112 protein-coding genes and 1 riboswitch (2 of these 113 only partly in view) are annotated in these 115,343 nt (G+C 38.8%); of the genes, 58 read left to right on the forward strand and 54 right to left on the reverse strand.

The features are described 5' to 3' along the window. On the reverse strand, nt 1-33 hold the start of the coding sequence (locus tag AC27E9_RS01600) for an SDR family NAD(P)-dependent oxidoreductase (RefSeq protein WP_487126625.1). Its footprint begins 735 nt before the window's first position; the window shows 33 of its 768 coding nt (coding positions 1-33); its start codon is at nt 31-33; the stop codon falls past the left edge of the window. Between the two features lie 115 nt (nt 34-148). Between AC27E9_RS01600 and AC27E9_RS01605 the strand changes: the two genes are divergently transcribed. The 3 genes from AC27E9_RS01605 to AC27E9_RS01615 all read left to right on the forward strand — a co-directional run bounded on the left by AC27E9_RS01605 (nt 149) and on the right by AC27E9_RS01615 (nt 1,503). Next, nucleotides 149-487 (forward strand): winged helix-turn-helix transcriptional regulator, encoded by a 339-nt coding sequence (locus tag AC27E9_RS01605; RefSeq protein ID WP_487126627.1) that lies wholly within the window; start codon nt 149-151, stop codon nt 485-487. A gap of 80 nt (nt 488-567) precedes the next feature. Beyond that, nucleotides 568-846, forward strand: a complete 279-nt coding sequence (locus AC27E9_RS01610; RefSeq protein WP_487126629.1) for a putative quinol monooxygenase — start codon at nt 568-570, stop codon at nt 844-846. 222 nt (nt 847-1,068) lie between these two features. Then, the gene (locus AC27E9_RS01615; RefSeq protein WP_487126631.1) at nt 1,069-1,503 is read left to right on the forward strand and encodes a DUF3291 domain-containing protein; all 435 of its coding nucleotides are present in this window, start codon (nt 1,069-1,071) and stop codon (nt 1,501-1,503) included. A 112-nt stretch (nt 1,504-1,615) separates the two neighbouring features. Here AC27E9_RS01615 and AC27E9_RS01620 read toward each other — a convergent pair whose 3' ends face one another. Beyond that, complete coding sequence (locus AC27E9_RS01620; RefSeq protein WP_487126633.1) at nt 1,616-2,155, reverse strand: NADPH-dependent FMN reductase; 540 nt, start codon at nt 2,153-2,155, stop codon at nt 1,616-1,618. A gap of 2 nt (nt 2,156-2,157) precedes the next feature. Continuing rightward, the gene (locus tag AC27E9_RS01625) at nt 2,158-2,850 is read right to left on the reverse strand and encodes a pirin family protein (protein WP_487126635.1); all 693 of its coding nucleotides are present in this window, start codon (nt 2,848-2,850) and stop codon (nt 2,158-2,160) included. A 243-nt stretch (nt 2,851-3,093) separates the two neighbouring features. Between AC27E9_RS01625 and rluF the strand changes: the two genes are divergently transcribed. Continuing rightward, nucleotides 3,094-4,023 (forward strand): 23S rRNA pseudouridine(2604) synthase RluF, encoded by a 930-nt coding sequence (gene rluF / locus AC27E9_RS01630; RefSeq protein ID WP_487126637.1) that lies wholly within the window; start codon nt 3,094-3,096, stop codon nt 4,021-4,023. Nucleotides 4,024-4,058: 35 nt separating this feature from the next. On the opposite strand, the gene AC27E9_RS01635 is transcribed toward rluF, so the two are convergent. The 3 genes from AC27E9_RS01635 to uvrA form a co-directional block, all read right to left on the reverse strand. Next, nucleotides 4,059-4,979: a spermidine synthase gene (locus AC27E9_RS01635; RefSeq protein WP_487126639.1), complete on the reverse strand. Its 921-nt coding sequence runs from the start codon at nt 4,977-4,979 to the stop codon at nt 4,059-4,061. Next, nucleotides 4,972-5,649, reverse strand: coding sequence for a fused MFS/spermidine synthase (locus tag AC27E9_RS01640; RefSeq protein WP_487126641.1), 678 nt, complete (start codon nt 5,647-5,649; stop codon nt 4,972-4,974). Before AC27E9_RS01640 ends, AC27E9_RS01635 begins: the two co-directional genes overlap by 8 nt. Before the next feature lie 159 nt (nt 5,650-5,808). Beyond that, nucleotides 5,809-8,637 carry an excinuclease ABC subunit UvrA gene (gene uvrA / locus AC27E9_RS01645; protein ID WP_487126642.1) on the reverse strand — a complete coding sequence of 943 codons (2,829 nt, stop codon included), beginning with the start codon at nt 8,635-8,637 and terminating at the stop codon, nt 5,809-5,811. Nucleotides 8,638-8,960: 323 nt separating this feature from the next. Here uvrA and AC27E9_RS01650 point away from each other — a divergent pair, with 323 nt between their 5' ends. After that, on the forward strand, nt 8,961-10,325 hold the full coding sequence (locus tag AC27E9_RS01650; RefSeq protein WP_487126643.1) for an MFS transporter: 1,365 nt from the start codon (nt 8,961-8,963) through the stop codon (nt 10,323-10,325). A gap of 31 nt (nt 10,326-10,356) precedes the next feature. Here AC27E9_RS01650 and AC27E9_RS01655 read toward each other — a convergent pair whose 3' ends face one another. Beyond that, a complete protein-coding gene (locus AC27E9_RS01655; RefSeq protein WP_487126645.1) occupies nt 10,357-10,785 on the reverse strand; it encodes a hypothetical protein in 429 nt (142 codons plus the stop codon). A 309-nt stretch (nt 10,786-11,094) separates the two neighbouring features. Between AC27E9_RS01655 and AC27E9_RS01660 the strand changes: the two genes are divergently transcribed. The 3 genes from AC27E9_RS01660 (at nt 11,095) to pssA (ending at nt 16,669) form a co-directional block, all read left to right on the forward strand. Continuing rightward, nucleotides 11,095-13,125, forward strand: a complete 2,031-nt coding sequence (locus AC27E9_RS01660; protein ID WP_487126647.1) for an oxidoreductase — start codon at nt 11,095-11,097, stop codon at nt 13,123-13,125. A gap of 220 nt (nt 13,126-13,345) precedes the next feature. Then, the gene (locus tag AC27E9_RS01665) at nt 13,346-15,286 is read left to right on the forward strand and encodes a methyl-accepting chemotaxis protein (protein ID WP_487126649.1); all 1,941 of its coding nucleotides are present in this window, start codon (nt 13,346-13,348) and stop codon (nt 15,284-15,286) included. A 72-nt stretch (nt 15,287-15,358) separates the two neighbouring features. Next, on the forward strand, nt 15,359-16,669 hold the full coding sequence (pssA, locus tag AC27E9_RS01670) for a CDP-diacylglycerol--serine O-phosphatidyltransferase (protein ID WP_487126651.1): 1,311 nt from the start codon (nt 15,359-15,361) through the stop codon (nt 16,667-16,669). A 71-nt stretch (nt 16,670-16,740) separates the two neighbouring features. Here the strand turns inward: pssA and AC27E9_RS01675 are convergent, their stop codons facing one another. Further along, a complete protein-coding gene (locus tag AC27E9_RS01675) occupies nt 16,741-17,442 on the reverse strand; it encodes a 2OG-Fe(II) oxygenase (protein WP_487126653.1) in 702 nt (233 codons plus the stop codon). A 118-nt stretch (nt 17,443-17,560) separates the two neighbouring features. Here AC27E9_RS01675 and AC27E9_RS01680 point away from each other — a divergent pair, with 118 nt between their 5' ends. The 5 genes from AC27E9_RS01680 (at nt 17,561) to AC27E9_RS01700 (ending at nt 20,446) form a co-directional block, all read left to right on the forward strand. Next, a complete protein-coding gene (locus tag AC27E9_RS01680; RefSeq protein ID WP_487126655.1) occupies nt 17,561-17,959 on the forward strand; it encodes an acyl-CoA thioesterase in 399 nt (132 codons plus the stop codon). 180 nt (nt 17,960-18,139) lie between these two features. Further along, nucleotides 18,140-18,811 (forward strand): single-stranded DNA-binding protein, encoded by a 672-nt coding sequence (gene ssb / locus AC27E9_RS01685; RefSeq protein WP_487126657.1) that lies wholly within the window; start codon nt 18,140-18,142, stop codon nt 18,809-18,811. A 325-nt stretch (nt 18,812-19,136) separates the two neighbouring features. Continuing rightward, nucleotides 19,137-19,754, forward strand: coding sequence for a cytochrome c oxidase subunit 3 family protein (locus tag AC27E9_RS01690; protein ID WP_487126659.1), 618 nt, complete (start codon nt 19,137-19,139; stop codon nt 19,752-19,754). Between the two features lie 8 nt (nt 19,755-19,762). Further along, complete coding sequence (locus tag AC27E9_RS01695) at nt 19,763-20,017, forward strand: cytochrome C oxidase subunit IV family protein (RefSeq protein WP_487126661.1); 255 nt, start codon at nt 19,763-19,765, stop codon at nt 20,015-20,017. A 60-nt stretch (nt 20,018-20,077) separates the two neighbouring features. Beyond that, the gene (locus tag AC27E9_RS01700; RefSeq protein ID WP_487126663.1) at nt 20,078-20,446 is read left to right on the forward strand and encodes a hypothetical protein; all 369 of its coding nucleotides are present in this window, start codon (nt 20,078-20,080) and stop codon (nt 20,444-20,446) included. 86 nt (nt 20,447-20,532) lie between these two features. On the opposite strand, the gene gltS is transcribed toward AC27E9_RS01700, so the two are convergent. The 6 genes from gltS to AC27E9_RS01730 all read right to left on the reverse strand — a co-directional run bounded on the left by gltS (nt 20,533) and on the right by AC27E9_RS01730 (nt 25,830). Beyond that, nucleotides 20,533-21,732, reverse strand: a complete 1,200-nt coding sequence (gltS, locus tag AC27E9_RS01705) for a sodium/glutamate symporter (RefSeq protein ID WP_487126664.1) — start codon at nt 21,730-21,732, stop codon at nt 20,533-20,535. Continuing rightward, a complete protein-coding gene (locus AC27E9_RS01710; RefSeq protein WP_487126666.1) occupies nt 21,725-22,069 on the reverse strand; it encodes an ion channel in 345 nt (114 codons plus the stop codon). Before AC27E9_RS01710 ends, gltS begins: the two co-directional genes overlap by 8 nt. 244 nt (nt 22,070-22,313) lie before the next feature. Then, nucleotides 22,314-22,709 carry a hypothetical protein gene (locus AC27E9_RS01715; protein ID WP_487126668.1) on the reverse strand — a complete coding sequence of 132 codons (396 nt, stop codon included), beginning with the start codon at nt 22,707-22,709 and terminating at the stop codon, nt 22,314-22,316. Nucleotides 22,710-22,999: 290 nt separating this feature from the next. After that, nucleotides 23,000-23,191 (reverse strand): hypothetical protein, encoded by a 192-nt coding sequence (locus AC27E9_RS01720; protein WP_487078556.1) that lies wholly within the window; start codon nt 23,189-23,191, stop codon nt 23,000-23,002. Between the two features lie 169 nt (nt 23,192-23,360). Next, entirely contained in the window at nt 23,361-24,500 is a 1,140-nt protein-coding gene (locus AC27E9_RS01725) for an anhydro-N-acetylmuramic acid kinase (RefSeq protein WP_487126670.1), read from the reverse strand. A 1-nt stretch (nt 24,501) separates the two neighbouring features. Then, on the reverse strand, nt 24,502-25,830 hold the full coding sequence (locus AC27E9_RS01730; protein WP_487126672.1) for a peptidoglycan DD-metalloendopeptidase family protein: 1,329 nt from the start codon (nt 25,828-25,830) through the stop codon (nt 24,502-24,504). Nucleotides 25,831-26,075: 245 nt separating this feature from the next. Between AC27E9_RS01730 and tyrS the strand changes: the two genes are divergently transcribed. From tyrS to AC27E9_RS01785, 11 genes are all read left to right on the forward strand, one after another. Continuing rightward, nucleotides 26,076-27,275 (forward strand): tyrosine--tRNA ligase, encoded by a 1,200-nt coding sequence (gene tyrS / locus AC27E9_RS01735; RefSeq protein ID WP_487126673.1) that lies wholly within the window; start codon nt 26,076-26,078, stop codon nt 27,273-27,275. 400 nt (nt 27,276-27,675) lie between these two features. Then, nucleotides 27,676-29,805 (forward strand): transcriptional regulator NosR, encoded by a 2,130-nt coding sequence (nosR, locus tag AC27E9_RS01740; protein ID WP_487126675.1) that lies wholly within the window; start codon nt 27,676-27,678, stop codon nt 29,803-29,805. A gap of 45 nt (nt 29,806-29,850) precedes the next feature. Beyond that, nucleotides 29,851-31,740 carry a TAT-dependent nitrous-oxide reductase gene (gene nosZ / locus AC27E9_RS01745; RefSeq protein ID WP_487126677.1) on the forward strand — a complete coding sequence of 630 codons (1,890 nt, stop codon included), beginning with the start codon at nt 29,851-29,853 and terminating at the stop codon, nt 31,738-31,740. Between the two features lie 152 nt (nt 31,741-31,892). Beyond that, nucleotides 31,893-33,272, forward strand: a complete 1,380-nt coding sequence (locus tag AC27E9_RS01750) for a nitrous oxide reductase family maturation protein NosD (RefSeq protein ID WP_487126679.1) — start codon at nt 31,893-31,895, stop codon at nt 33,270-33,272. 2 nt (nt 33,273-33,274) lie between these two features. After that, complete coding sequence (locus AC27E9_RS01755) at nt 33,275-34,216, forward strand: ABC transporter ATP-binding protein (protein ID WP_487126681.1); 942 nt, start codon at nt 33,275-33,277, stop codon at nt 34,214-34,216. Beyond that, entirely contained in the window at nt 34,216-35,034 is an 819-nt protein-coding gene (locus tag AC27E9_RS01760) for an ABC transporter permease (protein ID WP_487126683.1), read from the forward strand. The genes AC27E9_RS01755 and AC27E9_RS01760 overlap by 1 nt, the downstream gene beginning before the upstream one ends. An 11-nt stretch (nt 35,035-35,045) precedes the next feature. Beyond that, nucleotides 35,046-35,546, forward strand: a complete 501-nt coding sequence (locus tag AC27E9_RS01765) for a nitrous oxide reductase accessory protein NosL (RefSeq protein WP_487126684.1) — start codon at nt 35,046-35,048, stop codon at nt 35,544-35,546. Nucleotides 35,547-35,713: 167 nt separating this feature from the next. Next, entirely contained in the window at nt 35,714-36,292 is a 579-nt protein-coding gene (locus AC27E9_RS01770; protein ID WP_487126686.1) for a DUF4136 domain-containing protein, read from the forward strand. Beyond that, complete coding sequence (locus AC27E9_RS01775; protein WP_487126688.1) at nt 36,292-36,789, forward strand: hypothetical protein; 498 nt, start codon at nt 36,292-36,294, stop codon at nt 36,787-36,789. Before AC27E9_RS01770 ends, AC27E9_RS01775 begins: the two co-directional genes overlap by 1 nt. A 74-nt stretch (nt 36,790-36,863) precedes the next feature. Beyond that, nucleotides 36,864-37,187 carry a ribonuclease E inhibitor RraB gene (locus AC27E9_RS01780; RefSeq protein ID WP_487126690.1) on the forward strand — a complete coding sequence of 108 codons (324 nt, stop codon included), beginning with the start codon at nt 36,864-36,866 and terminating at the stop codon, nt 37,185-37,187. 185 nt (nt 37,188-37,372) lie between these two features. Further along, the gene (locus AC27E9_RS01785) at nt 37,373-37,966 is read left to right on the forward strand and encodes an outer membrane beta-barrel protein (protein WP_487126692.1); all 594 of its coding nucleotides are present in this window, start codon (nt 37,373-37,375) and stop codon (nt 37,964-37,966) included. Between the two features lie 76 nt (nt 37,967-38,042). Here the strand turns inward: AC27E9_RS01785 and AC27E9_RS01790 are convergent, their stop codons facing one another. The 6 genes from AC27E9_RS01790 to AC27E9_RS01815 form a co-directional block, all read right to left on the reverse strand. Continuing rightward, nucleotides 38,043-38,681, reverse strand: coding sequence for a trimeric intracellular cation channel family protein (locus tag AC27E9_RS01790; protein WP_487126694.1), 639 nt, complete (start codon nt 38,679-38,681; stop codon nt 38,043-38,045). A gap of 13 nt (nt 38,682-38,694) precedes the next feature. Then, on the reverse strand, nt 38,695-39,084 hold the full coding sequence (locus AC27E9_RS01795; RefSeq protein ID WP_487126696.1) for a rhodanese-like domain-containing protein: 390 nt from the start codon (nt 39,082-39,084) through the stop codon (nt 38,695-38,697). Between the two features lie 106 nt (nt 39,085-39,190). Beyond that, nucleotides 39,191-40,165, reverse strand: coding sequence for a cobalamin biosynthesis protein CobD/CbiB (locus AC27E9_RS01800; RefSeq protein WP_487126697.1), 975 nt, complete (start codon nt 40,163-40,165; stop codon nt 39,191-39,193). Continuing rightward, the gene (mtnN, locus tag AC27E9_RS01805) at nt 40,165-40,875 is read right to left on the reverse strand and encodes a 5'-methylthioadenosine/S-adenosylhomocysteine nucleosidase (RefSeq protein ID WP_487126699.1); all 711 of its coding nucleotides are present in this window, start codon (nt 40,873-40,875) and stop codon (nt 40,165-40,167) included. The genes AC27E9_RS01800 and mtnN overlap by 1 nt, the downstream gene beginning before the upstream one ends. A gap of 173 nt (nt 40,876-41,048) precedes the next feature. Next, entirely contained in the window at nt 41,049-41,708 is a 660-nt protein-coding gene (locus AC27E9_RS01810) for a DUF2726 domain-containing protein (protein WP_487126701.1), read from the reverse strand. Between the two features lie 113 nt (nt 41,709-41,821). Then, on the reverse strand, nt 41,822-42,454 hold the full coding sequence (locus AC27E9_RS01815) for a dUTP diphosphatase (RefSeq protein ID WP_487126702.1): 633 nt from the start codon (nt 42,452-42,454) through the stop codon (nt 41,822-41,824). A 151-nt stretch (nt 42,455-42,605) separates the two neighbouring features. On the opposite strand from AC27E9_RS01815, the gene AC27E9_RS01820 reads away from it, so the two are divergent. After that, a complete protein-coding gene (locus tag AC27E9_RS01820) occupies nt 42,606-42,944 on the forward strand; it encodes a DUF2956 domain-containing protein (protein WP_487126704.1) in 339 nt (112 codons plus the stop codon). Nucleotides 42,945-42,971: 27 nt separating this feature from the next. Here the strand turns inward: AC27E9_RS01820 and ctlX are convergent, their stop codons facing one another. After that, a complete protein-coding gene (gene ctlX / locus AC27E9_RS01825) occupies nt 42,972-43,859 on the reverse strand; it encodes a citrulline utilization hydrolase CtlX (protein WP_487126706.1) in 888 nt (295 codons plus the stop codon). A gap of 164 nt (nt 43,860-44,023) precedes the next feature. Here ctlX and AC27E9_RS01830 point away from each other — a divergent pair, with 164 nt between their 5' ends. Then, a complete protein-coding gene (locus tag AC27E9_RS01830) occupies nt 44,024-44,470 on the forward strand; it encodes an Lrp/AsnC family transcriptional regulator (RefSeq protein WP_487126708.1) in 447 nt (148 codons plus the stop codon). 148 nt (nt 44,471-44,618) lie between these two features. Here the strand turns inward: AC27E9_RS01830 and AC27E9_RS01835 are convergent, their stop codons facing one another. The 4 genes from AC27E9_RS01835 to AC27E9_RS01850 form a co-directional block, all read right to left on the reverse strand. After that, nucleotides 44,619-45,599, reverse strand: coding sequence for a helix-turn-helix domain-containing protein (locus AC27E9_RS01835; protein WP_487126710.1), 981 nt, complete (start codon nt 45,597-45,599; stop codon nt 44,619-44,621). A gap of 271 nt (nt 45,600-45,870) precedes the next feature. After that, the gene (locus tag AC27E9_RS01840; protein WP_487126712.1) at nt 45,871-47,259 is read right to left on the reverse strand and encodes a hypothetical protein; all 1,389 of its coding nucleotides are present in this window, start codon (nt 47,257-47,259) and stop codon (nt 45,871-45,873) included. 9 nt (nt 47,260-47,268) lie between these two features. Continuing rightward, nucleotides 47,269-48,099 (reverse strand): outer membrane lipoprotein-sorting protein, encoded by an 831-nt coding sequence (locus tag AC27E9_RS01845; protein WP_487126714.1) that lies wholly within the window; start codon nt 48,097-48,099, stop codon nt 47,269-47,271. 30 nt (nt 48,100-48,129) lie between these two features. Beyond that, nucleotides 48,130-50,718, reverse strand: coding sequence for an efflux RND transporter permease subunit (locus AC27E9_RS01850; protein ID WP_487126716.1), 2,589 nt, complete (start codon nt 50,716-50,718; stop codon nt 48,130-48,132). Nucleotides 50,719-50,893: 175 nt separating this feature from the next. On the opposite strand from AC27E9_RS01850, the gene AC27E9_RS01855 reads away from it, so the two are divergent. Next, entirely contained in the window at nt 50,894-51,205 is a 312-nt protein-coding gene (locus AC27E9_RS01855; protein ID WP_487126718.1) for an ArsR/SmtB family transcription factor, read from the forward strand. 43 nt (nt 51,206-51,248) lie between these two features. On the opposite strand, the gene AC27E9_RS01860 is transcribed toward AC27E9_RS01855, so the two are convergent. After that, the gene (locus AC27E9_RS01860; RefSeq protein WP_487126720.1) at nt 51,249-52,268 is read right to left on the reverse strand and encodes a GlxA family transcriptional regulator; all 1,020 of its coding nucleotides are present in this window, start codon (nt 52,266-52,268) and stop codon (nt 51,249-51,251) included. Between the two features lie 117 nt (nt 52,269-52,385). Here AC27E9_RS01860 and AC27E9_RS01865 point away from each other — a divergent pair, with 117 nt between their 5' ends. Both AC27E9_RS01865 and AC27E9_RS01870 read left to right on the forward strand, forming a co-directional pair. Then, on the forward strand, nt 52,386-54,281 hold the full coding sequence (locus AC27E9_RS01865; protein ID WP_487126722.1) for a beta-ketoacyl synthase: 1,896 nt from the start codon (nt 52,386-52,388) through the stop codon (nt 54,279-54,281). Nucleotides 54,282-54,559: 278 nt separating this feature from the next. After that, the gene (locus AC27E9_RS01870; protein WP_487126724.1) at nt 54,560-56,758 is read left to right on the forward strand and encodes a sensor domain-containing diguanylate cyclase; all 2,199 of its coding nucleotides are present in this window, start codon (nt 54,560-54,562) and stop codon (nt 56,756-56,758) included. Here the strand turns inward: AC27E9_RS01870 and AC27E9_RS01875 are convergent. The 4 genes from AC27E9_RS01875 to folE2 form a co-directional block, all read right to left on the reverse strand. Beyond that, nucleotides 56,755-57,516: a substrate-binding periplasmic protein gene (locus AC27E9_RS01875; protein WP_487126726.1), complete on the reverse strand. Its 762-nt coding sequence runs from the start codon at nt 57,514-57,516 to the stop codon at nt 56,755-56,757. The two genes, AC27E9_RS01870 and AC27E9_RS01875, sit on opposite strands and share 4 nt — an antisense overlap. 204 nt (nt 57,517-57,720) lie before the next feature. Then, nucleotides 57,721-59,169 carry an FAD-dependent oxidoreductase gene (locus AC27E9_RS01880; protein ID WP_487126728.1) on the reverse strand — a complete coding sequence of 483 codons (1,449 nt, stop codon included), beginning with the start codon at nt 59,167-59,169 and terminating at the stop codon, nt 57,721-57,723. Nucleotides 59,170-59,196: 27 nt separating this feature from the next. Next, the gene (gene gltB / locus AC27E9_RS01885; protein WP_487126730.1) at nt 59,197-63,657 is read right to left on the reverse strand and encodes a glutamate synthase large subunit; all 4,461 of its coding nucleotides are present in this window, start codon (nt 63,655-63,657) and stop codon (nt 59,197-59,199) included. Between the two features lie 594 nt (nt 63,658-64,251). Continuing rightward, nucleotides 64,252-65,178 (reverse strand): GTP cyclohydrolase FolE2, encoded by a 927-nt coding sequence (folE2, locus tag AC27E9_RS01890; RefSeq protein ID WP_487126732.1) that lies wholly within the window; start codon nt 65,176-65,178, stop codon nt 64,252-64,254. Between the two features lie 321 nt (nt 65,179-65,499). Here folE2 and AC27E9_RS01895 point away from each other — a divergent pair, with 321 nt between their 5' ends. Then, entirely contained in the window at nt 65,500-65,880 is a 381-nt protein-coding gene (locus AC27E9_RS01895; RefSeq protein ID WP_487126734.1) for an Hpt domain-containing protein, read from the forward strand. A 72-nt stretch (nt 65,881-65,952) separates the two neighbouring features. On the opposite strand, the gene arcA is transcribed toward AC27E9_RS01895, so the two are convergent. The 3 genes from arcA to AC27E9_RS01910 all read right to left on the reverse strand — a co-directional run bounded on the left by arcA (nt 65,953) and on the right by AC27E9_RS01910 (nt 69,607). Beyond that, a complete protein-coding gene (gene arcA, locus AC27E9_RS01900) occupies nt 65,953-66,657 on the reverse strand; it encodes a two-component system response regulator ArcA (RefSeq protein ID WP_487126736.1) in 705 nt (234 codons plus the stop codon). Between the two features lie 203 nt (nt 66,658-66,860). Continuing rightward, nucleotides 66,861-68,474 (reverse strand): sensor histidine kinase, encoded by a 1,614-nt coding sequence (locus AC27E9_RS01905; protein WP_487126738.1) that lies wholly within the window; start codon nt 68,472-68,474, stop codon nt 66,861-66,863. Nucleotides 68,475-68,557: 83 nt separating this feature from the next. Next, a complete protein-coding gene (locus tag AC27E9_RS01910) occupies nt 68,558-69,607 on the reverse strand; it encodes a methyltransferase (RefSeq protein ID WP_487126740.1) in 1,050 nt (349 codons plus the stop codon). Between the two features lie 183 nt (nt 69,608-69,790). On the opposite strand from AC27E9_RS01910, the gene AC27E9_RS01915 reads away from it, so the two are divergent. The 5 genes from AC27E9_RS01915 to AC27E9_RS01935 all read left to right on the forward strand — a co-directional run bounded on the left by AC27E9_RS01915 (nt 69,791) and on the right by AC27E9_RS01935 (nt 75,668). After that, nucleotides 69,791-71,065, forward strand: a complete 1,275-nt coding sequence (locus tag AC27E9_RS01915; protein ID WP_487126742.1) for a DsbA family protein — start codon at nt 69,791-69,793, stop codon at nt 71,063-71,065. 118 nt (nt 71,066-71,183) lie between these two features. Continuing rightward, nucleotides 71,184-71,380, forward strand: a riboswitch (Lysine riboswitch). Between the two features lie 79 nt (nt 71,381-71,459). Next, nucleotides 71,460-72,425 carry a 4-hydroxy-tetrahydrodipicolinate synthase gene (dapA, locus tag AC27E9_RS01920; protein WP_487128259.1) on the forward strand — a complete coding sequence of 322 codons (966 nt, stop codon included), beginning with the start codon at nt 71,460-71,462 and terminating at the stop codon, nt 72,423-72,425. After that, a complete protein-coding gene (locus AC27E9_RS01925) occupies nt 72,422-73,171 on the forward strand; it encodes a 2,3,4,5-tetrahydropyridine-2,6-dicarboxylate N-succinyltransferase (RefSeq protein WP_487126744.1) in 750 nt (249 codons plus the stop codon). The genes dapA and AC27E9_RS01925 overlap by 4 nt, the downstream gene beginning before the upstream one ends. Before the next feature lie 9 nt (nt 73,172-73,180). Next, complete coding sequence (locus AC27E9_RS01930; protein ID WP_487126746.1) at nt 73,181-74,491, forward strand: PLP-dependent decarboxylase; 1,311 nt, start codon at nt 73,181-73,183, stop codon at nt 74,489-74,491. Between the two features lie 31 nt (nt 74,492-74,522). Further along, nucleotides 74,523-75,668 carry a succinylglutamate desuccinylase/aspartoacylase family protein gene (locus tag AC27E9_RS01935; protein ID WP_487126748.1) on the forward strand — a complete coding sequence of 382 codons (1,146 nt, stop codon included), beginning with the start codon at nt 74,523-74,525 and terminating at the stop codon, nt 75,666-75,668. Between the two features lie 81 nt (nt 75,669-75,749). On the opposite strand, the gene yjgA is transcribed toward AC27E9_RS01935, so the two are convergent. Beyond that, nucleotides 75,750-76,268 carry a ribosome biogenesis factor YjgA gene (yjgA, locus tag AC27E9_RS01940; RefSeq protein ID WP_487126750.1) on the reverse strand — a complete coding sequence of 173 codons (519 nt, stop codon included), beginning with the start codon at nt 76,266-76,268 and terminating at the stop codon, nt 75,750-75,752. 116 nt (nt 76,269-76,384) lie between these two features. Here yjgA and pmbA point away from each other — a divergent pair, with 116 nt between their 5' ends. After that, nucleotides 76,385-77,740, forward strand: a complete 1,356-nt coding sequence (pmbA, locus tag AC27E9_RS01945) for a metalloprotease PmbA (RefSeq protein ID WP_487126751.1) — start codon at nt 76,385-76,387, stop codon at nt 77,738-77,740. Nucleotides 77,741-77,897: 157 nt separating this feature from the next. Here the strand turns inward: pmbA and mgtE are convergent, their stop codons facing one another. The 12 genes from mgtE to AC27E9_RS02005 form a co-directional block, all read right to left on the reverse strand. Next, entirely contained in the window at nt 77,898-79,259 is a 1,362-nt protein-coding gene (mgtE, locus tag AC27E9_RS01950; RefSeq protein ID WP_487126752.1) for a magnesium transporter, read from the reverse strand. 170 nt (nt 79,260-79,429) lie between these two features. Then, nucleotides 79,430-79,702 carry an HPr family phosphocarrier protein gene (locus tag AC27E9_RS01955; RefSeq protein ID WP_487126754.1) on the reverse strand — a complete coding sequence of 91 codons (273 nt, stop codon included), beginning with the start codon at nt 79,700-79,702 and terminating at the stop codon, nt 79,430-79,432. A gap of 11 nt (nt 79,703-79,713) precedes the next feature. Beyond that, nucleotides 79,714-80,568 (reverse strand): RNase adapter RapZ, encoded by an 855-nt coding sequence (gene rapZ / locus AC27E9_RS01960; RefSeq protein ID WP_487126755.1) that lies wholly within the window; start codon nt 80,566-80,568, stop codon nt 79,714-79,716. Nucleotides 80,569-80,574: 6 nt separating this feature from the next. After that, nucleotides 80,575-81,027, reverse strand: coding sequence for a PTS IIA-like nitrogen regulatory protein PtsN (gene ptsN, locus AC27E9_RS01965; protein ID WP_487126757.1), 453 nt, complete (start codon nt 81,025-81,027; stop codon nt 80,575-80,577). A 33-nt stretch (nt 81,028-81,060) separates the two neighbouring features. Beyond that, nucleotides 81,061-81,348, reverse strand: coding sequence for a ribosome hibernation promoting factor (hpf, locus tag AC27E9_RS01970; RefSeq protein WP_487078635.1), 288 nt, complete (start codon nt 81,346-81,348; stop codon nt 81,061-81,063). Between the two features lie 37 nt (nt 81,349-81,385). Further along, on the reverse strand, nt 81,386-82,894 hold the full coding sequence (locus tag AC27E9_RS01975; RefSeq protein WP_487126759.1) for an RNA polymerase factor sigma-54: 1,509 nt from the start codon (nt 82,892-82,894) through the stop codon (nt 81,386-81,388). A gap of 63 nt (nt 82,895-82,957) precedes the next feature. Beyond that, a complete protein-coding gene (gene lptB / locus AC27E9_RS01980) occupies nt 82,958-83,689 on the reverse strand; it encodes an LPS export ABC transporter ATP-binding protein (protein ID WP_487126761.1) in 732 nt (243 codons plus the stop codon). Then, nucleotides 83,690-84,235 (reverse strand): lipopolysaccharide transport periplasmic protein LptA, encoded by a 546-nt coding sequence (lptA, locus tag AC27E9_RS01985; RefSeq protein ID WP_487126763.1) that lies wholly within the window; start codon nt 84,233-84,235, stop codon nt 83,690-83,692. It lies immediately after the preceding gene. Next, nucleotides 84,201-84,767, reverse strand: a complete 567-nt coding sequence (lptC, locus tag AC27E9_RS01990; RefSeq protein WP_487126765.1) for an LPS export ABC transporter periplasmic protein LptC — start codon at nt 84,765-84,767, stop codon at nt 84,201-84,203. Before lptC ends, lptA begins: the two co-directional genes overlap by 35 nt. Then, nucleotides 84,764-85,315 (reverse strand): 3-deoxy-manno-octulosonate-8-phosphatase KdsC, encoded by a 552-nt coding sequence (gene kdsC / locus AC27E9_RS01995; protein WP_487128261.1) that lies wholly within the window; start codon nt 85,313-85,315, stop codon nt 84,764-84,766. The genes lptC and kdsC overlap by 4 nt, the downstream gene beginning before the upstream one ends. Beyond that, complete coding sequence (locus tag AC27E9_RS02000) at nt 85,312-86,277, reverse strand: KpsF/GutQ family sugar-phosphate isomerase (protein ID WP_487126767.1); 966 nt, start codon at nt 86,275-86,277, stop codon at nt 85,312-85,314. Before AC27E9_RS02000 ends, kdsC begins: the two co-directional genes overlap by 4 nt. A 15-nt stretch (nt 86,278-86,292) precedes the next feature. After that, on the reverse strand, nt 86,293-87,273 hold the full coding sequence (locus AC27E9_RS02005; protein ID WP_487126769.1) for a calcium/sodium antiporter: 981 nt from the start codon (nt 87,271-87,273) through the stop codon (nt 86,293-86,295). Nucleotides 87,274-87,643: 370 nt separating this feature from the next. Here AC27E9_RS02005 and mlaF point away from each other — a divergent pair, with 370 nt between their 5' ends. From mlaF to murA, 7 genes are all read left to right on the forward strand, one after another. After that, nucleotides 87,644-88,450, forward strand: a complete 807-nt coding sequence (mlaF, locus tag AC27E9_RS02010; protein WP_487126771.1) for a phospholipid ABC transporter ATP-binding protein MlaF — start codon at nt 87,644-87,646, stop codon at nt 88,448-88,450. Continuing rightward, nucleotides 88,450-89,226, forward strand: a complete 777-nt coding sequence (gene mlaE / locus AC27E9_RS02015) for a lipid asymmetry maintenance ABC transporter permease subunit MlaE (RefSeq protein ID WP_487126773.1) — start codon at nt 88,450-88,452, stop codon at nt 89,224-89,226. Before mlaF ends, mlaE begins: the two co-directional genes overlap by 1 nt. Before the next feature lie 46 nt (nt 89,227-89,272). Continuing rightward, nucleotides 89,273-89,743, forward strand: coding sequence for an outer membrane lipid asymmetry maintenance protein MlaD (gene mlaD / locus AC27E9_RS02020; protein WP_487126775.1), 471 nt, complete (start codon nt 89,273-89,275; stop codon nt 89,741-89,743). 2 nt (nt 89,744-89,745) lie between these two features. Next, entirely contained in the window at nt 89,746-90,381 is a 636-nt protein-coding gene (locus tag AC27E9_RS02025; protein WP_487126776.1) for an ABC transporter substrate-binding protein, read from the forward strand. Nucleotides 90,382-90,449: 68 nt separating this feature from the next. Then, the gene (locus AC27E9_RS02030) at nt 90,450-90,740 is read left to right on the forward strand and encodes an STAS domain-containing protein (protein WP_487126778.1); all 291 of its coding nucleotides are present in this window, start codon (nt 90,450-90,452) and stop codon (nt 90,738-90,740) included. A gap of 42 nt (nt 90,741-90,782) precedes the next feature. Further along, nucleotides 90,783-91,040 carry a BolA family protein gene (locus AC27E9_RS02035; protein ID WP_487112603.1) on the forward strand — a complete coding sequence of 86 codons (258 nt, stop codon included), beginning with the start codon at nt 90,783-90,785 and terminating at the stop codon, nt 91,038-91,040. 39 nt (nt 91,041-91,079) lie between these two features. Further along, nucleotides 91,080-92,342 carry a UDP-N-acetylglucosamine 1-carboxyvinyltransferase gene (gene murA / locus AC27E9_RS02040; RefSeq protein WP_487126780.1) on the forward strand — a complete coding sequence of 421 codons (1,263 nt, stop codon included), beginning with the start codon at nt 91,080-91,082 and terminating at the stop codon, nt 92,340-92,342. Between the two features lie 94 nt (nt 92,343-92,436). Here murA and AC27E9_RS02045 read toward each other — a convergent pair whose 3' ends face one another. The 3 genes from AC27E9_RS02045 to AC27E9_RS02055 all read right to left on the reverse strand — a co-directional run bounded on the left by AC27E9_RS02045 (nt 92,437) and on the right by AC27E9_RS02055 (nt 95,583). After that, nucleotides 92,437-93,495, reverse strand: a complete 1,059-nt coding sequence (locus AC27E9_RS02045; RefSeq protein ID WP_487126782.1) for a trypsin-like peptidase domain-containing protein — start codon at nt 93,493-93,495, stop codon at nt 92,437-92,439. Between the two features lie 201 nt (nt 93,496-93,696). Further along, entirely contained in the window at nt 93,697-95,052 is a 1,356-nt protein-coding gene (locus AC27E9_RS02050) for a Do family serine endopeptidase (RefSeq protein ID WP_487126784.1), read from the reverse strand. Between the two features lie 66 nt (nt 95,053-95,118). Further along, a complete protein-coding gene (locus tag AC27E9_RS02055; RefSeq protein WP_487126785.1) occupies nt 95,119-95,583 on the reverse strand; it encodes a Z-ring associated ZapG family protein in 465 nt (154 codons plus the stop codon). A gap of 200 nt (nt 95,584-95,783) precedes the next feature. On the opposite strand from AC27E9_RS02055, the gene zapE reads away from it, so the two are divergent. The 9 genes from zapE (at nt 95,784) to AC27E9_RS02100 (ending at nt 103,190) form a co-directional block, all read left to right on the forward strand. Beyond that, a complete protein-coding gene (gene zapE, locus AC27E9_RS02060; RefSeq protein WP_487126787.1) occupies nt 95,784-96,899 on the forward strand; it encodes a cell division protein ZapE in 1,116 nt (371 codons plus the stop codon). 39 nt (nt 96,900-96,938) lie between these two features. Then, entirely contained in the window at nt 96,939-97,907 is a 969-nt protein-coding gene (locus AC27E9_RS02065; RefSeq protein ID WP_487126789.1) for a hypothetical protein, read from the forward strand. Between the two features lie 246 nt (nt 97,908-98,153). Beyond that, nucleotides 98,154-98,582, forward strand: a complete 429-nt coding sequence (gene rplM / locus AC27E9_RS02070; protein WP_487078667.1) for a 50S ribosomal protein L13 — start codon at nt 98,154-98,156, stop codon at nt 98,580-98,582. A gap of 3 nt (nt 98,583-98,585) precedes the next feature. After that, nucleotides 98,586-98,978: a 30S ribosomal protein S9 gene (gene rpsI / locus AC27E9_RS02075; RefSeq protein ID WP_487126791.1), complete on the forward strand. Its 393-nt coding sequence runs from the start codon at nt 98,586-98,588 to the stop codon at nt 98,976-98,978. A gap of 446 nt (nt 98,979-99,424) precedes the next feature. Beyond that, nucleotides 99,425-100,015 (forward strand): ubiquinol-cytochrome c reductase iron-sulfur subunit, encoded by a 591-nt coding sequence (gene petA, locus AC27E9_RS02080; protein ID WP_487126793.1) that lies wholly within the window; start codon nt 99,425-99,427, stop codon nt 100,013-100,015. Next, nucleotides 100,015-101,280, forward strand: coding sequence for a cytochrome b (locus AC27E9_RS02085; protein WP_487126795.1), 1,266 nt, complete (start codon nt 100,015-100,017; stop codon nt 101,278-101,280). The genes petA and AC27E9_RS02085 overlap by 1 nt, the downstream gene beginning before the upstream one ends. Then, the gene (locus AC27E9_RS02090) at nt 101,280-101,978 is read left to right on the forward strand and encodes a cytochrome c1 (RefSeq protein ID WP_487126797.1); all 699 of its coding nucleotides are present in this window, start codon (nt 101,280-101,282) and stop codon (nt 101,976-101,978) included. Before AC27E9_RS02085 ends, AC27E9_RS02090 begins: the two co-directional genes overlap by 1 nt. A gap of 97 nt (nt 101,979-102,075) precedes the next feature. Then, a complete protein-coding gene (sspA, locus tag AC27E9_RS02095) occupies nt 102,076-102,717 on the forward strand; it encodes a stringent starvation protein SspA (RefSeq protein WP_487126799.1) in 642 nt (213 codons plus the stop codon). A gap of 11 nt (nt 102,718-102,728) precedes the next feature. Beyond that, the gene (locus AC27E9_RS02100) at nt 102,729-103,190 is read left to right on the forward strand and encodes a ClpXP protease specificity-enhancing factor (RefSeq protein WP_487126801.1); all 462 of its coding nucleotides are present in this window, start codon (nt 102,729-102,731) and stop codon (nt 103,188-103,190) included. 126 nt (nt 103,191-103,316) lie between these two features. Here AC27E9_RS02100 and hemL read toward each other — a convergent pair whose 3' ends face one another. Further along, the gene (hemL, locus tag AC27E9_RS02105; protein ID WP_487126803.1) at nt 103,317-104,600 is read right to left on the reverse strand and encodes a glutamate-1-semialdehyde 2,1-aminomutase; all 1,284 of its coding nucleotides are present in this window, start codon (nt 104,598-104,600) and stop codon (nt 103,317-103,319) included. Between the two features lie 46 nt (nt 104,601-104,646). Continuing rightward, a complete protein-coding gene (locus AC27E9_RS02110) occupies nt 104,647-105,657 on the reverse strand; it encodes an aspartate carbamoyltransferase (protein ID WP_487126805.1) in 1,011 nt (336 codons plus the stop codon). 250 nt (nt 105,658-105,907) lie between these two features. Here AC27E9_RS02110 and AC27E9_RS02115 point away from each other — a divergent pair, with 250 nt between their 5' ends. Then, nucleotides 105,908-106,777, forward strand: a complete 870-nt coding sequence (locus AC27E9_RS02115; protein WP_487126806.1) for a hypothetical protein — start codon at nt 105,908-105,910, stop codon at nt 106,775-106,777. A gap of 1 nt (nt 106,778) precedes the next feature. Here AC27E9_RS02115 and hemJ read toward each other — a convergent pair whose 3' ends face one another. After that, nucleotides 106,779-107,210 (reverse strand): protoporphyrinogen oxidase HemJ, encoded by a 432-nt coding sequence (gene hemJ, locus AC27E9_RS02120; RefSeq protein ID WP_487126808.1) that lies wholly within the window; start codon nt 107,208-107,210, stop codon nt 106,779-106,781. Continuing rightward, complete coding sequence (locus AC27E9_RS02125; RefSeq protein ID WP_487126810.1) at nt 107,210-108,901, reverse strand: chloride channel protein; 1,692 nt, start codon at nt 108,899-108,901, stop codon at nt 107,210-107,212. The genes hemJ and AC27E9_RS02125 overlap by 1 nt, the downstream gene beginning before the upstream one ends. Before the next feature lie 61 nt (nt 108,902-108,962). Here AC27E9_RS02125 and AC27E9_RS02130 point away from each other — a divergent pair, with 61 nt between their 5' ends. From AC27E9_RS02130 to AC27E9_RS02140, 3 genes are all read left to right on the forward strand, one after another. Continuing rightward, nucleotides 108,963-109,706 carry a DUF6776 family protein gene (locus AC27E9_RS02130; RefSeq protein WP_487126812.1) on the forward strand — a complete coding sequence of 248 codons (744 nt, stop codon included), beginning with the start codon at nt 108,963-108,965 and terminating at the stop codon, nt 109,704-109,706. A gap of 64 nt (nt 109,707-109,770) precedes the next feature. Then, the gene (erpA, locus tag AC27E9_RS02135) at nt 109,771-110,112 is read left to right on the forward strand and encodes an iron-sulfur cluster insertion protein ErpA (RefSeq protein ID WP_487112568.1); all 342 of its coding nucleotides are present in this window, start codon (nt 109,771-109,773) and stop codon (nt 110,110-110,112) included. 169 nt (nt 110,113-110,281) lie between these two features. Then, the gene (locus AC27E9_RS02140) at nt 110,282-112,195 is read left to right on the forward strand and encodes a hypothetical protein (protein WP_487126814.1); all 1,914 of its coding nucleotides are present in this window, start codon (nt 110,282-110,284) and stop codon (nt 112,193-112,195) included. A 70-nt stretch (nt 112,196-112,265) separates the two neighbouring features. On the opposite strand, the gene AC27E9_RS02145 is transcribed toward AC27E9_RS02140, so the two are convergent. Next, on the reverse strand, nt 112,266-112,883 hold the full coding sequence (locus AC27E9_RS02145; RefSeq protein WP_487126816.1) for a TetR/AcrR family transcriptional regulator: 618 nt from the start codon (nt 112,881-112,883) through the stop codon (nt 112,266-112,268). A 146-nt stretch (nt 112,884-113,029) separates the two neighbouring features. On the opposite strand from AC27E9_RS02145, the gene AC27E9_RS02150 reads away from it, so the two are divergent. Together AC27E9_RS02150 and AC27E9_RS02155 are read left to right on the forward strand one after the other, a co-directional pair. Then, nucleotides 113,030-114,094 carry an MBL fold metallo-hydrolase gene (locus AC27E9_RS02150; protein WP_487126818.1) on the forward strand — a complete coding sequence of 355 codons (1,065 nt, stop codon included), beginning with the start codon at nt 113,030-113,032 and terminating at the stop codon, nt 114,092-114,094. Nucleotides 114,095-114,226: 132 nt separating this feature from the next. Then, nucleotides 114,227-115,343: the 5' portion of an efflux RND transporter periplasmic adaptor subunit gene (locus tag AC27E9_RS02155; RefSeq protein ID WP_487126820.1), read on the forward strand. Its footprint extends 5 nt past the window's final position; 1,117 of the gene's 1,122 nt are visible here — the first part of the coding sequence; its start codon is at nt 114,227-114,229; its stop codon lies off the right edge, out of view.

The raw sequence follows: 115,343 nt of genomic DNA on the forward strand, positions 1-115,343 counted from the left end.
AATTAATGCTAATTTCTTGTTTGAATTACTCATATTTTTCTCCAAATGATTGTCTACACTTGCTAAAGTAATGACAGCATAGCGAGCAACTTAGCTTGTTGAAAAGTAGGTACAATTTAGTAGGGTAGGTACTTTTTGGTACATCTTTATGAATAACAATGAAAAAATAGTTCCTAGAAAAACACCACCTATGGATAGCGCTCGTATGGTGGAAACAATTTATGGTTGTAAGTGGTCTTTAACCGTTTATCAATTGTTAGCTGCTGGTGTTAACCGACCTGGAGAAATGGTGCGAAATGTTGACGGCTTAACAACCAAAGTATTGAATGTTTGCTTGAAGAAAAACATTGAATTTGGCATTTTGGAACGGATAAGCTTTAACGAATTACCCCCTCGCGTTGAGTATCATGTTACCGAGTTTGGTGAGAAATTTTTGGCTATCACCGAGGCGTTAGAACAACTACAACAAGAAATAGATAAAGGCTAAGCATTAATAATGATGCTGAACCAAAGCTTTTGATTAGCAGCATTTGAAAATATCATTAATAGATTAAGTGAGAGAGTATTATGACGATTGTACGAGTAAACGAGTTTACCGCAGCAGAAGGGAAGTCAAACGAGCTTTTTTCATTTTTAGAAGCTCTAATTCCATATATTTCTGGAGCAGAAGGTTGCTTGTCTTGTGAGCTATTAAAGCATCATGAACAGAGCAACCAATTTATGATTATTGAACGCTGGGATAATATTGAAAGCCATCAGCAAGCGATCACAAACTATCCACAAGAAGACATGCAAGCGGCGATGAGCTTGTTTGGTGCACCACCGAAAGGTAATTACTACAAATAAGTTAGAGGCGTGAACTACTCTTATTAAGGGAAATTTGCTTTGCACTTTATTGACTTATCTATAGGTATAAGGCTTTAAGCGATAATAACTATGACTAATCCTTCTTAATATCATTCATTTTGGTATGTAAATAGCTTCATCTCTAGATAGTGTTAATTGACAAGTCATGTTAATGTAAATTAGCTTAAAGAATAAGCTCTGCCGTATTTACAAGGATGAAGAATGCAACTTGCCCAATTAAATATTGCCCAAGCTAAATACTCACTTGATGCTCCGGAAATAAAAGAATTTGTCGATAATCTTGCGCGTGTAAATGCTATTGCGGAAGCGAGTGATGGATTTATATGGCGCTTAACTGGCGACGGTGACGACGCGACCGATATTCAAGCTTTTAGCAATCCAAATATCATTGTTAATATGTCAGTGTGGTCATCCATTGATGCTTTAAAAGCTTTTATGTTTAAAACCGATCATCGAAACTTTATACGTAAGAAACAACAGTGGTTTGAGCGGATGGAAAATGCCAACTATGTCTTATGGTGGGTTGAAGACGGAGAACAGCCAAGCGTTGATGATGGTATAGTTCGCTTAGAACATTTGCGTTGTTTTGGTGAATCACCCTATGCTTTTTCGTTAAAAATACCTTTTTCGATTTAAGCGAGTTGTTTATTTACTCTTAACGTTAATCACTTAAACTAGTTATTATTTGCTCAAAAGCATAGAGCTTACCAATAAGCTCTATGCTCTAAAGTGAAACCACTACAAGTTATTAATTTGCTAATTTGGCAACTGCGGCTACTAGTTGTTGCTTTAATTCAGTATTTGATAATGCACCTGATTGCATATCAAAATTATCATAAAAGCTTGGAATTGATAAACTGGCCTTTACATCGCCGGCAAAATAAGGCGCTGAACCTGTTGCTGCAGCTAGTACGCTACCAGCACCACCAGGTCCTGGAGAAGCCGAAAGCAACAACATAGGCTTTTCTTGAAAGACCTTTTGATCAATACGAGATGCCCAGTCAAAAATATTTTTATATGCTGCCGTATAACTTCCGTTGTGTTCAGCGAAAGAAATAATAATCGCGTCACTCTCGCCCAATTTTTGATAAAAAGCTTTAGCAGCGTCAGGCTGACCAAGTTGCTCTTCCTTATCTTGGCTAAATAGTGGCAGGTCAAAATCATTTAAATCAAGCACTTCTATTTCAGTATTTGCTTGTTGCTCTGCTAAAAGGCTTGCGGCATGCGCAGCAAGTTGTTTATTGATTGAATTGCGACTGGTACTTGCACCAAATGCTACGATTTTCATAATTATGCCTCACCTTGTGTGTTGGTTTGATAAATAAATATTGCTTGTCCGTCTGTCAATGCTTTGAAATTAATACCTTCAGAGCAGTGCACTAAACTACGGGCTTCGATCTCTTCGCCATTGACTTCTGCTCGACCTTTACTTAAATACAATAAAGCTTCACGGTCGAGTGTGACGCTTTGCTCTGTCAGCATATTGCTAACCGATATTGATATTTTGCTATTAAATCTTGCTTGCTCTGATTTGTTACCGCCATATACTTGAATTAACTCACCTGGCGCAGCTTGGTATACTTGATAATCGGCCGCGCTGCCGGCTTCGTCAGGTAAAACCCAGAGTTGAATCATATGGTTTTCACTATCATGTGGGTTAATTTCATTATGACGAAAACCTTCGCCGCCTGCTCGCTGCACTTGTACATCACCAGAACTTAAACGTTGGCCATCGCCAAGGCTACCTTGGTGATCAAGTTCACCATCAACCACAACGGAAATAACGTCAACTTCCTTATGATCATGCATGTGAGTTTCACCATAAGGTAAAAAGTTGGCGTCGGCTAAATAGACAAAATTTCCTAAACCTGAGAAGGCTTTGGTATTTGAACGGCCAAAAACGTGTTGATTAATTACAAAGCGCTTTTCAATTAAGCCAGCAAAACCACCTTGTGGTAGTTGCTCAAATGCAAGTGTTTTCATTTTTTCTGCCATGGTATTTGCTGCCTGATAAAAAACTAAAGTAATCTTAAGCTTTTATTCTCAAGTAATAAATATAGAAAAATGAAATTAACTGTTACGTTTTTTGCAACAATAATGCTGAGCTCTGCTTTTTTATTGATATTTTGTTTTTAGCATTAACTCTACTCTACAATACTGGAAAATTTAGCTAAAATAGCGTCATTAATTGATGCAACACTAGGTTGCTACTGTTTAGGATAACTTGTGTCGAACAACGAAAAACGTCTCAATAAATATATCAGTGATTCAGGTTTCTGCTCACGCCGATTTGCTGATAAGTTAATTGAAAATAATCGCGTTACTATTAATGGCAAAGTGCCCGAATTAGGAACAAAAGTTATCCCGGGTGACAAGGTTTGCGTTGACGGCAAAGAAATAAAAGCAAGTGAAAGTAACCATACCGACCGTGTTTATATTGCCTATAACAAACCTATCGGTATTACCTGTACTACAGAACGGCATGTAAAAGGTAATATTATTGATGCCATTGATCACACTAAGCGTATCTTCCCCATTGGACGTCTAGATAAACCATCGGAAGGACTTATTTTTCTTACCAGTGACGGTGATATCGTTAACAAAATATTGCGGGCGGAAAATGCTCATGACAAAGAGTATATTGTTACGGTCGACAAGCCAATTAGTGAGCGTTTTGTTGAAAGAATGTCGAAAGGAGTGCCTATTCTTGGCACGATTACCAAACCGTGTATTGTCACGCCCGACAGTAAGTTTGTTTTTCGTATTATTCTTACTCAAGGGTTAAATAGGCAAATTCGTCGCATGTGTGAATACTTAGGTTATGAAGTAACTAAGCTGAAGCGTTCTCGCATTATGAACGTTGAGTTGGCAAATTTACGCCCAGGACAATGGCGTGATTTGACCGAACAAGAAATGGCAGAAATTAATAGTGCTGTTGCAGGCTCTCGAAAAACTGCAGCGAACGATAGCTATGTTGAAACAATGGTTGAAGAGTCGCCGGTGAAAGTCGCTATTACAGATATTAAACACGCAAATAAAACCATTGAATCTAATGCGGATAAATCAACGAAACGTAAACTTACACGTATTGATGTTAAGAAAACAACAGCCAGTACAGGTGGCAAGAAAAAGCTCAGTTTGAAAAAGAAAAGTTAAGCCGTTAGTAACTAACGGCTTATGGCTGTTATTGGTTAGTTGCTGAGGTTTAATAAATTAGCAGGTGAATATTGATCCGTTAATAGTCGAGTGTTTTCCGGCCAGTCTTGCACGGTTGCAGTAGAAGTCATCTGGCTAGTTAAGTCGGCAATATTAACGTCGAATACCGCTAAAGTATCAGCCAGAGCTTTTGCTCGTTCAGCAATCAACTTGCCATCAGGTAATGGTTTGATGCTTGTTAGAATAATACGATTACTATTACGGTTGTTTCTAACGTTAAAAAAATCACCAAAAACGGCTTTATATGTTGCTGATTCAAAATTATATAAATCACTAACAGAAAAAGTGTTTGCTGATAGCACGCCATTACTACTTAATAACTGTTTAGTTTCTTGTAGAAATTCTTTCGTTAATAAATGCTCAGGTATGTAATCACCGTTAAAGGCATCAAGAATTATCCAATCGTATTTTTGCTTTTTTAATGCGGCGCGTTTAACGAAAATACGTCCGTCTTGCACTACTGAAGTAATATGTTCATTTTCAAAGAAGCCAAAATATTCTCTAGCCACTTTGATCACCGCTGGGTCTATTTCAACATTGGTTATGGTGGCGTTAGGAAAAATTTGATGCAAGGTATTCGACATTGTGCCGCCACCTAAACCAACAATTAAAATACGTTCGGGTTTTGGGTTCACTAATAAACTTGAAAATAGCATTTTAGTGTAGTTAAAAACGAGTCGTTGCGGGTCGTCAACTAACATACAGCTTTGTTGCGTTTTTGAACTTCTGACGTTGAACTTTAAGCAACGTAAGCCACGTTTTTCTTCAACTAAAATATTTCGATATAACGAACGTTCACTATGTATGGTTTTTGCTTGTACCGGCGCGCTAAAAATACTGCTCAGCATGACACTACTGATAATGCCTAGCATAACAGTGAATATACTGTTATTCATGTGCTGCTCCTTGCTGATTAATCTCATTGCTAACGTTAACTTTGTTTTTTTGGTTCAAACGATTAAATAGCATAGCGCTAATGCCCAATGCCACTAAAATGCTGCTAAACACAGTAATAATATCGTTAACTTCAAAAAGTAATACCAGATAAAACGATGTAATTATTGTGCCCAAGGCGCTACCTAGTGTTGACACAAAATAGAGGAAACCGGCAACTTGGCCACTTTTATTTTTATCGGTTACCAGTAAGCGTACAGAATATGGCGAGATCATGCCGAGAATAACGGTGGGAATAAAAAATAAGGCCATTGAGGCCACTAATGAACCGTAACGGCTGTCTTCAATGGCCAAGAATATTGGCTCCATAACCCATTGCGAAGAAAATGCCACCGGCAATACGGTAATGCCGGCGCAGATAAAAATCATGCCATAGCGATTTAATGATGCCGATTTGGTTGAAAGTTTACCGCCTGCTAAGTAGCCAAATGACAAACTCAGCATAAATACGGTAATAATACTGCCCCAAATATGAACGCTACTACCAAAAAATGGCGCTAATATTCGGCCGCCGAGTAATTCAATACCCATGATACAAAAGCCGCTGCTAAAGGCTAGTAAATAAATTAAAGGGTTTTGCCATTGCTGAATTTTGTTATTTTTATTAGTCATTTAGCATACTACTGTTAGTTAAGAGAAATTATTTCTTGGTGAATGTAAATTTATCTTAAACGGAACTTCACTTTGATGCTAGCGTATAAAAAAGGCTTGTTACAAAATAACAAGCCTTTTGAGTTTTACCAGGTTAATTCCTGAAGGTCTTTCTGAATATTAATTTGTTAACAAAGGTTTTAAAAATCTCGCTGTATGAGAGCCTTTATGTTCAGCAACTTGCTCTGGTGTGCCAGTAACCAATATCTCTCCGCCGCCAGAGCCGCCTTCAGGGCCCAAATCAACAATCCAGTCGGCTGTTTTTACTACATCTAAGTTGTGTTCAATAACAACGATAGTATTACCGTGATCACGCAGGCGATGAATAACCTGCAGTAATTGTTTAATATCGTGAAAATGCAAACCTGTCGTTGGTTCGTCTAGAATATAAAGTGTTTTACCGGTATCACGCTTAGAAAGCTCTTTTGATAACTTAACACGTTGTGCTTCACCACCAGAAAGTGTGGTTGCTGACTGTCCTAGCTTAATATAACTTAAACCAACATCCATTAAGGTTTGTAATTTACGTTTAACGGCTGGGATTGGCGCAAAAAATTCAAAGGCATCTTCAATGGTCATGTCTAGTACTTCATGAATGCTTTTGCCCTTATACTTTACCTCTAAGGTTTCACGGTTGTAGCGTTTGCTTTTACATACATCACAAGGCACATAAACATCAGGCAAAAAGTGCATTTCAACTTTGATTAAACCGTCACCTTGACACGCTTCACAACGACCGCCTTTAACGTTAAAACTAAAGCGACCCGGTTTGTAACCACGAGAACGAGCTTCTTGGGTCGCCGCAAAAATTTCTCGTACCGCAGTAAAAATTCCTGTGTATGTTGCAGGGTTTGAACGCGGTGTTCGGCCGATAGGGCTTTGGTCAATATCGATAACTTTATCAAGCAGCTCTAAACCAATAATTTCTTTGTAAGGTGCTGGTTCTTGCGTTGTGGCACCATTTAATTCGGTATGTGCCAACTTGTACAAGGTATCATTAATCAAGGTCGATTTTCCTGAGCCTGAAACACCGGTAATACAGGTCATTAAACCATTTGGAATGGTTAAATTTACATTTTTTAAATTATTACCTGTAGCCCCTTTAAGTTCTACCACATTGCTTTTATCAAACGGTGTTCTAACTTTAGGTATTTCAATTGACTCTCTTCCTGAGAGATACTTGCCAGTAAGTGAGTGTTCACATTTAAGGATGTCATTAACATCACCTTCAGCAATAATATTACCGCCATGAACGCCGGCACCTGGGCCAATATCGATAACATGATCGGCGGCGCGAATAGCGTCTTCATCGTGCTCAACCACAATAACGGTATTGCCTAAATCACGTAAATGGATAAGGGTATCTAATAGCCGTTCGTTGTCACGTTGATGTAATCCTATTGATGGCTCATCAAGTACATACATAACACCAACTAAACCGGCACCGATTTGGCTAGCTAAGCGAATACGTTGCGCTTCACCACCTGAAAGGGTATCAGCACTGCGAGATAAGTTTAAATAATTTAGACCAACATTAACTAAGAAGCCTAAGCGGTCGTTAATTTCTTTGAGAATTTTTTCTGCTATTTGACCTTTTTGTCCGGTTAAGTTTAACCCTTGGAAAAATGCTAAAGCATCGGCAATGGCATATTCAGCTACAGTTGGTAGTGGTGTATCTCCAATAAAAACATTACGTGCTTCGAGGCGTAAGCGGCTGCCGTTACAGTCTGGACAATGTTGACTGTTGAGGTATTTAGCTAATTCTTCGCGCACCGCATTTGATTCAGTTTCACGGTAGCGGCGATCCATATTATTTAAAATACCTTCAAACGGGTGTTTACGAATAACAATATCACCACGATCGTTCATGTACTTAAATTCAATTTCTTGCTTACCACTACCTCGAAGAATTAATTGTTGGGTTTTCTCATCTAATTCATTAAATGGTAAATCCAAGGCGAATTGGTAATGGTCGGCTAATGCTTGCAGCATTTGGAAATAATAAAAATTTCTTTTGTCCCAGCCGCGTATTGCGCCACCGGCTAAGCTCAACTCTGGATTAGAAATCACCCTACTTGGGTCAAAATATTGCTGATTACCTAAGCCATCACAAGTTTGACAAGCTCCTGCAGGGTTATTAAATGAAAATAATCGTGGCTCTAACTCTTGCATGCTATAGCCACATTTAGGACAGGCAAAGTTGGCAGAAAATATTAACTCTTCTTTTTCCGGCGCATCCATAAATGCCACTTTTACCGTACCAGATGTCAACGAAAGTGCGGTTTCAAACGATTCGGATAAGCGCAGCTGAATATCATCACGCACCTTTAGGCGGTCAACAACAACTTCAATGGTGTGTTTCTTGTGTAATTCTAGAGTTGGGGGATCAGAAAGGTCGCACACTTCGCCATCAATACGAGCACGAATATAACCTTGAGCTGCTAGGTTATCTAAAAGTTTTACATGTTCACCTTTGCGGTCTTGCAGCACAGGCGCCAACACCATAACTTTAGTGCCTTCGTCTAGCGCTAATACGCGGTCAACCATTTGCGAAATGGTTTGCGCTGCTAAAGGTAAATGATGATCAGGGCAGCGTGGTTCACCAACACGGGCATAGAGTAATCGCAAATAATCGTATATCTCGGTGATCGTGCCAACCGTTGAACGCGGGTTATGTGATGTTGATTTTTGCTCAATAGAAATAGCAGGAGATAAACCTTCAATATGATCAACGTCAGGTTTTTCCATTAAGGATAAAAATTGGCGTGCATATGCAGATAATGATTCAACATAGCGTCTTTGTCCTTCTGCATATAAGGTATCAAAAGCTAATGAAGATTTACCCGAACCCGAGAGGCCCGTAATAACAATTAACTTGTCGCGGGGAATATCTAAATTAATATTTTTTAAGTTATGAGTGCGCGCACCCCTGACTTCAATTTTCTTCATAATGACAAAGTGACCAGTTTAACGCCCGGCATTCACTATGCGAGAATTTCGCAAATAATGGCCCGACTGATTGCAAATTACCTTACGCTATATCAACACCTGAATTAACAATAAGCGCTAAAATACCTCTTAATGAGGTGGTAATAACGGCGAATGACGCTTAAGGTTATTTTCATCTGAACATAAAGTTAGAACCGAGCATTATCGCACAGTTTTTAATCCGAATTCATCTTAAATCTCTGTTTTTGTTCATTCGGAGGCCGTGTTAAGATGTGCGGGTTTTTTTAGCTATATTTCAAACAATTTAAGAGTTAACAAGTTTCATGAGCGCATCCGGTTTAAATAGTATTGAGAAAAAGGCAGCCTTTTCGTTAGCCTCAGTTTTTGGCTTAAGGATGTTAGGCCTGTTTATGATTCTTCCTGTGTTTGCCATTTATGGTGAGCAGTTGATTGGATATAGCCCTATTTGGATTGGTTTAGCCATAGGCGCTTATGGTTTAACGCAAGCACTTTTACAAATACCTATGGGTATTTTGTCTGACAAATTTGGTCGCAAACCAGTGATATTAGCTGGTTTAGTAGTATTTCTATTGGGTAGTGTTGTTGCCGCTATGTCGGACACTATTTATGGTGTAGTGATTGGCCGTGCTTTACAGGGAATGGGAGCTATTGCAAGTGCCATTTTAGCATTGGCGGCAGACCTAAGCCGCGAAGAGCAACGTCCGAAAGTAATGGCAACTATCGGTATGTTTATTGGTATTTCATTTACCATTGCTATGATTATAGGCCCCATTGTTGCACAAGCATTTGGTTTAAGTGGCTTGTTTTGGTTTATCGCCGTATTAACTATTTTTGCCATGCTAACAATTCAATTTGTGGTACCTAATTCAATTAATACCGCGCCTAAAGGTGATAATGTTGCACTACCAGCAAAACTAGGTGGTCTTATTTTTGATAGTCAATTATCTCGTCTTAATTGGGGAGTTTTTATTCTTCATATGGCGTTAACGGCCTGTTTTGTTACGCTACCAAAGCAGTTTGTTGCTGGTGGCTTAGCCCTTGAACAGCATTGGCAATTGTACTTGCCAACATTAATTGGTTCGTTCTTTTTGATGGTGCCATTTATGATCATCGGTATTAAAAAGCAAAAAGAAAAGCAAATGTTTAGCGCCGCGGTAGCATTACTGGCCTTAGCCTTAGTACTACTTTGGTATTTGCCTAGTACGATTACAACACTTGTCGTATTGGTCATGATGTTCTTTACGGCATTTAACTATTTAGAAGCAACTATGCCGTCTATTCTTTCACGTATTGCGCCCGCAGGTGTGAAGGGTAGCGTAATGGGTATTTATGCAAGCAGCCAATTTTTAGGGGCGTTTGCAGGTGGTGTACTTGGTGGTTTTATTGCAAGCGAGTTTGGTGAGCAAAGTATATTTTTAGTCATGGCGGTATTTGCTGTGGTTTGGTTGTTGCTAACTTTAGGTATGAAGCCATTGAAAAAATCTAAAGCCTACAGTTTTGCAACAAGCATTGATAGTGATGAGAAAGCCATACAAGTTGCAGAAAAACTAAGTGAAATGCCAGGTGTTATTGAAGCGACTATTATGCATGATGAAGCGGTAGCTTATTTAAAAGTTGATGATAAAACAGCTGATTTAACCAGTATTAAAGCGATTTTAAATAACTAATTTAGTAGCCGTTTTTTGACTAAAAAAGCGGCTAAATTATCTTGCTAATAAAATCACAAATCTGATTATTACCTACAGTAACAACGACCTCATCATCAACGGCTTTATTTAATAGTGCCGCTCCCATTGGGGATTGCGGCGTTATAACCGTAATATTCATAATGTCTTGATGGTAAGAAAGTTGGCAGCGTTTACCACCAGCAACCGGTGCGATAAAAAACCACTGTTGTTTCGCTATATCTTGTTCTACCTGCACCAGCGAACCAATCACAACCTTTGCACTTTTAAAGCTAGTATCAAACTGCAATTGTTCCAAGATATTGATGGCGTTACGTATTTCATCGACACGCCTTGATTGTCCCTCCGCTAAATAACTCTGCTCTATAGCTAAGGTGTCATATTGTGTTTCTGCTACAGACTGGTCATCAGTCGCGGCTTGGTGGGCATTATCGGCAGCCACAAGCGTTGATGCTAGCTCAGCCTGAAGCTGGCTAGTAATAGCTTTAATAATATCTTGTTTGTTAATAGCTTAGTACCTTAATGATAAGTGCCACCTAACGGAAAGTAACAATTTTCAACCGTCAACGAAGTGAAAGATTGTAACAAGTAGGCAATTTATTGGCAAAATTACGCTGTCAATCTGACAGGTGTCAAAATAAAGCTTGAGTTTTCTCTTACTAGCAGATATTTTATACATTAACTGGTTCGACCATAAAAGATGAACTAGCTTTAAATACAACTTACTATGCCAATATAAAAGTGACTTAATATGAATGACAATGCTGCCTTCCCACATTTACTCGCACCATTAGATCTAGGCTTTACATCTTTAGCCAATAGAACATTAATGGGCTCTATGCATACCGGCTTAGAAGAGGAAAAAGGCGGCTTTGATAAGCTAGCTGCATTTTATCAAGCAAGGGCAAAAGGTGGTGTCGGACTAATTGTTACCGGCGGTATAAGTCCTAATACACGCGGCCGTTTAGCACCATTTGGTTGTGAGTTAAGTAAATTTTGGCAAGTGGGTAAACATAAAAAAGTTACGGAAGCAGTACATAAATATCCAACAAAAATCTGTTTGCAGTTGCTTCATGCAGGCCGTTATTCTTACCACCCGTTTAGTGTTTCAGCTAGTAAAGTTAAATCACCTATTAACCCATTTACGCCAAAAGCTATGTCGGTTCGTCAAATAAAAGGCACGATTAAAGACTTCGCTCACTCAGCAAAATTGGCGAAAAGAGCGGGTTATGACGGCGTGGAAATTATGGGCTCTGAAGGGTATTTAATTAACCAATTTAGTTGTGTGAAAGTCAATAAGCGTACTGATGAATGGGGCGGTGGCATTGAAAATAGAATGCGTTTAGCAACTGAAATTATTCGCGCGGTTCGTGCTAGTGCTGGTGATGATTTTATCATTATCTTTCGATTATCAATGTTAGACCTTGTTGAAGGTGGCAATAGCTGGCAAGACGTCGTAACAATGGCAAAAGGTGTAGAGGCCGCTGGCGCGACATTGATTAATACTGGTATTGGCTGGCATGAAGCTCGCGTACCAACTATATCGACTTCAGTACCACGTGCAGCGTTCACTTGGATCACTGAGCGTATGAAAAAAGAAGTGTCGTTGCCATTAATAACCACCAACCGCATTAATACGCCAGAAGTTGCTGAAGATATATTGTCGGCAGGCCAAGCGGATATGGTTTCAATGGCACGACCATTTTTAGCTGACGAAAACTTTGTTGAAAAGGCGGCGGCTAATAAAAGTGATGAAATTAATACTTGTATCGGTTGTAACCAAGCTTGCCTAGATCATGTTTTTAAGCAACAGCGAGCGTCTTGTTTAGTTAATCCTACGGCATGTTACGAAACTGAGTTAACATTCGAAAAATCACCAGTCAGTAAAAAAGTCGCTGTTATTGGTGCTGGTCCTGCAGGGTTAGCGTTTAGTGTTTATGCGGCTCAGCGTGGTCATCAGGTTGAAATATTTGATAAAGGCAGTGAAATAGGTGGCCAATTTAATTACGCCAAACAAATTCCAGGTAAAGAAGAGTTTTATGAAACACTGCGTTATTTTAACAAGCAAATATCCCTGAACAATATTGCATTACATTTAAACCAAGAACAGACGGCAGAACAATTAATATCGGCGGGCTTTAATGAAATTGTACTGGCAACCGGCATAGTGCCTCGACAACTCGGTATTAAAGGTATTGAACACGAAAAAGTAAAGTCTTACTTGCAGGTATTGCGTGATAAAGAGCCGATAGGTAAACGTGTTGCTATTATTGGTGCCGGCGGTATTGGCTTTGATGTTGCTGAGTTTCTGGTAGAAGAAGAGTCACTAACCACAAACCCTGAAAAATGGTTGCAAACTTGGGGAGTTGATAAAGACTATACCGAAAACGGTGGCTTAGCGAAAAATACTCAGCACGAGGCGCCGATACGAGAAATTCATTTATTACAGCGAAAGACAACAAAAGTTGGTGCAGGCCTAGGAAAAACTACCGGCTGGATACACAGAGCAACATTGCAGAAAAATGGTGTGAATATGCTTGCTGGTGTCAGCTATAAAGAAATTAATGATGAAGGTTTAGTGATCTCAATTGATGGAGAACAGCAAACCTTAGCTGTAGATCACGTTATCATTTGTGCGGGGCAAAAATCGGAACGTACATTATATCAGCAACTTGAAGATAAGGGTGTACAGGCGCATCTTATTGGTGGTGCTAATGTCGCTGCTGAATTAGATGCTAAGAGAGCCATTAGGCAAGCTGCAGAACTGGCAGCAAAAATCTAACAGCATTGCCTAGCTACAGTATTCATAAAATACTAACAGCAACAAAAGGTTATTTTTATTACTTTTTGTTGCTGTAATCTTGTCAAAAGCAGGTTTAACCTTATGCTCGCTTTCTAGCCATAAGATGCTGGAATATAGTTTGAAATAATCATTAACTTATCTTGGTCTGATGATATGCTTAGTAAGCATACCGTTGATAATAAAAAAGATAAGAGTAACTATGACGCTAATATTCAAACCGGCAATTGCCATTTCTAATTCATTGAGATTTAAAGCTAAATTTTCTTTATTAGCGGTAATGTTTTATGTGCCGCTTATCGTTAGCTTTATCTGGATTGTTAAGCAGCAAGTTGCTGATTTGGAGCAATATCAACAAGAGCTTATCGGTAATGAACAAATAGTTGCGGTGAAAAAATTAGAGCAGCTATCTGGGCAAAGCCGCTTAAATAATGCCAATGATACGGCAGTAGCCGAACAAATTAACTCACTTGAATTGAGCTCACATGCTCAACAGGTATTGGTTGAAGGGTGGCAAAAGGTTCAATCTGGTGAACGACAGTTTACTGACTTTGCCATGTTTTACGATAAAACTTTAGCAGTGAGAGAGAACTTGTCGGCCGTTAGCGGTTTATCGCGAGAGCCAGACCCTCAGGCTTTTTATTTAGCCGAAGCCGCTGTTATTCGTATACCTGCTCTTGTTGAGTACATTAGCCGCATTAAAGATCTAACTTTTACAATTATCAACAATGAGGGCTTTAGCGCCGAGACTTATACCTTACTTGTTGCTCTTGATAACCGGGTGGATGAATTACAAGTGCAATATGCTAAAACTAATGAGCAATTAAAGCGTGTTGCCCCGAATATGTTTGAGGATTATTTAGCACACTACCAGCAAGTGAATTCATCATTAGATAGCTTTCAAACAGCGTTACGCAATGAGGTTATCAACCCTGACAGTATCGCTTGGAGTGCTAACCAAGCACAAAGTATAGCTAACGAGCAGCACCAAAATTTACTAACTTTGATGTCGATGTCTGAGCAATTATTGATTGAGCGTATTCAAAAGCTGAAAAGTAGCAGTACCCAAACCCTATGGCTATTGTCATTTATGTTGGTTGTTATCATGGTTGCCATTAGTTATTTACTCGTCGGTATTTACCACTCATTAAGTGTCAATGTTAAAAATATAAACTTAGCGGCAGAGCGTTTAGGAAATGGTGACTTCTCCCAGCAAATAGAAATAGAATCGAAAGATGAATTGGGTGATATTGCCTCTCGCTTTAGTCATATGCAGGGTAAAATTCATGATTTACTCGTGAATGTTGATAATGATGTTGCGATTTTGAAATCGGCGGCAGTAAATATTAATAGTTTAACGGAAGCTATGGAAAAAAATATTGCACAGCAGCAGCAAGATACTCATCAAGTGGCCAGTTCAATTAATCAAGTTAATGACTCTGTGCAAGTTATTTCGTCAAATACAACTGGTGCGCAGGAATTAACCGAGCAAGCAAGTGTTAATGTCCAACATGGTGAACAGGTAATTACAGACACCGCAAATGTCATTACTGCAATTTCAACGCAGGTAAATAACTCAGCACAAGTGATTGATGAATTAGCTGCTCATAGTTCAGAAATAGGCACCTTTGTAAATGTAATTCGTGAAATAGCGGATCAAACAAACTTACTAGCATTGAATGCTGCAATTGAAGCAGCACGTGCTGGTGAGCAAGGGCGTGGTTTTGCCGTAGTTGCTGATGAAGTGAGAACATTAGCCAGTAGAACCCAAGATTCAACCAGTGAAATTCAACGTATTATTGAGCAGTTACAGCAAGGCACAAGTCGCTCTGTTGAAGCAATGAAAAATGGTGTTGAGCAAGCAGAGCAAGGTGTGGAAAAAACAGCGCAAGTCTCGGAAACATTTCAACAGGTAAGCCAACATGTTAATGAAATTGTTGCAGCAACATCTGAGATTTCAACTGCTGTTGCACAGCAAAGTAATATGGTTATTGGTATTACCGGAAATACCCACGACATTGCAGAAAGTACCGATAATTTATTACAATCTGCGGAAGACGCTGCCAGCGCTGGTGCGAATATTTCTCAACTCGCGGAAGAACTTGCGGTACAATTAGCACAATTTACTTTGAAAAATAATTAAACGCGTAAATGAATAACAATAAATTCCACAATTTAGCCGGATATTTAAGGGCTAGTTGTTAATATGGTGACTTTGAAAAACTCCACCGGGCTTTTGGCTCAAGACATCGAAATAGCAAGCTCTGCAGCTGATTTTAAGCAACTATTGTTGGCAGAAATATCGCAGGCAAAATTTCGAATTTATGTTTCTGCTTTGTATATTCAAGACGATGAAGCTGGGCGAGAAGTTTTAGCGGCACTTTACCAAGCCAAAGCTCAACAACCACAATTAGATGTTCGTTTATTTGTTGATTTTCATCGAGCGCAACGTGGCTTAATTGGTGAAAAAGAGCATGGCGGTAATCGTGATTATTATTTGGCACTTGAACAACAACATCAGGTGTCTATTGAAATTTATGGTGTACCAGTTAAGCGCAAAGAGTTACTAGGCGTGCTTCACCTAAAAGGCATGGTAATGGATGATGTCATGTTGTATTCCGGTGCAAGTATTAATGATGTTTATTTGCAGCAAAGTGATCGTTATCGTCTTGATCGTTATTATCGCATCCAAAGCCAAGCGTTAAGTGATAATTTCTGTGAGTATTTTCAGCGCTGTTTTGTTGATTCAAAACTCGCACCTCGATTAAACCAGGCAAACTTACCGGATAAAAAGCAACTTAAACAAAACATTATTCGTTTAACAAAGTTACTAAAAAAATCTAAATATCAAGATTTCTCTACAACTGAAGTTAGTGATATTCAGACGGCTATGTATGTAGGTTGTGGCCGTCGAGGTAATCAGCTAAATCGTGTCATTAGAGACTTGATACGCAGTAGCCGTAATGATTTAGTTATTTTTACACCATACTTTAATTTACCTAAGCCTTTATTAAGAGATCTAGATGCGGCGTTAAAGCGCGGCGTTAAGGTAACGCTTACTGTTGGCGATAAAAAAGCCAATGATTTTTATAATGCTAATGAAGAAACCTTTTCAACGGTAGAAATTGTGCCTTATATTTATGAACGTTTACTGGTAGCTTTTTTATCACGACGTCAAAAATACTTAGCCACTGGCCAGTTAACCTTGAGGTTGTGGCAAGATGGCTCAAATAGCTTTCACCTTAAAGGCTTAGTTGTTGATGACAGGTACCATTTGCTAACGGGCAGTAATTTGAACCCAAGGGCATGGGCTTTAGATATTGAAAACGGTATTTTATTAGATGATGCGAAAGGCCTACTTAGCGATAAGTTCTCTGCAGAATTTCAGCGTATAACTGCGCACACCACCATTATTGATAGCCCTGCACAAATAGAAAATATCAATAGCTACCCTGAAAAGCCGAGAAAGTTGCTGAAAAAAATTAAGATGACGCAAATTGATCGCTTATTGAAGCGTTTTCTTTAATTGCGAAGTAAAAAAAACACAGCACTCGCTGTGTTTTTTTTGTTTTAAGTAGTTACGCAATTTATGAAAAATTATTGCGCTGGTGTATAAATTTGTTGTGCAGGATTAAAACTCACCCATGAAGTTAATACGTACTTATTTGAAGAAATAGGAATATTTCCTCGATGAGTATGGGTGAATCCGCATGGTGCAATAATCATAGTGCCAGCTTTAGGTTTAATGCTTTTATCTTGATAGTAAAAGTCTGTTTCGCCACCTTCTTCAACATCATTTAAATAGATTAAAAATAACAACATCCTATGCAGTGCTTTATTCTCACCGAGTTGTGGGTATATTTCTGAGTGCCAGTAGCCGTAGTTACCTTTACCTTGCTCATAACGTTGTGCATTAATTGGTGCTAGATTAAATAAATAGCGCACTAAATTAAATAAATTAGGCTTACCAACTTCTTCAAAATTATCTGCAGTGAGTACCACCGGTGCTTTTGTTTCTGGGTGTTGAACGGTTAGGGAAATACCACTGATCAGGCTAAAAAAATACTTGCCAATATAATCAGTAATTTTGTCACCGCAGGTTTGTAATATGGTTTGTAGCGCAGGTTGAAAATCCGCATGTTGATTTAAATAAATGTCATGGCTTAGCTTTTTAGTGGTATCAACACCATTACCCGTTCTGCCAGGCACTTTATGTGGGCTGTTGTCAAAATCCAAAATAAACTTTTCACAAAATTCTTTGCTCAAAGCGCTTGGGTATACTTCGATAAAATCAGTCATAGTTCTATTCTTATTATTAATCTGGCTCAAGCATACAACAAAGTGCTGTGAATTTAATTACCTTATCAATAATTCTCTGTAGAATACTGAACAAAATTGCCACTTATGAAGAGTTTTTATGTTTAGTGAAGTAGTGACTACTCGGTTTAGCGACACAGATGCCTTAGGGCACATTAATAATACTATGGTGCCTGTGTGGTTTGAAGGTGCTAGAGATCCTGTTTTTAAATGGTTTATGCCAGAATTAAACTTACAGCAATGGCGCCTTATTTTGGCAAAAATTGATGTCAATTTTCATGCGCAAATTTACTATGGTAAAGAGATTACACTTCGTACATATATTGGCAGAATCGGTAGTTCATCATTTGATGTTTACCAAGAATTATGGCAAAACGAAATCAAATGTGCCTCGGGTACCGCCGTTATGGTGCATTTTTGTTATGAAAATCAGAGTTCTTTAAAAATTCCTGCTGAAGTCTTACAAAAAATGCAAGAGCACCTTTATTCTGAAGAATAATTTTAGCAAGTTTTTGTTGAAAATATTTTCGAAAATCTCGGTAAATCTAGCGTAATTTTTTACGTCTAATGGTAGAATCATTCTATCGTAATTAGAAAGTTAATATTCTGAGCGAGTTGTCGCTTAGAGAAATGTTAAACCGGTAAAGCAGCGCTTTACCGCAAATATAGGATTTTGTTCATGGCTGGTGTCAATAAAGTAATAATTTTAGGTAACTTAGGGAAAGATCCCGAAGTACGTTTTATGCCTAACGGTGGTGGTGTTGCTAACCTCACTATTGCAACTTCAGAAAGTTGGAAAGATAAGCAAACGGGTGAACAAAAAGAAAAAACAGAATGGCACCGTGTTGTTATGTTCGGTAAGTTAGCAGAAATTGCTGGTGAGTACTTAAAGAAAGGTTCTAAAGTTTACATTGAAGGTGCTTTGCAGACGCGTAAATGGCAAAACCAGCAAGGCCAAGATCAATATACTACTGAAATAGTGGTACAAGGTTTCAATGGCACTATGCAAATGTTAGATTCTCGTGGTGGTAGTGGTGCACAAGCTGGGGGCTTCAATCAACAAGCTCCACAACAATCAGGTGGCTTCCAACAGCAAGCAGCACCTGCTCAAAGTGGAGGTTTCCAGCAACAAGCAGCACCTCAGCAAGCTTATAATAAACCAGCACAACAAAGTGGAGGTTTCCAGCAACAATCTGCTCCACAACAGCAATCAGGTGGCTTCCAACAGCAATCTGCACCACAACAGCAATCAGGTGGTTTCCAGCAACAACAAGGTGGTTTTCAGCAAAATGCACCTAAAGTAAATCCGCAAGAGCCAACTATTGATTTTGACGACGATATTCCGTTCTAAATAAAATTTAATATAAGTTTTTTTAGAAGGTGAGCTTGTGCTCACCTTTTTTGTTTTTGTGATTATCGTTATCACACGGTAGTTAACGAATATTTGATTTATGTCACTTAAAACTTTTGCACATTCTGTATGCTATTGACGCTATATTGCGCTGATGGCTTATTTAATGAATGCGCAATAAGTTTTAGCAATTTACCCGATGAAAGATGAACTCAGCCTGTATTTGCTAAATTGTTAACTGTGAAGTCAGCACAATGTTTTATAAATAGTAGCTAATAAAGTCTCTATTACCGCTGAGTTTACTGTTTGATTAAGTAAGGTTGATATGAACAACGAAATCCCTAGTAAATCTCTTGGTATCTTCCCGCATTCTTGGAGCGAAGAGCAAGCAGGAAGAATTCCAGGTAATATTCCTATTTGGGTTGGCATTTTATCTGAGCTAACCGAGTTTGCGATATTTTTTGTCGCTTACTTCATTGCCAAATATAACTATCCTGAAGTGTTTGCCACAGGGCCACAAGGCTTGAGCACCAGCTTAGGCGTGGCAAATACCATCATATTATTATCGAGTAGTTACTTTATGGCGAAAGCCATGATGAACATTAGACTTGATAATCGCATTAAGTGTGAACGCTATTTATGGTTAGCCGTTAGCTGCGGTGCTTTCTACCTTATTATCAAAACATGGGAATTCTATTGGAATAACCTGCAAGGACTGAGCACTAGTACCAATGAGTTTTATACTGTTTATTACTATATGACCTTTAACCATTTCTTACATGTAGGGTGGGCGTCTTGCGCTATTTTATGGGTTATATTTCGCCTACGTGCCGGAGAGTATTCTGCGGCCGAGCACAGTGGCCTAGAAGCTTTGGCGGTTTATTGGCACATGATTGATTTAATGTGGATTTTAATATTCCCATTACTTTACGTGTTACGTTAGAGGTTGATATGAAAAAATTTAAAAAATTAGAATGGTTCTGGGCAGTACTGATATTTATAACCCTATTTAACACTTTCTTAGGTGAGCAATTTGAGTCAACAGCCTTAGTTAGCATTATTGTCGCTTTAACGGTAATGTATAAAGGCATCACCGTTATTGATCATTTTATGGAGTTGAAGCACGCCAATAGAAATTTACGCTGGTTAATGCGGATGTATTTAATTTTATTTCCGTCGTTAATAATTGCAACGGTGTTTTTCTAAGACATTCATACAGTAGAAATTTTAGGTTTATAAGCGAGTCATCAACAGAGATAGTCAATTATGAATTTACAGACGAAAATTCAAAGTAAAGAGCAAATAAAACAAGCCTCTAATATTGCCCTGTGGTCAATATTAAACTTAACTTTTCTGCCAGGGTTGGCATTTATTATATTGTTGATGAAGCTAAATAAATGTCAGAAAAATAGCTTGTCTGATTATCACCTTTCGTTCGCAATTAAACTCAATTTAATTGCGGCAGCGGCATTAATATTAGTTAGTATTTTAATGATACTTCTGGGTGGCTTTAATTCAGGTTGGACATGGGTATTTGTTATTACGTATTTTGTACTGGTACATACTATATTCATTGTACTTGCTGTTTGGGCATTAATTCGATCTTGGGCAGGTAATCGAGTCTTTAAGCAATAATTGTGATCAGTATTGAAAAATTTGTTAGCTAAATGTTTAGCAGGAAAGCTATTTCAACATATGAATGCTTGCTGATGCAGTATAGCTTAATAATGTAATAAAAAGCTGATAACAAAGGCGTTCGTTACGTCAACGAAAAATGCTGCAACTAACGGCAGAATAATAAAAGCCATTGGTGCTGGACCATGAGCTTTTGTAACCGCTGTCATATTGGCTATCGCAGTTGGTGTTGCACCTAATGCGAAACCACCAAAACCTGCACTTAATACAGCGGCTTGATAATTTCTGCCCATTAATGGAAAGAGTATTAGCAAAATAAATAGTATTGCTGTCAATGTTTGCAGAGTGAGAATGATTAATAAAGGGCCGGCAAGGCTTGCAATGGTCCAAAGTTGCATACTCATTAAGGACATAGTTAAAAATAAACTCAATGAAAAATCAGACACTATTGCTAACGAGCGAGTGCGTGCTGGCCAAGCCAACTTGGGGACAAAAACAGGTATAATATTGGAAAGCAAAATACCTGTGAGCAAACAAGTGACAAATAGAGGTAATTTAAAACCTAGGTCGGTAAGGAGGTTATTGAATAAGTAGCCGATAATAATGCAAATATGTAGTATTAAAATTACCGACATAAAGTTAAGGTGATTAAAGGTTTCAGTATTAACTTTGTCGTACGCAATGCCTATGGATGGGTCTGACTTTTTACTACTTGAAAGTTTATTTTTTGCTAATAAAAACTTGGCAATTGGGCCACCAATTAAACTGGCAATAACTAGTCCTAATGTCGCACTGGCAACGCCTATTTCTAGGGCATTTTCAATACCAAGATTCTTAATTTCTGGCGCCCAAGCGATAGCTGTGCCATGGCCTCCAATTAAAGAAGCTGAGCCGGCTAAAACACCGATTGTTAATGGCAACCCGAGTAATTGTGCGCTGCCCATACCAACTAAGTTTTGCACAATAATAAAAGTTAAGGTGAGAAATAATAATATCAATAGCGGTTTCCCACCTTTAATGAGGTCTGAGAAGCGGGCATTAAGGCCAATAGCTGTAAAAAAGTACACCAGTAATCGGTCTCTGGTAGATAAATCAAAACTGATTTCAACACCACTTAAAAGATAAATACCGTAAATTATCATAGCGGCGAGTAAGCCACCGATGACCGGCTCTGGAATATTGTAATCTTGAAATGTTTTAAAGCGCTTGGTTAGCATTACACCAATAAAAAAAACAATAATGCCAATGGTGTAGGATAAAAAACTATCAACTGCAATATTATTCATGTGCTATTCCGTGTTGTGCTGCGCGAATTCGGGCAATAGCTTCAACGAGTACAGCAGTATTTAATCCAACAATGATCAATCCATTTACAGCGGTTAAGCTGCCTAGTATTCGCCATTGAGGATCTAAAACAATATCGCCATAGCCTAAGGTTGAAAATGTGACAATGGAAAAATATAAAGCAGGCTCCATGTTATCGAAAATGCCTATTAACATATAAACCCAGGCCCATAAGCCTGCGCTGACGCTTAACCCCGCAACTAACCAAAGTACCATAGCGCTTAGCACGAAAATGGTTTTTATTTGTATCGGCGGCTTCGCAAGCCAATGTCCCATCATATGCAAACTATGTGTGAGTGTGCTGATAAAAGCCACTTGAATAAATACCGTACCAATAATAAGTCATGAGCCATATATTATTTGTGTAAAAATCACGAGTTGAGTCCGATAATTTATTGCTTAGTTAGACAGTAAATCATCTAATTTATTAGTGTTTAAATCAATGATTTTAAAGTTTATTTGTGTAACTCAACTAAGGTAAGTTAGGAGGTTTCGTCCCGTTATTGCGCGTGACGAGCGAGTATTAAGCTAATTTAGTTTTCAACCACTGCTTAGCGGCTTTTGTCGAGTCAAAATGTTGATTTTCTAAGCCAGCTTTATCATAAACCTTTTTAAAGATGCTTTGCGTTATTTGTGCGGCATTGCTTTCAGCAGAATTAATAGCAAGTGCTTTTGTTGGTCCTTGCTTTACAAGGTTAAGGTGGTAATCCAAACCTTCTTGTGTTGCGAATGTATCGCCATTTAACTCCAATAAAATGGCAAAATTATGGAAGTCGACTTCGTGTAAAATAATTTCTGATAATTCTCGATGCATTTGTTTAAAAAACTCTAAATTCCATGGGCCCGTTGCATTGATGGTTACTATGTTATCTTCAATGGTGTAGCTACAGTGCCCGTGGGCGATAAACTCTGCTTTCAAATGGCAACCTAGTGTTATTATTGTTTGCTCTTTAGTTAATTATTAGTTGTTCTATCGCTATCTGTAAAGCAACAAGTGAAATATTGACGGTAATTTTTAAACTTGATGCTGTTAAGCCGTTAAACAATGACACATTTGGCTAGTATTTATTAAAAGTATTTTTATCAACAGCATAGTTTAACTGTTGATGAGCTTAGGCTAGTAAAGGTGAATGAACATATTACTTATTGTTAGCAACAAAAAAGCTCCCTAAGGAGCTTAATCATACTAAGTTATTAACTTGTGAATACTTAGTAGTAGGTATCTTCTTTATTATGCGCTTGTGGATCTTCAATGATCTCTTCAAAGCCAACTTCAAAGCTATTATTGTTATCAGTATTTGCCATATAAATTGTGCGGGTTGAACCATCAATCCAAGTTACTGTACCGCTACCTTTCTTACTACCGCATTTCATACCAATATGAATATCGTTAAACTCCATTGCTTCCTCCTCGTTTGTCGTCGAACATCGAATGATCAATCCGATAAAGCAAACCGCAATTACTTAGAAAATTATTTATTAGAATAGTTCAAATATTCCACAAGTAATGTGTTTTTTTTCAACAGGGACGGTTTATTATAAAGAGAAAATTATTCAAATCTAGTGATTTTTAAGGATTAACACTAACCCCTAAAACGGTTTGCTTGCAAGCCCCTGTTACAGCTGGAATGTTGCCGAAAATATTTTTATCGAAAGCGAAAGCTAACCACGCAAATGCCATGGCCTCCATTGCATCACTATTTATATTTTTTGTATGAGTATTCATTATCTGGTGATCGTTAAGTTTTTGATTTAATAGTGAAACTAAGTGCGAATTTTCAACGCCACCACCACAAATATATACGTCAGATTTCGTAGATAATTTACAAATTTCATTGCTGATTGTTATTGCGGTAAGTTCGGTTAATGTTGTTTGAATATCGACAGCAGAAAGGTCACTATTTAGTATAAATTGACTTAACCATTGTGGATTAAAATACTCTCGACCAGTACTCTTAGGCGCTGGTTGTGAAAAGTAATTATCGCTTAACATTTGTTGTAATAAAGATTGAGAAGTTTTCCCTGATTTTGCCCAGTTACCGTTTTCATCATATCGAGTTAAGTGATGTTGCGCGTACCAATAATCCATTAGTGCATTACCTGGCCCAGTGTCAAAACCGATAGCTTGCTTAGTAGAGTTCTTCGGTAAGAAAGTAATATTGGCAATACCGCCAATGTTAACAACAAAAACATCTTTTTTAGTATTACTAAAAATAGCTTGATGAAATGCTGGTACTAAAGGTGCGCCTTGGCCGCCTAATGCTATATCTTTACTACGAAAATCTCCAACAACACGAATACCAGTTAAAACCGCAAGTGTTTGTAAACAGCCGATTTGTAACGTGAAAGGTTTGTTTATTTGTGTGCTTGATATTGGCCTGTGGCGAATAGTTTGTCCGTGGCAACCAATGGCAGTAATATCGCTAGCCGATAATTGTTGCTGTGTTAAAAATTGCTTAATTGCTGCTGCAAATTGATGTGCTAACTCTATGCTCAAGCTACCGACGCGATCAATCTCATTATTGCTTGGGTTATATAGGCTAGTAATTTTGTGATGAGTGATATCGTCATATGCTTGATAATAACTGGCAATTAGATTGGCGTTATTTGCTTGTTCAGCTTCTATAGTGTCAAACTCAACTAGGGCAAGGTCAATACCGTCGGCGCTGGTACCAGACATTAAGCCTATATATCGTACCTTGTTGCTCATTTTATTCGGCACTACTTGATTTTGTCGTTGAAAAGTTCAACGCCTGACGAGAGCTAGATAGTTCTGCTATACGCTGAGAAGCTAAAGCTTCAAATTCACTGCGATATTTATTACTTATAGGCTTCGCATCGGGCAGTTTTACCGTACGTGGGTTGCGGTGAACGCCGTTAAGTAAAAACTCATAATGTAGATGTGGTGCTTGTGACATACCTGTTGAACCAACGTAGCCAATGATTTGTCCTTGTTTAACTCGTTGACCCTTTTTGACCGCGCGCTTTGAAAAATGTAAATACTTAGTGACTATGCCATTACCATGTTGGATAAAAACATAATTACCGTTGTATTTGTTGTAAGTTGCATGAGTAACTTTACCATTCCCTGCAGCGACAACTGGTGTGCCTTTTTTAGCTCTATAGTCAGTTCCGTTGTGTGCTTTCCAACGCTTTTGTATCGGATGAAAACGTTTGCGTTTAAAGTTTGAGCTGATGTACCTGAAGTTTACTGGTGCGCGTAAAAATGCTTTACGCATGCTTTTTCCATCAGGTGAATAGTATTCGTCATCGGTAAAGCGAATAGCTTGGAATGTATCACCTTGATTGATAAATTCTGCAGCAAGTATCTTACCTGTACCAATAAAGTCACCTTCAATATATTGTTTCTCATAAATAACATTAAAGCTGTCACCCTCACGTATATCTAAGGCGAAATCTATGTCCCAGCCAAAAACGTTCGCTAAGTTAATAATTTGGCCATCATTTAAGCCGGCGGCAGCGGCAGCATTCCAGAAGTTAGACTTAATGGTACCCTGGGCAAAGGCTTCTTGAATATCAACTGCTTTACTTTCTTTATGAGAATGATATTGCTGGTTTTGTAAATTAACAAATAAGGTATCGGTTTTTGATAACGGATATTCTAATGAAATTAATGTGCCATCATCGTCTTTACCAATACGTAAGGTGTCGCCAACATTGAGTTTTTTTAATAATTTACTTTCTTTTCCTTTGGCAATCATGACATTGTGGGTCGTGGTGGCATTTAAGCCATTGCGTTTAAATATTTTTGCCAGAGAATCACCACTTCTTACTTTCACCGTTTGCCAATTTAACTGGTTGGCATTTTCTTCGATATTGTTATCACTGATGTTTGGTATCGCAGTTTCTTTATTTTGGCTGATTGTCAAAGGCGGTAATTGTTTTTTTGCTATTTGAATCTCAGGTGTCGGATTATTTTTCGTCCCCTGTTCTGGCATTGCTACTTGATACCTTTGGCCAGCGATAAACTCGCCGCTAGCAGGTGAATTTAGTTGATTATTGCCTTTAAGCGGTACCATTAACAAGAAAAGTACTATTACAGCACAGGAGATAATTATTACTTGGTGCTGTTTCGGGAGGGCAAAATATAAATTTTTTATATTTTTCAAAAAGCTAAGACCTATAGATGAGAAAATAATACGACAACTGTCGTTTACTATAACAAAATAATATCAACTGAAACAATGATAGGGTTTTCACCACAGTTAAAATTGCAGTAGAATTCGGCAATTAAATATTACTACCCCTGTTTGGAGCCTAATAAATGTCAGATGTAAGCCAAGCGTTTGCAGAGTTAAAACGTGGTGCAGAAGAGATTCTGCTCGAAGATGAGTTATTGGAAAAGCTTAAACAAGGGAAGCCATTAAAAATTAAAGCTGGCTTTGATCCAACAGCTCCAGATCTACATCTTGGTCATACGGTACTTATTAATAAGTTGCGTCAATTTCAACAACAAGGGCATGAAGTTATTTTCCTTATCGGTGATTTCACTGGCATGATTGGCGACCCAACAGGCAAGAATGTTACGCGTAAGCCATTAACGAAAGAAGATGTACTGTCGAATGCGGAAACTTATAAAGAGCAAGTATTTAAAATATTAGATCCAGCGAAAACTACCGTTGCTTTTAATTCTACTTGGATGGAAAAGCTGGGCTCAGCTGGCATGTTAAAACTTGCCTCACGCCAAACTGTTGCTCGTATGATGGAAAGAGACGACTTTAAAAAGCGTTATGCTGGTGGTCAGGCAATTGCGATTCATGAATTTATGTACCCACTTGTACAAGGCTGGGACTCTGTGGCGCTAGAAGCTGATGTTGAACTTGGTGGTACCGACCAGAAATTTAATTTACTAATGGGCCGTGAGTTACAAAAATCTGAAGGACAACGCCCTCAAACCGTATTGATGATGCCGTTATTAGAAGGTTTAGATGGCGTGCAAAAAATGTCTAAATCACTGAACAATTATATTGGTATCACTGATGCGCCGAACGACATGTTTGGCAAAGTCATGTCGATTTCAGATGATCTAATGTGGCGCTACTATGAATTATTAAGCTTTAAACCTATTGATGTTATACAAGGTTATAAAGATAAAATAGCTGCTGGTGCTAACCCACGCGATGTAAAAATTGATTTAGCGAAAGAGTTGATTGAACGCTTTCATGACACTGCTGCAGCTGAAGCTGCTCATCAAGAATTTATCAACCGTTTTCAAAAAGGTGCAATGCCAGACGATATGTCTGAAAAGGATGTTGTAACTGAAGGTGGCGAGATTGCCATTGCAAATTTACTAAAAGAAGTCGGTTTAGTGGCAAGTACCTCTGAAGCAATGCGTATGATAAAACAAGGTGCTGCTAAAATTGATGGTGAAAAAATTACTGACAATAAGTTGGTGGTGAATGCAGGTACAAGCGCTGTTTACCAAGTCGGTAAGCGCAAATTTGCTAAAGTAACCATTAAATAGCGCAATGTAGCTTTGTAAAATCGTAAGCTAGCATCAAAAAACTAACATAGTTGTTATAAAAGCCAGTATTAATACTGGCTTTTTTATGGCGTAAAGAAAGTATCCCTGTTTCAACGAATTGACCTTGCCTTGACAAAAAACACTTCCTAGCCTTCTTTAGAGAATCGTAGCAATCCCTGTCTATATCATGTTGTTTTTTATTCAAAATATTCGAATTAAGCAAGATTGACTATATGTTCTAGAATTAACATAACTTTATTGATCTAAGTCAGTATCGTTAATTTCAATCGGCGTAATATGTGCGACATATTGTCGCAGTTATGTAAATTCGAGATTACTGTTTTTCTTAATTTTCGACAGCTTAACTTATATATTCAGGTTCTAAAGGTATAACGGAATAATGCTACTTTTCTTGTCGCGCTGTAAAAAGCCGTTAACGTTATTAACAGTTTTACTACTCTGGTTTAGCCAGTTTTCTGCCTACGCTTTATTTGTTAGTGAAGCACGTGATCCTATTCCTTTAATTCATGAAATTTTCCCGGAAGCGACCAAAGTTTCAGATAAAGTCGGTGATCCGCTTATTTGGACTATCTACAAGCAGGAAGACGTTATTGGGTACGCGTTTGAAACCAATGACATTGCAAGAATACCTGCCTATTCAGGCGAGCCTGTGAACATGTTAGTGGCAATCGATCCTAACGGTGTTTATCTTGGCGCAAAAGTGTTAGAACATCACGAACCTATTATCCTTGCTGGTATTCCCGAAAGTAAGTTATGGGCTTTTTCAGACCAATACCCGGGATTAAATGTTAGCGACCGCTTAAAAGTTGGTGGAAATGCTAAAGGTGACATGATCCACTTAGATGGTTTGTCAGGTGCTACTGTTACTGTGATGGTGATGAATGTTGCGATTACTAAAGCCGCCACCAAGGTTGCCCGCTCACTTGGAATTATAGAAGCAGCTGACGAAATTAAACAACCAATGGCAACCGTGTTCCCTGATGTTTATCAAAAAACTGATTGGCAAACATTGGTCGGTGATGGTTCAATTCGTAAGCTTTATTTGGATCGTAAAACCGTTGATGAAGCTTTTGTCGGTACCGAAGCTGAAAATATTGAACAAGCGTCGCTCGAACAAAAAGCAGATATGTTTGCTGAAGTTTACTTTGCACAAGCTGATATTCCGACGATTGGTCGTAATATTTTAGGTGATAGTGAATATGAATGGCTAATGAAAACTTTGCAACCTGGCGAGCATGCCATGGTGGTGCTAGGTAACGGTTATTCATTTAAGGGCTCTGGCTATGTACGCGGTGCTATTTTTGACCGTATCCAAATTTTACAAAACGATGCTGCTTTCGCTTTCCGTGATTTAGACCATAACCGAGTAACAGACATTTTTATTGATGGAGCGCCACGCTTCAAAGAAATGTCTTTGTTTATTGTTCGTGAACATCAAGAGTTTAACCCCGGCGTTGATTGGCAGTTTGAGTTATTAGTACGTCGTCAAATCGGAGCAATTGATAGTGTTTTTACTAGCTTTAAAGGCAGCTATCACGGTTTAGAGAAATACCTAGATCGTCCACCAATTATATTACCTGAGCCAGAATTAACGCTGACTCAACAAGTGTGGCAAGAAAAAAATACTGAAGTTGTGATACTAAGCATTTTGATGGTTTTGTTACTTGCCTCATTATTTTTCCAAGATATTTTAGTTAGACATCCTACCTTTATGCATAACTTCCGCCATGGTTTCTTGGTGATAACCGTCGTCTTTATTGGCTGGGTTTGGGGCGGACAATTATCTGTGGTGAATGTATTTACTTTCTTGCAAGCCTTTATGTCAGATTTTTCTTGGGACTTATTTTTACTAGACCCTGTGATCTTTATGCTCTGGGGTGCAGCGGCTGTCACTATGTTGTTATGGGGACGTGCGGTTTATTGTGGTTGGCTATGTCCGTTTGGAGCTTTACAAGAACTGATCAACGTATTTGCTCGTTATATTAAAATTCCACAGTTTGAATTACCGTGGGCAGTGCACGAACGTTTATGGGCGATTAAATATTTAGTGCTGTTAGGGTTATTTGCCTTATCACTTGATTCACTTGCGTTAGCTGAGCAATTTGCTGAAATTGAACCTTTTAAAACAACTTTCTTATTGAAGTTTGACCGTGAATGGCCGTTCATTCTTTATGCCGTAATACTATTAACAATTAACATTTTCAATCGTAAATTTTTCTGTCGCTACTTATGTCCATTAGGTGCAGCCCTTTCAACTAGCAACAGTGTGCGCTTATTTAGCTGGTTAAGACGTCGCCCAGAATGTGGCCAACCATGTAAAACCTGTGCGAAAGAATGTGAAATACAAGCGATTAATCCTGATGGCGAAATAAACATGCGTGAATGTCATTACTGTTTAGATTGTCAGGTTACCTATTTTAATGATGACAAATGTCCACCATTGAAAAAGCAAAAATATAAAAAAAATAAGTACAAAGAACAAGAAATAGCGGCAGTAAATGTCGGATAAAAATTTTCTATTAACACCAAACGAAGAAATCAACGGAGAACGTTAATGAGTAACAACGAAGAAAATGCAAAACACAATGAGTTGGAGAATGCCGACAGACGTAAGTTTTTCGGTAAAACAGCCTTAGTTGGTGCAGGCGCTGTTGCTGCTCCTATGACTGCTGCTATGTTTGCATCTATGGCGAAAGCTAATGCAGCGGAAGCGGCTAATAGCCCATTCGTACACCCAGGCGATTTAGATGAATACTATGGCTTCTGGAGTGGTGGTCACTCAGGTGAAGTACGTATTATGGGTATTCCATCTATGCGTGAATTAATGCGTATTCCAGTATTTAACATCGACAGTGCTACGGGTTGGGGTTTAACTGACGAAAGTAAGCGTATCAAAGGTGACAGTGCTCACTTACTTGCTGGCGACTCACATCACCCACACATGAGTATGACTGACGGTAGCTATAACGGTAAGTATGTATTCATTAACGATAAGGCAAACTCTCGTGTTGCTCGTATTCGTTGTGACGTAATGAAGTGTGACAAAATGCTAACCGTGCCAAACATCCAAGCGGTTCACGGTTTACGGGTACAAAAAGCACCGTACACTAAATACGTAGTTTGTAATGGTGAATTCGAAATTCCAATGAACAATGACGGCAAAGACGGTATGGAAGACGTAAGCACTTACCGTTCTTTGTATAACGTAATTAATGCTGAAACGATGGAAATGGCTTTCCAAGTAATGGTTGACGGTAACTTAGATAATACTGATGCTGATTACGACGGTAAATACTTCGCTTCAACTTGTTATAACTCAGAAATGGGCATGAACTTAGGTGAAATGATCACGGCTGAGCGTGACCATGTTGTAATCTTTAGCCTTGCTGCTTGTGAAGCTGCATTGAAAGCGGGTAAGTACAAAACTTACAATGGCAACAATGTACCAGTGTTAGATGGTCGTAAAGGCTCTGAATTAACACGTTACATTCCAGTTCCAAAATCACCTCACGGTTTAAACACTTCACCAAACGGTGAATACTTTGTTGCTAACGGTAAGTTATCACCAACCGTATCAATCATCTCTATCAAAAAATTAGATGATTTATTCGCTAATAAGATCCAACCTCGTGATGCGGTAGTTGCAGAGCCAGAATTAGGCTTAGGCCCTCTACATACGGCTTTCGATAATAAAGGTAACGCGTTTACCACTTTATTCTTAGATAGCCAAATTGCTAAATGGAATGTACAAGACGCAATTGATGCCCATAACGGCAAAAAAGTTAACTACATTCGTCAAAAACTAGATGTTCATTACCAACCGGGTCATAACCATACTTCACAGGGTGAAACTCGTGATGCCGATGGTAAATGGTTAATCTCTCTTTGTAAGTTCTCGAAAGACCGTTTCTTACCAGTAGGTCCTTTACGCCCTGAAAATGATCAATTAATTGATATTTCAGGTGATGAAATGAAACTTGTACATGATGGTCCAACATTCGCTGAACCTCATGACTGTATGATTGTTCATCGTAGTAAAATGAAGCCACTTAAATTATGGCCACGTACTGACCCTATCTTCGCTGAAACTATTGCTCAAGCGAAACGTGATGGTGTTGATGTTTACATGGACAATAAAGTGATTCGTGATGGCAAGAAAGTACGTGTTTACATGACGTCAATTGCGCCTAACTACGGTATGAACGAGTTTAAAGTTAAGTTAGGTGACGAAGTTACTGTTATCGTAACTAACCTTGACCAAGTTGAAGATGTAACACACGGTTTCTGTATGACGAACCACGGTGTACAAATGGAAATTGGTCCACAAGCTACGGCATCAATTACCTTTACGGCAAACCAACCAGGTGTACAATGGTACTACTGTAATTGGTTCTGTCACGCATTACATATGGAAATGCGCGGCCGTATGTTGGTTGAAGCTTAATATTTTATAATTAAGGCTAATATAGCTAAAGTAATAAAATTGTGACTTATGTCACGATTTTATTACACTTAGTTAACCCAGATCAAAGCATAACATTTAATCGATGTTATGCTTTTCCTTCTTATATAAGGCTAAAAAAGATTTTCTTTGATATGCATAAAAAATTCTTTGCTTTTTTATTGTTGTTCACAGCTATTTCGTTATCTGCGTATGGCAAAACGGTCATAGTTTCACCAAACGATAATTTACAACAAGTGCTCAACACCAGTTCTGATGGCGATATTGTAAAATTAATCGCAGGTCACTATCTAGGTAACTTTGTAATTACCAAGCAAATTACCTTACGCGGTAGTAGTGAAGGCGGCAAGCAAGGGAGCATTATCGATGCACAAGGTCGTGGGCATGCATTGGTACTAAAAAACTCACATATTACTATCGATAATCTAAATATTGTCAATTGGGGCGATGATCTTACTGAACAAAACTCAGGTATTTACTCCCACGAAAAAGTGGGCCATAACAAAGCTGACGGTCTAATTATTTCGAATAATACCCTTTCAGGTAGTGGTTTTGGTATTTGGTTAAACCATGTCACTAATACTCAAGTTTTCAATAATAAAGTTCAAGGAAATTTAGCATTACGCTCAGCAGATAGGGGTAATGGTATTCAAGTTGCAAATGTTACTCATAGTCATGTGTTTGATAACGAAACATCTCAATCACGTGATGGAATTTATGTGATTTCAAGTCAGAATAATTTAATAGAAAACAATATTATGCATGACTTACGTTATGGTATTCATTATATGTATTCGTACGATAATACGGTGATGAATAATACGGCTTATAATACTCGTGCAGGTTATGCGTTGATGAGTTCACGCCGTTTAACCATTAAAGATAATAAAACCACTGATTCAGAAGATTATGGTTTTTTACTTAATTTCATCACTGAATCGACATTTGAAGGTAACTATATTAAAGACGTTTGGACTAAGCCTGAAAATAAAGTGCTAGGTCGAGACGGTAAAGGTCTGTTTGTTTATAACTCAGCCTACAATACGATAACGAATAATTATATTGATACTGCCGAGATAGGTATCCATTTAACTGCCGGCTCTGAAAATACCAAGGTTTATGGCAATAGTTTTATAAACAACCCGGTGCAAGTGAAATATGTTTCTAACAAGAAGCAAGAATGGAGTTTTGAAGGTAAAGGTAATTACTGGAGCAACTATTTAGGCTGGGATATGAATGGCGATAATATTGGTGATGTTATTTTTGAGCCTAATGATGGAATTGATCAATTAATTTGGCAATATCCAGAAATGAAAATGATTATGGATAGTCCTGTGGTGCTTATATTGCGCTGGATTCAAAAAGAATTCCCGGTATTAAAACCACCAGGTGTTAAAGACAGCTTTCCGTTAATGCAATCATCAATGCCAATGAAAAAGGCAATTCATCGTGCTTCATCACCGATTAAAAGTGATGATAAATTAGCTGTAACAGCGAATAAGGCAAGTAATTAAAAATGAAAACACCCGTCGTTTCTTTAGAAAATGTCAGTAAGCATTACAAAAGTTTGCAGGCACTTTCATCTATAAACCTACAATTAGCACAAGGTGAAGTATTAGGTTTGTTCGGTCACAATGGTGCCGGCAAAACTACCATGATGAAGCTAATTTTAGGTGTTATTTCTGCCGATGCTGGTGATGTAACTGTGATGGGGATGAAACCCGATAACAAAGCTGCATGGCATATGCGTGCGAAAATGGGCTACTTACCCGAAAACGTGATGTTTTATGAGCAGTTAACGGGTTTAGAAGTATTGACCTATTTTGCCCGTTTAAAAGGCAAATCTAAAACTCATGCGAAAGCGTTATTGGAGCAAGTTGGTATTGCTCATGCCATGGGACGACAAGTAAAAACCTATTCAAAAGGTATGCGCCAACGTTTAGGCTTAGCACAAGCCTTTATTGGTGAGCCTAAATTATTACTGCTTGATGAACCAACAGTCGGCTTAGATCCAAGTGCGACAGCAGAGTTTTATCAAAGTGTTGACCAGCTAAAAACCCAAGGTACCAGCGTGGTCTTATGTTCACACGTATTACCTGGCGTTGAACAACATATTGACCGGGCGATGATTATTTCTGGTGGTAATACTTTAGCGCTAGGTACTATTGCAGAATTAAGAGCACAAGCTAATTTACCGACCCAAATCACTCCTCAGGGGCTTAATGGTGCATTGGCCGATGACAGCTTACTGCAACCTTATTTAGGGGCAACAGGGCAATTAGTGGTGCCTGAGCAGGAAAAGTTAATGGTGCTACGTCATTTATTAGCGGATGATTCATTGCAAGATATAGCAGTTGAATCAGCCAACCTTGAACAAGTTTATCAATATTATTTGGCAAAAACTGAGCGAAGCAAAGCGGATAAAATGACAACAAACAACAGTCAGGCAGGTGCGTAATGAGAGAAATAATTACTGTTGCCAATAAAGAGTTTCAAGACGGCTTACGCAATCGTTGGTTGTTATCTATTACACTAATTTTTGCCGTGCTTTCTGTCGGTTTAACTTATTTCGGTGCTGCTGCTTCGGGCACGGTTGGCCTAACATCTCTATCAACCACCATAGCGAGCTTGGCAAGCTTAGCGGTATTTTTAATTCCATTAATCGCCCTGTTGTTAAGCTACGACAGTTTTGTTGGCGAGCAAGAAGGTGGTACTTTACTGCTATTGTTAACGTATCCGTTAAGCAAAAATCAATTATTGCTGGGTAAATTTCTAGGGCAAGGCGGTATTATTGCTTTAGCAACTACATTAGGTTTTGGCGCTTCTGCTTTATTGCTGTTTATTCAGCATAACGATATCGCAATTATACAAACCTTTGGCTACTTTATTGTTAGTGCAACACTACTAGGGTTAAGCTTTACGGCAATTGCTTACATGATTAGCCTAGTGGCAAGTGAAAAGTCTAAAGCGGCAGGTGTTGCATTGATCACTTGGTTCTTTTTTGCTTTAGTTTTTGACTTGGCATTGCTAGCACTCTTAGTCGGTGCTGAAACAGGATTAAGCCAGTTAGCATTAACGCAAATAATGATGTTAAATCCCGCAGATATTTTCCGTTTAGTTAATTTAGCTGGTTTAGATAGCGCCGATGTTAATGGTGCTTTGGCCATTGCTATAAAAGCAAATCTTACTCAAGGCCAACTCTTATTTATATTAATGGCTTGGGTTGCGGCTCCATTAGCAATTGCTTCGCTTATATTTAAAAATAAAAAACTGTAAAGGTAACAACTATGTTTCGTAAATTATTCTTTTCTCTTATTTTAGTCACTCTAGTTGGTTGTTCTGAGCAGTCACAGCAGCAAGAAGTTATTCATCAGGCGGTGGCCATTGAAAGCAGCGATGAATGTCATCTATGCGGCATGCTAATCAGCAATTTTGCCGGGCCAAAAGCGGAATTATTTCGAAAAGGTGTTACCCAAGCTGACGGCAATGCCGTGAAAAAATTCTGTTCAACCCGTGATATGTTTAGTTTTTATCTTGATCCAGAAAACAAGCGCAATGTGACTAGTATTCTCGTGCACGACATGAGCAAAGCGCCGTGGGATGCACCAAAAGATGAGTTTTTTATCGACGCGCGAACAGCTTGGTATGTTATTGGTTCAAGTCAACGTGGGGCGATGGGAAAAACTTTGGCTAGTTTTTCTAAAAAAATTGATGCCGATGCTTTTGTTGTAGAGTTTGGCGGTAAAGTTATTGACTTCGATGCGGTTAACTATGATTCACTACAGTAGTAAATTTTAACCTCCATTTAAGTGCGTGCTTTCTCGCTCGTAAAGCCGTACGCACTTCTCAGTTTTATTTTAAGCGCTTTTTTGCTAGCTAGTTATATCGTCGTCGCCAGTTGTAATTTATATCTAGGTAGGTAATCTAGTCATATCATTTTTACTTTAAAATCGACATGAACAATATTAGATTACTGAGTTGCTTAGCGTTAATTTCCAGTCTATTTTCTTGCTCATCATCAAATGTGGCGACAACTTCCTTTCGCGGTAATTTTGATTTTTCCAACGTTGAAAGTTACAGCACTTATGATCGAAACTCATCATTTGGCGAGTTACAAAATCTGAGTGATAGTACGCGTAATACTATTGAGCTTGCGATAGAGCAAGGCTTTGACGGCAATGGTTTTAGTTATAAAACCCTAAAAAAAGCTGATATCGTTATTGCCTACCATGTTATTAATCATAATTTTAATGAGCTTAAAAATTATAATAGAGAAGTAAAATATTGTGGTTATTGTTTAAAGGCTGGACAAGCATCTCGCATAGAATTACAGGCTAAGTTTCGTCCTGGTAGTTTGATCCTTGATATTATTGACCCTAAAGCACAGCGCTCAGTTTGGCGCAGCGTTTATCCACTGGGCTTTAAAGAAAAAGATAACAGTCGAGAAATGCAGGAAAAAATTAATGATGCTGTCGATTCTATGTTGCAAGACTACCCTAAAAGTAGTTTATTTTTAGAAGCATCTAAAAACTAATGCTTAAGTGGCTGGTTATTACACTTATTGCTGTTGTAGGTTTTATGGCAATTTTGCTTGGGCTGGGTTATTTACTTAATGAAAATGAAAAGGCCACAACCGTATTAAAAGCACAGCTAGAACAACAAGCCTTGGCTGAGAAGCGGCGACAACAGCGCGTGCGTGAGCGCACCTCTATGGCCGATTATAGTCAAAGAGGTGAGCAATCTAATAAGCAAGTTTCAAAAATTGTGCAGCCTAATATTGAGGTGATGGCACAATTTGAAAAAACAGTTATCGATAACCTAACGTGTGTTTCATCATCTCAATGCCAAGCTATTACCGTTTCGTTTAAAAATAGCAACTGTACTCTAGCGATTAACGCTATAGGTGCTTCACTTATGCGTAAAATCAATACTCAATCGAGTCGCATTAACGCTTGCCCCGCTGCGATTGAAAATGCTGATGCTAGTTGCCAGCAAAATGTTTGTACGCTAGTGAGCAGCGGAGCTAATTAAGTTTTACCTGAACCGCGCACATTCGCAAAGTTTAAGGTTATAATGGCGGCAATATTTTTTAGGTAGCAATTTTTATGACATTTCCCAATGATGAAACAGGGCAAGTACTTGCTGAAATGCAAGCTGCAGGTATTGATTTAACAATCATGCACAAGGTGGTTTTTTTTCAATTATTTGAACAAGAACAACAAGCTAAGGCAATGCTAAGTCATTTAGCCGAGCACGCACCTGAAATGGTTGTAGAGCTAGTACCTGATGAAATGCCAAATGTATGGGATGTTAATTGTACGGTAAATATGACGCCTAGTTATGAAGGCATTGTTGCGCAAGAAGCTGAATTTGAACAATTAGCGGCTAAATTTAAAGGCTATAACGACGGCTGGGGCATTGAAGCTTAAGGTTATAGCGACATTTTACCTATATTCCCCAATTAACATTTTATATTCTTTGGGGAATAGCACCACCTCTCTGCAATTTTCTAGTACTTTCTTACATAAACCTACATCTTCAAAACACTTGTAAAACAGATTGAATGGAACTTCTATTTCACAATAGCTTCATCTAAATTACAAGGAATTAGCAGATGAAACTTTTTACTATTGTGACACCATTACTACTCGCCGCTGCGGTGAGCTACTCAGTTCAGGCGAGTGTCGAAAGTCCTCATAGCGTTGGCTTAGCTCTTTCAGGTGGCGGAATCGACTACAAAGGCAAGGATACTGATGGTACAGGCGTAGGCCAATCATATCTCTTCTATAACTACCAATTTCTACCTCATTATTATCTAGAAGTTGGCTTAGCAAGTGCTGAAGATGTAGATGATTGGAAATGTACAGAGCAAGAGCAAAGTGGCTGGGATTGTCGAACTGATAATGATCATTTTTCACTCGACGTTGATAACTATAGTCAAGACAGCTTAATTCTTGCGATTAAAACTGACCTTAATTTATCTAAACGCAATAGCCTTTATGCAAAAGCTGGCGTTGAATTTTATGAATATGAATTAAGCTTAGCACACAACAAGCTAGCAGATGAGTCTGGGGCTGGTCTTTATGTTGAAGCTGGCTGGCAGTATCGTTGGGATAATGGCATGGGCATTAATGCAGGTGTTCAACATCATAATCTAGGTGACTTAGAAAGAACAAGCGCAACAGTTGGTGTTAGTTATTCATTCTAAAAAACGGTTTGAAGGTTAAAACTCTGCGCTTTAAACAGTTCAGGGAGGCAAAGGCCGGTTTATGTCATATTGATATTTATCGGCCTTTTTTTCTTTCGTCTGCCTCTAAAATTTGGAAGGCAGGTAGCGTTACCCGCCAATAAATAGCCGCTAATCTTAACAACAATGCCCCTAAAATAGCGCCTACAATCGCGATAGGCTCAGGTAGAGAAAAGTGCCTGAATAAAGTATATAAACTGCCTCCTAAAATAGCGGCAGTGGCATAAATTTCTTGTCGTAAGATCATAGGAATAACATTACAAAGCACGTCTCTGATCATGCCGCCAGCAACACCTGTCATCATGCCCATAACAATAGCGACAGGAATTGCTGCATCTAAACTTAGTGCTTTTTCTGTACCTAATACAGCGAACAGGGCGAGACCAAATGCGTCTGAAATTAATAAAAAGCGTTTAGGAATTCGACGTGGGCAGCGAATAAAAATGATTGTTAGAACTGCTGTTGCAAGAATTACATAAAGGTAAATTGGGTTTTCAACCCAAAAAACAGGTGTTTGTAAAATAACATCGCGAATGGTGCCGCCACCAATGGCAGTAACGGCGGAAAGTACGACAACGCCAAATGGATCAAGCTTATAACGACCAGCCATTAATGCCCCAGACAAGGCAAAAACAACCACTCCAAATAAATCTAACCAATAAAGTAACTCTGACATTGTCTATTAACTATTATTTTTCCAGTGGAAGGCCAGCAGCCATCCAACCATTCATGTCGCCAACTAGATGGCGAAGGTCGCTAAAACCAGCTTCGCGTAGGGCATCTTCAGCACTTACCGCACGTCGACCAGAGCGGCAATGCACGACGACGGTTTGATCTTTAAAGGCAATAATTTTACTCAGGTTTTTTTCTATTTGGTCGTGGCTGATATTAATTGCCCCTTTAATATGCCCCTGAGCAAATTCTTCAGGTGTACGCACATCTAAGACAATAGTTTTGGTTTCAGGTATCGATAGCGAGGTAATCAGCTCTTGTTGGGTAATGGTTGGTGTTTGCTCGGCGAAACTGGCAAAAGCACACAGGCTTAGCACTAAAAGTAGAGTTGATTTAATAAATTTCATCTGAGTTCCCTGTTGCAAAAAAGCTGCAAAATTATCTGCGGTTAAATGTTGAAAAGACAATATGCACTCTTTTTGTACTAATATCAAAAAACTGTTTTATTTTGTGTTAACGTCCTGATGTTGTAAATGAAATTATCATTAACATCATCACCAATAATATACAGATATAAAGAGCATAATTGATACGCTTATTAGCATGAATAATATCGGTAGCTTGCGGTTGGCGGGCATGGTCATTAAAGCTCACTTTTCTCAGCTTTGTACCCTGATACATGGCAACACCACTAAGTTTAACTTCTAGCCCTAATGCTAATATGTGTAGCAATAAGCCATTGCCCATTGTTAGGAATTTTCCGCTTGTTAAGCGCCAATTTAATAACGTGTTTTGGCCAATAGTTCCGAGTAGTAAAATGATCGCAAATAGTCGCGACGGCAACCATTGTAGTAGCTGAACAATATGGTTTATGGCGGCGCCAAAATGTCGGTAACGACCTAGTTTAACGTTCCATACATAGTGCATTTCGATTAATAAGCGAAACGACAAGGCAGCAAGGGGACCAAAAATAAGATAATAAAAGCCAACGCAAACCAGCAGTTGAGAACTACGTAAAACTTGCATTTCAATACAAGCTTTACTTAAACCTAAAGTCGATAACTGCTCTGTTTGTCGTAATAGCAGAGATGAAAGAGCTTGTTTCGCTAAATAACTATTGTTGGCGACGAGCTCACGAGCAACTGTTTTATTTATTCGCCCTAAACCGATATTACCTAGTGCAAGGTAAAGCAGTAAGCCATGCCAAAGCCAAGGCACTTCGATAAAGGTTTCAAATAGCCATAAAATAGCAACCAGTGGAGTTAAGGTTACTAGAATAGCGATTAATCCTGAAATATTTTGCTGACGAGCGCTATTGCTTGCCTTGTTGACTTTGTCTGCAAGGCGTTGGCAATAGAAATTAAAAAAAGATAACGGCTGATGAGTAATAAATGCGCCAATAATAGCTTTTATTGTAATAACGAGTAACAGCATAGCTGCACTCGAATATAAGTAAGGACTGGCTAAGATATTACTCAAATTTGCCATTAGCTTAATGATTTTCCTTCTAGCGCTGCAAGCATGCTAGTAACTAATTGAGAAGAGTTTACCGATGCAGTTTCTAAGTATGCTTCAAAAGAGCTTGGTGACTCTTTACCCGCAATATCAGACATTGAACGAATGACCACAAATGGCGTTCCAAACTGATGACAAGTATGGGCAATAGCAGCACCTTCCATTTCAACAGCAGCCATATTTGGGAAATTTTTGCGTGCTTTAGCAATGTCGTCATCTTTAGTCATAAAGGTATCACCTGTGGTGATCAATCCAACTAAGGTTTGAACATTTTCGAGTGAGTTAATACCTTCTTTTGCAGCATCAACAAGTGCTGAGTGTGGTATATACGCTGGAGGATTTGCTGGTAGCTGACCAATTTCATAGCCAAATGCGGTTACATCAACATCGTGATAACGTACTTCTGAGCTAATCACAATATCGCCTACTTTTAATGATTGGTCGAAACCGCCGGCTGAGCCTGTATTTACTACGTAGTCTGGTTGAAATTTATCAATAAGAATAGCTGTGGCTAATGCAGCAGCAACTTTACCAATACCTGATTGTACAATAACCACATCTGAGCCATTTAATTGCCCTTGATAGAATGTGTAGCCGGCGTGTGTTGATGTCTCACAATTTGCTAATTTTGCCTTCAAAATTGCAACTTCTGGCTCCATTGCGCCAATAATACCTGCTTTCATTAACTTTAATCCTAATCATATTTGCGAAAACTTTCGCGGTTGTTTATCGACGCATTATATCGTGACTTACGACTAAAAGCTTTTATTCGAATCAACAAAAAAGCAGACAATAATGCCTGCTTTCATATTCAATGCTGATTTATTTAAGCGCTTATTTAAAAGTTTTTCAATAACTAATGCGGTAAGGCTGCAACTTGTGGTGATGCTAATTGTCCTTGCATTGCTGGGTTGTCATGTTGCAATTGTGCTTTTGCTGCACTTGGCGACAACGCGCCAACACTTCTTGGCCTTGCTTTAACAAGTGGTGCTGGAATTACTCGTCCTTTCACCTTTGGAGAAGGGGCATTGTTGCCTAAAATTCGGCTATTAATACAGGCTCGAATTTCATCAATGGTGTAATTAGGCTTAACTTTAATACGTATATGAGGCACAGCTGCGGCTTCTAATGCGCCGCTGACAAACCAGTCTTTTTTCACTTTGTAGCCTTTGCCTTGGGTATCAACTAAATCAATTGCGCCGAGCAGCTTCATTGAATCACGATCACAAATTACAAAGTCTAAATATTTATTATTGGCATTATTAACCGCTGTTTGGCTAGCACGATTAGAAACACCATTGCGAATGGTGACTATGTCAGCAAGTTTAACGCGATTTAAGATGCGGTATCTTCCACCCATAGCTTGCTCAACAAGAATTTGAAAATTCTTCTCCGCAGGGGTAAAAATGGCAGTTTTACGATCAAAAGGGAAAGGGAAGCTGTTATCGTTTAAGCGGCTTGCAAGCATAGCAACAATAACAATTAGGCTGATCATAGCAAATAGAATGAGTTCCATAGACATCTCCGGCAGTTCAAATTCTTGACGTTTATCTTCTAAAACCAAATAAAGCAGAAATTGTGCCAGAGATGTGAATATGAAAATTATATTAACAAGTTAGCTCATTGATATTATTTTGGGTATTTAGCTTCGAGAGCTGCGTATAGTTGCTGTTGAAAGTCAGCTGCACTGGCGTCTAAGCTGTTAACTAAGTTTGCTAAAACTTCGTTATCTTCTTCACCATGCCAGATTTTAATATAACTACCTTCTTTATAACCGTGATCTTGACGGAAGAAGTTAAGGGTATTTTTGCCAACATATTGGCGGAACAGTTCATCTAAGCCCATCGACATTAAACGCATACAGTCAGCTAATGCTATGGCGTTAAATGCTTTGTTACTTACAGCTGCAGATGCAAGGTTCTCTAAGGCAATTTTAAAATCTTGTTCGCCACTATTTTGTGTTAATTCTGCTGATAACGTGTCGGTAATTTCTTCAATGCTGTCACCAGCCATTAAGCGTAAGCTTAAGCCAAAGTGAAAAATATCTACCAATTCAAGCTGTACTTGTGCAACGTCAATTTCTTGATGTTTCCACCATTTCCACCCGTGATGATCTAACATCTCGGCACATTCCACCCAAATGGCACGATACCACTCGTAGTTGTTATCTCGCCAAGTTTCACTAACGCGTGAATTCATGGCATCTTGCATTGATAACATTTGGATGATTTGATTTTTTGCGGTGCTAAGTGAGTCGCTCATTGTTTTCTCTATATTATTGGAAATTAATATCAATTAAATCAGATGCTGATAGTTTGCCGCAGCCAGTATAAACTAACAAGCACTGTACTTAAATTATTGTCTGAATAATGGCAATATAATGGCATTTGAAGTAGACGAATAAGGACTAACTTTGACAAATAAAGTTTCGACCGAGGTGCAACAAGAAGCAATGCGAATTGCTAAAGGCACCCAGAAAAAAGGCCAAACTAAAGAGCAAACGAAATTGGTCGCTCAAGGCATTGAAAAGGGGATTAGTGAATATAAAAAACAGCAAAAAATAAAATCCCGTGAGCGTGATAAACAGCGTAAAAAAAGTTTGTCGGCTAAAGTTAGCGCAGTTGAAACAGCCGAGCTAACTACACAATCGTCTGAGAGTAAAGAAACAGCTAAAAACAGAATATTAGCGATTTTGTTCCCTTGGATGTTACTTGCTTTGAGCTGGGGATACTTTCTCTTTACCTCAAGCTAGCCTTGATTTACTTACTCATTGTCATTGCTAACGTTTTGATAAGTGAATACCGGCTAACATGCAACGAATAGAGCCGCCGGCAAGTTCAAAGGTACTAACGTCAATTGACACAAGTTGTACGCTTTCACTGATTTGTTGAATTTGCCTTTGGCTTAGCGCATTAAAGGCACTTTGTGATAAGGCGAGAATCCTCTGGTCGCTTCCTTGTAACTCTATGGCATTACCGCAAAAGGCATTTATTTGTTGCTCGGTTAACGTGATTACCTGCCGACCAGAGAGTTTAAAGCGTTGCAAAATTTCTTCTCGTCGCGCGATATTCGGTATCATCTCGGGTGCCAATAAAACAAATTCTGTGGCAATACACATTAGTACATTGGTGTGATAAACACTTTGCCCTGCGTGATTTACGGCGTCAAATAACATAGGTTCATAGTTAAAGTGTGTACAAAAGCGCTCAAGTGCTAAAGAGTTTGCTCGTTTTGATTGCACAGCGTACGCGACCCGGTCTAAATGATCTAATACCATTGCCCCTGTACCTTCTAAATAAATTTCATCTTGCTCCAAACCTGAGTAGTCAACTATGTCCTGTACTCGATATTGCTGTTTAAGCAATTCGATAACATCGCTGCGTCGTTCTAGGCGGCGGTTATTGGCATACATAGGGTAAACGGCAATATGACCGCCACTGTGGGTTGAAAACCAATTATTGGGAAATACTGAATCAGGTGTTTTTAAGCTTTCGTCTTCAAACATATGCACTGTTATACCGTATTTTTCCAAGCTTTCTTTTGCTTGGCTAATTTCCTTATACGCAGCCTCGGCAATTACTTTTGGTGTCGCAGCGAGCTGTTTTGACTGAAAACTATTGTCTGCTTGCGTTTCTGGGTTCGGTAAAAAATGATGTGGTCTGATCATAATAACACTCTGGGGTGCTTGTGGATTGATAATGCTCAAAGTGATATTTCTCAAATGAAGTTAAACAGTAAGGTAAGTGTAAATTTTATTATTGTTAGTTAAAATGTCATTATTATTGATATATTTCGCTATTTTTTATCACTTTGTAAGGTTGAGTTAGCAATATGACAAAATTATCATCTAGGCCTTATCTTCATGATCAGCTTGATCAACAGCTTATTGCCTTATTAAGGGAAGATGGTCGAGCGTCAATTTCACTATTAGCGCAACGATTACATGTTTCACGAGGTACAGTACAAAATAGAATTGATCGTTTAGTTTCATCCGGTGCTATTTTAGGTTTTACGGTTAGGGCGCACGAAGCAATTGAAGAGGGAGCGATTAAAGCGATTATGATGATAGCAGTGGTTGGACGCTCCACCGCGCAGGTAATTAAAACCTTAAAAGGTATGCCACAACTAATCAAACTTCATACCACTAATGGCTCATGGGATTTAGTTGCAGAACTGCAAACCAGTAGTTTAATTGAGTTTGACCATGTTTTGGCACAAGTGCGAATGATTGATGGTGTTTTAAACAGTGAAACTAGCATTTTACTGACCTCAGCTTAAGTTTTGATTACTTAACTTTGCTGATTAAATTTACTAGCGTATACATCACCCAGATTTTTACTACTTGGCAAATTTATAAGGTAAAAAATGTTGGCATGACCACCAGTCACTGAATAGCAGGTGATCATTATTTTTGGTTCGGCTTTTATTACGGCTCTTCTTTAACTCGTAATTCCATTAATCCAACTAAGGCGGCAAAAAGAACCGCACCTACCGGCCAAACAATCCAGGTAATACCCCATGCCATGGTCCATAAACTCCAGCCAAGATAAATAGCAACGAGTAATGGCCAGTAAAATGCGGCAAGTTTTTCAGCTCGTTTTGTGCGTTGACTTTTTTCTGTTTCTACGCCGTGTTCTTTAAGAATATTATTGTAGGCATCGAACTTTGCGGATACTGGCACAATTATATATATGCCAGCAGCTATCATTAGCATTAGCACTATTAGCATCATTAAGGTGATACCTGAGCCTGAAAATAGTAGGCTACCGAGCATTAAAGGCACAAAGCTGACGATGAATATAAAGATAGCGATTGATAAGCGTTGGTTATAGCTAGGTCTAAATTTTTGTAATTTTTCCTGAAAAATACCGTGCACGCCATAGGCAAGTTCGAATGTTTCATCTTCAATTAATGTCAGTTCATCCTCAAATTGATTGGTTCTAATAAAAAAGTTTACCGCTAAGGAAACCACCACCAATATTGCTACGATACCTATTGCGGTGGCAATATCACTGGTTAGGTTTAAGCGCTGCGTTTCCGCCATCGCTAAAAAGAAAAATAGTGGGATAACTGAACATAAGCAAAGTATTACGCCCTTAGTGACTAACATAGAGCTCTCAATTTTATGCTCAACGTACTTGAGTGCTTGTTCAAGACTAACTTGAACTATGCCAGGTTCTTGGCCTTCACTTTGCGGTTCAATCGCTTCAATATCATCTTTTAATAAATAGTCGGTTGAAACGTCAAATAACTGGGCTAACATAATAACTCTATTTAAATCAGGTATGCTGCTAGCACTTTCCCATTTAGACACTGATTGTCTTGAAACATTGACCTTTTCCGCTAGCTCTTCTTGCGACCAAGCACACTTTTTTCTTAATCTTATAATTTTATCGGCTAATATCATGAAGCTTATTCCCTTGTCGTTTGTTGAGCGGCAAGCATAGGAATATCGGTGGTTGCAGACCAGCAAGTCAGGTTGTTAATTTGTCAACCAGCGGTTGCAAGTTGATATATTTAACTAAATTTAACGATTTCCTAGGCTGCTAGCAAGAGAGTTTTATCTTTAGCGAAGCTAAACATAACCAAGTGCTAAATTCTAATGCGTTATGTATTTAGTGAAGAATTTTATTATTGATGCACCTTATTTTGACAACACGTTTTAGGTCAATTTTTACTTATTTGTACTGGTAACGAACTCTTAGCCAAGCATTAGTATTATCTTGATGTTGGCCGAAAAATGAATAGTTATTCTTACCAAAAAAGATATTTGCGCCGGTACTGAACTGCCATTGATCGTTGTATTGAAAATCAATACTTGGCTTGAGGTAAGCATCTTTATCACTTGGGGAATAAAAGCCAAATAATGAGTAGCTTAAGGTTTGTTGCTTAGCGCGATAGGTTAATCGTAAGGTGATTAATTGCCGATTTTCATCAACGAGTCTTTCAGGCTGTGGACTGTTTGCTTTCAACGTTTGGTAATTTTTGGTTCGTTCCAAGTAATATTGCATGCTGGCGGTAAAGTTTTTTGCTAGTTCATGTTCATAGCCCACTAAAAATCGATGTTGTCCATTGGCAATGTTTTGGTTACTGCCATTTGAGTTCTCAATACTGTTGTAGTTAGCGTATTCAATATTAAATAGCCCGCCTAAATAAGGCGTTAGTGCGCTAACACCCCAGGAATTCAATTTTGGAAAGTATCCATAATTCTGGTTTTGAGCTTGGCTCTGTCCTTGTGATAGATTTGCCAATTGCTCGTCATTACTGACCATATTACCGGTTGGTGTCGGCCAAAATCCTCGGTATCCATAAACAGATAACTCGATATCTTGTAGACGAGTATTAAGGCGTGCAGCCCATTGCGCTTTATCGGTTTTTACTACTGGAAAGGCTTCATTAGGGGCGACTATGCGCTGCAATTGTGGCGAGTAGAATGAAAAGCGCTCGCCAGTAATATAATTATCTGGGGTAAAATTTGGTGTCCATACCAACGTTAGGTTTATATTATCAAAATACCAATTGGTTCTTATACTGTCAGATGGCGCTTTTAAGTATTCATCAGCTCGACCAGAGAAGAACGATTGCCAGTCTTTTGCAAATAAGTCGTTAAGAAAGAGGTAATCACCGGTACCCCAAGAGAGAACTTGGCGACCAATTTTCATATCCATAAAGCTTAGCGGACTAGCACTTACGTTAAGCTCTCGCGTATACCATATCGCTTTATTTAACACTTGGTCGTAGTAGTAATCAACCTTGGCCTTAGCACTAAAAAGTTGCTGGTTGTAATCGATGTTTACTCTTGTTCTCAGTTCATTAAGTGCTGCTGAGTTTACAGTAACGTTACTTTGTAAAAATTGACCATAAGCTGCTTCAACGAAGCCGGTGAATTGCCATGGTGACTCTGCTGGCTCTTCTGCCCAGTCATCATCCCAAACTTCTTCATATTCTGAGGGAATTTTCTGCTCGTTCGCAGTAGCAGAAAAAGAAGCGTTCAAAGCGATAGTATTTATTAGAAAAATACTTAGAGCTATTAATGACAATGTTATTTGTGAAGTTGGCAAGATCATTGTTGTACTTTACTTCAACCAAGCACGTGGCGGAGTGCGCATGCTGCGTTCACTGAATAGGTTGTTTGGTAAGCCAACATTATATTTTACATTACGAAACTGCATGTCAGTGTAACTATTATTGCTCAAATCTGTAATGCGAGATTTCATCACGGTTGCGTTGCCAGCAATATCTTTTACTTTTGAAACAGTCATTGTTCGTAGCGCTTGGTTTTTGCTATCAAAATAAGTACTTTTTATCGGTAAGAAATTACTTTTACTAATATTAATAACGTAATAGCTAAATTCGACATTTTTTGGCTGTTTAGGTACCGCTTTAAGGGTATAGCTTGTCTCGTCTTCTGCTAATAAAGTAAAGGTGTCTTCATTCGGATTTCTGCCAGAAACATCTTCATAAAAGAAATGCGAACCAACAAACGATGTACGTTTGTCCCCAGCTGAAATGCGTTTTACTAAATCAAGTGCAGGTAGGTATAACCAGCGATTATCATCTTGTTCAATATGCTTCTCAACTCTAAAAACAGTATTTTTAACGTTACTTGGGCGAGAAAAAAATACCAAGATGTTTTGGTTACCTAAGTCTTTTTCATCTTGACGTAAAATGGTGAATTGGCGCATTTGCTTATTACCATTTTCATCAACGATGATCATACGGGCTTGGGCACTACCGTCGTCGCCAGCATAATATGCCGCTAAATTAGCTTTATCAATAATCTGATTAGCACTTAACTGTTGAGCTTGAGAGCTGCTAGCGAAGGTAATGATAACCAAAAATGCCAGCAACAGCTGATATTTTAATTTGCTGATATAGCTTGCCGTATTTTGAGTCATAATGTTCATAATATATTTACTCCTGCGCTCAAGGGCATATTACGCGCTTTTGCTGCTTGTATTTAGCAGTGTTAATAACGCTGGTAGCAACACTAAGGTAACTAATGCTGACATTATCATAATGCTGGCTAAGAAAAATCCAACTGTTATATAAGGCATCAATGGTGAAAGTAATAACGGGGTAAAGCCAATAGCGATAACAATAGCATTTCTGCTGATGGCTCTACTTGGTTCTTGAAACATGGCAATAAGTGCTTTGCTTAAGCTGCGATATTCGCGCTCAAGTTCACGCACTCGTTGGATAAAGTGGATGGCAAAATCAATAGAAAGCCCTAAGGTTAGCGCCGAAAGTACGGCAATTGGCATGTCGTATGCCTTGCCAAACCAGCCAATAAGGCCGTAAATCATGGTAATGGTAAAGGTTAAAGGCAGCATGGCGAGCACACCATATTTTATCGACCTAAAAAGCAACATCATCATAAGAAATACCACAATAAAAGATGATAGTAAGCTGTCGATCATGCCGCTAACCATAGCATCTTGCCAAACAACATTGAGGTAAGATTTCCCCGCCCATTGATGCTGAACATTAATTGGAGGTGGATTATTGCTGATATAGTTTTCAAGCCAATCAACCACCTTTGTCATATGTTGATTATCACCGCTGGTCATTTGTAACCATAGTAAGGTTTTTTGATAATCTGGGCTGACAAAATGCCATAAATCTTGTGGTCGGTGTGACGATTGAAATTGCAATAATGTTTGCGCAACACCGTTACTTGAGTTGGGGATGGTGAAGTCTTTATCGTTACCGGAATTAAGCTCACGATTTACCGTACGAATAATATCGGTCAAACTATTAACTTTACCTACGTCGCCATTTTCAACCAGTGCAGCTTGCAAAGCGGCCAACCAATTAAGCATTTTCGGATTGGTGAATACCTGTTTGGCAGTTAGTACTTGTTCGCTAATATTAACCAGTTCATCTAGCCAAGCTTGTTCGGCATCGCTGGCATCAAAACGCATATCATCAAGTGCTATTAATAACTCTTGAGTAAAAAACGCATTTATTGCGTTATCCGTTGTTTGTGGTGTCTTAGTATGCAGATTATTGTTTATTAAAGTCGATACCGCTGATTTTGTTGGGCCATCTAGCGCCTTTTCCAGTACTTGTTGAAAGTGATTTCTCGCCTGAGTTTCATTATGGTTATTATTGGTAAACACTAACCAAGCGTCATAGGTGCCAGCAAAGTGTTGATTTAGTGCTTTGTCAGCAATACGTATTTCATGATCGGCTTTAAACCAATTTACTGGGTTGTCATTAATTTCTATACGCGTAATACCTTCAATACTTACGACAAATAAGGTAATAAATGCCAGTAAAATAACCTTAGTGCGTTTGACAGAAAACACACCTAGTTGTTGTAGACTTTTCGCTAACCGCCCTTTTTGCTCTAAGCGTTGTAAGGCTTGTTGCAAGTTTGCTAAGGTTTCTGGTTTCATTCTAGCGATGTAGGCGGGAATATAAGTAATAGTTAATGCAAAAGCGAGCAATATACCAGTACCAATAAAAGCACCAAAAACTTTCACTGGTGGAATAGGTGTCAGCATTAATGAATAAAAACCAACAGCTGAAGTAATAGAGGTAAATAACATTGGTGTATACAAGTGTTTCATTACCTGCTTTACCGTCTCTGAGGCTTTATCACCTGCTTTGTATCGGTCGGCAAATTCAGAAAGAATATGCACTGAGTCGACAACGGCAATCGGCATCAGAAATATAGCGATCATTGACGACATAATATGCACGGTAAAGCCTAAGCCAATCAGGCTGCCCATTATGATCAATACAGTTGCCATTGCCACTACCATAGGAGCAATGATCAGTGGAATATTGCGAAAGAAATACCAAAGTAAAACAAATATTGCTAAGCCTGCAAGTGGTGCAGCAACGCCCATTTGCACGAACATTTCAAAACCGAATTGATCTTCAGCAACGGGTAAACCAGTAATGTGTAGAGTTAACTCTTTATTTTTGTTGTCTAAATAAGTTTTACCTAAGGTGCGAATTTCTTCGGCAATAATATAGCTTTGATCTTTGCTCACTATTGGTACGTAAATCGCAATGGCTTGATCATCGCCAGAAACTAAAGTGTTATTAAGCATAGGCAAGCGCTTAACCGCTTGTTGAATGGCTTGGCTACCCGCCGTGCTAGTTGGCGCGTTTTTCATCAGATATTCAAAAACAATCCCTTGATTCTGCCCACTTTCATCGTTTAGTTGGCGGATGTTATCAACGACATTGAGCGATAGTAAATCTTGTTTGATAACGCCATCAAGCTGAAGAATATCATTAGTTAACTGTTCGATAGTACTCAAGGTTTGCGGCGTGAAAATATTCTGCTCGCTAACTAAGCCAACGACTATCATATCGCGCATTAAAAAGTCTGTTTTGACTTGGTTATGGAAAACTCGGGCTGGTGCATCTTGGCTAAGCATATTTTCGGGATCAGTGTCGATCTCAATCATTGGCAGCATCGCCAAGCTCAATAAGGTGATCAGCAATACTAATGAGTAAACGGCTTTTGGTTTAGCAATGGCAAAATTTAAAATGCGTTGGTAATTCAAAATAAATCCTTGTCGAGTGGGTAGCTGTAAAAATCAATAATAAATAGCTTATGTATATTAGATAATCTTAATATACTTTTATATTAGCAGTATCTAATGTAATATCCAACTAGATTTATTTTCTAGGCATTATTGTGTGCCTTGACGTATTCATATCTGCGAATGAGAGAAACCAATGGCAACATTAGCGCCAAATGATATTAAAGAAATGCGCGGCAATGCATCACAAGCTGCGGAATTGTTAAAAGCGATGAGTAATGAAAATCGTTTATTGATTCTGTGCCATTTGGGTGAAAAGGAAATGTCGGTAAACGAGCTAAATAATTTTATCGATTTAAGCCAGTCGAGTTTATCTCAGCATTTAGCGAGATTGCGTCAAGACGAGTTAGTGAAAACTCGTCGTGAGTCACAAACCATTTACTATTCAATTGCAAATCCGTCAGTAGTTAAATTGATTAGTTTTTTACACAGTGAGTTTTGTGCATAGTTACTTTTACGTTTAGATACTTTTTCGCTTAGTTATTTTAGTATTATTCACTACTAAAGAGTTTTTTTCTGACCATAGCACGATAAGCCTTGGGGGTTAAATTTAGCATCTGCTTAAATAAACGCGTGAAATTTGTTTGCTCTTGGTATCCCACCTGAAAAGCCACTTCTTGAATGGATAAATTACTGGCGGCTAACAGTTCTTTTGCCGTTTCTATTTTCAATTTTTGCCAATACTGATTAGCATTTACCCCAGTTGCTAATTTAAACCTGCGAGTAAATGAGCGCTGACTAATACCAAATTGCTGTGCTATTTCATTTAACGTCAACGGCGAGTTTAAATTGGTTTGTAACCAAAACTGCACTTGGCTGATCAATTCATCAGGATGGCGATCGCCAGCACCTTCTAAATAGCGTTGCTCTTCATAAGGCTTTCTTATTTCGTGGGAGAAGTTTCTTTCTACTTGTTGTGCGGCATTTTGGCCATAAACTTGATAAATAATATGGACCACAATATCGGCTAACGCGTTTAAACTAGCCGCGCAGTATGTTCGCTCTGATTGCGTAATAAAAAAGTCTGGCTTTAATGCCACCTTTGGATAATCGCGCTTAAATTGTTCCACATAGTGCCAATGGGTGGTCGCAGGGTGGTTATCTAAAATTCCAGTTTCCGCCATTAAACAAACACCAGTACCGCCACCTATTAAAGTACTGCCTTGTTGCCAGATGCTCTTTAGCCAATTAAGCATTTTGGGCTGGCGTGCAATGGTTGGCCTAGGATTACGCCAAAGGCTGGGAATAAAGGCAAAGTCAGGCTGTTGAGCGCTTTCAACATCGGTATCAGGAAGCAGTTTTATTAATGCCCGCGTTGAAATTGGCTTAATAGATTCAGCAACCATTTGTATTGATAGCCTTGGCGCTAGCTTATTTTCTTGTAAAGCAACAGCTTCACCAGCCCGCAGCATTTCGACCGGTAAGCTGACACTGGTTGCCAACATATGATCATAAAGCAGTAAGGCGATATTAACGGTATTTTCTTTATTTCGTTTTAATTTTGCTTTCATTGTTCTATTTTGGGCTGTTTTGATGTGTTTTATGGCCATTATTGATTATTAATTATTTTTACTAACTTTTAAACTATTAAAACTAAATATTAGGTTTGAATTTAAAAGAGATTTTTCATGACTGCATTACCGATTATCGTTGGCATGGGTGGCGTAAATGCCGCAGGTAGAACTTCCTTTCATCAAGGCTTTCGTCGTATTGTTATCGACAAATTAAATGCAGAAGCGCGCCAAGAAACCTTTGTTGGCTTGGCAACATTGATGAATTTATTAACCAGCCAAGACGGAAAGCTTGTTGATTCAGACGGCAATGTTGTTGAAAAAAGTGCTGTTGAACAACGCTTCGGTAAGGAAATTTTAGCTGGTACGCTTATTCGTAAAATTGAAAATGAGCACTTCGATCCTGACGCAACACCTTGGCAACAAAAGTTAACCATGGACGTTGGTGAACAAGGCATTAGCTTTGAAACACGAGCGCGTGACTTACCAAATCCATTACCTCGTAGTTGGCAAGTTACAGAGCTAGCTGATAAACGTGTACGAGTAGATATTGCTGGTGAAGTTGAAGTTAAGCATGATTCAACACGTGATAATCCAATAAAAGCAGCAGGGCAATTTCCAACGGGTTTTAAGCCCGCCAGCTTGTACAATAGTCGCTATCAACCTCGTGGTTTACAGGCAACCATTTTTGGCGCTGCTGATGCTATTCATTCAACAGGTTACAGCTGGAATGAAATTGCAGACAAAGTTAGTCCAGATGAAATAGGTACTTATTCAGCATCAGTATTTGGCCAAACCCAAGCAGAAGGTGTTGGTGGTATGATGCAAAATCGCCTAAAGGGCGAGCGTGTATCAACTAAAAACTTAGCCTTAGGGCTGAACACTATGCCAACCGACTTTGTTAATGCCTATGTTACTGGTAACGTTGGTACAACTTTTACTTCAACCGGCGCTTGTGCGACATTTTTATATAACTTAAAAGCAGCTGTTCAGGATATTCAAGCAGGACGTGTGCGACTTGCTATCGTTGGTAGTAACGATTGTGCTATTACGCCAGAAGTGGTTGAAGGTTTTGGCAACATGAGCGCGCTGGCAAATGAAGAAGGCTTGAAAAAGCTTGATGGCAATGGTGTTGCGGATCACCGTAAAACTAGTCGTCCATTTGGTGATAACTGTGGTTTTACTATTGGTGAAGCCGCGCAATTTATTATTTTAATGGATGACGCTTTAGCGCTTGAACTTGGCGCGAATGTACTAGGCTCAGTTGCGGATGTTTATACAAATGCCGATGGTATTAAAAAATCAATTACTGCTCCTGGCCCTGGTAATTACATTACGATGGCGAAATCTGTTGCATTAGCGACAGCTATTGTTGGTGAAGAATCAGTACAGCAACGTAGTTTTATACTCGCTCATGGCTCAAGTACCCCGCAAAATCGCGTTACTGAATCCTTGATTTATGATCGTGTTGCCGAAAGCTTTGATATTAATAATTGGCCGGTAGCTGCACCAAAAGCTTTTGTTGGCCATACCATAGGTCCAGCAAGTGGTGACCAAGTAGCCATGGCATTGGGAATTTTTGCTCATAATATTATGCCGGGTATTACCACAATCGATAAAGTTGCAGATGATGTTTATAGTGAGCGCTTGAATATTGCTACAGAACATTGGGATTGTCATAGTATGGATGTAGCATTTATAAACTCGAAAGGTTTCGGTGGTAATAATGCGACCGCAACCTTGTTCTCGCCAGATGTTACATTAGCTATGATAGAAAAGCGCCACGGTAGTGACAATATGATGACTTATCGAGATAAAACGGCAAAAGTCGAACAAGCAAGAGCGGCATATCAAGAACAAGCAAACAATGGTGACTTCCAACTTATTTATCGTTTTGGTGATGGTACATTGACAGATGACGATGTCACTTTATCAAATCAGGATATCAGTGTTACAGGCTTTGCTAATAAGATCTCTTTACCTAAAGTAAACCCGTTTGCTGACATGACCTAATTAAGACTATTGAGCGTAATAAACAAGCCCTGCAATTTTATTGACAGGGCTTTTGTGTTTATAGCACTATAGTTAAATCTAAATGCCGTTTAATCGAAAATAGTTTTTAATTTGCATTTTTGAAATTGTGAGCTGTACAAGCTGTTCTATTAATATGTGATTAATAATAATATGAATAGTTTGAGAAAAGGATTTTATGCTGTAGGTAACAAAAATACCTCAAAGCAAAGTGGTTTAAATTTTAGCAATTAAGTGACAAATGAAGTGGTGCCGATTGAATGACTACCTCTCCGATAAAGATATCGTTAAAACTTGAAGAAGAAATCAGCGAAGTAAACAATAATGAGCTGAAAAGTGAACAGGGCCGATCGGTAATATTAGCCATTGTTTTGGGAATATTTGGTGCTTTACTTAATAGTATTCCAATTGATTTGGCATATAATATTTCCTTAGTACTTGGTAATTTAGCCTTTATTATTGCTGCAGCCTACTTACGTCCGGCACTTACCTTATTAACTGCATTATTATGTGTTGCACCTTTATTGATTGTTTGGGGGCACCCATTTGGTTTTGTTACCTTTGGTTTAGAGGCTTTATTTGTTTCGTATTTTCGAACACGTGGTTGGTATTTACCCTCCGCAGATTTTCTTTATTGGCTTGTTATAGGCATGCCGTTAACGGCATTCTTTATATGGTTGAATAATGCTGATGCACAAGAATACTTACTTTTCTCATTATTTAAGCAAAGTATTAATGCTGTTTTTTATACTACGATTGCGGTTATTTTTATTTTTATATTTGGTGAAAAGCTAACAGCTTGGGTTAGCTCTCAGCAACCAAAATTAGAGAAAAACTTAAAGCAGTATCTACATTATATTTTATGGGTCATGTCGGCATTTTTTGTTGTTGGAATTTGTTTGTTTTTAAGTCGTGGCTTAAATGATATCCATCATCAACAGTTTGAAGATAAGCTTGATATTAGTAGCCAATATCTTACTCGTATTGTTGAAAATTATATTGATGAACATACTAGAGCTATCGCACAGGCAGCCAATAAACTATCGGCTATTGATAGTAATGAGTATGCCAGTGCTCTGACAAAAGTTCATCAGCTTTACCCTGGCTACTTAACTATGCTTGTTGCGAATAACCAGGCTAATATTGTTGCCTCATCACCTAGTTCGCTAATGGATAACTTGCCTGAAAAAAACTATAGCGTTGCTGACCGAGCTTATTTTTCTCAAGCATTTCATAATGAAAGTTTATATATTTCACCTGTTTTTCTTGGCCGTGGTTTTGGTGTTGACCCTATTGTCGCTATTAGCGCACCTATTTATCACAATAATAGTAAAACTCCGGCAGGCATTGTTGAAGGTTCACTAAACTTGAACATGTTTGAACAAGCGAAACAAGTTACTGAACATAGCAGCAAGGTTGCGATAATTTTAACTGATGAAAATGGAAGTATCATATACTCGGATAAAAGTTTAGCGTTAACCACCTTATCTAAATTCAACTTTGTAATAGATAAAGCAAAGCTAAAACATGAGTTGATGGTTATCGGTGATGCTGACGCCAAAAAATATTTATATCGCCAAACTCAACTAAATAACGGTTGGAAAATATTTGTTGTAGTTGAACATCTTGAATTACTAAATTTAATTGAACGACAATATATGGTTATTTTTATGTCGTTATTTATCATTTTTATTTTTGTGGTGCTATTAGCTAGTCAGTTTGCCTATATTTTAAATAAACCACTGGCGTTTGTCTTAACTGAACTCGCTCGCAGCAACAATAAAGAAGGGTATAAGCCCATCCCATTTGAAGCTCCTACAGAGTTTTTCACCCTTTATAGCGAGCTGCAAAAATCACAAGAGCGTTTATTAAAACACCAATATATTTTGGAAGAGAAAGTTGAAAAGCGCACTCGAGATCTTAATCAAGCGAACGAATCTCTTAAAGAATTAGCGAATAAAGACAGTTTAACAGGCTTATATAACCGTCGTTATTTAGAACAAAAATTTAGCGAATTACAAGCAATATTGTCACGCAATAAGGGGGCAATGGTTGTTGCTATGCTTGATTTAGACCACTTTAAGCGGCTAAATGATGAATATGGCCATCTAATTGGTGATAATTGCCTTGAATATGTTGGGCAGCTAATGCAAAGTAAGTTTGATCGCCGCAGTGATATTGTTGCCCGCTTTGGTGGCGAAGAGTTTATTGTTGTAGCACAACATGACGAAAATCATGGTGTAATTCAAAAGCTGGAAGAGCTGAGAGAGGAAATTTCTAGACATTGCTTTCCGTATGATGGTGAGCATTACCTCGGTATAACCATTTCAATTGGGGTGGTAACAGCACAAGCCAATTATGCTGAAAAAATTGAACAATGGATAGGTCTTGCTGATGAGCAACTTTACTGGGTGAAAGAAAATGGCCGTAACAAAATGTCGGTCACGCATTTAGATTAAGGAGAATGGTGTGCCTTATCGCTTAACCATTTTTTTCGAAGATTATCGATAACACCTTTTTCTTCAAGTTGCTGGTATTGTGAAGTTAAGCGTTGAATCCAAATAGGGTCACTACCTAAGCTTAGGGCAATACATAAATTGTTATTTAGACCATTGGCATTGTGTACTTTCGTAAGTGCTTGGTAGTTATAACCGAGTTTTTTTGCACGGTGCTTAACGGTGAGTTCCGTAGCAACAATTAAATCTACTCTCGCGCTAAACAGCATTTGCATATTTTGATCTTCTTGTACTAAGCGTGTGATATTTTCAAATTGATTATCGATAGTATATTGTTCAGCATTAGAATGACGTGAAACAGCTATCTTATGCTGTTTTAACTGCGTAATACTATATTCTTTATTATCGTAATTTTTTTTAAGCCCCCAAAATGAAAACTGTTCGTCGGTAATGCATCCCACCCAATGAAACATTAAATTTCTGTGTGGTGTGTGTGCGATAGAAAATATTAGAACATTTGCTTCCTTTTTGGCTATTTCATAAGCTCGTGCCCATGGCATAATTTGAATATCAGGCGTTATAGTTAATGCCTGAAACATTTTCTCAATTACTTCTACCGATAAGCCGCTAAGATCGCCAGAAGGTTGTTGAATTTGAAATGGTACTAAGTTTTCAGTGACAATTTTTAGTTTAGGTAAGTTGTGGGCTTGCACACTCAGAGGTGTTAAAAAAGTCATTAACAATAAAATAACTGACGGCACAATACATGCCCTAATTGACAATGTTATTGTGTAAACAATTATCACATGGTGAGTAGCCATCTTTAAGTCAATTATGTGGCCAATATCATAGTTTTATCCTAGACGATAGAGAGGTTTTTGTCGAAAATACATGGTAATAAACCAATAAAAAAAGCGGTATTAACCGCTTTTAGTCTATAAATGAAGGCATTGTCTTAGCTAAATTTATGCCTGCTTTTGCTGTGTTGTAGTCACAAAATCCAATATACCAATTGCAGCTTTGCGGCCTTGATCGATAGCAGTAACAACAAGGTCTGAGCCTAGCACCATATCACCACCAGCAAAAATATTAGCATTGCTTGTTTGCAGCGCAAAGTCACTATTGTCAACGGCAACAACTCGTCCACGGCTATCGACTTCAACACCAGCATCTTTCATCCATTGCGGCGGGCTCGGTAAAAAGCCAAAGGCGATTACCACGGCATCGGCTGGCATAATAAATTCTGAGTTCTCAATCGGTTCAGGGCTTCGGCGACCGTTAGCATCAGGGGCTCCAAGTTGAGTTTTAACAAACTTAACACCACAGGTGTTACCGTTTTTGTCTACGGCAATGTCTAGCGGCTGAATATTAAATTGAAAATCAACACCTTCTTCCTTAGCGTTTTGTACCTCACGTGGCGAGCCTGGCATATTGGCTTCATCGCGGCGGTATGCACAAGTCACTGATGTTGCCTCTTGTCGAATTGAGCTTCTAACACAATCCATGGCGGTATCTCCACCGCCTAAAACCACAACTTTTTTACCTGAAAAGTTAACGTACGGCTTAGCATTATTGTTGCCGTCTTCTTGGGAAAGGTTCATTAATTTTTGGGTGTTGCCAATTAAAAAATCAAGGGCATTATATACACCGGGTGCTGATTCATGCTCGAAGCCACCAGTCATATCAGTGTAAGTACCAAGTGCTAAAAATACAGCGTCAAATTCATCGCTGATATCACTAAAGCTAATATCAACGCCGACATTAGTGTTTAAGCGAAATTCAATACCCATCTCTTCTAGTATTTCTCGACGAGTTTGAATAACGTCTTTCTCTAATTTAAATGACGGAATACCAAAGGTTAACAGGCCGCCTATTTGTGCATGTTTATCAAATACCACAGCTTGAACACCATTACGGGTTAGAACATCTGCACAGGCAATACCTGCTGGACCTGCACCAATGATAGCTACACGTTTACCCGTGGCAATTACTTCGGACAGATCGGGCTTCCAACCTTGTGATATTGCAGTGTCAGTAATGTACTTTTCAATATTACCAATGGTTACTGCACCAAAATCTTCATTAAGGGTACAGGCTGATTCACAAAGCCTATCTTGTGGGCAAACACGGCCACACATTTCGGGTAAACTGTTGGTTTGATGACACAGATCTGCTGCTTCGAATATCTTACCTTCGGTAACAAGCTCTAACCATTGTGGAATGTAATTATGTACTGGACACTTCCATTCACAATACGGGTTGCCACAATCTAGACACCGGTCGGCCTGACCTGCACTTTGCTCGCTACTTAATGGTTGATAGATTTCTACAAAATTAATTTTACGCTGTTCGATTGCCTTTTTTGGCGGGTCAATGCGTTTAACATCAACAAACTGATAAATATTTTTACTCATGAATGAAGTTCTCCAATTCGTGTTCTATTACTGTGCTTGAACACGAAGTTCAGCTGATGATCGACTGTGATGACCTAACAATGTTTTCACATCAGTTGCTTTTGGCTTCACTAATTTAAATAATGGCGCGTAAGATGAGAAATTAGCTAAAATTTCTTGTGCTCTTAAACTGCTGGTTTCTTCAAAGTGTTGGCTAATAATGCCGCGTAAATGTTCTTGATGAATGGTGAGTTCGCCAATAGGTAACATTTCAATTGAATCATTATTTAAACGAATATCAAGATCATTATTTTCATCTAATACATATGCGAAACCGCCTGTCATACCGGCACCAAAGTTAACGCCAACTTGTCCTAAGATAGTGACTATGCCACCAGTCATATATTCACAAGCATGATCGCCAGTACCTTCAATAACCGCGTGACAACCTGAGTTACGAACCGCAAAACGCTCGCCTGCTTTACCACAGCCATATAGCTTACCGCCAGTGGCACCATACAAGCAGGTATTACCCATAATCATAGCTTCATGACTTAAGTATTCCACACCTTTTGGTGGCTTGATAGTTAGCTTACCGCCAGCCATGCCTTTACCTACATAGTCATTGGCATCACCGGTCAAGCTCATTTCTAAGCCGCCCGCATTCCAAACACCAAAACTTTGTCCAGCGGTACCGCTAAAATAAACTTTAATTGGGTTTGCTGCCATACCTTGATCGCCATGCTGACGAGCAATTTCTCCCGACAATGCCGCGCCAACAGAGCGGTCGGTATTTTGTATGGTTAATCGATACTCGCCACCTTGGCTATGGGCAATTGCTTCTGATGCCATTGTGACAAGTTTTTGGTTTAACTCACCTTTGTCAAAAGGTTGGTTATCCTGAGTTTGATGAAGCGCGGTATCTTCTCCCGCGACAACGGGCGCGATAATAGGAGACAGATCTAATTTTTGCTGCTTAGCACTAATACCCGATAATGGCTCAAGTAAATCGGTACGACCGATAATAGCGGTTAAGTTTTCGACGCCTAGCTTTGCTAAAATTTCACGAACATCTTGGGCAATAAACTTAAAGTAGTTCATTACTTGATCAGGTAAACCTTTAAAGAATTGCTCACGTAACACGTCATCTTGGGTTGCAACACCTGTTGCACAATTATTTAAATGACAAATACGTAGGAATTTACAGCCAAGCGTTACCATAGGTGCAGTACCAAAACCAAAACTTTCAGCGCCTAATATCGCTGCTTTTACAATATCGATACCGGTTTTTAAACCGCCATCAACTTGTAAACGCACTTTATGACGTAAGCCATTTGTTACCAGCGATTGGTGTGCTTCAGCTAAACCAAGTTCCCATGGGCAGCCAGCGTATTTAACCGATGTTAATGGGCTTGCTCCAGTACCACCGTCGTAGCCAGAAATGGTAATAAAATCGGCATAAGCTTTGGCTACACCTGAAGCAATAGTACCAACGCCAGGGCCGGAGACTAATTTAACCGAAACAATGGCTTTTGGATTTACTTGTTTTAAATCGAAAATAAGCTGAGCCAAATCTTCAATTGAATAAATATCGTGGTGTGGCGGTGGTGATATTAAAGTGACCCCAGGTACAGAAAAGCGCAACTTAGCAATTAATGGTGTGACTTTATCGCCCGGTAGTTGTCCACCTTCACCTGGTTTTGCACCCTGTGCTACTTTTATTTGTAAGACATCAGCATTGACTAAATAGTGAGGTGTTACACCAAAACGACCTGAAGCAATTTGCTTAATGCGTGAATTTTTCACTGTGCCAAAGCGACGTTCGTCTTCCCCGCCTTCTCCTGAATTTGAAAAGCCACCTAGGCGGTTCATAGCGATCGCCAAAGCCTCATGAGCTTCAGGACTTAAAGCTCCAATTGACATTGCAGCGCTGTCAAAGCGTTTAAATAACGCACTTTCAGATTCTACACTCGCAATATCAATTGCTTGTTGGTCGTATTTTAATGCCAGTAAATCACGCAATGCCGCAGCTGGACGATTATTAACTTGCTCAGCAAATATTTGGTAATCTTGGTAGTTGCCGCTGCGTACGGCGGTTTGTAATGTGCTGACAACGTCTGGGTTGTACGCGTGATATTCGCCACCATGAACATATTTTAATAAGCCGCCATGGCTAATTTTTTGATGTGGTAAAAAGGCTTTACGCGCAAGGTTAATATTGTCTTGTTCGATATCAGAAAAATCAGCACCTTGAATACGGCTTGGTAAATCAGGGAAGCAAAGTTGCATAATATTACTGTTTAAACCGATCACTTCGAAAAGCCCGGCACAGCGGTAACTTGCTATGGTAGAAATCCCCATTTTAGACAGTATTTTTAACAGCCCTTTATTGATGCCTTCACGGTAATTCACCACCGCTTGGCGCGGAGTTAAATCAATTTGGTTTTGTTCAACAAGTTGCTCAATAGTTTCATAAGCTAAAAATGGGTAAATGGCTGTCGCACCAAGCCCTAGTAAAACGGCAAACTGATGAGAGTCTCGAACCGAAGCGGTTTCAACAATAATATTTGAGTCACAGCGTAACTGTTGTTCAACTAAGCGTTTTTGTACCGCACCAACGGCCATTGCTGCGGGAATAGGCAGCATACCTGGATGTATTTGACGATCTGACAAAACTAAGATAACGGTATTTTTTTCACGTACTAACTCTTCTGCTTCATCACATAAGCGTAATATAGCTGCTTCTAAGCCTTCTTCTTGGTCATAGTTCAACGTTAAGGTATCGGAGCGATAATGTTCAGGGTCAAGCTCTCGTAACTGCTTTAACCCGGTGTACATTAATACCGGCGTGGCAAATAATATGCGGTCGGCATGGCCAGTAGTTTCATTGAATACATTATGCTCTCGGCCAATACAAGTTCCTAAAGACATCACATAGCGTTCACGTAATGGATCGATTGGCGGATTAGTGACTTGGGCAAATTGTTGACGAAAGTAATCGAATAAGGAACGTGGCTGACTTGATAGTACAGCCATTGGCGTGTCATCACCCATAGAGCCTGTGGCCTCTTGGCCATTTTCTGCTAATGTTTTTACCACTTGATGAATTTCTTCATAACTGTAGTTAAACATTTTATGGTATTGCGCTAATTCTTGATCATTAAAAACCCGCTGACCAATTAGCTCGCCATCGAGTTGATCAAATGGGATCAGACGACGAATGTTGTTATCTAACCACTGACGATATGGGTGACGAATTTTCAACTCGTTATCGATAGCACTTGAGTCAAATATTTTCCCGGTATAAGTATCAATGGCGAACATTTCACCTGGACCTAAACGACCTTTTTCTACCACTTCATCTTCGCCGTAGTCCCAAATACCCACCTCTGATGCTAGGGTAATAAAGCCGTCACGTGTGATAACATAACGAGCAGGACGCAAGCCATTGCGATCTAAATTACAGGCAACATGACGGCCGTTGGTTACCACAACACCTGCTGGGCCATCCCACGGTTCCATGTGCATAGAATTGAATTCATAGAAGGCTTTTAAGTCGTCATCCATTAGTGGACTATTTTGCCATGCAGGTGGCATTAATAAACGCATCCCCCGGTATAAGTCCATACCGCCAGCTAGGAATAATTCCAGCATGTTATCTAAAGATGATGAATCTGAGCCACTCTCGTTAACAAAAGGAGCAGCGTCTTTTAAATCAGGTAATAGTGGGGATTGAAAGCGATGAGTACGTGCTCTACTCCACTGTCTGTTACCTTTTATGGTATTAATTTCACCATTATGAGCTAAGTAACGAAATGGCTGTGCTAAATGCCATTGTGGAGAGGTATTGGTAGAAAAACGTTGATGGAATACACAAATAGCTGTTTGCATGCGGATATCCGCAAGATCCAAGTAGAAATTTGGCAAATCTACTGGCATCATTAGGCCTTTGTAGATGGTAACTAGACAAGATAAACTGGCGACATAAAAACGTTCATCACTGATACGTTTTTCTGCACGGCGGCGAGCCATATATAAACGTCGCTCTAAATCACGATTACGCCATCCTGGAGGTGCATCGACAAATACTTGCTCTATACTTGGTAAGTTACTTTTTGCGATTTCGCCCAGGGTTGAAATGTCAGTAGGAACTTCTCGCCAGCCCACTAGTGTTAAAGTTTCTCGAGCAAGTTCCTCTTCAAGGATTTTCTTACTTAAGCTCGCTTGAACGGGGTCGGGATTAAGAAAAATCATGCCAACGGCGTATTTTCTACCTAGTTGCCAATTGTTTTCTTCTGCAATAGCACGAAAAAAGCTATCTGGCTTTTGCATTAGTAAACCACAACCGTCTCCGGTTTTGCCATCAGCAGCAATTCCACCACGGTGTTGCATTCTGTCGAGAGCATGAATTGCAGTTTTTACCAGCTTATGACTTCTTTCGCCGTGTTGATGGGCAATTAAACCAAAGCCACAATTGTCTTTCTGATAAGTATGATCGTAAAGCTGCATTCTCTTCTCCTAAATAATCGCTCCAATAGCCAGTTTAAATTTAACGTGGTGGATAGAATTATGCTAAAAATGCATAAATAGTCTGAATTTTGTATTGGATTATTACTTACATTAAACATTTACAAATGAAACGTCAATGTAAATAGAGTATTTGCTCGTAGTTTATTTACAGTTAGTTGGCTGGTTTTATATTCAGATCTCACTGTTATTGTGCTGACTAGCGTGTTTTATACTGTGTTATTTGAAATTTATGTAATTTAATTACATTTTATCTTGTTATTTATAAAGTGTAATTTTAAATTATTCATTAGCTTTATATTCAATATTTATTCATCGTTATAATTGCGCTTACAAAAGGCTAACATGCAATTTTTTTGCTAATTTTGGTTTGCAAAGGAAAGTGTCGGAGAGATCATTGCGACTTCACGTGAATGAAAATACTTTAGTAAGTTGGAAGTTTTTTCTGTTTAGCTATATTTGGTAAAATGTTTCGTACAAAAAATAAACCCCAATAATTTGGCATTATTGGGGTTGATATATATTAGCTAGCTTAAGCGATTACTTATTGTGGTAGATTCGCCATAATAGGTGGCTTTACGGTTGATATCCGTCAGCTAAGCCTTTGGTAGTAACACTGACAGCATCATGTGCATGTAATGATTCTAAATGGTTTATACGTAACCAAAAATCGTCAAATTGTGCTGTGTTATTCATGGTGTGTTGTAAACGACGTGCGGCGTCTTCACAGAACATTAAGTTTTGACCATTTAATCGAGCGAACTCTTGTTCATCTTCCCTTTTTACTGCTGCTTGAACCGGGGTTTGTAGTGAGTTTTCAATTAAGTCAACTAAATCCGTAATTGGAAATTCAGTGGTGGTGCTGTTTAACTTCACTTTTAATTCGGCAACTGAGCGTTGACTATGTGGTGTTGCGACAACGCCTTCCGTCGTGCCTAACCATTCATGTACGGTTTCCAAATCAACAGTACTGTTGTCAGAAAACTTGTCTTTAAATGCTTTTTGGATTAACTGGCGTGCTAATGCCGCAGAACATGGGCAAGTTGATGAATAACGGACATCAACACAAAGTTCAATATCAAGTTTGCCTTTGTTTAAGCGACCAGTAATGTTTACAGGGTAGGCTTTCCAGCCTTGCTTGCCGCTGATCAGTGATTTTCGACGTAAGTGGTAATCAAAGCTAAATTTCACTTTAGCATTGTCACTTAGCTCTTGATGACTACTAATAAAGCCGTCAAGTAAAGTGACTAAACTTTGATGATTAAGTACATTTGAGTTTGATAATTCATCAAGTAATAAGTATAAGCGAGACATGTGAATGCCTTTTGCTTTTGGCTCTTTAAGGTTTACAAACGCGTCAACGTAGGCTGAAACCATGCGTTCTGATTGTCCTTTTGAGGCAACCATGATGGGCATTTCGATATTGCTCATGCCGACCCAATCCAAAGTCCCCTCAGTTTGTGCTGTGGTATGATTTGCTATATCAGGCATTATTGTTGGCATTTTGACTCCGCTATTCGCTTGTGCACTATGTAAAGGGCTATCTACGGTAACTTCAGTACATAGTAAAATTTTATAATTCGCATTATTAGCTAATGTTCGATAACGCCTACTGATTTGAGTTAAGCGGCATATAATGCAGTGACCTTAAAAAGGGCGGCTATTTTGAACCATCCACCCACTAAAAGCAATGTTTGTCATTGCGATAATGATATTGATCAAGAATATGATATTTTCTTTTACACTGGCGCGTAGCTTAGAACATTTGGTAAATGTTCAGATTGTATTATGATGATAATAGAGGGAAAATAGCATTATTATCAAATGGAACAACATCAAAATCGCAAAGGGGATTTTATGGGGACAATTCAGCACTTAGATATAGCGTTACTTGACGGCTATTTAGAAGCTTTAGATATTGATGTATTGGCACAAATGTTGGATTTATATCAGCAGCAGTCTCAAGTATATTTAAGCGATATTGATAACGCTATAGTAAAAACAGACCAAAAAGATTGGCAAGAGCAATGTCATAAAATGAAAGGTTCAGCTGCGAGTGCAGGCTTATCTCAAGTTCGCGAAAAACTTATCGCTATTGAAAAATCAACTCAAGATTGGCCTATTAAAGCGGCACATCTAAAAACATTAACATTGTTAAATCAACAAGCTATTGACGCATTTAAACAATGGTTGTCGAGTCAGTAAACTTTATAACAAAAAAGCAAGTTAATAACTTAACTTGCTTTTTTTGTTTGGTCTTTTGCTTACCAAGATTTATTACGAGTCAACACTACCAATAAAGCGGTAACCTTCACCATGAATGGTGTTAATTAATTCTGGCGCGTCCTCAACCGATTCAAAGTGTTTACGTAGACGACGAATAGTTACATCAACAGTTCTATCGTTAGAACGTAAATCACGACCTGTCATTTCTTTAATTAGTTGCTGGCGGGAAACGATTTGTCCTGCATTGGCAATTAATAACCGCAATGCACGATATTCACCACGAGGTATAGAAATCTCTTTGTTGTCAGGTGAAGTCATTTTTCTCGAGTTACCGTCGAGAGTCCATTGGTTAAAGCTAATAATGGCATCATTTGATTCAGCTTTAGAATTAGACATGCGATTTAAAATATTACGCGCACGAATAGTTAACTCTCGCGGGTTAAATGGTTTAGTCAGATAGTCATCTGCACCAATTTCCAAACCTAAAATTTTATCAATATCGCTGTCGCGGCCAGTAAGGAAGATTAACGCTAAATCATTATTATTGGTTAATTCTCGTGCTAAAAGTAAGCCGTTTTTACCTGGTAAATTTATATCCATAATTACCAAATTAATGGCATTGTTTTGTAATTCGCGGTCCATGCTGTCACCATCTATTGCTTCTGACACATGATAGCCTTCAGCTTCAAATAGATTTCGTAGATTAAAGCGCGTTACGTCTTCATCTTCTACGATAAGAATGTGTGGTTTTTGCATGTTAAGTGTCCAGTAGTATGTCGTTTATTTGTCAATTAATAGTTGGCAGCTAATAATTAGGCTCTTGTAATTATAGATGATTACAAGAATTATAAATATTACTTAATGGTATAGAAGCTGGTAAAAAAACACAATCTTCACTCGCCATTGTTAAGTTATTGTAAAGTAATTAGCGCAATAATTGTTCCGCTCAGATCAAAGATTTAGTTAATGGGAAAATTTATTTCTATGCTTACCCCTTCACCTAAAACACTGTTTAATATTATGGTACCACCTAATGCTTGAGTGACTAAGTTATAGACTAAATGCAGACCAAGGCCACTACCGCCTTCCCCACGCTTGGTAGTGGTAAAAGGTTCAAATACTTTATTTTTTATTGTTTCATCAACACCAATTCCATTGTCTTGAAAAAGAATATTGAGTTGGTTACTGAGTGGCATTACTGTGATAGAAATCTTGCCATCGTCTTTGCCCTCAAAGCCGTGAATAACTGAATTCATAATTAAATTAATTAAAATTTGGTTAATGGGTCCAGGTTTACTGGCTATAGACAATTCCGTAGGACAGTCAATATCAATTTTATATGGAAGATTTTGCAGTTGTGGCCTTAAGGTGAGCAACACTTCAGAAAACAACTCTTTAACATTAAATTGGCGAACTTCCTCACTGGATTGGTCAACGGCAACTTTTTTAAAACTTGAAATTAAATTTGCCGCCCGATTTAGGTTACGATAAATAATGGCGATATTCTCACCACCTTCATGCAAAAACTTTTTCAATTGACTTGATTTTAAAGTTTTGTCTTCAAAAGCCGCGGTGATCTCGTCAATTCTATCAGCTAATAATGTTGATGCCGTTACGCCTAAACCTATCGGGGTATTAACTTCATGGGCAACGCCGGCAACCATATCGCCTAGTGATGCCATTTTTTCACTTTCCACTAGCTGGTCCTGAAACTGGTGCAGCTTTTCTAGCGTAGACAGTAATTCTTGATTAGACTCTTTTAGCGCTGCGGTACGTTTGTTGATTTTGTCTTCGAGCTCATGTGAGTGCTCAATACTTTGCTGCTCAGCTGCATCTAATTGTGCAATATGTTTTTCCATGCGAGAGAACAAAATATTGATATTACGTGCCAAAATATCTGCTTCTCGATAAGGCATTGCCAGGCACTTTTGTTGAAAATTCTTTTGTCGAGCGGCAACTTGTACTGTGTTAACTAAAGTCGCAAAGGGAGCTGAAATATAACGCTCTAACTGCAATACGATAAAAATTGCGATGAGTAAAACAATAAAAATAATCAGTACGCTAGTGGTTAATAATTTATCAGTAATTAGCGTGATGTGTTCTTTACTATTTTGAATGTAAACAAAGCCAATTACCTGTTCATCTATAGTGATGGGGTGCATATATTCAAGGTAGTTTTCTTTAAATCTCGGTTCTAGCAGGTTATTAATTTCATTTGATTTTTCAGAAATAGCAGCACGACGTTCACTACGTTTATAGCTGTAAAATAACTCTAATTGGTTGTTCTGGGTATTACGCTGGTATATATGCAAGTAGTTTAAGTTTGGTATTTGGTGGGCAATTGTTAAGCTGTCTTTTAATGCTTGTCTATCTGTGTCGAGTAGAAAATTTTTGCTTTCATCAGCTACTTCATTTGCCCAATATTTAATGTGTGTAGCGGCTAAGTTATTATAACTTGAGCTATATTGCTGAGAAATAATAGCGAGGTTGATAATACTAATGAGAATAACAAAGCCAATAATTGATAGCAGAAATATTCTGCGAATTGACCAAATGCGCTTTGTTGTCGGCATAAAAATTCAGCTCAAGTTATGTTATCGATAATATGATTGTAGAAAACCTTAGCACATTCAACAATGGCTTTATGCCACTCGTGCTAATTTTTAGCTTTGATAAGGCACTGATATATAGCAAAACCTTTTTTTACCACTAAAGTTTTGGTTGCGCCTATAGTTTTTTCCATAATTGGCGGGTACTTTAAAAAACTATTGGCGACGATAGTGATAGCGCCGTTAGCCGTTAGGTGCTGTTTAATATTACTTAAGAATTGCTCTGTTGCGGCATAATGGGTTTTTACTCCTTGATGAAAAGGCGGATTAGAAATAACAACGTCATATTTTTCAGTAACATTTGATAAGCTATTTGACGCGAGAAACGTACCGTTAAGTTGATTGATGGTTAATGTTGTTTCAGCTGACTGTAATGCTAAGGCGCTAACGTCAACTAAGCTAAGATTAGTGTCCGGATGCAAAGTGCCGATATAAGCGGCAATAACACCAGCACCGCAACCAAAATCTAATACTTTTCCTGAAATTTTTTCCGGTAAGTTTTCTAGTAATACCTCGGTACCGACATCAAGTTTATTTTGGCTGAATACGCCGGGTAATGCGGCAATTTTAAGAGCTTGTTGGCCTATAGATATATGGTAATAGTGGTAAAAGTCTTCGAGTTTAAATGCAGGAATATCTGTTTTGAAACGGCCAATATACAACAAGCAATGTCTCGCTGCGTCAACTTTATTACAAAAAAGTAAATATTTTTTCGCCAATTTATCGGCTGATTTTACACCTCCCTTGTTTTCGCCGACGATAATTATTGTGGCATCATCGCTAACAACACCTGCCAACATAGCTAAAGTAAAGCCATATTCAGCCTTGCTTTTTGGAAATTTCATGATCACTAAATCGTGTCTTAAATCTGTTTGGTATTGGGCACAAAAGTGGCTTTTAACACGTTCATCTGTGATGGCATTGCTTAGCTGATAGTCAGCAAAGTTAGTATGATAACAAGTAACTTTTGCTTTGCTATGCTGTTGCAGGTACTGGCCAATAAAGCTGTCATCAGTTAGGTTTACAAATAACGGTGAGGTTGCGGAAAGTTCGTTAAGGTTACGCTCTAATAATTGACTTATATTGCTTGTTGCCATGAAGTTACCTGTAATACTGCTAAATTTATATCTCGTTGCGTTTTATTTGTACTGAATATGTAACAAAAGTGCGCAGAAATTATGCTGACTATGTCATAATGTTGGCTATTCTACGCGAATTTAAATATCTCGCCATTAATAGTCCCAAAGGAGTTGGCTATTTTTAACAAAATGATATTCCGCTTGAAGATAAAGTGGCTACACAGTCAAATTCGGCAGAAGTTAATCGCTTTTCGTTACTTTTCATTTGTGCGCTTTTTTCGACAACAGCCTAAGGCTGAAGTTTATTTAGCTTTAAATGATCCACACAGCTTTATGTTGGTGCAAATGTTAGTGCGTTTGCAGGCTCGTTATGATATTAAATTTACCGTTTTCTTTATTTGGGGAGCTTTGCCAGGCGTGACAATCTCGCCAGCTCTTCATCGTCGTTGGGCAATTGCTGACGCCAATTTAATTGCCCAGCAGTACCAACTGATAAACATTACTAAGTCGCCATCTTTACTACAACTTTCCACTGGTCAACAAGAATGGCAACTATATGGTAATAGTATCGAGAATGCAGAGCGGGTTTTTTTAAAAACTTGGTGCAATGAATTTAAAACCTATTTTCAAACCTCGACACCAACGATTACTCACCAGGTTAAGAATCAGGCTCGACTCGAGGATAAAGGCCACTACAGTGCCGCAACAATTTACTTTGCTGGTGACTGGTTTGCTGGTGTTGATCGTCTGTATCATTTTGAGCAGGCTTTAAGTGAATTTGGCCTACTATCTGATATAAGCAACGAAATCACTGCCGATAATCTTATTTACCAGTCACAAATTAGTGTCAAAACCAACAATATCAAAGCGGTATCTACAGTTAATATTGCTTCAAGTAAATTAGAAATTTTTCTTTCGCTACGTAGCCCTTATTCGTATCTTGGCTTTGTACAAGCTCTTGCATTAGCTCAACGCTATCAACTTGAATTGGTTATTAAACCTGTTTTACCTTTGCTAATGCGAGGAGCGTCAATTCCTATTGCTAAGCAAAAATATATCTATTTAGATGCGTTGCGAGAAGCTAAGAAACTAGGTATTGAATTCAATGGCTTTGTTGATCCTTTAGGTGCAGGTGTTATTAACTGTTACCGTATGTTTGCTTGGGCTGAAGAACAGGGTAAGGGCGCTGAATATATGTTGGCGTGCTTTCGTGCTGTGTATGTAGAAAATATTGATTTGTCAGTTGCTGATAACATTGAGCGCATACTTAATGATTTAACTTTAGACTTTCAGCAAGCTCAAGCTTACCAAGCTGAGCATGACTGGCAGCAATGGGCAGATAGCAATCAACGGGAGTTAACCGCGCTAGAGTTTTGGGGGGTACCTTGCTTCAAAATGAATAACAGTAGTTACTGGGGACAAGACCGACTGAAATATTTAGAAAAAGAAATAAAATTAAATTTATCAATAAATTAAGTGTTAATTTTACTATATCCATATAGACGTCTATTGACGCAGCTTATATTTAAATGGTTTAATAATTTAGTCCCTTATTCCAGTTGCTTTAGTTAATGATTGACTAGAGCAACGATGAAGGGCCAGAAGAGGAGCGTTTACCAGGTAGTTATTGTGAAGAGATCAAACTCTAGAGAGCAATAATGAGGGGGGAAAATGCCGAGGTAATTGTATTTTTGATAATGCAATTATCGGTTGTAGTCACTAAGCATAATATGCGAGTGCTAGGTTGAATCCTTGCAACTGTCACCTATTGGGTGGAGAGCTTCTGGCCTTTGCAAAAGCCAGATTCAGCTCTTGAATTTGGCTTTTGCAATCGCCTATGAGTTCTCCGAACGAAACGAGTTCGAGAGAAATGAATCAAATAATACAAACTAATCAACCTCCTAACTACCAACAACCTGTTGTGTGGACTGCTTTGGTTACGCCATTGCTAAGTTGTGGTGCCATTGACTTTGTCAGCCTAACGCGTCTTGCTAACCGACAAAGTGATGCGCAAAATGGCATTTTACTGCTTGGTAGTACAGGTGAAGGTATCGCCCTCACTAGCGAAGAGCAGCTTGCTATTGTTAAACATGTAACGGCTTTAACACTAAATGTACCAATTATGGTTGCGGTTGGCGGTTGTAACTTAGCCGCACAACTTTCCTGGATAGAGCAATGTAACTCATTGGCGGTTGACGCCTATCTCTTAGGTAGTCCTGTTTATGCTAAGCCAGGCCCTGTAGGGCAAACTGCTTGGTTCCAAGCTTTGCTCGATGCAGCCAATTTGCCTTGTATGTTATACAACGTGCCGTCAAGAAGTGGTGTTGAAATTGCCATGTCTGCTTTGCAAACACTGCAATATCATCAAAACTGTTGGGCACTTAAAGAAGCCAGTGGCGATTTACAAACCCTATTAAGCTATCGCCAACACTGTCCAGAGCTTGAATTGTATAGCGGCGAAGATGCCATGATGCCATATCTTGCTAATGCTGGTGTGAAAGGGTTAGTGTCCGTTTGTGCTAATGTCTGGCCAGAAGCAACGCAACGCTATACGGCTTCAGCACTAGCGCAAACATGCACTGATGTTTTTCCTTTGTGGCACAATGCTATTGCCGCGTTATTTCAAGTGACAAGCCCAATTCCTGTAAAAGCTTTAATGGCCGAAGTCGGCATGATTGATTCAGCGACATTGCGTTTACCGTTATGTGCTGATGAACTGCCAGCTAATCATGGTTTGCAAAGCTTTCACCAGCAAATTCAACAATGGCTATTAACAGCAGATTGTTCATCAACCTCACTACCATCAACAACTATTTTAAGAGAAGTAAACCAATGACCTGGCAACAAACTTTAACAGCATTAGAATCCGGAAATGTACGCGCAGCAGAGCAAAATAATTGTGGTCATTGGCAGGCAAATACTGAAGTAAAACAAGCAATACTATCGGCATTTAAAGCCGGTGATAATACTGAGTTTGACGGTATTTATCGTGGTTTTGTTGATAAGCATAATTTACCAGCGCGTGAGTTTTCTGTAAGCGACAATGTACGTATGGTACCTGGAGGATCTTCTGTTCGCCGTGGTGCCTATGTTGCGCCTGGTGTGATAATTATGCCACCTGCCTATATCAATGTGGGCGCCTTTGTTGACAGCGGTACTATGATTGATAGCCATGCGTTAATCGGCTCTTGTGCGCAAATTGGCAAAAATGTTCATGTCTCAGCGGCCGTGCAAATTGGTGGTGTGCTCGAGCCTATTGGTGCTAGCCCGGTGATTATTGAAGATAATGCCTTTCTCAGTGCTGGCGTAATTATCGTTGAGGGTATTGTGGTGAAAAAAGGTGCTGTGCTAGCGCCAGGCGTTTCGCTATCAGCGTCAGTACCAGTATACGATTGTGTGAATAATGAGATGTTAGAAAAAGGTGCTGATATTCCAGAAAATGCCGTTGTTGTTCCAGGTACTCGCCCTATTTCAGGTGGTTGGGCAGAAAAGCAGGGGCTTAATATGGCTTGTGCCTTGATTGTGAAATACCGTGATGAAAAAAGTGATGCGGCTTTAGAACTTGAATCAGTATTACGTTAAAGGTTTCTCATGACAGCACTCTCTAATACCAAGGCTAATATCAGCTCAAAAAACACGTCTGATGTCACAATTAACATTAACGATCGACCTAGTTGGTTGAGTGATAATGTAGTTAGTACTTTGCAAAAGCAGCATGAAACTATACTGGCCAGTAATGAAGAAATTGATGACGAAGCTGGATTTTTTCTCTATGACTTAGATGCGCTTACCGATCATTTATCGACGCTAATGCAGCAAGATGTGATTAAGTTATGGTTTGCTGTAAAAGCGAACCCTTTGTCACGAGTTATTACAACACTCGCAGAACAAGGGTTTAATTTTGATGTTGCTAGCCAAGGTGAGTTAAGCCAAGTTCGAAAGCAAAATATTGCTGCAGAGCGAATTTTAAATACTGGCCCAGCAAAATCTAAAGCGCAGATGGCAGCATTCCTGCAACAAGGTGTTAGAACTTTTGTCGTTGAAAGCCTATTACAATTGCAGTGGCTTAATGAGTCGGCAGAATTCTTAGATTGCCAACCGCAAGTTTTGCTTCGCGTGCAACTGCAATGGCCTGAAGGGGAGAAAAATCCTTTAGGTGGTAATGAAGTAACACCTTTTGGCTTGTCATGTGAACAGTGGCAAACCATTACCGTAGATGATTATCCTGCCCTGAATATCAATGGTTTACATATTTTTCAGTGGGGTAATATGCTCAGTAATGAAAAAATGTTTCAGTTATGGTCACAAATGGTTGATCCGCTTGTACAGTTGGCCCAAAAACTTGGCATGTCTTTAGAGGTGTTAGATTTAGGTGGTGGTTTAGGAGTTGATTACTTACAAACAGGCAACAGTTTAAGTTGGCAACAAATTGTTCAAGACTTAGCTGTGATTAAATCAAAAGCCGGTGTTAAGGAACTGTGGTTAGAGTTAGGACGCTATGCCGTGGCTGAGGCAGGTTATTATGTAACTTCGGTTGTTGATAAAAAACAAAATTTTACTCAGCAACAATTAGTACTTGCTGGTGGCATTAACCATTTATTACGACCAGCGATTACAGAGCAAGCATTTCCAGCAAATTTACTTCGAAACTCTAGTGCATCGTTAATTGAATTTGATCTACATGGTCCACTCTGTACTAGCTTAGATAAATTAGGCCGATTACCGCTACCGGGAGATGTTAATGTTGGCGATCAAATCATTTTTGGTTTGTCTGGGGCATACGGTTTTACGGAAAGTATGCCATTTTTTCTTTGTCATCAAATTGCTGCCGAATATGTTTTGCAACATGGCGTTATTGAACAAGTACGTGTGGCTGAGCCAGCGTCGTGGTATTTACGCTAATGCGTAAAGCTTAGTTAGGGTAAAGTTACTTATGAATATTATTAGTAAAGAAGTGATGCATGTGGGTGAAATGGCCAGCGGCGCAGCGCTTACCGTACCGGTTTATCGTGTCCAGGGTTCAGAGAGTGGGCCAAGTGCTTATATTCAAGCGAATATGCATGGCGCTGAGGTGCAAGGTAATGCCGTTATTTTTCAATTGTTAGAGCAACTTAAACACATTGAACTAAATGGCTCTATTACGTTAGTGCCTTATGCGAACCCTGTTGGCTGTAATCATAAAAATGGTGAATATACTTTAGGCCGATTCGATCCTATAACTGGGGTCAATTGGAATCGCATGTATCATTTCGATGAAAGTATTATTGCACCATTTGCTCAAGAGTATTTAGCAGCGAGTAGCGTAGATATTGAAGTGGCATTTAAAGCGTTAATGCTTGAGCAAATTGAACAAAAGTTAAATCATAATATTTATGGCTTAACAACAGGACAGCGTATTGCTTATCAACTGCAGCGTTTAGCGCATCAAGCTGATATTGTTTTAGATCTACATACAGGCCCTATTTCGAGTAAACATTTATATTGCCCTGAATATGCCAAAGACAGCGCGCGCTTTTTTGATATTCCCCATACTATTTTAATTCCTAATAGTTTCGATGGTGCTTTAGATGAAGCAACATTTTGTCCTTGGTGGCAATTGCAAGCAGCATTCGCAATGCTCGGGCGTGATTTTCCCATTCGTGCTGGAGATGATGGTGCGAAAAGCAGTATTGTTAAAGAGAGTTTTACCGTCGAATTAGGATCGCAAGAGCAAATAGATTTAGACGTTGCCCATCAAGATGCGTTAGGTATTTTAAGTTATCTGCAATATCAAAATGTCATTCAATCAGATATCTTTTACCCGAAAACAATGACACGTTATGCTTGCATGCTTACTGATTATAAAGCGCTATATTCACCTATGGGTGGCATGGTTGATTATTTAGCTGAGTTTGGTGAGCCTTTAGTAGCTGGTGAGCCATTAGCCCGTATTCTTAGAATGGATAATTATGGCGATGGTGATCCATTGCATTATATTAGTTTAGATCACCCTGTGATCCCCATCTTGCACTTTGCTTCAGCAAGTGTGAATCAAGGTACTGAACTATATAAGGTTTTTAGTAAGTATAGTGTGCTATAAATAGGTAGGAATTTCAGGTTTTACTAGCAACGCTTTGTTATCAGGAGGCTGTTAACAAAGCGTTTTTGGTGATTTATTACTTTAAAAAATTACATGTTCTTTTAAGTAAGCAAATAAATCTCGGTAATGTTTACCTGTTTTTTCTGCGCTATGTTCTTTTTTCGCTTGGCGCACAAGCTGTCTGAGCTTTTGACGCTCCATAGTGGTGAACTTTGCTAATAACGCCTCGATAGATTCGCTACCCTGTTCAATAAGTTCATCACGCATTTGCTCAAGCTTTTCAAATTTTGACGACTCTTGTTGATGCTTGTTAGCCATGACATCCATCGCTTGTTTAATCGGCTCAAGATCAGTCTCTGACAATATTTTCGCGATATGGCGAATATGACGGCGTAATGCCTCGTGCTTATTGGTAATTTTGTCGGCAAGCACCATAGCATCTTTTAATTCATCTGTTAGAGGCAATCGACTACGTTGGTGCTTAGACATTTTCACTAAAACAAGACCAAAATCTTGTAGTCGATGCATTTCACGTTTTATTTCTGATTTACTCAGTAATTCTTCTTCTAATTCGTCGATATCGTTGGCAGACTGGGGCATAATGTTGGGTAATCAAGTAATAATTCCCTATAGTATACAACAAAGCCGTTACAGCAAAAACATTCCTGTTGCTGGTATCGAAAAAAATAGCATTAAATGTGAGAAGTAATTTACCCATGAGCGATTCTGATAGTATCCAAACGCAAATAGAGCATGTTAAACAACGTGTGAATGACGCAATGACGATGGCCAAAACATTAGGTGCTGATGGCGCTGAAGTCGCGATGAGCCGTCAGCAAGGCTTAAGTGTGAGTACACGTTTGGGCGAAGTTGAAAATGTTGAGTTTACGAGTGATGGTGCTCTTGGTATTACTGTTTATAAAGAAGGGCGTAAAGGCAGCGCTTCAACGGCAGATTTGTCTGAGCAAGCATTAAAGCAAGCAATAGAAGCTGCGGTAAACATAGCCAAATATACCTCTGTTGATGATTGTTCTGGCTTAGCTGATAAAGAATTATTAGCGATGGAGCCAGAGGATTTAGATTTATATCACCCAAAAGCGCTTTCAACCGAGCAAGCAATTACTTTAGCAAAAGAATGTGAAGATACTGCCTTAGCTTATGATCCGCGTATTAATAATTCTGATGGTGCAACGTTAGCAAGCTTTGAAGGTTTTAAGGTATACGGGAATAGCCATGGTCAGCTGGTTGGCTATCCAAGTACTCGCCATAGCTTAAGCTGTGTAATGATCGCCAATGAAGGTGAAGACATGCAGCGCGACTACGCTTATACAGTAAATCGTCAGTTTGATGCTATGGAGAGTGCAACAAGTATCGGGCAAAAGTCTGCTACAGAAGCATTGTCACGTTTAGGCGCTCATAAACTTGCCACAACTAAAGTGCCAGTGATGTTTCGTGCAGATATTGCTAATACACTTTTTGGTCATTATATAGCAGCTATTAGTGGCGGGAACTTATACCGTAAATCGTCATTTTTAATGGACTCAATGGGAAAGCAGGTTTTTCCAGAGTTTCTAACTGTTAACGAACGTCCGCATTTGAAAAAAGCGCTAGCAAGCAGTGCTTTTGACGCTGAGGGTATTGCAACTGTTGATCGTGAAATTATTTCAGATGGCCGACTAGCAACTTATTTGCTTACCAGTTATTCAGCCCGCAAGTTAGGTATGCAATCAACTGGCCATGCAGGTGGTATTCACAACTGGCAGCTCGCGATAAAAGAGCAAGGGCAGGGTGGAGAGTTTGATGCCATGCTTAAAACCTTGGGAACTGGTTTATTAGTCACTGAATTAATGGGACAAGGTGTTAATGTGGTTACTGGTGATTATTCTCGCGGCGCCGCTGGCTTTTGGGTCGAAAACGGTGAGATTGCCTACCCAGTCGATGAAATTACTATAGCCGGAAAACTACAAGATATGTTTGCTGGTATTGTTGCTATAGGTAATGATATTGATATGCGTGGCAGCATCCGCACCGGCTCTATCATTATCAATGAAATGCAAATTGCTGGCAATTAGTTGTCGTGGTTCTGTTATCTGATGAGTTAACGACTCATCAGATGGCTGGATTCTATGCTCCTAGCTTTAAGTGAATATCGAAAGACAATAGGTTAGATCGATAGTATTTCGGGTATCTAAATGAACCGTAAATATTATTGCGACGATTTGTAAAGTACTAGTTGCCTAGCAACAAAGTTGCTGTACCTAAAAAGGCAAAAATTCCTACCACATCAGTAACTGTTGTTAAGATAACGCTACCCGCGAGTGCTGGGTCAATATTCATTTTTTTTAACATTAATGGAATAGTGACACCGGCAATACCTGCGGCGGTCATATTCATTAACATGGCAAAAGCGATAATTGCGCCAAGCATTAAGTTTTGCTGCCAAATGGCAACAACAGTCGCGATTAAAACTGCCCAGATGATACCGTTAAAAAAGCCAACCGCGAGTTCTTTGTAGAGTAGTGTACGTGAGTTACTTTCGCCAACATGCCCTAAAGCAATACCACGAATCACCAAAGTTAGGGTTTGATTGCCAGCAACACCGCCCATACTCGGCACTAAAGAATTTAACACAGCTAGAATGGCTAATTGGCTTAAGATACCTTCAAATAAGCTCGATACCGCAACAGCCATTAATGCAGTAACTAAGTTAACACCTAGCCAAATAGAGCGCTGCTGTGTACTTTTAACAACGGGTGCAAAGGTATCAGCTTCGTCATCTAAACCTGCCATACTCATCATCGAGTGTTCAGCTTCTTCACGAATAATATCAACTACGTCATCAACGGTAATACGACCGAGTAAGCGGTCTTCGTCGTCGACAACTGGCGCTGAAAACCAATCATGACGCTCGAATAATTGTGCAACATCTTTTTCATTTAGGTCGGCGGGAATCGCTTCAATTTCATCATCAATTAAGCTTGAAACTATGGTTTCTGGCTTTGCTGTTACTATAGCGGTTAAGGAAACGGCACCAATAAAATGATCTTCACGGTCAACCACATAAAATGAATCTGTTGCCTCTGGCAATTCTCCCCGCAGCCGCAAGTAGCGTAATACCACATCAACTGTTACATCAGGTCTAATGGAAATGGTATCAGTATTCATGATACCGCCGGCGGTATCTTCTTCGTATGATAACGCGGCTTCTACTCGACTACGGTCTTGCGAGTCCATCGAGCTTAACACTTCTCGATAAACGCTGTCAGGTAAAGTACGGAAAACTTCTGCTAAATCATCAACGTCCATGCCCTCTGCAACAGCAGCAAGCTTTTCAGGACGAATGTTTTTTAGAATACCTTTACGAACTTCTTCATTAAGTTCTTCAAGTACTTCGCCGTGATGGTCGGTATCAATTAACTGCCAAAGTACGGCACGACTTTTTGTTGGTGAGGACTCTAGTAATAGCGCCAGATCGAATGCGGGCATGTCTTGCAAAAGCTTTCGGACATAGACATACATACCACTGCCTAGGGCATCATTAACTTGCTGTAAGCGTTGGTGGCTGTACTCTTGTTCAGAAACTTCCGGCATATTGCTATCCTGTGCCGTTGTAAAAACGAAAACTGAAAATTATTATTATGAAGGATATTTATTAAGCTATTATTGCAACAAAAACCAATAGATATCGACAAGCAGTTTATCTTAATTCGAGACTTTTCGCAGCTTTTTTATTGACTTAAAAACTGGTTGAGCAGCTAGGGCTATTCTTCTTCGTCGAATTTATCGCTAAATAATTGGCAAACTTCATCTAGCGCTAATTCAGCATCTTTTCCGGATGCAATGACATTAACGACTTTCCCTTGTGCGCCGGCAAGTAGCATTAAGCCCATTATGCTGCCAGCATCTGCGCTATTATTATCAAGTTCTACTGTAATTTCTGCACTAAATCGCTGGCTTAATTGTGCTAGCTTTGTTGCTGCTCGGGCATGCAGCCCAAGCTTATTGATAATTTTTACTTGGCGGTTTATCGGCATAGACAAGGGAGTTAAGAGCTAGCTAGGGCTAAATCGCGGTGACGAGATTGCACGTCATCACGCTCTTTACGCATATTATTGGCAAGTAATTCCGCGATATAAACAGATCTGTGCTTACCACCCGTACAACCTATGGCGATAGTGACGTAACTACGATTATTACGCTCAAGGTGCGGTAACCAAGTCATCATAAAGCTGTTTATTTGCCAGATAAACTTGGTCACTATTGGTTGGCTTGCTAAGAAATCTTGCACTGGTTTATCTAAACCTGTGTAGCCTTTCAATTCTTTATCCCAATAAGGGTTAGGTAGGAAGCGAGCATCGAAAACATAATCGGCATCTTGAGGAACGCCGTGCTTGAAACCAAAAGATTCGAAAACAATAACCATTGAGCCAGATTTTTTGCCTAAAATTCTTTCTCGTACCAAATCAGCCAATTGGTGTGGTGAAAGTTGGCTGGTATTAATATATAAATGCGCGCGAGTCGCAATTGGTGCAAGTAATTGCTTTTCCAGTGCAATCGCTTGATCAAGGGCGATATTTTGTTTAATTAAAGGGTGTAAACGTCGAGTTTCACTAAACCGGCGAATGAGATCGCTATCATCAGCATCTAAATAGAGTAAGTTTAATTCAACCGCGCTGGGCAGGTAATCGATAATCTCTGGAACATCATTCGGGTCGGCGGGTAAATTACGAACATCAAGGCTAACGGCAACATTCTCGTAATCATTGATCACAGTATGGGTTAATGCGGGCAACAAATTAACCGGAATGTTATCAACACAATAATAGCCTAAATCTTCTAAGACTCTAAGTGCCACACTTTTACCTGAGCCGGAACGGCCACTGACAATGATTAATTTCACTGGTAATTAACTCGCTTGTTGGATTAATTCAAAAAGTGCTTGGTTACTTTCACATTTACGAACTTGTTTACAAAACTGTTTGTCGCGAAATATCTCGGCGATGCTTTGTAATGTACATAAATGATTTTGACACTCAGCTTCGGCAACAAATAGCGCAATAAAAATATCGACAGGTCTATGATCTATGGCATCAAAGTTTATCGCTTGTTCTGTAGTAATAACTACCGCAATTGGCTTATCAGCAGTATCTAAACGTCCGTGAGGAATTGCAATTCCGTTACCAATTCCAGTAGAGCCCATTTTTTCACGCTTAACCAAGCTCTCTAACAATTGAAAAGTATCGTGATTAGGCAATTTTTCAGAGGCCAAGCTACTTAAATATTCTAATATGCGTTTTTTACTGGAGCCCGGAGCTGCACATATAGTGCAGTCCGGTGTCAAGATGTCTTGCAACTTCATAATTACTTCAAAAACCTAATGCGAAGGGGGATATTAGTGTTTACTAATTTTGCCTTTATATTTTAATATTTGGCGGTCAAGTTTATCAATCAGTGAATCGATTGAAGCGTACATATCACTATTTTCGGCTTTGGCATGTACTTCACTACCACTTAAATGCACCGTTGATTCGGCAATTTGATTAAGCTTTTCCACCGTTAACACGACATGAACATTATTGATATGATCAAAATGTCGCTCTAGTTTTTCAAATTTTCCATTAACATAATCACGTAATGAATCGGTAACATCGACATGGTGTCCGGTAAGATTAATTTGCATATGCTTCAATCCTCTTTTTCGGGTAAATAAACCAAGCCTACAATAGGCTTTTACGTTGATTCGATGGTGGTATCGAAAGTGACTCGCGATATTTAGCTATGGTACGTCTCGCCACTTTAATACCTTGTTCTGCAAGAATATCTGCCATTTTACTATCGCTCAGTGGCTTGGCCGGTACTTCTGCAGAAACTAACTTTTTAATTAACTCACGAATGGCAGTTGATGAACACTCGCCACCATTCTCAGTACTGACATGGCTAGAAAAGAAATATTTTAATTCGAAAATGCCTCGTGGCGTGTGCATATATTTTTGTGTGGTAACACGCGAAATGGTTGATTCATGCATATCAACAGCTTCAGCAATATCGTTCAATACCATAGGACGCATGGCTTCAGGGCCATGTTCAAAAAATCCTTGTTGGCGTTGAACGATACAATTTGACACTTTTAATAGGGTATCATTACGGCTTTCGAGACTTTTTATAAACCACTTAGCTTCCTGCAGGTTTGAACGAATAAATTGCGAGTCAGTAGATGATTTCATTGAACGTGACATCGCGGCATATTGCTGGTTTACCGAAAGCTTAGGTGCAGTATCAGGATTTAGTTCAACGGTCCAACGACCATTTTTCTTTTCAACTGACACATCAGGTATAACGTATTGCTCTTCACTCTTAATAACGCTATCACCAGGGCGTGGATCAAGTGTCTGAATTAAGCGAATAACTTCACGTAATTGATCTTCTTTTAGGCGTAATTTACGCATTAATTGGCGATAGTCGCGATTACCAAGTAAATCGATATATTTACCTACCGCTAATTTACTTTCCTCTAACCAAGGTGTATCGCTTGAGAACTGGTTTAATTGAATTAGTAAACACTCCGGAATAGAGCGGGCCGCGACACCTACAGGATCAAAAACATTAATACGTTTTAAAACCACTTCAATTTCGTCAAGTTCTACGTCTTCAATGCCAACACTTTCTAAAATTTCTTCAGCTGATACTGTAAGGTAACCAGCTTCATCGACAGCTTCAATAATCGCTGTTGCAATAGCCTGGTCGGTTTCGGTAAACGGTGTAAGCTCCATTTGCCAAAGTAAGTGATCTTGAATTGAGTCTTTAGTTTCGCCTTGGTAAGTATAATCTTCTGAGGCTGGGCCTACTGCGCCGCTGCTAGCACCGGCACTAAAATTATCGTCCCAAGTGGTGTCGTTATTTAATTCTTCTGGGATATCAGTTTTTGCCATACCTTCAGCAGAACTGATTTCATCGATAGTAGGAGTAGAGTCTTCACTGCCATCTGGCGTCGCTACTTCAGTGCTTTCGCCGACACTTGCGGAAAATGCTTCTTCTAAATTATCAGGGGTATTTTCGGTAGTATTAGTTTGGTTTTCATCCATTTCAAGCAGTGGATTACTTTCAAGCGCTTCCTGAATCTCTTGCTGTAGGTCTAATGTCGACAATTGCAACAATTTAATTGCTTGTTGCAATTGCGGGGTCATGGTTAGCTGTTGCCCGATACGGAGCTGCAGAGTAGGACGCATTTAGATTTTCTTTTCCCTGTTACTATTTAACACAATGTTATTTTATTGCTAAAGCTGATTTCACTATAGCGTGAATTGTTCACCTAGGTATACATCTCTTACGTGTTGATTTGCAAGAATTTGATCCGCATCACCTTCTGCAATAAGTTCACCATGGCTAACAATATACGCATGTTCACAAACGTCTAATGTTTCGCGCACGTTATGATCAGTAATTAGAATACCAATACCACGTTCCTTTAAGTGTAGGATAATTTTTTTTATATCACCTACTGAAATTGGATCAACACCTGCAAAAGGTTCATCCAACAAGATAAATTTTGGATCAGCAGCTAATGCTCGCGCAATTTCTACTCGACGACGTTCACCACCTGACAGGCTCATACCTAAATTGTCTTTAATATGACCGATATTGAACTCTTCTAATAAGTGTTCAAGTTTTTCTTCTTTTTCAACATCAGTTAATGATTTTCGCGTTTGTAAAATGGCCATTATGTTGTCGTAGACAGATAATTTCCGAAATATTGATGCTTCTTGTGGTAAGTAGCCAATACCCTTACGAGCACGTTCATGCATTGGCAGCAAAGTTAAATCTTCTTCGTTAAGTACAATAGCTCCGCTATCATTATTGACTAAACCAACAATCATATAGAACGAGGTGGTTTTTCCTGCACCATTAGGACCAAGTAAACCAACAATTTGCCCAGCAGAAACTTTTAAACTGACATTTTTAACAACTTTTCGGCCTTTGTAAGATTTTGCTAAACCGGTTGCTGATAAGGTAGATATTGGCATTTAATTTTGCTGTTCCTTTGATTTTTTCGGTAGTTCAGGCTTACTTTTAGGCTGCAAAACTGTTTCAACAACCGTATTTTCTAAGCTTTCTGCATTAACGTATTCAGTTTCAAAGTTATAGGTGATTTTATTGCCACTTACTTCACTGCCTTCTTGTGTTAGTAAAGCGTTGCCAGAAATAATGACGATACTCTTTGCAGGTTCGTATCTAATCTCATTGGCTTGTAAATTAATTGGGCTGCCATCTTCAAGGGTTTGTTCAAAGGTAGCAGGTGAACCTTTGGCAATATAAATTTTATCTTCGCTGTCAGCTTGAGCAATAACTTGCACTAACTCGGCGTTAATAGTGAGTGTGCCTTGCGAAATAATAACATTGTCGATATAACTGAAAATTTTATTTTTTAGATCGGCAGCTTGCCGTGATGAAGAAATTTTGATTTCTTGGTCAACATCAAATTTTTCAGCATTTACTGCCGGTATTAATAATATTGCTGCAGTAATACAGGCTAAGCTAGCTTTTAGTTTTTTTGTAAATGGTTTGTACATGTTCTGTCAATGTCATCTGTGTTGAGTTTAAGTCTACAATTAATCCTGAGCCATACATAGTAAATCCTTTACCTAATATCAGAATAGTTTGTTCTGAGCTGATAATATTGCTTTTTAAATCCATTTCTAAGTTTTTTCCGTGCACTTCTTGGATCAAACTTTCCTTATCGGTGGCTATTAAGCGCACACGATTCTCTAACCGAACTCGGTTATTGTTGTATAATGTGCCCTCGTTAGCCGTAACTTGCCAAGTTGGCTTGTTATTTTTTGGATACAAAGTATAACGAGGGTATTCAAAGTGTGTGACCTCTAATTGCGCATAATGTTCCATACGTTGTGCTTCAACAACGTATGATAAGTCACCTGCTTCTTGATAAATATCGCTATTAAGGTTCTCAGCAATAAACTCTGGTTCATTACTGTTTTCAAGAATATCAGTGTCAACTTCTTTCGCGGCATACCATTCCATTAGGCCATATGTTCCTATAGCAAAAATAAAAAATGCTATGGTTGCACTGTATATTCTATTCATATGCTGGCGCCTGTGGCATTTGCTAAGGTGTTTTGACTTTGCATAATCAAATCACAAACTTCGCGTACAGCGCCAAAACCACCACGCGTGTAGGTAATATAATCACAGGTATTGATAATTGCTGGGTGGGCGTCACTAACGGCAATACTTAAGCCGACATAATTTAAACACTCAAAATCTGGCATATCATCGCCAATATAGGCGATTTCTTCAGCTGTAAGGTTTAATGATTCTGCCATTGCTTTTAATGCAGGTAGCTTATCTTCTTGCCCTTGCACTATATGTTTTACGTTTAAGGCGCTCATCCGGGTTTGAACAATATTCGATTGTCGACCGGTAATAACGCCAACGTCAACACCGCTGGCTCCTAACGCTTTAATGCCATAACCATCTTTAGTATGAAAGGCTTTTAACTCTTCACCTGCATTGCCTAAGTAAATACGTCCGTCAGAAAAAACACCATCAATATCGCAGATAAAGAGCTTAATGTTTTTTGTTTTTTGCCAAATGTTATCGGCTACCGCCCCGTATAAACTATTCAAGGTTATATCACTCCTGATTTGAGTAAGTCGTGCATATTCATGGCACCAATTGGCTGATTGTTATGATCGACTATGATTAAGCCATTAATCTTTTTATCTTCCATTATTTTTAATGCTTCAGCCGCTAACATTGTTTGTTCGGCTACATAGGGTTGTTCGGTCATTACGCTAGTTATTGCGTCTTGATGAATATCAATTTTAGCGTCTAAAATTCTGCGTAAATCGCCGTCAGTAAATAAACCTATTAAAGTACTGCTCTTATCAACAACAGCTGTCATACCTAGCCCTTTTAGCGACATTTCAACTAAAGCATCTTTAATTTTTGCATCAGCGTTAACAACAGGTATGCGGTCATCTTTATGCATAATATCAGTTAAACGTAATAGTAGGCGCTTACCTAAACTACCACCTGGATGAGATAACGCAAAGTCGTCAGCAGTAAAGCCTCGAGCATTCAAAAGTGCAACAGCAACAGCATCGCCCATCACTAAAGTAGCAGTAGTACTCGAAGTTGGTGCTAAACCTAATGGACAAGCTTCTTGTGATACTTTGACACAAATATGGTGATCAGCAAGTTTTGCTAAGGTTGAATTGGCATTACTTGTCATAGCGATTAGTTTTGCACCAATACGTTTGATAACAGGAATAATAGCTAGCACCTCTCCGGTTTCACCAGAGTTTGAAATTGTCATCACTACATCGTCGAGGGTGATCATACCCAAATCACCGTGGCTTGCCTCACCTGGATGCACAAAAAAGGATGGTGTGCCGGTACTCGCCAAGGTTGCAGCTATTTTACCGCCAATATGCCCAGATTTACCCATGCCGATAACAATAACTCGGCCTGTACAATGAAACATGAGTTCACAAGCTTTTGCGAAATCATCATCAATAAATGTTGATAATTCTGCGATAGCATTTTGTTCTATTTCAATAACGTTTTTTGCTAGTTGCTTAAAGTTTTTCATCTTATATACCGCAAGTTAGGCTTTTAGCTGACTAAATAGTAAAACTTGATATCCAATAAATACTGCTAATAATAGTAAACCTTTTGCTCGCGTGATGCGAAACTTGCCACCACGACTAAAACATAAAATAAATAATAAAAAGGTTGTTGCCAGCATGTATGGTGCGTCACGTGATGCAGCTGCTTGGTCTATATTACCGGGGGCAATTAAGCCAGCCAGTGACAGTACCGCTAAAATATTAAAAATATTTGAGCCAATAATGTTACCTAAAGCCAGGTCATCTTCTTTTTTAATTATACTCATCACGCTGGCAGCAAGCTCTGGCAAACTAGTTCCAACCGCAATAACCGTTAAACCAATCACTAAGTCACTAATACCAAAGGCTTTAGCAATAAAAATTGATGAGTCTACTAAAAAGTTTGCACTTAGTGGTAGAAGTATCATGCCAAAAATTAACCAGAAAAATGAGCGAGGTTTACTAACAGCTTCAGGCACTTCTTGCTCAGCCTCTAAGACCATTTTATCGTCAATCGGATTTTGTTTTGCGCGCTTTAGTGTAACCAATAATAAAATAGCGAGATATGAGACAAAGCCAATAATTAGTAGTAAGCCTTCAATAAAGCTGAAGTTACTGTCTGCTAGCATGTATGTTGCAATTGCTGTGATCAGTAATATCAAGGGAATTTCACGTTTGATAGTCGAAGATGAAACAGATAATGGATGAAATAAAGCGGTTAAACCTAGCACTAAAGCAATGTTAGTAATATTTGAGCCAATAGCATTTCCAACGGCGGTGTCGGGGTTACCATGTAACGAAGCGGTACCAGCTATCATCATTTCTGGGGCCGAGGAGCCCATTGCAACGATAGTTAAGCCGATAATCATCGGAGAAATTCCATAATTACGTGCTAATGATGACGCACCAAATACAAATTTGTCTGCACTCCACACTAATGTAATTAGTGAAAGTAATAAGATCAAAATTTGGATGAACATTCAAAGCTCCTGTGGCTAAGGTAAATTTACTATCTTGTGCGAATAATGAAATAAAGAGGAATTATAAACCAATGATGGAATTTGATGACACCCTACTCGTACTCATAACTGCTGATTTTGCCAACAAGCTTGTCGGGCATTGGTCATTATAAACATTTTCTAATATTTTTGGCAGATGCATTCGTGAAATTATCAATAAAAGCACTACAGCACGAAATTAACCATTAGCAAAGTCGATCTTACACTTTATTACATTTACATACTCTTTTAGTACCAATTATTTATCAATTTGTAATGACTGTATTGTTGCTCTGGGGTAGAATTCTTCGCTATAAGACAATAATAAACAATGATGTTAGCCCCCAAATATATGTCCGAAATTTTAGTTGATATAAAAGATATGACCTTTAAGCGTGATGAACGTGTCATTTATGACGGCATCAGTTTATCTATCCCTAAAGGTAAAGTAACTGCCATTATGGGTCCAAGTGGTATTGGTAAAACAACATTATTACGTCTTATTGGTGGTCAAATAAAACCAGAAGCTGGGCAAATATTATTTGACGGTCATAACATTCCTAAATTATCTCGTAATGCATTATACGATGTGCGCAAACGCATGAGTATGCTGTTTCAAAGTGGTGCGCTTTTCACTGATATGAGTGTTTATGACAATATCGCTTTTCCGATGCGAGAGCATACCGAATTATCAGAAGACTTGATTGAAAAAATGGTGCTAATGAAATTAGAAGCCGTTGGTTTGCGTGGCGCAAGAAACTTACGTCCAAGTGAACTATCAGGTGGAATGGCACGTAGAGCCGCATTGGCTCGGGCAATCGCGTTAGATCCAGAATTAATCTTATATGATGAGCCATTTGCCGGACAAGATCCTATTTCGATGGGCGTTATTGTTCGTTTGATTCGTGAGCTTGGCCAAGCATTAGGCTTAACTTCAGTTGTTGTTTCGCACGATGTACCAGAAGTGATGAGCATAGCTGATTATATTTATATCATTGCTGAACAAAAAATTATTGGTCAAGGAACGCCTGAAGAAATTCATGAACAAACATCACCATTAGTTCAGCAGTTTGTTAAAGGTGAAGCTGATGGTCCTGTGCCATTTCACTTCCCAGCAGCATCGTATCGTGATGAACTTATTGGCCGGGGTGATAAGTAATGAAACAAATTCAAGCTTTAGGCGGTACGATCATTAACCTTATTTCTGGCTTAGGTCGTGCGTTATTGATGTTAGCATCAGCACTATTTCACATGCCAAACCCACGGAAAGGTTTTCCGCTGTTGATGAACCAATTGTACTCAGTTGGTGTGTTGTCATTGGTCATTATATTAGTTTCAGGCTTATTCATTGGCATGGTATTAGCGCTGCAAGGCTATACCATATTAGTCGGTTATGGTGCGGAAGCGAGTTTAGGTCCTATGGTCGCTTTGTCATTATTACGTGAGCTTGGTCCTGTTGTTGCTGCGTTGTTATTTGCTGGCCGCGCAGGCTCAGCACTAACAGCAGAAATAGGCTTAATGAAAGCAACAGAGCAGTTATCAAGCCTTGAAATGATGGCGGTTGATCCATTACGTCGCGTTGTCGCACCAAGATTTTGGGCAGGTTTTATTAGCTTACCTTTGTTGGCGGCAATATTTTCAGCTATTGGTATTCTTGGCGCTCACTTAGTTGGTGTTGATTGGCTTGGAGTTGATAGCGGTACGTTTTGGTCGGTTATGCAAGCACAAGTGTCATTTGAGAAAGATATTCTCAACGGTATTATTAAAAGTTTAGTGTTTGCATTTGTAGTGACTTGGATTGCTGTTTATAAAGGTTACGCGTGTGAACCTACCTCGGAAGGAATTAGCCGAGCAACAACGTCAACGGTTGTACAATCGTCGTTATTGGTATTGGGATTAGATTTTGTTTTAACAGCGTTAATGTTCGCAAACTAGTGCTTGCTGTTATTTAGTTAAATATTTTTTGAATTTGGTGGAAGACATGGTGTCGAAAAAAGTAGAGTTATTGGTTGGTTTGTTTGCGGCGATAGGTATTGCTGCGTTATTAATGCTAGCACTGAAAGTAGCTGACAGTGGAATATCAGGCAATGGTGCAACTTATCAGCTGTATGCCAAGTTCGACAATATTGGTGGTTTAAAAGTACGCTCGCCAATTAAAGTTGGTGGTGTTGTTGTTGGGCGAGTAAGCGATATTTCGCTAGATCCTGATGATTATACGCCAGTAGTAACTTTAGATATTCACGCTGAGTATGATGACTTTTCTGAAGCAACGTCGGTTTCTATATTAACTGCGGGTTTATTGGGAGAGCAATATGTTGGCTTACTACCGGGCTTTATTGATGAGTCTGTAGATACTTTGCAGCCTGGTGATTTTATTGAAGACACTAAACCAGCGTTAGTACTAGAAGAACTAATCGGCCAGTTTTTATTTAGCCAAGGGAGTGATGACTAATTATGATCAATCGTCTAGTTAAAAAAGTTGTATTTTGTTTGGCAATGTTGGGCTTATCGGGCGTGGTGAACGCTGATGTCGATAAAAAAGACCCGTATAAAATGATTAAAACTGTTGCTGATATTACCTTTACTCGTTTTGCCAATGAGCAAAGTGAAATACGTAAAGAGCCAAATTTATTAAAAAATATCGTCCGTGAAGAATTGATGCCTTATGTGAATTATCAATATGCGGCATATAAAGTTATTGGTAGTAACTTTAAGAAAACTAAAAAAGCGGATCGTGCTAAATTTGTACCAGCATTTAGAGATTATCTTATTACCTCATATGCTCAGGTGTTCACCTTATACAACAACCAAAAGGTAGAGTTTGCTCCAGCGAAGAATTTTTCAAAAGAGCGAGTTGTTTCGGTAGATACTAGCGTTATTGAGCCAGGACGCGCGCCAATAAATATATCTTTTCGTGTTCGTAAGCACAAAAAAACCGGTGAGTGGAAAGCTTACGACATGGTTGCTGAAGGTATTAGTTTACTTGATAGTAAACAAGCAGAATTAAGTAGTTTAATTCGTCAGAAAGGCTTGCCACATGTTACGGCAATGCTGAAAGAAAAAAGTGCAAAAAATATTGTTTTTAAGTAATCACGCTTAAAATATTATTATTAGAGTAAAGTTAAAATAGCGTATTATGACGTTATCAGTAGGTTGATATGATAGATGTGCAGCGTTCAGAGCATAAAGCGATTATCAGTGGTGTGTTAACACGTGCTACAATAACGCGAAATTTTGATAAAAAATATCGTAAATTAGTTAGCGACAAGCAGGTTGTTATTGACTTAGCAAGTATTAGTAAAGTCGACACCGCGGGTCTTGCTTGGTTATTAATGTTAGTCGAACTGGCTGGTAAAAACAGCTGTGATATGACCTTAATTAACTTACCAGAAGATTTATTGAAATTGGCAAAACTGAGTGCAGTTGATAGCTTATTACCTATACAATAGGCGCATTAAAATTATCTAGCCATACGCTATTTGGAGTAAGAAGTGGAAATAAAAGATATCGAGAAACTCATCACTGATGCAGTAGAATTAGACGAAATTCATGTCGCCTTTGATGGCTCACAATGTAAAGTAATTGCTGTGGCTGACTTTTTAGGTGAATTAAGCCGTGTTAAAAAGCAACAAACGATTTACGCGCCATTAGCGCAAGTGATTAATGAAGGTACCATACACGCGGTATCGATTAAAACGTTCACAACTGCCGACTGGCAACGTGAAAAAATGTTTAATTTACCGCTTTAATTTTACTCATAATTAACCCAGACAGAAAAGAATATACTATTGGACGCATTTAAAATTATTGGTGGGCAACCACTGCAAGGCGAAGTTAAAATATCTGGTGCAAAAAATGCGGCATTACCTATTTTAATGGCCGCATTACTTTCCGAAACACCTATTACCTTTACCAATGTTCCTAAGCTTAATGATATTGAAACAACTATTAAATTGTTAAGCCAGTTTGGCGCAAAAACACAATGGCTTAATGATGATAGTTTAATGATTGACGCAAGCCATATTGACCACTGTCGTGCATCATATGAACTAGTGAAAACCATGCGAGCATCTATTTTGGTGCTAGGGCCATTACTAGCACGTTTTGGTCATGCTGAAGTTTCATTACCTGGTGGCTGTGCTATTGGTGCTCGCCCAGTGAACCTTCATATTCAAGGTTTAAAATTAATGGGTGCCGATATTGAAGTCGAAAACGGCTACATTGTTGCGCGCAATACAGGCCGCTTGCAGGGCGCTACCATTTTTATGGACACGGTTAGTGTTACAGGTACGGAAAACCTTATGATGGCAGCAGCACTAGCGCAAGGTAAAACCATTATTGAAAATGCTGCTCGTGAACCTGAAATTGTTGACTTAGCAAATTGTTTAAATGCTATGGGAGCAAAAGTATCAGGTGCGGGTACCGATACTTTAATCATTGAAGGTGTAGAAAAGCTTTGTGGTAAAGAATACTCGGTAATGCCAGATCGCATTGAAACTGGTACTTTTTTAGTTGCTGCGGCGGTAACTCAAGGGAAAGTTAAGTGCTTAAATACCGATCCGAAAGCGTTAGAAGCAGTATTAAGTAAGTTGCAAGAAGCTGGTGCTGTGATCACCACAGGTAACGACTGGATTGAGCTTGAAATGCCAATCAAGCCAAAAGCAGTAAATATTCGTACGGCGCCACACCCTGCGTTTCCAACCGATATGCAAGCACAGTTTGTCGCGCTTAATACTATTGCTGATGGTACGGCAACAACTACAGAAACGATTTTTGAAAACCGCTTTATGCATGTGCCTGAGTTACAACGAATGGGTGCTAATATTAGCTTAGAAGGTAATACTGCAATAAGCACCGGTGTTGAGCAATTAAATGGTGCACAAGTGATGGCAACGGATCTACGTGCTTCAGCTAGTTTAGTGATTGCGGGGCTAGTTGCTACCACAGAAACTCAAGTAGATAGAATTTACCATATTGATCGCGGCTATCAAAAAATTGAAGATAAACTGCAAGCATTAGGCGCTAATATTACTCGTATTAAAGCGAGCTAATAATTAACTGTCTTGAATAAAAAAACCAGCTACGGCTGGTTTTTTTATTTTCTGCTGTTAGCCATTCTACTTTGCGACTGGTCAGTCCCTCAAGCTATTTAGCTACTTCAACAATGGTAACTGGTAACGTTAACTGCTGGCCGCTGCGTGATATAATAAAGTTCAAGACACTACCTGGGGTTGTTTCCGCAACTACATCTAGCCCGTGCTTCACATTGCGTAGTTGAATATCGTTGATCTGATAAACTACATCACCAGCCTGTAAACCTGCACGCATTGCTGGACTAGCCGGGGTTACTGCATCAATAATAAATCCTTTAAAGTTTGAAACATTGTCTCTGGCATCAACACCGAGCCAACCACGAACAACACGACCATTCTCAATAATTTTCAGCATAATTTTATGTGCTAGTTCATAGGGAACAGCAAAGAAAATGCCTTGAATATTTAAACTTGGATTAGCTTGGGTAAACTTTCGTGAGTTAATACCGACAAGTTTACCATTTGAGTTAATAAGCGCACCGCCAGAGTTACCTTGGTTTATCGCTGCATCCATTTGAAGAAATTGTGTGTAACTAGTACTAAGGCCACTTTGTCCGGTCGCGCTAACAATACCCTGTGTGACGGTTTGACCTAAATTAAGTGGGTTGCCAATTGCTAATACAACGTCTCCTACTTGTGATTGTAACGTTGAACTTTGTGGGATCACCGGCAAGTTGCTTGCTTGTACTTTTAATACTGCTAAATCAGTAATTTCGTCATAACCAATAAGCTCAGCATGTAGTTCTTGTCCTCTTTGCAACACTACAACAATTAAATCGGCACTTTGCACAACATGGTAGTTAGTCAAAATATAACCTTGCTCATGCATAATTACACCGCTGCCTAAACGAGTCGTTCTGCGCGGTTGGCGCCCATAATTACTGTCGGTTTGAATATCTTCTGAATAAATATTTACCACCGCAGGGCCTGCTAAACGCACAGCTTGAGCATAAGAAAGTGGCTTTGATTGTAGCTCTGATTTATTGAAAAAATGCCATGGGGATAAATTACCATCGCGTAGCTGAGGAACAAGAAGTAGTAATACCACGGCAAACATAACGCCGTAACTGGCAGAGCGAATAACATACTTTAAGGCATTAAGAGTTTTCAACAGTATTATTTTTATTGGATTGATTTTTTGTAGACTAACATAATCTCTTTGCCGTAATAAAGTTTTGTCTTTCCAGGAAGGCTAAGTTTGTTATAAGAAGTCTTTACTTAGTTATAAAAGTAAATAAAAAAAGCCTATCGTATTGATAGGCTTGTTAAAATGTCGTTAGTCATCAAGACATTGATGAGTAGACTATCAAAATTAGCGGATCATTAAGAATAGTGATGAATTATTACGAACTACATTCAGTGCAAATACACCTTTATGATCGTCTAAATAACTACGTAGTTCACCAATATTGTTGATGCGTTGGCGATTAATGCCATTGATAACATCACCTTTGCGCAATCCAGCGGCAGCGGCTGGGCTATTTTCTGCAATATCAATTACTGAAATGCCATTACCTTGATCATTATTTTCTAACTCTGCGCCGTCTAACATATGATGCAGGCTTGCTGCTTCAACATTTGCTGATTCTGACTTCTTCAAAGTTACGTCGTACTCTTTTTCTTTACCGTCTTTTCTAATGACAGTTATTTGCACGGTCTTTCCTGCACCGATAGAGCCAATTTTTCCTCTAAGTTCATTAAAGGTTTTGATCATTTTGCCATTTACTTTGGTAATAACATCACCAGCGCGGATACCTGCTTCATCAGCGGCAGAATCTGGTACTACTTGCTCAACAAAACCACCTTGGTTGATATCAAGCTCCATGGCTTTTGCTATTTCACTGGTAACGCTACGGCCTGCAACGCCTAATACACCACGACGCACTTCACCAAATTCGATAATTTGATTGACTAAGTTTTGCACCATATTACTCGGGATAGCGAAACCAATGCCGACATTTCCGCCATTTGGCCCTAGAATAGCGGTATTAATACCAATAAGTTCGCCACGTAAATTAATTAATGCGCCACCTGAATTACCACTATTTATTGCCGCGTCAGTTTGAATAAAATCTTCATAGTTTTCAACATTAAGGCCACTGCGCCCTAAAGCACTTACAATGCCTGATGTAACAGTTTGGCCTAAACCGAAAGGGCTACCAATGGCTACAGTAAAGTCACCAACACGCAAATGATCAGAGTCGGCCATTTTTACTTCAACTAGATCGTCTGCCTCTATTTGTAGTAGTGCAATGTCACTTGCTTCATCACCACCAATTTTTTTTGCATCCAATTGGCGACCATCTTTTAATGTTATTTGAATTTCATCAGCGTCATTAACCACGTGACTATTAGTAACAATATATCCTTCATCGGCATTAATAATTACACCTGAGCCTAAACCTCTAAATTGACGCTCTTGTTGCTGGCCTTGGCGCGGGTTGCCGAAGAAGAATTTAAATGCGTCAGGCACACGTTGTTGAACTTCGTGAGTACCACGTACTGAAATTAATACTACACCTGGCGTTACGTTTTCAAGCATAGGAGCAAGGCTCGGCATGCTTTGACCATTAACCGATTGTGGTAAGGTGGCGTGTGCTGGAAGGCTTGCCATTGCAATGGTACTAGACAGTAAAACGGTATTAACTAAAACTGATAAATTTTTCATATAACAGAGAACTCCTAACTAAAATACTTATACCCAGTTAAAGACATAGAATAAAAAAATTAGTTCCTAACTATTTGTTTCAGTATTTGTAACACTTTGTTTCTTATCATCAAACAAGCCACTTGGCGCGCCGGAATAATCTAGTGGTGGCTCTGAAATAGTTTCGTCATTTTTTCGTTCGTCTTTGTTGTGTCTTAAGCTCACCGTTTGAGCTAATTGCTCTTGGGTTTCTTTCGAGAAAAATGGCATACTTTCAACATTTGCAGGGGTTGCTTGCTGAAGCAGTTGCGTGCTTTGTGCCATTTGTGCCATAGCGGTTTGACAGGTACTATTCATTTGTTCAAGTAATTTTGCCGAACTATCAAGGTGTTCGGCAACATCTAGTTTATACTGTGCTAACTCTGATTCACTTTGGCTGGCTTTTTCAGCTAACTTTTTGGTTTCTTGAGATGATGCGAAAAGCATTTTGTTGGCAATAAAACCGACGACGGCACCAACGATAAATATTCCTAATCCTAAAACAAAATTCATATTTCTTTACCTTCATTGTATTCATGGAAAAAATTAGAGAAAATAACCTTTAATACCAAGAATTCCACTTGGTATAATTCAATATAACGTGCTTCACGCTACTTACCTAGTGAATATATTTGCAAAAAACTATTTTTCAAGCGTAGTTTGTGCAAACGTACGAAGAAAACAAAATAAGTTACTAACTAAACGGTTGTTTAATGATTAAATTATCCCCTATTGAGAAGTATAACCAAGATTTAACACGAGATGATTTTCTCTTTGACGCTGCTCAAGAACATGCAGTTAAAAATCTACAACGTTTATATGACGACTTAATGAGTAAACCATTACCTGTTACTGGCTTTAAAAAAGTACTTAATCGCTGGAAACGTGTGGTGGCAAAATCAGAGCGTAAGGCAATTACCGGCTTGTACTTTTGGGGAGGGGTTGGTCGTGGAAAGACCTACCTTGTAGATACCTTCTATGATTGTTTGCCTTTTGAAAATAAAATGCGAGTGCATTTTCACCGCTTTATGCACCGTGTACATGAAGAATTGAAAACATTACATGGTCAATCTGATCCGTTAAAAATTATCGCGAAACGTTTTGCTAGTGAAACTTGTATTATTTGTTTTGACGAGTTTTTTGTTTCAGATATCACTGATGCCATGATTTTAGGGACATTATTTGAAGAACTTTTCGCCCACAATGTCACACTGGTAGCAACATCAAATATTATTCCTGACGAACTTTATCGAAATGGCTTGCAACGTGAGCGCTTTTTACCAGCGATAAAGCTAATTAATGCTCACTGCGATATTGTTAATGTTGATAGCGGCGTTGATTATCGCCTTAGGACGCTTGAGCAAGCAGAAATATTCCATTTTCCGTTAGGTCAACAGGCAAGTGAAAACTTAAATCACTATTTTAAGCAGCTTTCCGTTGAAACCGGTGCAGTCGGTAAAGTTATTGAAGTTAATAACCGGGAACTAACCACGGTACAGGAGTCGGACGGTGTGATTCATTTTGAGTTTTCTACCTTGTGTGAATCGGCGCGCAGTCAAAGTGATTACATGGAATTAAGCCGTTTATATCATACGGTGTTATTAGCAAATGTTACGCAAATGGGTCGTGATAGTGATGATAGCACTCGCCGTTTTATTGCCTTGGTTGATGAATTTTACGAACGCAATGTTAAATTGATTATGTCGGCTGAAGTTGCCTTAGAGGAACTCTATACCGAAGGTAATTTAAGTTTTGAGTTTAAGCGTTGTTTAAGTCGGTTACAAGAAATGCAGTCGCATGATTATTTAGCTAGTGAGCATTTGCCATAAGGCTTTAATTGTAAATTTAATTTAAAAAGGAAGTTATCGATGTTTACAGGAAAGCTGAAGCTATTTTTCCTTCTTATTTGTAGTGTATTTTCCGCTCCGGCTGCTTTGGCGAGTTATAACCCGTTTATTAAGGCAATGAGCCTTTCTAATAAGTATATGCCTGATGCTGTTGTTAATATGTGGAGCACAGAATCTCTGAGTTGGCGTGCACAATTATTTCAAGCGGCTTGCACTGATGACTTTACCGCAATTGACCAAGAGATAGCTGCAAGTTATTCATTAGTGCATGACTACATTCTCGACCAAGCCATTTTAAATGGTGAGCTAATTACTGAAAATGAAAAGAAAGCGTTAGAAGATGTTGCTAAGTTACACTATAGAATTTACAGCTCGGCATATCGCTACGGCTATATTTATAGGCTGAAAGTCATACAAAAGTATTATCCGGAGATTAACCCTGAATTTTGCCGTGATGCAGAGCAGATGTCACTGCAATCCCCTTCAGATAGTGGCTCATTTCTGCCCTGGCGTCATACCGGCAATTTACAAAATGAAAAATGGCGAGAGAATATAAGTGCCTTGAGAATAATTAATAAAAGATTATTTCCCGCTTATTTGAAACGTCAACAACAATACAGCCACCTTGTTGATGCGCAAGTATACGCCATGATGAATGATAATAAAGAATCCTATTTAGCATTTTCTAGGGTTACCAAGAGCCAAAATTACAAAAATTTATTAATGGCAGAAATTGCAAAGACGCGTGAACTGGCGATTAATAGAAAACTGCCAAGTTCTCCTTGGCTGGCAGGGTATTTAAATCAGGCTGAAACTTGGCTGTGGCAAGCTTATGCAGAAAGTACTATTTCGGCATTGACGCGTGTTGAAGAAAAACACCCCGAAATATACCTAGATATTAAGCAACATATGGGCAGTTATATAGAACTGCAACTTAGTGTTCTTGAAGCAAATAAAGAGCAAATGAAACAGGCTAACGAGACAAGTTAGCTCGTTAGCAATACCTTTAATAGTAAATAAAGTGCTTTGATTGAAAAAGATTAAAAAATAGGCGTGATCTTTAATAAGTTCTTCTGTATAATCCGCGCTCCCTACGTTACAAATGCTTATTCTTTTTCCAGAGAATCTGCAAGGGACTCGATGCTCGAAGGGGCAATGGCGTAGTCTTTATAACGGATAATCTAAGGTTTTCTTGGGTTATTATTTAAGTAACATTTTTTAAAATTGGGTTTTTTAATGAAAACTTTTGTAGCTAAACCAGAAAGCGTACAACGCGAATGGTTCTTAGTGGACGCCGAAGATAAAACTTTAGGTCGTATCGCTACTGAAATTGCAAGCCGTTTACGCGGTAAGCACAAACCAGAATACACTCCTCACGTAGATACTGGCGATTACATCGTTGTTATCAATGCTGAAAAAGTTAAAGTAACTGGTAATAAAGCGAAAGGTAAAATTTACTACTCGCATACAGAATTTGTTGGCGGTCTTAAGCAAATTAGCTTTGAAAAGCTAATTGAAAAAGCGCCAGAGCGTGCAATTGAATTTGCAGTTAAGGGTATGTTACCTAAAGGTCCTTTAGGTCGCGAAATGTTCCGTAAGCTTAAAGTTTACGCGGGTACTGAGCATAAGCATACTGCACAACAACCACAACTTTTGGAGCTTTAAGCAATGGCTGATAATCAATATTACGGTACTGGTCGTCGCAAGAGCTCAACTGCTCGTGTGTTCATGAAAGCTGGTAACGGTGCAATCACAATTAACAATCGTGACATCTCTGTATACTTCGGTCGCGAAACTGCCCGTATGGTAGTTCGTCAACCATTAGAGTTAGTTGAAATGTTAGAAAAGTTTGACTTTAACATCACTGTAGTTGGTGGTGGTATTTCTGGTCAAGCTGGTGCAATTCGTCACGGTATTACTCGTGCATTAATGGAGTTTGATGAAACTTTACGTAGCCCTCTACGTCAAGCTGGTTTCGTTACTCGTGATGCTCGTAAAGTTGAACGTAAGAAAGTTGGTTTACACAAAGCGCGTAAACGTCCACAATTCTCAAAACGTTAATATTTACGTTATACGATTTCAAAAAACCGGCTTTTGCCGGTTTTTTTATGTCAAAAATTTGATTGATGTCATCATTGGTTTTTATTTTTCTTCGTAAAATTCATGCTGGCAAATATCAGCGTAATTATTGCTGACGTATCGAAATCAATTCGCTAAGTCGTCTGTAAATTTAAAGATTTTGTTAAATTTGAATTAACAGTAAGTATGACAGTATCGCTATAAATGAGAATTGTTTTTATTTACTGTCATTCACGATTGCCAATTGACTTTTATTTGCATAAACAGCTGCTGAAAAGGGGAATTTCCTTGTAAAAAACAGGGGTTTTCTTTATCATCAGAGCAATTTTTTTGTCGTTGATTTAGTCAATCAGCAATCTTCACGATGGCCAAGTGTATTTCTTAGTCATGTGTTGTTGTTTTAGCTAGATAATAATTGGAGAGTTTGGATGAGCAATGCGCCCGTTAACAACGGCCGTCGACGCTTTTTAACTGCGGCTACTTCGGTAGTTGGTGGTGTTGGTGTTGTCGGTGTGGCTGTGCCTTTCATTGGATCTTGGAACCCAAGTGCGCGTGCGAAAGCAGCCGGTGCACCGGTTGAAGTCAATGTAAGTAAAATAGAGCCTGGTCAATTAATTCGTGCTGAGTGGCGCGGTAAGCCAGTATATGTTGTGCGTAGAACTGAAGAAGTTCTTGCGAATTTAAGTGCACACGATGATGAGCTAAGAGACCCTAACTCTGAAGTTCCTCAACAGCCTGTATACGCAACTAACGCATATCGTTCAATTAAGCCTGAATATATGGTTGCGCTCGGTGTTTGTACTCACTTAGGTTGTGCACCAACATATCATAAAGGTGATTTTGATCAGCACGTTGAAGGTGTGAAAAACGGTTTCTTCTGTCCATGTCATGGTTCTAAATTTGATATGGCTGGCCGAGTATTCCAGGGCGTTCCTGCGCCAACAAACCTAATGGTTCCAGATCATTCATTCCCTAACGATGACACCTTGCTAATTGGTGTAGCTGAAGGAGAGACATAATGTTTTCTAACTTAATGGCTTGGATTGAACAGCGTCTACCTTTAATGGATGCAATGAACAAGCATGCGGTACAATACCCAGCACCAAAGAACTTCAACTTTTGGTATGTTTTCGGTATTTTAGCGAGTGTTGTTTTAGTCAACCAATTGTTAACTGGTGTTTGGTTAACAATGAACTATGAACCATCAGGTGACGGTGCGTTTGCTTCTGTAGAATACATCATGCGTGATGTCGATTACGGTTGGTTGTTACGTTATATGCACTCAACGGGTGCATCAGCATTCTTCGTCGTTGTGTACATGCACATGTTCCGTGGCATGATGTACGGTTCTTACCAAAAACCTCGTGAATTACTGTGGTTGTTTGGTATGTTAATTTTCTTAGTGTTAATGGCTGAAGCATTCATGGGCTACTTATTACCTTGGGGTAATATGTCGTATTGGGGTGCACAAGTTATTATTTCAATTTTCGGCGCGATTCCAGTAATTGGTGATGACTTAACATTATGGATACGTGGTGATTACGTTATCTCTGGCGCAACACTAAACCGTTTCTTTGCTTTACATGTTATTGCCTTGCCACTAGTGCTAGTTGTATTAGTGTTTTTACATATCCTTGCGCTACATGAAGTAGGTTCAAATAACCCTGATGGCACAAACATTAAAAAGCCTAAAGGTAGTGTTCCTCCTGAAGAGCAAAGTAAATTTACTTTCCATGAGCAATACACTAAGAAATACGATATTGTTGATGCGATTCCATTCCATCCTTATTACACAGTAAAAGATTTAGTTGCTGTTGTTATATTCCTAATTGTATTTTGTTGGGTAATGTTTTTTGCACCTGAAGGTGGCGGTTACTTTATTGAGGCGCCAAACTTTGAGCCAGCAAACGGTTTGAAAACGCCTGAGCACATTGCACCAGTTTGGTACTTTGGTCCGTTTTATACCATCTTACGTATTATTCCTGACAAGTTATTAGGTGCTGTAGGTATGTTTGGTGCTATTATTGCGCTATTCATGTTGCCATGGTTTGACCGTGGTACGGTTAAGTCATTACGCTATCGTTGTACTGCTCATACAGTAAACCTTATTCAATTTGCTATTTGTTTTATTATTTTAGGTATTCTTGGTACTAAAGCTGCCACGCCGCTTAATAATTTAATAGGTACAATTGCAAGTTTTGGTTACTTTGGCTTCTTTGTTGCTCTGTGGATTTACAGTAAAAACGAAAAAACTAAGCCAGTTCCAGAGAGGGTGACAGGATAATGAAAAAGTTTATTTTAGCAGTACTTACTGCACTACCTATGCTGGCAATTGCTGCTGGCCCAAGCTTAGATTTAGATAAAGCAAATAATGATTTATCTGATAAAGAGTCACTTAAGCGTGGTTTTGAATCATACATTAATTATTGTTTAGGTTGTCATCAGTTAAAATATCAACGTTATAATCGCACTTTCGCTGATCTTGGTATTTCTGACGAAGATGGTAAAGCTAACTATATGTATACTGGCGAAAAAGTTGGTGACCATATTACCAATACTATGCCACCAAAAGAAGCGGCGAAGTGGTTTGGTAGCACACCACCAGATCTTACTTTAGAAGCTCGTTTTAGAAGCCCAGATTGGATCTACACATACTTACGTTCATTCTATGTAGATGAAAAACGTCCGTTTGGTGTTAACAATAAAGTCTTTAAAGACGTTGGTATGCCACACGTATTGCAAAACCTTCAAGGTGTTCGCACTATGGATGAGCATGGCAATTTGTCTGAAGCAACAGGTGGTTCAATGACAACCGAAGAGTATGATAACTTCGCTCGTGATTTGACCAACTTCTTGGAATACACCGGTGAACCAAACAAGCTTGAACGTGAAAATATGGGCTATTGGGTAATTGGTTTCCTATTCATCCTTCTATTCTTCTCTTACTTATTGAAGAAAGAATATTGGAGAGATGTACACTAATTACATATGATCTGTAAAACAGTGTAAGCTATAAATATTAAATGGGGGCTTTGGCCCCCTTTGTTAGTTTTTTTTATTAAGATTTTTTGGAGGCATTATGGCCATAGCCGCAAACAAACGCTCTGTTATGACTTTATATTCGCATGCAGATGATATGTACAGTCATCAAACACGCATTGTGTTGGCAGAGAAGGGTGTTGGAGTTGACATCCATTTAGTTGACTTAGCCAATTTGCCTGAGGATTTACTAGACCTAAATCCATACGGAACAGTTCCAACACTTATCGATCGTGAATTAGCGCTTTATGAAGCGTCTATTATTATTGAATACTTGGATGAGCGTTTTCCTCATCCACCTTTGATGCCAGTTTACCCAGTATCTCGTGGACGTAGCCGTTTAATGATGCATCGCATCGAGCAAGATTGGTACAGCCTTGCAAAAACAATTTATAACGGCCCAGCTGATGCTGCTGCAAAAGCTCGCCAAGAGCTGAAAGAAAGTTTATTAAGTGTTGCACCGATTTTAAATGAAGCACCATACTTTATGAGTGAAGAGTTTAGTTTAGTTGATTGTTACTTAGCACCATTACTATGGCGTTTACCTGTAATGGGCATTGAACTTGAAGGCCAAGGTTCTAAAGAGCTTAAATCTTACATGCTTAAATTATTTGAACGTGAATCATTTCAAGCATCATTAACTGAAGCAGAGCGTGAATTACGCTTTGGCGCATCAGTGTAAAGTTATTTGTTATGACAGTCGAAATGACATCAAATAAGCCTTATATCGTTAAGGCTTTTTATGACTGGATTTCTGATAATGGTTTAACGCCATATATCGTTGTTGATGCTAATGTTTATGGGGTATTAGTCCCTATGACCTATGTTAACGACGGTCAAATTGTTTTAAACGTTTCAGCATCTGCTGTTGGCAGTATCGCCTTGGGTGATGCTAGCGTAGAACTAAGCGCACGTTTTGGCGGTAAGCTAGAGCATATTAGTGTGCCTTATGGTGCTATTGCTGCAATTTATGCGAAAGAAAATGGTGCTGGAACATCGTTGGCTATTGAACATCCTGAGCCTGAAGAACTTGAGCAAGAAATGACAAAATCACCAAGTATCGCTTCGGTTACACCGAGTGAAACAAGCAATAAAGCCACTGGCGAAACTGCAAAAAGTGCTGCTAAAAAGCCAAGTTTAACGGTAGTGAAATAACGTTTATTTAAACTAAACTGTTAAAACAGTTATAGATATGATTAAAAAAGGTAAGCTGATGCTTACCTTTTTTGTTTTTATGGCTATTAAAAGCAACGAGTAGAGCTACTCGCTGCATTTTATTGGTTAAAGCTGAGCAAAACAACGATCAGCGGCGGCTAAAGTGAACTCTAACTCTTCTTCGCCATGCGCGGTAGATAAGAAACTGGCTTCAAATGCCGATGGAGCAAGATAAACGCCTTCATCCAGCATTAAATGGAAAAAGCGTTTAAACTTCTCACCGTCACAAGCCGTTGCTTGGGCATAGCTAGTGATCTTTTCTTCTTCTGTGAAAAAGAAACCAAACATAGCACCAACGTAGTTGATGCTTAATGATACGCCGTTGCGTTCTGCCGCTGCTTTGAAGCCCATAGCGAGCTTTTCGGTAGCATCGTTTAGTTGTTGATGCTTATCACCTTGGCAAAGTTCATTTAATGAAGCTAAACCCGCTGCCATAGCGATAGGGTTACCTGACAAGGTACCTGCTTGATAAACAGGTCCCACCGGTGCAATGTAGTCCATTACTTCTTTTTTACCGCCAAAGGCACCAACTGGCATACCACCGCCAATAACTTTACCTAAAGTGGTTAAATCTGGGACAATGTTGTAATGTGCTTGCGCGCCACCTAAAGCAACGCGAAATCCTGTCATTACTTCATCAAAAATTAGCACACTCTTGTTTTCATCACAGATGGCTCTTAAACCTTCTAAAAAACCCTCAACTGGTGGAATACAATTCATGTTGCCGGCCACAGGCTCAACAATAATACAGGCAATTTCATTACCTAGTTCAGCAAAAATTTCTTTCACTTCGTCTAAGTTATTGTAGCTAACGGTTAATGTGTGCTTAGCGAAGTCATCGGGAATGCCCGGTGAACTTGGTACACCCATAGTTAACATGCCTGAACCAGCTTTAACTAATAATGAGTCAGCATGGCCGTGGTAACAGCCTTCAAATTTCAATATTTTATCACGACCCGTAAAGCCGCGGGCTAAACGAATTGCACTCATGGTTGCTTCGGTACCAGAACTAACCATACGAAGCTTTTCCATTGATGGCACAATTTCTCGCACCTTTTCAGCCATGGTAATTTCTAGTTCAGTAGGTGCACCAAAGCTCAAGCCATTTTGTGCTGTGGCAATTACTGCGTCTAATATTGCTGGGTGGTTATGGCCTAAAATCATTGGTCCCCATGAACCAACATAATCAACATACTTTTTATCATCGGCATCAAAAATATAAGCACCTTGAGCCTTCTTGATAAATAATGGTGTGCCACCTACGCCATTAAATGCACGCACTGGCGAGTTTACGCCGCCAGGGATGATATCTTGTGCTTCATTAAATAACTGTTGTGAATCTTTTGTCATAATATTTTACTCTTTGTTGGCCTAACCCCACGTGTGGTGGATAGTATCAATATTTGTTAGTAAACCAAGTTACTGGTTTTTCAAAATGATTAAGTCGATTCTCTACCCCTAAACTTAAGGCAAATAACGCCATGCGCACTAAAACACCATTTTGTGCTTGGCGGAATATGGCAAGGTTATCTAAATCATTTAAATCGGTATCGAGTTCATTTGCCTCTGCGCGAGAATCGCGCGGCAGTGGATGCATTATCACGGTATGGTCTTGGCAATACTGCTGATAAATTTCGCGGTTCAAACTAAAGTGACCACGATATAAATCAGCTTCATCTTTACTGGCAAAGCGCTCTTGTTGAATACGTGTTTGATAAATAACATCGCAAGCTAAGTTACCTTCAATTTTATCAGTAAGTACAACTTTATGGCCGGCATTAGTGAGTGTTGAAATTACACTGTCTGGCATTTGTAGTGCCTTTGGGGCGATCATGGTGATAGTGATATTGTTATATAAACTTAATAGCTTTGACAGTGAATGAACCGTACGGCCGTGTTTTAGATCACCCATTAATACAATATTTAAGCCATCTAACCCCATATCGTAACGGGCCATTTCTGATTGAATGGTAAATAAATCTAGCAGTGCTTGGGTAGGGTGCTCGTTAGCGCCGTCACCACCATTAATAACTGGCACGCTACTACCTTGTGCGAATTCTTCAACAGAGTGCATGGTTGGGTGACGCATGGCAATAACATCAGAATAACCACTAATGACCCGTGCTGTATCAAATAGAGATTCACCCTTAGATAAAGAAGAGTTTTCTTGACCAACGGTTTCGCGGACAAAGCCACCAAGTAAGTTAAAGGCCGTTCCAAAGCTAACTCTGGTGCGGGTACTTGGTTCAAAAAATAAGTTACTTAATATCGCACCATCTAAGACATGACAGCGCTTTTTTCGCATGGCATAAGGTGCCATCAATGTCGAAATTTCTAATATACGAGAAATACTCTCTCTATCAAATTGTGAGACAGAAAGGATATGACTTCCTTCAAATTTCATCATAGGTTTTACCTAGTAAGTCATTATCAAGCACAGTTCATCAAATTAACTGTAATTGAATTATTCATTTAATGGGTCGCTGTATGGAAATTTACAACGAAAAATTTGCTGCGAAATATAGCATAAAACTTGATTGCTGAGAACGTATTATCTTGATTTGGATTAATATATGCGATTAATAAATAGGCACGCTAGAAAGTTTTCAAATCTCAGGTATAGTGATAAATATCTCGGATATAAAGTAGCGATGGATATGCGAAACTTTTCAAACTATTTCATTTTTATTGCAATGTTGATGGTAAGTGCCATGTCAGCAGCGAATGATATGGTTCGCTATAATATCTCTAAACTGCATCCTGACCCGAAACAAAGTTATTATATTGACCTACTGAACCTTATTTTAGATGCTTCTCGTGATAAATTTGGCGATTACCAACTTATCCCCGTTACATTAGAAATGTCGCAAGGGCGAACGTCGATCATGGTGCGACAAGGTAAAGCCATCGATGTAACATGGCGAATGACATCAAAATCACTGGAGCAAGAACTGCAAGCTGTTTATATTCCTGTATTAAAAGGGTTAATGGGAGCGCGTATTGCAATTATTCGTCGAGAAGATAACGCTATATTTTCCCCAAATTTAACGCTTAACGAGTTAAAAACGTTATCGGCAGGGCAAGGCTACGATTGGCCAGACAGTGACATTTTGCGTCACAACGGCTTTGACGTGATAGAAGGTAGTGCATTTTCAATGTTAACTATGCTCGATAAACATCGTTTTGATTATTTTCCACGTGCACTTCATGAGCCTTGGTTAGAAATTGCCAATAATGAAAAGTTTATCGTTGAGGGGCACTTTTTATTAAAGTATCCCGCGCCTATGTATTTTTTTACTAGCAAAAAAAATACTCGCTTAGCTAAACGTATCCAATATGGCTTTGATAGTATTATTGACTCTGGCGCATTCGATGAATTCTTTTACCATCACTCAGTTACACGAGATATATTAGTGAAAGCAAATTTACCACAGCGAAAAATCTTTTCTTTGGAAAACCCTCTTTTATCAGAGAAAAGTAGAGAAATTCTTAATAAAAAGTCCCTTTGGTTAGCCTATTTCCATTGAATTAAAAAGGTTTTACATAGGCTAAAATAATAACAACAAATAAAATGATGACTGGAACTTCATTAAAAATACGATAAAATTTTCCTGAGCGGATATTTTTATCTTCAGCAAAAGTTTTCACCAATTTAAAGCAGTAGCCGTGATAGGCTAAAAGAATGATGACTAAAGTTATTTTTATGTGTAACCATTTAGCTGCAGCAAACCAAGCATAGCCATAGTGATAAATAATGCTAATTCCTAGCACCAAAGTTAATAGTGCAAATGGAGTCACAAACATTAAAAGTCGTCGTTCCATACCTTTTAATTGTTGATGCACTAAAGGCTCTGATGATTCCGCATGATTAACAAAAATGCGAGGTAAATAAAAAATCCCAGCAAACCAAGCCACCATAAAAATTACATGAAATGCTTTCAGCCAAAGAATGGTTGCCATTATTGAGTTTTTCCTTTTAATAAGTATGTACGTATCGCGTCAAAGGTAATTATACCCATAATATCATTTGAATTGTTTTGATATATATACACACCTCCAGCTCTTTCTCTAACTAACAGCAAATAAGCTTCTGCTAAAGTTGATTGATGGTTCAGCGGAATTAATTTATGCCTAGTCAGTAAGTTTTGGTTGGTATTTTTATGGTGTTCTTCTGCCTGACACCAAATAAACTCCTGTTCACCTTGAGTGTTGGTTTTCTTAATGATCACTGGCTGATGAGGTGTCTGGCTTGATATTTTTTCGCTTATGGTTTTATTGTCGTTATCGGCTATTAGGGTTATTTTCTCTTGCATAACACCCATTACCCCTACGCGTTGCAAAGATTTTTCAATAGGAGGGCGTCGATAAGCGAGTCCTTGAACTTCTAACTGCATAATAAATATTGAACGGTTACGAAAAAATTGTCCCGAAGAAATACAAGAGCTAGTGATCACGACCATTGCCGGTACAATTATTTCAATTTGATTCGACATTTCTACTACACAAAGTAATGCGGCAAGCGGAGCATTGAGCGTTGCGGCCATAAAACCTGCCATGCCCATTAGCGCAAAATCACTGGCTTGAAAGTCAATTGGTAAAAAGTGTACCGCAACAATTGAAACGCATGTGCCAACGATGGCGCCAATACCTAAAATTGGCCCAATAATACCGCCAGGAATACCAAGTCCTAACGCGGTAATGGTCATCAGTATTTTTGCAATCAGTAAGCCAAGCAGTAATTGCAGCTCGGGGTTTTGTTGCAATGAAAAGTCTATTGCGCTTAAGTCTGTGCCCATAGCAAATGGCACGAAATAACCTAAAATTCCGCTGATCAATGCTGCTGTTAATATGCGTGGCACAATATGAAAGCGAGCACTATGTTTAATAATCATTACTAAATAGCGGTTAAAGCCAAAAGCAATAACGCCCAATACTAAGCCCAAGATCACAAGTGTAGGGTAATGTTGGCTATTTAAGGTAATGGTAGTGAAATATTCAAATTCATGGGCGGGGCCAAAAATACTGCTGGTTGTCATAGAGCCAACAATAGCTGCAATCATTACTGGAATAAAAATATGTACTTTATATTCACGTAAAATAACTTCCATAACAAACAACACAGCAGCAATGGGGGTATTGAAACACGCAGCAATACCAGCGGCAATTCCGCAGGCACTTAGACTACGAATAGCGTTATAGGGTAGGTTAAGTTTGTTACCAATATAACTACTACAAGCCGCGCCTAAATGCACTGCAGGCCCTTCTCGCCCAACCGAAAAACCACTAGCAAGGGCAATAGTGCTGCCAATAAATTGGTTGATGGTGTTTCGTAATGGCATAACGCCATTAGCAATTTTCAGGCGATGAAGAACGAAGGGAATACCAGTGCGGATATATTTATAACCCGTTAACCAAGCAAAAAATAGAATGATTACCGCACCAATAATTGGTAATTGAAAACGACTTAGTGAACTTAAGCTGCTATAGTCGTCTTTTTCGCTCAAATAAAATGATTGAATGCCTTCAGTGGCAAATACAAACAAAACGACGAGCATAGCCGACGCTAAACCGCCAACAGCGGCAAGTAAGCAAAGCTGCCAAGATGTTTGTGGCATAGCTAAACGCTTTTTTAGCTGGATTAATGTTTTCATATTATTATCATTTTAACCATGCGAATTTACAGGCTTTTTTGGATATCATAATACTTTTCAAATGAATTGGTTAGCAAAAATAAATCTCAGTACTGTTGTAACGCGTTTAGGGGCTTTTCGTTCGGCTATTCTTTTAGTCGCAATTATTGTTATAGCATTATTTTCTGGTTATCGAATGGGTAACTATTATCACGGCTATCAAGTACAAACTTTAGCACAGCAAAAGTCTCGCCTTGATACGCTTTACCAAAAACTTGTTGAAAAATCTCAACGTATTAACACTTTAGAAGTGGAACTTGAAGTGGAGCGTATGGCTAATCAACGTAGCCAAAAAACCTTAAAGTTAATGGAACAAGAGCACTTTCAAGTTAAAAAAGAGCTAGCATTTTATGAAAAAGTAATGGCACCAGAAAAGCAAGCCAATGGCTTAGTGATTGATGGCGTGAATTTGACTAAAACTGAAAGTCCTAATCATTATCGCTTTCAGGTTGTGCTAGTACAGCAGTTACTACGCAAACGCTATGCTAAAGGATTTGTTGAGTTATCACTTACCGGTAGTTTAAATGGCAAGCCTGTGAATATTCCATTAACTGAACTTTCATCCCTCAACAAAAAAGATTTATCATTTAGTTTTCAATATTTTCAAATTATTAGCGGTGAATTGACCTTACCTGAAAACTTTATTGCCGAAAAAATAGAAGTTGCCGCAGTGTTACCAAAAGGAAAATGGCAAGCTTATAATCGGATTGATCAAAGTTACTCTTGGCAAAAAAGCTTAGAAAATATTGATCAGAGTTCACCATAATACTTGATTAAAACAGTCAAGTTTAAGATAATTGTCCTAGTTCATTCGTATTAAGTAGAGTTTTATGTCAAATCCTGAATTACCAATCAAATTTTCTGACGCCGCAGCGACTAAAGTATTGTCGCTAATCACGGAAGAAGAAAACCCAGACTTAAAACTACGCGTTTATGTCACCGGTGGCGGATGCTCTGGCTTTCAGTACGGCTTTACCTTTGACGAGAAGGTTAATGACGGCGATATGACGATAGTGAAAAAAGGTGTCACTATGGTTATTGACCCAATGAGCTTACAATATTTAGTTGATGGCGAAGTTGATTATATTGAAGGTTTAGAAGGTAGTCGCTTTTTAGTGAATAACCCAAATGCCAGTACAACATGTGGTTGTGGATCATCTTTTTCGATCTAATGATTAATAATCATATCGTATAACTTATTATTAAGAAGCCGACAAAATGTCGGCTTTTTTCTTTTAATTATTACAAATGTACTAACACCAGCCGACTATACATTTGTATTGAATTCCTTATAATACTCTGAATTTTATACATTCTACACACATTAAATGGAATTAAATTTTGATTAAATTTACCCCCCTACTATTTATTTTAGTTTTATTATCTGCTTGTGGAGGAGGTTCTTCTTCTAAAGCGCCAGCCCCTGTTCCAACTCCTAATACTGCACCAACGATGAGCGGCACATTTACCGCTGATGCTAAAGCAATGCAAAAAACCATAGCGGTATTTGATATTGCAGATGATGAGAATGATTCATTGACCTTAACTATTGCGGAACAACCACAGTGGTTGAGTTTTGAACTCAGTAATAACAATCAAGTAACCATGACAATTGAGCCAGATTTCTTTGATATTCAAAATTATGAACTAGCGTTAACTTTGTCTGATGGTAAAGCAAGTTCACAGTACGTATTTATTGTTGATGTAGTTGATAACCCTGCGCAGTGGCAACATGTCGATTTAACTGAACAGGAACTAGCAGGCACATGGTCAACGAGTGAAAATGGTGGATTATCACTTACCTTCTTTGAAAACGCTAAGGGTTTATATTTTTCTGATAATAAGCTTGTACCTCATTCGTGGGATCTTGATGGCACAATTGCTGTTAACCTTCAGCAGCCGGGTTGTAATTCGAGTTGTGGAATTACTGACTTCATGGAAGTTGCATTACTTGCACAAGAAGGCGATAAATTGAGAGTTGAGATAGATATAGAAGACGGTGTACGTCAATACGTCAACCTCACTAAAGAGCAGTCAAATGAATTTGTTTATGAGAACTTTATTAATATACCTCAGGCAGCATATAACACGCTTTCTGTTGTTAACATGGATGATGGTGTTGCTAATATTGGAGTAACTGTAGAAGACATTTCTTTAGGTGGTACTTCATATGGTACATTTTTTACTATTGAAGGTAACTTAATAGATAAATCAGATCATTATGAGATTTCATTTATTTCTTCCAATAAATTGCTCGAAGATAAAAAGGGTAGCTTTTATAATTTTGATACTAACCAAGAAGAAGAATTAATGTTTGATGTTATTGTTGATAACATCGAGCTGCAGTCAATATCATCAGGGGTTGCTATTGTAAAAGTTTTATATCACGCTGAATTATTAACGGATGTTGAGCCTTCAAAATATAAGAATTACAATAATCTAGAGTATGTGTTGGAGCCTAAGTTTACTTACGATGTTCTGAATGGAATATCAGAAAATAATGAAGTTAACTTAAGTTTAAATACAAGTTATGCAGCTAGACTGTTACCTATAATTTCAACAAATATTGACGGTGTTGATTATCGAGGTGGTGCAAGTGTTTTTGAGTTTACTAGCGATAAAGACGGGGAAACAAAACTAAAAGTAGCTGGCGAGAATAGCCCAATCACGCAAAATTTTTCATGGTCGAAAGATGGTGGAATTTTAATGGTAACTATAGATGGAAATACACGGGCTCATCAATTTTACACTTTACCTAACGGTAAGCTAGGTTTATCACTAACTTTTGAAGAAGACGGTATTGAAACTCGCACATCTATTTATGAATTTTCCGAGGTAACAGAAAATAATCTAAATGCTGAAAAATATATTGGCCAATTCGAAACTCAATATCAGTCATTTTTTGGTAACTCAAGTTATGCTGATATGAAAATTGGCGCAAATGGACGAGGTGACAATTCTTATTTTGGTGGTGATGAATTGAACGATTTTTGGAAGCTTGAAGAGGATGGAAGTATTTCTTTTATTAATTCATATGACTGTCCAAATGCCTACAGTAACGATCTTGATTTCGACGCTTGCTACGCCGAAGCAAAAGCGGATGCGTTAAATGGCTTAGGATTTGTTATTAGAAGCTATAAGTTATTGTCGGTTGACGGTAGTGACTATACTTTTCAATATGGATATAGAGTGAAATATGCTGAGGAAAACTGGGCATACGAGAGTCTTCGTCGATTTAAAAAGCTAGATAAGTAATTGCATTAATTTATAAAATAAAAAAAACCAGCTCTTAGGCTGGTTTTTTATTTATCAATTGTCTCAAGTCTTATGAAAGCACTTGATACCTAGCTAAAAACATTTCAGCAGTTTCTCGAGCTAAAAATTGACGTTTCTCTTCGCTGAGCCCATCTTCCATTTGAAACAATTGTGGCCAAAAGCAGCGTGCCTTAATCAAACCGTGTAGTTGGTCGCTAGCAAAATCGACATCTTCTATTGCTAATTTTCTGTCTTCAATTGCACAGTTTAGCCAACGAATAATGGCATTTTCTTGGCAAGATATTTTTTCAAACTCCTTTTGTAGCGCTTCTGAATTATAGAAAAAGTGGCCAATGGCAACTTTTGTAACGTCCATATGTTCTTCTGCACAAATAAAGTCTATTTCGGCTTTGAGTAAAGCGACAAGTTGAGGCTTCAGCATTGTACCTTGTTGATATTCCACATTGACTTGTGTTTCAGCTTTTTGCCATAGCTCTGCCACTAAATACATTAGTAATGCTTCTTTGGTAGCAAAATGGTTATAAACCGTGCGTTTCGAAACTTGCGCCAATTCAGCTAGTTTATCCATGCTAGTACCTTGAACACCGAATTCTTTAAAAGCTTTCTTTGCTGCTGCAATAATCGCTTCACGTTTTATTTCACTGCGAGATTTTTTTTCAGTTTCCATAAATGACTTCCAAACTAGCTATTTCTCTATTTTACACTGAGTAGTTTACTTTTCAAATTTTATATTTTAAACTGCACCGTGTAGTTTACTTTTGTGTGTGAAATATGAATAAATTTTTATCGATAATTGCTTTGGGAGGCATAGTTATGTCATTGGTATCAGTTGCAGGTGATAGTAGAGTAAATGAAAGTGTGCAAATATCAGGCAAATTTCAAAATAGTGAAATAAACTATCAAAGCTCCCTAGCTAATATTTGGAATATTGCGAAAGAGTATTGGCGAGTTGAACGTAAAGAAGCTGTGCCGAAGAGTCGTATTCCTGTTACAAAGTTAACTTCTTCGAGTTTAGAAGCTGATGAGCATGATGCTATTTTTCGTCTTGGGCATTCAACATTACTAATAAAGCTTAACCAAGAGTTTATTTTAATTGACCCTGTTTTTAGTGATCGAGCATCTCCGGTGCAATGGGCTGGACCAAAGCGTTTTCATCAGCCGCCGATAAGTATAAATGATTTACCCAATATAAAAGCCGTTATTATTAGCCATGACCACTATGATCATTTAGATAAAGCCGCAGTGAAGGAACTTGCGGATAAAGTAGACGTTTTTCTTACCCCTTTGAAAGTTGGACAATATTTACGTGATTGGGGCGTTTCAAAGGAAAAAATTGTTGAACTTGACTGGTGGCAAAGCCAAGAGCTAGGTGCGATTAATATTACAGCAACACCGGCACAGCACTTTTCTGGACGAGGTTTATTTGATAAAGATGATACGTTGTGGGCAAGTTGGGTGATAGAGCATAACGACACTAAACTTTTTTATAGTGGTGATGGTGGTTATTTTTCTGGCTTCAAAGAAATTGGCCAACGTTTTGGCCCATTTGATTACACCATGATAGAGACAGGTGCATATAATGAACTTTGGCGTGAAATTCATATGACACCAGAGCAAAGCCTACAAGCACATCTTGATTTAGATGGGCTGCATATGATCCCTGTACACAATGGTACCTTTGATCTAGCGCTTCATGATTGGTATGAACCATTTGAGCAAATTAGTGCGCTTGCCAAGCAGCAAAATGTTTCACTGTTAACACCGAAATTTGGTGAGGCAGTTATACTAGCAGAGCCAAAACCAACTGCACCTTGGTGGCAAGAAGTGATGTCAGAAAAGATGGTTGATACAACTAAGCTTATAGCAAAGTCATTTTAAAAGGCATCTGAAAACCGCGCTTGGTTAACGTTTTGTTGCAAAGCTAGACAAGACGCAGAGCCGATAGCACTGTATTATTATCGGCAATATGACCAACAAGTGTCAGTTAAATAAAAATATTTAGGAAGAATTATGAGTACCGTAAGTCAGCGTCGCGAATGGTTAGCCGAACGTCCATATATCATAGCGATTGTTATCACCTTAGCACTGGTATTGTGGATGACATCGGGTTTAATGCAAGCGCAAGAAATTCCCAATGAAAAAACGCAACATAGCGTGATTATTCCAAAAGTGAAAGTAGCAACTAAGTTTGCCGAAACTATTAGTGACTCTGTTGCTCTATACGGGCGTACAGAGCCTGATCGTGTAACTACAGTGAAAGCGGAGATCTCAGGACAAATTGCACAGGTTTTGGCAAAACGTGGTGCGAAAGTGAAGCAAGGACAAGTTATTGTTGAGTTGGAAATTAATGATCTTGAATCACAACTAACGCAAGCAAAAGCGTTGTTAAAGCAACGGGAAATCGAACATCAAGGCGCATTAAAGTTAAGTGCCGACGGTTATCAAGGAAAAGTACAGGTTAGTAGTGCGGCAGCAAACCTTGCAGCAGTAAAAGCGCAAATTAAACGTTTGAATATTGATATAGCTAATACCGTAATACGCGCTCCTTTTGATGGCGTACTGAACACACGTTATGTAGAGCAAGGTGATTATGTGCAAAGTGGCGATGATATTGCCATGATTGCTGATCTTGATCCTTTAGTCGTTCGTGCACATGTAAGCGAAAACAATATCAGCCAATTAATGGTTGGTCAAAATGCCCAAGTGCGATTACTTCATAAAGAAAGTTTATCAGGTCAAGTGCGTTATATTGCCAGTGTTGCAGATGATGCAACTAACACTTTTAAAATAGAGGTGGCGCTAGCAAATAGTGATAGTAAATTACTAGCAGGATTAAGCAGTGAAGTTAATATCAGCTTAAACCATGTTCATGCTATTAAGGTTTCTCCGGCACTTTTAGCATTAGACGAAGAAGGCAATATTGGTGTTAAAACAGTGGAAAACTCTCATGTTAAATTTACACCGATAAACATCGTTAAAAGTGAAAAGGATGGTATTTGGTTGTCAGGGTTAGGTGAACAGGCCGATATTATTATACTAGGGCAAGGTTTTGTTAGAGCTGGTGATGAAGTCGACGCTATATTTTCTACTAATTCGAATGCTAACTCAGCATTAGCTAGTAAAAGCG

Source organism: Colwellia meonggei (assembly GCF_057537295.1).

Excerpts from the sequence above, each read along its gene's own strand:
- AC27E9_RS01760 (WP_487126683.1), top strand. The coding sequence starts at position 34,216 with ATGAGAGAAATAATTACTGTTGCCAATAAAGAGTTTCAAGACGGCTTA.
- mlaE (WP_487126773.1), top strand. The coding sequence starts at position 88,450 with ATGAAACAAATTCAAGCTTTAGGCGGTACGATCATTAACCTTATTTCT.
- AC27E9_RS01610 (WP_487126629.1), top strand. The coding sequence starts at position 568 with ATGACGATTGTACGAGTAAACGAGTTTACCGCAGCAGAAGGGAAGTCA.
- AC27E9_RS01700 (WP_487126663.1), top strand. The coding sequence starts at position 20,078 with ATGAATTTACAGACGAAAATTCAAAGTAAAGAGCAAATAAAACAAGCC.
- AC27E9_RS01730 (WP_487126672.1), bottom strand. The coding sequence starts at position 25,830 with ATGGTACCGCTTAAAGGCAATAATCAACTAAATTCACCTGCTAGCGGC.
- AC27E9_RS02050 (WP_487126784.1), bottom strand. The coding sequence starts at position 95,052 with ATGAAAAATTTATCAGTTTTAGTTAATACCGTTTTACTGTCTAGTACC.
- AC27E9_RS02150 (WP_487126818.1), top strand. The coding sequence starts at position 113,030 with ATGTCATTGGTATCAGTTGCAGGTGATAGTAGAGTAAATGAAAGTGTG.
- AC27E9_RS01895 (WP_487126734.1), top strand. The coding sequence starts at position 65,500 with ATGGAACAACATCAAAATCGCAAAGGGGATTTTATGGGGACAATTCAG.
- lptC (WP_487126765.1), bottom strand. The coding sequence starts at position 84,767 with ATGAATAGAATATACAGTGCAACCATAGCATTTTTTATTTTTGCTATA.
- tyrS (WP_487126673.1), top strand. The coding sequence starts at position 26,076 with ATGTCAGATGTAAGCCAAGCGTTTGCAGAGTTAAAACGTGGTGCAGAA.
- AC27E9_RS02025 (WP_487126776.1), top strand. The coding sequence starts at position 89,746 with ATGATCAATCGTCTAGTTAAAAAAGTTGTATTTTGTTTGGCAATGTTG.
- AC27E9_RS01615 (WP_487126631.1), top strand. The coding sequence starts at position 1,069 with ATGCAACTTGCCCAATTAAATATTGCCCAAGCTAAATACTCACTTGAT.
- AC27E9_RS01665 (WP_487126649.1), top strand. The coding sequence starts at position 13,346 with ATGACGCTAATATTCAAACCGGCAATTGCCATTTCTAATTCATTGAGA.
- AC27E9_RS01795 (WP_487126696.1), bottom strand. The coding sequence starts at position 39,084 with ATGAAATTTATTAAATCAACTCTACTTTTAGTGCTAAGCCTGTGTGCT.
- ctlX (WP_487126706.1), bottom strand. The coding sequence starts at position 43,859 with ATGATCAGACCACATCATTTTTTACCGAACCCAGAAACGCAAGCAGAC.
- dapA (WP_487128259.1), top strand. The coding sequence starts at position 71,460 with ATGAATCAAATAATACAAACTAATCAACCTCCTAACTACCAACAACCT.
- AC27E9_RS01840 (WP_487126712.1), bottom strand. The coding sequence starts at position 47,259 with ATGATCTTGCCAACTTCACAAATAACATTGTCATTAATAGCTCTAAGT.
- AC27E9_RS02030 (WP_487126778.1), top strand. The coding sequence starts at position 90,450 with ATGATAGATGTGCAGCGTTCAGAGCATAAAGCGATTATCAGTGGTGTG.
- lptA (WP_487126763.1), bottom strand. The coding sequence starts at position 84,235 with ATGTACAAACCATTTACAAAAAAACTAAAAGCTAGCTTAGCCTGTATT.
- gltB (WP_487126730.1), bottom strand. The coding sequence starts at position 63,657 with ATGCAGCTTTACGATCATACTTATCAGAAAGACAATTGTGGCTTTGGT.
- AC27E9_RS01775 (WP_487126688.1), top strand. The coding sequence starts at position 36,292 with ATGCTTAAGTGGCTGGTTATTACACTTATTGCTGTTGTAGGTTTTATG.
- AC27E9_RS02085 (WP_487126795.1), top strand. The coding sequence starts at position 100,015 with ATGTTTTCTAACTTAATGGCTTGGATTGAACAGCGTCTACCTTTAATG.
- AC27E9_RS02065 (WP_487126789.1), top strand. The coding sequence starts at position 96,939 with ATGTTTACAGGAAAGCTGAAGCTATTTTTCCTTCTTATTTGTAGTGTA.
- AC27E9_RS01695 (WP_487126661.1), top strand. The coding sequence starts at position 19,763 with ATGAAAAAATTTAAAAAATTAGAATGGTTCTGGGCAGTACTGATATTT.
- nosZ (WP_487126677.1), top strand. The coding sequence starts at position 29,851 with ATGAGTAACAACGAAGAAAATGCAAAACACAATGAGTTGGAGAATGCC.
- AC27E9_RS01855 (WP_487126718.1), top strand. The coding sequence starts at position 50,894 with ATGGCAACATTAGCGCCAAATGATATTAAAGAAATGCGCGGCAATGCA.
- lptB (WP_487126761.1), bottom strand. The coding sequence starts at position 83,689 with ATGCCAATATCTACCTTATCAGCAACCGGTTTAGCAAAATCTTACAAA.
- AC27E9_RS01810 (WP_487126701.1), bottom strand. The coding sequence starts at position 41,708 with ATGGAACTCATTCTATTTGCTATGATCAGCCTAATTGTTATTGTTGCT.
- AC27E9_RS01910 (WP_487126740.1), bottom strand. The coding sequence starts at position 69,607 with ATGGCAACAAGCAATATAAGTCAATTATTAGAGCGTAACCTTAACGAA.
- AC27E9_RS02125 (WP_487126810.1), bottom strand. The coding sequence starts at position 108,901 with ATGAAAACATTAATCCAGCTAAAAAAGCGTTTAGCTATGCCACAAACA.
- AC27E9_RS01605 (WP_487126627.1), top strand. The coding sequence starts at position 149 with ATGAATAACAATGAAAAAATAGTTCCTAGAAAAACACCACCTATGGAT.
- AC27E9_RS01650 (WP_487126643.1), top strand. The coding sequence starts at position 8,961 with ATGAGCGCATCCGGTTTAAATAGTATTGAGAAAAAGGCAGCCTTTTCG.
- AC27E9_RS01975 (WP_487126759.1), bottom strand. The coding sequence starts at position 82,894 with ATGCGTCCTACTCTGCAGCTCCGTATCGGGCAACAGCTAACCATGACC.
- AC27E9_RS02110 (WP_487126805.1), bottom strand. The coding sequence starts at position 105,657 with ATGATGAAATTTGAAGGAAGTCATATCCTTTCTGTCTCACAATTTGAT.
- AC27E9_RS01880 (WP_487126728.1), bottom strand. The coding sequence starts at position 59,169 with ATGAGTAAAAATATTTATCAGTTTGTTGATGTTAAACGCATTGACCCG.
- AC27E9_RS02145 (WP_487126816.1), bottom strand. The coding sequence starts at position 112,883 with ATGGAAACTGAAAAAAAATCTCGCAGTGAAATAAAACGTGAAGCGATT.
- petA (WP_487126793.1), top strand. The coding sequence starts at position 99,425 with ATGAGCAATGCGCCCGTTAACAACGGCCGTCGACGCTTTTTAACTGCG.
- AC27E9_RS01660 (WP_487126647.1), top strand. The coding sequence starts at position 11,095 with ATGAATGACAATGCTGCCTTCCCACATTTACTCGCACCATTAGATCTA.
- AC27E9_RS01870 (WP_487126724.1), top strand. The coding sequence starts at position 54,560 with ATGACTACCTCTCCGATAAAGATATCGTTAAAACTTGAAGAAGAAATC.
- yjgA (WP_487126750.1), bottom strand. The coding sequence starts at position 76,268 with ATGCCCCAGTCTGCCAACGATATCGACGAATTAGAAGAAGAATTACTG.
- AC27E9_RS01800 (WP_487126697.1), bottom strand. The coding sequence starts at position 40,165 with ATGGCAAATTTGAGTAATATCTTAGCCAGTCCTTACTTATATTCGAGT.
- gltS (WP_487126664.1), bottom strand. The coding sequence starts at position 21,732 with ATGAATAATATTGCAGTTGATAGTTTTTTATCCTACACCATTGGCATT.
- AC27E9_RS01955 (WP_487126754.1), bottom strand. The coding sequence starts at position 79,702 with ATGCCGATAAACCGCCAAGTAAAAATTATCAATAAGCTTGGGCTGCAT.
- AC27E9_RS01710 (WP_487126666.1), bottom strand. The coding sequence starts at position 22,069 with ATGATGGGACATTGGCTTGCGAAGCCGCCGATACAAATAAAAACCATT.
- nosR (WP_487126675.1), top strand. The coding sequence starts at position 27,676 with ATGCTACTTTTCTTGTCGCGCTGTAAAAAGCCGTTAACGTTATTAACA.
- ssb (WP_487126657.1), top strand. The coding sequence starts at position 18,140 with ATGGCTGGTGTCAATAAAGTAATAATTTTAGGTAACTTAGGGAAAGAT.
- AC27E9_RS01625 (WP_487126635.1), bottom strand. The coding sequence starts at position 2,850 with ATGAAAACACTTGCATTTGAGCAACTACCACAAGGTGGTTTTGCTGGC.
- mlaF (WP_487126771.1), top strand. The coding sequence starts at position 87,644 with ATGTCCGAAATTTTAGTTGATATAAAAGATATGACCTTTAAGCGTGAT.
- AC27E9_RS01640 (WP_487126641.1), bottom strand. The coding sequence starts at position 5,649 with ATGACTAATAAAAATAACAAAATTCAGCAATGGCAAAACCCTTTAATT.
- uvrA (WP_487126642.1), bottom strand. The coding sequence starts at position 8,637 with ATGAAGAAAATTGAAGTCAGGGGTGCGCGCACTCATAACTTAAAAAAT.
- AC27E9_RS01780 (WP_487126690.1), top strand. The coding sequence starts at position 36,864 with ATGACATTTCCCAATGATGAAACAGGGCAAGTACTTGCTGAAATGCAA.
- pmbA (WP_487126751.1), top strand. The coding sequence starts at position 76,385 with ATGAGCGATTCTGATAGTATCCAAACGCAAATAGAGCATGTTAAACAA.
- AC27E9_RS02130 (WP_487126812.1), top strand. The coding sequence starts at position 108,963 with ATGAATTGGTTAGCAAAAATAAATCTCAGTACTGTTGTAACGCGTTTA.
- AC27E9_RS01720 (WP_487078556.1), bottom strand. The coding sequence starts at position 23,191 with ATGGAGTTTAACGATATTCATATTGGTATGAAATGCGGTAGTAAGAAA.
- AC27E9_RS01865 (WP_487126722.1), top strand. The coding sequence starts at position 52,386 with ATGACTGCATTACCGATTATCGTTGGCATGGGTGGCGTAAATGCCGCA.
- AC27E9_RS01835 (WP_487126710.1), bottom strand. The coding sequence starts at position 45,599 with ATGATATTAGCCGATAAAATTATAAGATTAAGAAAAAAGTGTGCTTGG.
- AC27E9_RS01845 (WP_487126714.1), bottom strand. The coding sequence starts at position 48,099 with ATGAACATTATGACTCAAAATACGGCAAGCTATATCAGCAAATTAAAA.
- arcA (WP_487126736.1), bottom strand. The coding sequence starts at position 66,657 with ATGCAAAAACCACACATTCTTATCGTAGAAGATGAAGACGTAACGCGC.
- AC27E9_RS01860 (WP_487126720.1), bottom strand. The coding sequence starts at position 52,268 with ATGAAAGCAAAATTAAAACGAAATAAAGAAAATACCGTTAATATCGCC.
- rplM (WP_487078667.1), top strand. The coding sequence starts at position 98,154 with ATGAAAACTTTTGTAGCTAAACCAGAAAGCGTACAACGCGAATGGTTC.
- folE2 (WP_487126732.1), bottom strand. The coding sequence starts at position 65,178 with ATGCCAACAATAATGCCTGATATAGCAAATCATACCACAGCACAAACT.
- mtnN (WP_487126699.1), bottom strand. The coding sequence starts at position 40,875 with ATGAAAGCAGGTATTATTGGCGCAATGGAGCCAGAAGTTGCAATTTTG.
- AC27E9_RS01755 (WP_487126681.1), top strand. The coding sequence starts at position 33,275 with ATGAAAACACCCGTCGTTTCTTTAGAAAATGTCAGTAAGCATTACAAA.
- AC27E9_RS01690 (WP_487126659.1), top strand. The coding sequence starts at position 19,137 with ATGAACAACGAAATCCCTAGTAAATCTCTTGGTATCTTCCCGCATTCT.
- AC27E9_RS02115 (WP_487126806.1), top strand. The coding sequence starts at position 105,908 with ATGCGAAACTTTTCAAACTATTTCATTTTTATTGCAATGTTGATGGTA.
- mgtE (WP_487126752.1), bottom strand. The coding sequence starts at position 79,259 with ATGCCGGAAGTTTCTGAACAAGAGTACAGCCACCAACGCTTACAGCAA.
- AC27E9_RS01905 (WP_487126738.1), bottom strand. The coding sequence starts at position 68,474 with ATGCCGACAACAAAGCGCATTTGGTCAATTCGCAGAATATTTCTGCTA.
- erpA (WP_487112568.1), top strand. The coding sequence starts at position 109,771 with ATGTCAAATCCTGAATTACCAATCAAATTTTCTGACGCCGCAGCGACT.
- AC27E9_RS01785 (WP_487126692.1), top strand. The coding sequence starts at position 37,373 with ATGAAACTTTTTACTATTGTGACACCATTACTACTCGCCGCTGCGGTG.
- AC27E9_RS01675 (WP_487126653.1), bottom strand. The coding sequence starts at position 17,442 with ATGACTGATTTTATCGAAGTATACCCAAGCGCTTTGAGCAAAGAATTT.
- hpf (WP_487078635.1), bottom strand. The coding sequence starts at position 81,348 with ATGCAAATTAATCTTACCGGACACCATGTCGATGTTACCGATTCATTA.
- AC27E9_RS01930 (WP_487126746.1), top strand. The coding sequence starts at position 73,181 with ATGACAGCACTCTCTAATACCAAGGCTAATATCAGCTCAAAAAACACG.
- AC27E9_RS02055 (WP_487126785.1), bottom strand. The coding sequence starts at position 95,583 with ATGAATTTTGTTTTAGGATTAGGAATATTTATCGTTGGTGCCGTCGTC.
- AC27E9_RS01770 (WP_487126686.1), top strand. The coding sequence starts at position 35,714 with ATGAACAATATTAGATTACTGAGTTGCTTAGCGTTAATTTCCAGTCTA.
- AC27E9_RS01765 (WP_487126684.1), top strand. The coding sequence starts at position 35,046 with ATGTTTCGTAAATTATTCTTTTCTCTTATTTTAGTCACTCTAGTTGGT.
- AC27E9_RS01935 (WP_487126748.1), top strand. The coding sequence starts at position 74,523 with ATGAATATTATTAGTAAAGAAGTGATGCATGTGGGTGAAATGGCCAGC.
- AC27E9_RS01680 (WP_487126655.1), top strand. The coding sequence starts at position 17,561 with ATGTTTAGTGAAGTAGTGACTACTCGGTTTAGCGACACAGATGCCTTA.
- AC27E9_RS02005 (WP_487126769.1), bottom strand. The coding sequence starts at position 87,273 with ATGTTCATCCAAATTTTGATCTTATTACTTTCACTAATTACATTAGTG.
- AC27E9_RS01635 (WP_487126639.1), bottom strand. The coding sequence starts at position 4,979 with ATGAATAACAGTATATTCACTGTTATGCTAGGCATTATCAGTAGTGTC.
- AC27E9_RS02090 (WP_487126797.1), top strand. The coding sequence starts at position 101,280 with ATGAAAAAGTTTATTTTAGCAGTACTTACTGCACTACCTATGCTGGCA.
- zapE (WP_487126787.1), top strand. The coding sequence starts at position 95,784 with ATGATTAAATTATCCCCTATTGAGAAGTATAACCAAGATTTAACACGA.
- hemJ (WP_487126808.1), bottom strand. The coding sequence starts at position 107,210 with ATGGCAACCATTCTTTGGCTGAAAGCATTTCATGTAATTTTTATGGTG.
- AC27E9_RS02000 (WP_487126767.1), bottom strand. The coding sequence starts at position 86,277 with ATGAAAAACTTTAAGCAACTAGCAAAAAACGTTATTGAAATAGAACAA.
- AC27E9_RS01725 (WP_487126670.1), bottom strand. The coding sequence starts at position 24,500 with ATGAGCAACAAGGTACGATATATAGGCTTAATGTCTGGTACCAGCGCC.
- AC27E9_RS01830 (WP_487126708.1), top strand. The coding sequence starts at position 44,024 with ATGACAAAATTATCATCTAGGCCTTATCTTCATGATCAGCTTGATCAA.
- mlaD (WP_487126775.1), top strand. The coding sequence starts at position 89,273 with ATGGTGTCGAAAAAAGTAGAGTTATTGGTTGGTTTGTTTGCGGCGATA.
- AC27E9_RS01750 (WP_487126679.1), top strand. The coding sequence starts at position 31,893 with ATGCATAAAAAATTCTTTGCTTTTTTATTGTTGTTCACAGCTATTTCG.
- AC27E9_RS02100 (WP_487126801.1), top strand. The coding sequence starts at position 102,729 with ATGACAGTCGAAATGACATCAAATAAGCCTTATATCGTTAAGGCTTTT.
- AC27E9_RS01790 (WP_487126694.1), bottom strand. The coding sequence starts at position 38,681 with ATGTCAGAGTTACTTTATTGGTTAGATTTATTTGGAGTGGTTGTTTTT.
- rpsI (WP_487126791.1), top strand. The coding sequence starts at position 98,586 with ATGGCTGATAATCAATATTACGGTACTGGTCGTCGCAAGAGCTCAACT.
- sspA (WP_487126799.1), top strand. The coding sequence starts at position 102,076 with ATGGCCATAGCCGCAAACAAACGCTCTGTTATGACTTTATATTCGCAT.
- AC27E9_RS01925 (WP_487126744.1), top strand. The coding sequence starts at position 72,422 with ATGACCTGGCAACAAACTTTAACAGCATTAGAATCCGGAAATGTACGC.
- AC27E9_RS01620 (WP_487126633.1), bottom strand. The coding sequence starts at position 2,155 with ATGAAAATCGTAGCATTTGGTGCAAGTACCAGTCGCAATTCAATCAAT.
- AC27E9_RS01815 (WP_487126702.1), bottom strand. The coding sequence starts at position 42,454 with ATGAGCGACTCACTTAGCACCGCAAAAAATCAAATCATCCAAATGTTA.
- ptsN (WP_487126757.1), bottom strand. The coding sequence starts at position 81,027 with ATGAAGTTGCAAGACATCTTGACACCGGACTGCACTATATGTGCAGCT.
- hemL (WP_487126803.1), bottom strand. The coding sequence starts at position 104,600 with ATGACAAAAGATTCACAACAGTTATTTAATGAAGCACAAGATATCATC.